Below are 84,611 nucleotides of genomic sequence, written 5' to 3' on the forward strand. Positions count from 1 at the left end.
TCAACTTTTTTCTTGTTTACTATTCATTTGGATAATATATTGTCATACTCATTCTAGCCAATGTTTCTCCTGAATTATAATATGTATGTGGTCGATCTGCCTTAAACCTAATAGAATCCCCACTTCTTAATTGATACTCCACCTCACTTACACGAATCGTTACTTCCCCATCAAAAACAGTAATAAATTCCTCTGTTCCTTCTTTATGAGAGTCAGCATGTAATATTCCTTCTTTTTCAATTTCAACAGCGTATACTTCAAAGCGTCTATCCTCTTGGAATGGAAATGAAGGGTAGACTCTATATCTTCCATCATCTTCAGACAATACTTGAATTTCATTCCTTAAAACAACTGTAGTATCAGGCTCTGGATTATTTATTAAAGAAGTAAAGGAAACCTTTAATCCGTTAGCTATTTTCCAAATTGTTGTCAATGTTGGGCTTGATTCACCTCTTTCAATTTGCCCAATCATCGCTTTACTTACCCCGCTTAATTGAGAAACCTTTTCTAAACTTAATTTTTCTTTCTCCCTAATTGCTTTTAAATTTCTGGCAAGAATAAGATGAATTTCTTCCATAAAAAAATCACTCCTATACCATTTACACTATAACGTCCGTTATGTATAATAAAACAAACAACGTTATAATATCCATTTTGGACATTATAACATACACTCACAAAAAGGAGGACGAACAATGCCTTTATTTTCGTTTTTGTTATTTGTTATTATTAGTAGTTTTACGCCAGGTCCCAATAATATTATGGCAATGACATTTGCGAATAAACACGGTTTAAAAGAAACATTTAAATTTTGTTTAGGAGTTAGTTTTGGATTTTTTGTCATTACGCTATTATGTAGTATTTTTAATATTATTCTCACTAGCGCGTTGCCGCTCATTGAAACTCCCTTAACTCTTTTCGGTGTAGCTTATATGTTCTATTTAGCTTTTAAAATCCTCACTAGCCATGGCAATGCTAAAGAAAATGCCGATAAAGATCAAAATCTTTTCTTCATCGGTATCTTATTACAATTTATTAATCCAAAAGGAATTCTTTTTGGACTTACCGTCGTAGCAACTTTTATTATCCCCTATTACAATTCATATTCTAGTTATCTTCTTTTCTCTTTATTTTTAGGAATAGTCGGTTTAATGAGTACATTTAGTTGGAGCCTCTTTGGAGCGATGTTTCAAAAGTTTTTATTGCAATATAGGAAGCAATTTAATGTCGCCATGGCGGTTTTATTAGTATGTAGCGCTATATCCATTCTTGTGCAGTAAATGCAAAATACCCTTACATTTGTTTCTCACATAAAGTGAAACTTTAATCAGTGTTTTTTTTGTTCATCCCCCACTAATTATTAGCCCGTACCAATCGGGCTTTTACGGGCAGTTAATGCGTGATAAAAAAACGACCGCGTTTCCCCCCACGGTCGTTTTTTTATCATTACGCTGTAATCCAAGCCTCATCAGCTGGATTTTTACGCCATTCTTGTAATTTTTTCGTTTCAGCTTGTCCGATCATGCCTTTTTCTGCTGCAACTTCAGTTAATGCGCTGTAGTCGCTTAAAGAATATGATGCTACATTCGCTGCTTCTAATTTTTCTTTTCCTGCTTCAAGCTCATATGTGAAGATTGATACGATTCCTAGTACTTCACAACCCGCTTCGCGAAGTGCTTCTACACAAGTAATTGCACTACCACCAGTTGAAATAAGGTCTTCTACTACAACTACTTTTTGACCTTTTTCTGCTTTTCCTTCAATTTGGTTCCCTTTACCATGACCTTTTGCTTTACTACGTACGTAGCACATTGGTAAATCCATACGATCGCTTACCCATGCTGCGTGCGCAATACCAGCAGTTGCTGTTCCTGCAATAACTTCTACAGTTGGGAAGTGTTCTTTGATTAACGTCTCTAATCCTGATGCAATCGCTTGACGTACTTTTGGATAAGATAATGTTAAACGGTTATCACAATAAATTGGTGATTTCATACCAGAAGACCATGTAAATGGATCATTTGGTTGTAAAAATACTGCTCCAATTTCTAATAGATGAGATGCGATTTCTTTTTTCATATTGTTACACCTTCCCACTGTTGTTTTACTGTTTTATACGCTTCAAGCGGATTTTCTGCTTTTATAATACTACGTCCAACTACGATGTAACTTGAACCAAGTTCCCTTGCACGTTTCGGTGTTGCTACACGCACCTGGTCATTTACATCATCACTTGCCAGACGAATCCCCGGTGTTACTGTTACAAATTCATTTCCGCATACTTCACGTAATTTTGGAACTTCAAGTGTTGAACAAACAACTCCATCAAGTCCACTTTCTTTCGTTAATTTTGCATAATGAGCAACCGCTTCTTCTAACGTTTTCTCAATGCCAATCTCTTTTTTCATCATAGCTTCCGAAGTGCTTGTTAGTTGTGTAACCGCAATACAAATCGGTCTCTCTTTTCCTTCTTGCTTACCTTCCTCTAATCCCTCAAGCGCTGCTTTCATCATGCTGCTTCCCCCAGCAGCATGAACATTTACCATATCAACATCTAGACTAGCTAGGCTGCGCATTGCGCTTTTCACTGTATTCGGAATATCATGAAGCTTTAAATCTAGAAAAATCTTATGTCCTTTTTCTTTTAAATACGTAATGATAGCAGGTCCCTCTTTGTAAAAAAGTTCCATACCAACTTTGACAAATAACTCTTCCCCTTCAAAGTGGTTTAAAAACTGTTCTACCTCTGCTTTACCTGGAAAGTCCAGTGCAACGATTAACGATTGTGACATAATTATTTCCAGCTCCTTCCCCTGCATTCCGAAATGTGGTCAAATCCTAATTCATCTAATAATGCTGGTAATTCTTCAATGATTGTTGGACATACAAATGGATCAACAAAATTCGCTGTACCAACTGCAACCGCACTTGCACCAGCGTAGAAGAATTCAATTACATCCTCCGCTGATTCAATACCACCCATTCCGATAATTGGAATGTTAACCGCTTGGCTCACTTCATGTACCATACGAATCGCTACCGGCTTAATCGCAGGACCTGATAGTCCGCCTGTACGGTTTGCTAAAATTGGTTTTGCTGTTTTTAAATCTAGACGCATACCAAGCAATGTATTAATCATCGTTAATCCATCCGCACCTGCATTTTCAATTGCCTTCGCAATTTCTACAATGTTTGCCACGTTCGGTGACAATTTCACATATACAGGTACTCCAGAAACCTCTTTTACTCGCTTCGTTAAATCAGCAGCAACTTCAGGATTTGTACCAAAAGCGATACCACCTGTTTTTACGTTTGGACAAGATATATTCAATTCTAGTGCATGAACATTGGGCGCTTTAGAAATTTCCTTTGCAACCGCTACGTAATCCTCAGCTTGTGAACCTGCAACGTTCGCAATGATTGGAAGATCAAACTGCTCTAGCCATGGTAATTCGGAAGTCATCACCTTTTCTAGCCCAGGGTTTTGAAGTCCAATCGCATTTAACATTCCGCCTGGTGTTTCAGCAACACGAGGTGTTGGATTTCCATAACGAGGTTGTTCTGTCGTTGCTTTAATCATGATTGATCCTAATACACTTAAATCATAAAACTGTGCATACTCACGACCAAATCCGAAGCAACCAGATGCCGGTATAATTGGATTTTTTAATGATAATCCTGGTAATTCAACTTGCAATCTGTTCATAGTACAACCTCCCCGATTGGAAATACTGGCCCGTCGCTACACACCTTCTTGTAAGAATGTCCACTTGGATCTTCTTGTAAATGGCATACACATGCGAAACATGCTCCAATACCACAACCCATACGTTCTTCCAGTGAAATATAGGCTTTTTTCTCTTTATAACGACCTTCTAATGCACGTAACATCGCTAACGGTCCACATGAGTATAAAATGTCAAAGTCGATTCCATAGTTATCAATGACATCTGTGACAAATCCTTTTGTACCGTGTGTACCGTCAACTGTGGCAACGTACGTATCACCAAGTTCTGCAAATTTTTCTTCATAGAAGACAACATCTTTCGTTTGGAAACCTAAGATGTGAATCACACGTACACCTTTTGCAACGAGGCGCTGTGATAATTCATAAAGTGGTGGTACACCAATTCCCCCGCCTACTAATAAAGCTGTTTGTCCAGCTTCCGCTTCTTCTACAGGAAAACCGTGCCCTAGTGGTCCTAGTACGTCTACCAATTCACCTTGTTTTCTATTTGCTAATGTTTTTGTCCCTTGTCCTTCCGCACGATATAGCATTGTAAATTCGTTCTTCTCTTGATCTACATTACAAATACTAATTGGGCGGCGCAGAAGGGGCGTAATGCCCTCTGCTACCTTAATGTGTACAAACTGCCCTGGTTCGTTCATTTGCTGTACTAAAGTTCCTTGAAGCACTAATTCGTAAATGTTTTTTGCGATTTCTTTTTGATTAACGACGATCATATTTTGCTTTTGCATCATGCATGTACCACCTCTTGCTTTGGCGCGATTTCTTTCATTGAATGAGCTGAGAATGTCATAGATTCTAATACTCGTAAGATTGCTCTCGTTGTATCAAGTGATGTTAAGCAAGCTACACCATTTTCTACTGATTCACGGCGAATGCGGAAACCATCACGCGCTGGTTGTTTTCCTTTTGTTAATGTATTGATTACAAACTGTGCTTTTCCTTGACGGATAATATCAAGTAAGTTGTAGTCTTCAGAATCAATTTTGTTTACAACTTGCACTGGAATATTTTGCTCTGTTAACGATTTTGCTGTTCCAGCTGTTGCTAATAAGTTATAGCCGATTTCGTGGAAACGTTTTGCAATTTCCATCGCTTCTTCTTTATCTTTATCCGCTACAGTGATGATTACTGATCCGTGCGTTGGAATGTTAATTCCAGAAGCAACTAGCCCTTTGTATAATGCTTTTTCAAGTGTTAAGTCTTTACCCATTACTTCCCCTGTTGATTTCATTTCAGGTCCTAATGTTGTATCAACTGAGCGTAGTTTCGCAAATGAGAATACTGGAGCTTTCACATACACTTCCTTCTCTTCTGGGTGATAGCCAGTTCCATATCCTTGTTCTACTAAGTTTTGACCTAAAATAACTTTCGTTGCAACATTCGCCATCGGTACGCCTGTAATTTTACTTAAGAATGGTACGGTACGGCTCGCACGTGGATTTACTTCAATTACATACACTTGATCTTCGAATACTACAAACTGGATATTTAGTAATCCAACAATATTTAAACCTTTTCCAAGTGCAATTGTATGTTCAATAATTTGTTCTTTTAGTGTCTCAGATAAGCTTTGTGGTGGATATACTCCAATTGAATCCCCAGAGTGAACTCCAGCGCGTTCAATATGTTCCATAATACCTGGAATGAATACATTCTCACCGTCTGAAATTGCATCTACTTCAATTTCTTTACCAACCATGTAACGGTCAATTAATACCGGGTGATCTGCGTGAACTTTAACCGCGTTCTTCATGTAGTGCAGTAGTTCTTCTTGACGATATACGATTTCCATCGCACGTCCACCAAGTACGTAAGATGGTCTTACTAATACTGGGTAACCAATTTTGTCAGCGATTGCTACTGCTTGCTCTACAGTTGTTGCTGTTTTACCAACTGGTTGCGGGATACCAAGTTGCGTTAGTGCTGCTTCAAATTTATCACGATCTTCTGCACGGTCTAAATCTTCAAGTGATGTTCCTAAAATTTTCACACCATGCGCTTCTAGTTTTGCAGCTAAGTTAATTGCCGTTTGTCCACCGAACTGAACGATAACACCTTCTGGCTTTTCTAAATCGATAATGTGCATTACATCTTCAATTGTTAATGGTTCAAAGTATAATTTATCAGAAATACTGAAGTCTGTTGAAACTGTTTCTGGGTTGTTATTAACAATGATTGCCTCATATCCAGCTTCTTTTATTGCCCATACAGAGTGAACTGTTGCATAGTCAAACTCAACACCTTGACCAATACGGATTGGACCAGACCCTAGTACAACCACACTCTTACGGTCTGTTATAACCGATTCATTCTCGTCACCATATGTGCTGTAGTAGTATGGTGTTGCAGATTCAAACTCTGCCGCACAAGTATCTACCATTTTATAAACAGGAGTCATATTGTTTTCTTTACGCATATCGTAAATTTCACGCTCAGTTTTGTTCCAAGCATTGGCGATGTAATGGTCACTGAAGCCCATTTCTTTCGCAGATTGTAATACTTCCATATTTCCTACGTTCGCTTTTACTTCGCGTTCCATGTTTACGATGTTTTCAACTTTTTGTAAGAAGAAGAAGTCCATTTCACACCATGAGTTAATTTCTTCTTTCGTTACTCCTTGACGAATCGCTTCTGCTACAATAAACAGGCGCTCATCATCCGCTTTAATAATGCGTTTTTTCATCGTTTCTTTATCAAGCTCTTTTAAGTGATCTAATTCTAAGTGATAGATACCAAGCTCTAAAGAACGAACCGCTTTTAATAATGATTGCTCTAAGTTACGTCCGATTGACATAACTTCACCAGTTGCCTTCATTTGTGTACCAAGTGTTCTATTTGCTGATTCAAACTTATCAAATGGCCAACGTGGAATTTTTGAAACAACATAGTCTAATGCTGGCTCGAAACAAGCATATGTTTTTTGTGTTACTGGGTTTATAATTTCATCTAATGTTAAACCAACTGCAATTTTTGCTGCTAGCTTCGCAATTGGATATCCAGTCGCTTTAGATGCTAGTGCAGATGAACGACTTACACGCGGGTTTACTTCGATTACATAGTATTGGAAGCTATGTGGATCAAGTGCAAGCTGAACATTACATCCACCTTCAATTCCTAATGCACGAATAATTCTTAATGAAGTGTTTCGTAACATTTGATACTCACGGTCACTTAATGTTTGGCTCGGTGCTACAACGATAGAATCACCTGTGTGAACCCCAACTGGATCGATATTTTCCATGTTACATACTACAATCGCGTTATCATTCGAATCACGCATTACTTCATATTCAATTTCCTTACAACCAGCAATGCTCTTTTCTAATAAACATTGTGTTACTGGACTATGTTTTAATCCACCTGATACGATTTCAATTAGTTCTTCTTCATTACTACAGATTCCGCCACCTGTTCCCCCCATTGTAAATGCTGGGCGAACAATAACTGGATAACCAATTTCTTTTACAAATTCATGTGCTTCTTCCAGCGTATGAATAATCGTACTAGATGGAATTGGTTCATTTAATTCCTGCATTAATGTACGGAATAAATCACGATCTTCCGCTTGCTCGATTGCTGATAATTTTGTTCCTAAAATTTCAACTCCGCACTCGTCAAGTATGCCTGATTTCGCAAGTTCAACAGCCATATTTAAGCCAGTTTGACCACCTAATGTTGGTAAGATTGCATCTGGACGTTCTTTACGAATGATGCGGCTTACGAATTCTAATGTTAATGGTTCTATATATACTTTATCTGCTGTTGCAGTATCTGTCATAATTGTTGCTGGGTTAGAGTTAACAAGGATTACTTTGTAACCTTCTTCTCTAAGAGATTGACAAGCTTGTGTACCAGAGTAATCAAACTCTGCTGCTTGCCCAATTACAATTGGTCCTGATCCGATTACTAAAATTGTGTTAATGTCTAGGCGTTTTGGCATAACTCTTCCCCTTCTTTCTTGAAGTTTTCAATCATTTCTAAGAAATCTTCGAATAAATCATTTGCATCTTCTGGGCCTGCTGAAGCTTCTGGATGATATTGTACTGTAAATGCTGGGAACTTCGTATGACGAAGACCTTCTACTGTTCCATCATTTAAAGCGACATGTGTAATTTCAAGTTCTGTATTTTTAACTGATTCTTCTTCTACTGCGTAACCATGGTTTTGAGATGTAATTGCTACTTTTCCAGTTGCAAGATGTTTTACTGGATGGTTTAAACCACGGTGACCGAATTTTAACTTACTTGTATTTGCACCTGATGCTAGCGCGAACAATTGATGTCCTAGGCAAATTCCGAATAAAGGAACTTTACCGATAATGTCTTTTAACATTTCAATTGCTTCTGGTACATCCTTTGGGTCCCCAGGTCCATTACTTAACATAATTCCATCTGGGCTAAGGCGTAAAATTTCTTCTGCTGTTGTATTGTAAGGTACTACAATTACATCACAGTCACGCTTATTTAATTCTCGTAAGATACCATGTTTCATTCCGAAGTCTACAAGTACAACGCGATGACCACGACCTGGACTTGGGTATGGATCTTTTGTTGATACGCGTTTTACATGATCTGTAAAGACTGTCGCTTTTAATTGACTCACAATGTACTCTACATCTGCATCCATGTTACAAAGACGTCCGCGTAATGTACCGTATTGACGGATTTTTCTCGTTAATTTTCTCGTATCAATTCCTGCTAGTCCTGGGATGTTTCTTTCTTTTAAATAATCATTTAACGAAATTTCATTACGGAAGTTTGATGGGTGATCACAAATTTCGTTTACAATTAAACCATTTACAGATGGGTGAATTGACTCAAAATCGTCACGGTTAATGCCGTAGTTTCCGATTAATGGGTACGTAAATGTTACGATTTGACCGCAATATGATGGATCAGATAATGTTTCTTGATATCCAGTCATTCCTGTTGTAAATACAACCTCACCTGACTTTTCGATTTCTCCTCCGAAACCTTTTCCAATTAATACTGTTCCATCTTCTAAGATAAGTTGTCTTTTCATACTAATGCACTCTCCTTTTGCCATGCGATCTTACCACCAACGATTGTCATTACCGGCCACCCTTGGCATTTCCAACCTGCGAATGGTGTATTTTTTCCTTTTGATAAGAATGTTGTTGGATCAATCTCTTCTTCTTGTTCTAAATCAATGATTGTAATGTCAGCTGCTCTTCCTTCTTTCAGGCGACCTGCTTCTAAGCCGAATGTATCTGCTGGCTTTTCTGTTAAATATTGAATTAACTGCTCTAGTGTGATAATTCCTTTTTTCACAAGGTTTGTGTATAGAAGTGGGAATGCTGTTTCAAAACCAGTAATTCCGAATGGCGCTCTTTCAATACCTTGTGCTTTCTCTTCCGCTGTATGCGGTGCATGGTCAGTTGCGATCATATCGATCGTTCCATCTAATAGCCCTTCAATTAACGCTGCGTGGTCTTCTTTTCCGCGAAGCGGTGGGTTCATTTTAAAGTTAGGATCAGCTGATGGGATATCATCTTCACATAATACTAAGTGATGCGGTGTTACTTCTGCTGTTACTTTAATTCCAGCACGTTTTGCATCACGAATCACTCGTACAGATCCTTTTGTACTTACATGGCATACGTGATAGTGACAATTTGCTGCTTCTGCAAGTAAAATGTCCCGGGCAATATGTACAGATTCACATACTGATGGGATACCGTTTAATCCATGCTTCTCGGAAAACTTCCCTTCATGTACACAACCTTTATTAATCAATGTATTTTCTTCGCAGTGTGCCACGACTGCCATATTTAATTTCGCTGCACGCTTCATAGCAGCTAGCATCATGCTTGCATCTTGTACACCTACTCCATCGTCAGTAAACGCGAATGCACCAAGTTCTTTTAATGTTTCAAAGTCTGTCATTTCAGAGCCTGCCTGGCGTACTGTAATTGCGCCATATGGTAGTACATTTACATGTGCTTTTTCTTTAATTCTCTTTTGTAAGTCTTCCATATGTTCTTTGCTGTCTGGTACTGGGCGTGTATTTGGCATTGCACAAATTGTTGTAAAACCACCCTTTGCTGCTGCAAGCGTACCTGTTTCAATTGTTTCTTTATGTTCACCACCTGGCTCGCGAAGATGAACGTGTACATCTACTAATCCAGGTGAGATTAACTTTCCATTTACATCGATCACTTCAGCATTATCTGCCGTAATATTTTCTGCTACTTTCGCAATTTTACCGTCTTGTACAAGAAGATCTGTTGCTACAATGTTTCCTTCTTCATTTAGGTAACGTCCATTTTTAAACAAATAATTCATGTTTCATTCCTCCTAATACATTTGGTAAGGCGCGTTTTAGTACAGCCATTCTTACGTAAACTCCATTTTCCATCTGTTTGAATATACGGGAACGCTCACACTCAACAAGTTCACTCGCAATTTCTACATCACGGTTTACAGGAGCTGGATGCATAATAATGCTTCCTTGTTTCATACGCTTTTCTCGTTCAATTGTTAAACCGTGCTGCTCATGATACTCTTTCATGATGTCTGTTTCATAGTTATCATGACGCTCATGTTGCACACGAAGTAACATCATTACATCAACTTCTGGAACAAGTTCATCTAATTCTTTGTATGTTCCAAATGTGTTTGTTTCATCTTTCCACTCTTCTGGGCTAGCAAAGTAAATTGTTGCTCCTAATTTTGTTAATGCTTCAGCATTAGAGCGTGCTACTCGGCTATGGCTAATATCTCCAACAATCGCAATCTTTAATCCTTCAAAACTCCCAAACTCTTGTTTAATTGTTAGAAGATCTAACAGACATTGCGTTGGGTGATTTCCACATCCATCGCCAGCATTTAGGATTGGAATATTTACTTTATCTTTTAGCTCATCAAAGTAGCGATCTTGCTGATGGCGGATGACTACTGCTTTTGTTCCGATTGATTCTAGTGTTCTTATCGTATCGTATAACGTTTCTCCTTTTTGTACGCTAGATGAATCTGCTTCGAAATTTAGCACATCAAGTCCTAATTTCTTCTCGGCAACTTCGAAGCTAAACTTTGTTCTCGTACTGTTTTCAAAGAATAAGTTTGCTACAAATGTTTGCTCTGTTGTTTTTCTCTCTTTTCCATTCGCGAAATCTTCTGCGTCTTTTAGGATTTCTGAAATCTCTTGTTTCGATAGTTCACTCATCGTTAACAAATTCATTGTCATCCCTCATCTTTCTGGTTTTTATAATAACACCTTTGTATTTATATAACAATAACTGCATAAAAATACCCTAGTCGTGTGAGACTAGGGTGCAAGAAAGAAGCTCCCCTTTTTTGTCTCACAGGACTCAATTAAAAGGTCGTTTTTATGAAGCAATCTGCTTAGATTGTTGTTTTTGTTTCGTTTCAGGTAATAGTAGATTTAATAGTACACCAACGATTGCTGCAAGTGCCATGCCTTCTACTTGGAAGGATTCACCTACATGAAGAACCGCTCCACCAATACCGATTACAAGTATAACCGATGCGATCATTAAATTTCGTTTATCACTTAAATCTGTTTTATCGTCTACCATCATGCGTAAACCGCTTGATGCGATTACACCGAATAATAAGATTGATACACCACCCATAACCGGTGTTGGAATCGAATGAATCAGTGCTGAAATCTTACCGATAAACCCGAACATGATTGCGAATACTGCTGAACCGATGAATAAGTATACACTGTACGCTCTCGTAATAGCTAACACACCAATGTTTTCACCGTATGTTGTATTCGGTGGTCCACCTATTAATGATGCAATCAATGTTGCTACACCATCACCGAAGATTGAGCGATGTAGACCTGGTTTTTCAATTAGATCTCTTTTAATAACATTTCCAAGTACAATTTGGTGTCCGATATGCTCTGAAATTGTTACAAGTGCTACTGGTACCATTAAGAGTACAATCTTCCATGAAAACTCTGGCGTATATGTTACAAATGGTATTGTGAAATCTGGTACGTCAAACCATTTTGCCATAGCTACCGGTTTTAAATCTACTAGCCCTTGGAAGTAAGCGAAGATATATCCCCCGATGATTCCAAGTAACACTGGTATGATACTGAAAAATCCTCTTCCAAATATGGAGCAAATGATTGTGATTGCTAATGTTACTAATGCTACCGAAAAGTGTGTAAAGCTGTACTTGCCATCCGCACCGTTCATCGCCATATTAACTGCTGTGTGTGCTAAAGCTAAACCGATAACCATTACGACTGGACCAACTACGATTGGCGGAAGTAATTTCATAATCCATTCTGAACCAGATTTCTTAATTCCGATTGAAATTAAGAGATATACAAGTCCTGCTAGTAAGCCACCAAGCATTGCTGCTCCCGGTCCACCCGCTGTTTTTGCTGTAATGATTGGCGCGATAAACGCGAATGATGACCCTAAATATGCTGGTACTTGACCTTTTGTTATAAGAAGGAACGCTAGCGTTCCTAGCCCACTTGATATTAAAGCTACTGATGGATTCAGTCCTGTTAAAAACGGAACAAGCACTGTTGATCCAAACATAGCGAACAAATGTTGTATACTTAAAAATAACCATTTCCCCGGTTTCGGTACTTCATGAATGTCTAACACTGGCTTTTGCTCCATTGTTACATCCTCCTTCAGTTTAAAACTTTGCAATAAAAAAACTCTTTGTGACTATGCACAAAGAGTCCTATACTTTCGTATGCCAAATTTGACATATGAAAGCCAAGACCCTTTGGCAGCCTCACAGGACTACATTTAAAAGGGCTTACTTATCATATATACTTACTCGATCTTGTTGATCTGTCTCTTGCAAATCAACTTCAATACGCTCTTCACTTGATGTTGGAATGTTCTTTCCTACATAATCAGCGCGAATTGGTAATTCACGGTGACCTCTATCTACAAGAACAGCTAATTGAATTTGTGATGGTCTTCCTAAATCCATAAGAGCGTCCATCGCAGCTCGAACTGTTCTTCCTGTATATAATACATCATCGACAAGAATTACTTTTTTCTTCGTAATATCTACAGGTATATCTGAACCTTTGACTAACGGTTCTTTATTTTTTGATTGAAGTGTTAAGTCATCACGGTATAGCGTAATGTCTAATTCCCCTACTTCCATCTCTTTTCCTTCAATTTGACCGATGCGTTCTGCTAAACGCTTTGCAATAAAAATGCCACGTGTTTTAATTCCGACAAGAACACAATTATCAACACCTTTATTACGTTCCACAATTTCATGACTGATGCGTGTTAAAGCGCGGCGAATCATTTGGTCATCTAAAACAACAGCTTTTTCCTGCATACTCTACACCTCCAAGCTTTTTTCTTGCGTGAGAGGAATGGTATAAAAAAAGTCCTCTCAGCGTGTGCGAGAGGACTTTTGAAAAAAGGGTACAGTATACCCTAAGTATTTCAAACCGTTACCTTCTCAACCTCACGGGGCTGTGTTAAAGGATCATTATTTAACTGTAGTCAGTATCTCAGTTTTCTTATGATTTGTCAATACTATTTCCGTAAAATATTTAGCACTTCTTCAAATACCTCTGGAATCGGCGCCTCGAACTCAATATACTCATCAGTACGAGGGTGATCAAACCCTAAAATACCTGCATGAAGCGCCTGTCCATTTATATCTAATGTTTTTTTCGGGCCATATTTCGGATCTCCTGCAAGCGGGTATCCAATATATTTCATATGAACACGGATTTGATGTGTACGTCCCGTTTCTAAACGACATTCAACAAGTGTGAAATCTTTAAATCGTTCTAATACTTGAAAATGCGTAACAGCATTCTTACCATTTTCATCAACGGCCATACTTTGGCGTTCTTTCTTATCACGACCAATCGGAGCATCGATTGTTCCTTTATCATGTGGAATTACGCCGTGAACAATTGCTTTATAGCGTCTTGTTACTGTTTTTTCCACAAGCTGATTTACAAGGGATTCATGCGCCATGTCATTTTTAGCAACCATTAATAAACCAGATGTGTCTTTATCAATACGATGCACAATACCAGGACGCATTACACCGTTAATACCGGATAGATCTGTACAATGATACATTAATCCATTTACAAGTGTACCACTTGTATGTCCAGGAGCAGGATGTACAACCATACCGCGTGGTTTATTAACAACTAATACATCTGCATCCTCATAATAAATTTCTAAGTTCATATCTTCTGCACGAATATCTAGTTCTTCTGGTTCTGGAATTGCTACCGCAATTTCATCATTTTCTTTTACTTTATAATTCCCTTTAATGTCGTTTCCATTTACAGTTACAACGCCATCTTTAATCCACTGTTGTACCTGTGAACGTGACCATTCATTATTTATTCCCGCAAGAAACTTATCAATCCGTTCGCTCTTTTGTTCTTCTTTAACTGTTACTTGTACTACTTCGCTCATTCAATTACTCCTTCATTTTCTTTCCTTCTAATAATGTTTGAATAATAATTAATACAACGCCAATACATAAAGCTGAGTCAGCTATGTTAAATACCGGATAGTTGTATGAAAAAATATACACGTGAATGAAATCCACCACTTCTTGTCTAAATACACGATCAATAAAATTGCCAATTGCTCCGCCTAAAATAAGACCTAATGAAACCCCTAAGAGCATATCTGTTTTTGCATACTTTTTCATATAAACTACGATAAATCCTACAAAAACAATTGTAATAATATAGAAGAACCACATTTGCCCTTCTAAAATCCCCCAAGCAGCTCCTCTATTCCGATGTGATGTTATGTATAATACATTATCGATAATCGGGATACTTGTACCTAATTCCATGTTCTTTACAATTAACCATTTCGATACTTGATCGATAGCAATGACAAATAAGGCTATTAAATAATATATCATTTTCATTTCCCCCACAAAGACAGTGTACCTCAAAATTTTAGCATAGCTACGGCCTTTTCACAATGAACCTTTACGGAAGAATAAAATAAAACGAAAAAAGGTAATATAATATCGTTGTGCCTATCAAATATTTACTTTATCATATAAAAACTCATAAACTGTACGTGCTGTTGGCATCATTTGCATTTGCTTTACAGGAATATATTTCCCAGTTTCTTCACAAATTCCATACATATCGATTTCCATTTTAAATAATGCACGTTCAACATCTTTTAAATCTTCTCTTATATCATGTAAAAACAACTTCTTTTTTACATCTTCCTTCGTTTCATACACTAACTCTTGTCCAAATTCCGTCTGATAAGTGTGCATCGCTTCTTTTGCCAGTCGCTCCTGCAATTCTTTTTTCATCAATTGCAATTCTTCTTTAATTTCCATGTAGATTTCATTCACGTGTACATTCCTCCCGGCTGCAATGTACCGTTAGTGTGTCCGAAATCTTCTCACTTACCGCTCACACATTTTTCCTTCATAGGAAAGCGATAAAAATTCACTTCATCCTACCTAATAAAAAATCTGTTATACCTTCTAATTATTGATCTTACTGAAATACAAAAACTGACTGCTTCTATAGACAGTCAGTTTTTGTATTCATATCATTATTTCACATAGTTTTCTTTTACTACCGTTGCACAACGCTCACATAAAGTTTCATGCTCAGTGTCTTTACCGATTGTTTCAGAAACAACCCAGCAACGTTCACATGTTTCACCAGTTGCTTGTGCTACGACAACAGCTGTATGCTCATATTTCGGAGCATCTGCTGGAGCTTCTTCCATTGTTCCACCAAGTTTGTACTCAGAAACAATAAACAATTGTTTTAAATCTTCACGAATAGACTCTAACATTTGTTTCATTTCTACAGTCGGGTATAGCGTAATACTCGCATTTAATGACTTACCGATTACTTTCTCATTACGAGCAACTTCTAACGCCTTTAATACGTCATCGCGAAGTGTCATAAATGCATCCCATTTTGTTTTTAACGCTTCAGCACCCTCTACTTCTACAGCTTCTGGCATATCCGTTAGCTGAACGCTTTCTTCATTTACACCAGGAATATATGGCCATACTTCATCTGCTGTATGAGGTAAGATTGGTGTTACAAGTTTTGTTAATGCAACAAGAACATCATAAAGTACTGTTTGAATTGCACGGCGATCATGATTATTTTCAGCTTCGATGTATAAAATGTCTTTTGCAAAGTCCAAATAGAATGAACTTAAATCAATTGTACAGAAGTTATGAATTGCATGATATACAGCCGCAAAATCATATGTTTCATATGATTCTTTCACTTTTGTAATTAAGTCATTTAATTTCACTAGCATATAACGATCTACTTCACGTAGTTCAGCTTTTGCTACTGCGTCTTGACTTGGATTAAAGTCAGCTAAGTTTCCTAATAAGAAACGGAATGTGTTACGGATTTTACGATATACTTCTGCAACTTGTTTTAAAATATCATCTGAAATACGTACATCAGATTGGTAATCAACAGAAGATACCCATAAGCGTAAAATGTCTCCGCCTAATTGATCCATAATTTTCTTCGGTACAACAATATTCCCGATAGATTTACTCATTTTACGACCTTCACCATCTAGTACGAAACCATGGCTTAGAACACCTTTATATGGTGCTTTACCTGTTACAGCAACTGCTGTTGATAACGAAGAGTTAAACCAACCACGATATTGGTCAGATCCTTCTAAGTATAAATCCGCAGGACGTTGCAAGTCCTCACGCTCTTCTAATACAGCTTGGTGAGAAGAGCCTGAATCAAACCATACATCCATAATGTCTGTTTCTTTACGGAATTCACCATTTGGACTAGATGGGTGTGTAAATCCTTCTGGTAATAGATCTTTCGCTTCACGTTCGAACCATACGTTAGAACCATTCTCACGGAATAGATTCGCTACATGACTAATTGTTTCATCTGTAATAATTGGATCACCATTCTCTGCATAAAAGACAGGAATCGGTACACCCCACGCACGCTGGCGAGAAATACACCAGTCACCACGGTCACGAACCATATTATGAAGACGAGTTTCACCCCATGCTGGTACCCATTTTGTTTCTTCAACAGCCTGTAATAACTCCTTACGGAACGCTTCAATAGATGCAAACCATTGTGCTGTCGCACGGAAGATAATTGGTTTTTTCGTTCTCCAGTCATGTGGATAAGAATGTGTAATAAACGTTAATTTTAATAACGCGCCAACTTCTTCTAGTTTTTCCGTAATTGGTTTATTTGCTTTATCATAGAATAAACCTTCAAATCCAGGTGCTTCATTTGTTAATACACCTTTATCATCAACCGGGCAAAGAACTTCTAATCCATATTGTTTACCAACAAGGAAATCATCTTCCCCGTGTCCAGGTGCTGTATGTACACAACCTGTACCAGCATCTGTTGTAACGTGCTCTCCAAGCATAACTAAAGAATCACGATCATAGAATGGGTGCTTCGCAACTGTATATTCAAGTTCGCTACCTTTAACTGTTTTCACAACTTCAGCGTTTTCCCACTCTAACGTTTTAGAAACTGTATCAAATAGTTCAGAAGCGATGATATATTTTTCATCATTTACTTCCACAATGCTGTACTCAAGCTCTGGGTGAACAGAAATACCTAAGTTTGCTGGCAGTGTCCAAGGTGTTGTTGTCCAAATAATAAATTTCTCGTCACCTTCTAATACGTTTTTCCCGTCTTTTACTGGGAATGCTACGTAAATAGATGCTGATTTTTTATCTTGGTATTCAATTTCAGCTTCTGCTAAAGCAGACTCACTCGTTGGAGACCAATAAACTGGCTTTTGTCCTTTATAGATGTACCCTTTTTTCGCCATGTCACCAAATACTTTAATTTGTTGTGCTTCATATGCTGGCTCTAAAGTGATATATGGATTATCCCAATCTGCACGTACACCAAGACGTTTAAACTGCTCACGTTGACGATTCACTTGCTCGTATGCATATTCCGCACATAATTTACGGAATTCTGCAACCGTCATTTCTTTACGCTTTACGCCTTTATTTGTTAAAGCTTGTTCAATTGGCAAACCGTGTGTATCCCAGCCTGGTACATACGGTGCACAGTATCCAGTCATCGATTTGTAGCGAACAATAAAATCTTTCAACACTTTATTTAAAGCATGTCCCATATGAATGTCACCATTCGCATACGGAGGTCCATCATGCAATACAAATAAAGGACGACCTTTTGTATGTTCTTGCACCTTTTCATAAATGTTCATCTCAGCCCATTTTTCTTGCATTGCAGGCTCACGCTTTGGTAAATTCCCACGCATTGGGAATTCTGTTTTCGGCATTAGTAATGTATTTTTGTACTCCATGCTTATTTCCTCCTCGAATGTATAAAAGAAAGACCCTGAAAAATAGAATAAAAAAGAGACCTTCTCATCCCCAAAAAGGGACGAGAAGGTCTCCCGCGGTACCACCCTAGTAGACCATGCAAGCATGCATGAATCCTCTTTATATTCTTAACGCGAATATACGCCTACGCTTACTTTTTTATTCAGCGCGGAACTCCAGGGTGATATTCCCATTTATCTCCTTATCCTGAGCTTACACCATCCTCAGTTCGCTATATAAGGTATGAAAAAGGTACTTATCCCTATCTTCGTTTTTCTTAATAAATATGTTGTTTAAAATTATATGTAATAATGAGAAAAACGTCAAGCTTACACTGTTTCTTCTTTCTTTAACAGCTCGTCCACTTCATCTTCTAGCTCAATTAATTTGTCCCAATCATCGTTGTTTAGCATTTCAAGCTGCGCTTCTAATAGCATACGGAAACGTGTGCGGAATACTTTCGCTTGTTTCTTTAACTCTTCAATATCAAATGCAACTTTTCTTGATTTTACTAAAGCTTCATTAATGATACGATCTGCATTCTTTTCTGCTTCTCGTACAATTAGTTTTGCTTCTTTTTGTGCATTACGCTTTACTTCTTCCGCTGCTTCTTGTGCAACAACGATAGATTTATTTAGCGTATCTTCAATGTTAGAGAAATGATCTAATTTCCCTTCTAATTGAGCAACTTTTTCTTCTAATGCTTTTTTCTCACGAATGACCAATTCATAATCTTTGATGATTTGATCAAGAAACTCATTTACTTGATCCTCATCATAGCCACGGAATCCGCGACCAAATTCTTTGTTATGAATATCTAATGGTGTTAACGGCACAAACGCCACCTCCAAGTAGTTATCTAAATTTTCCTCTTTTAATTATATCTTTTCTTCGACAAAATAAGAGATTTTCCTTCTAAAAAACTAATCATTTTAGTATACCATACAAAACTCTCCATTTGTCGCGTTTCGTTTTTCCTTCTACAGAAAATAGTTTACTCCGGCCATATCCTCTAATTGAAAAAACATCACCTGGAAAACATTCATATGCAGTTTGCTCTACCGTTTTCCAATTCACTTTCACAAGACCGTTTTTTATAAGCGGCTGTACTTTTTGTCGTGATAGGTGAAGCATTTCTGCTATCACAACATCTAAACGAAGTGATGAAACAGTTCCAGACTGTTCTTTCCATTCTTCTTGTAACCGCAATATTCTATCTGCTTGTACAGAGGAAAGTGAAACCTTCATTTTACCTATCGACTGTAAATTCATTTCAATGTATGAAGCAACTTCTTTTGCAACTACAATTTGGGCACGATTTTCTTGAAGCAAAATATCACCGCATTTTTCTCTTGTTAAACCAAGAGACATAAATGAACCTAATATTTGCCTATGTTCAAGCGAATAAAACTTGGAAGGATAGTCAATTTCTAATACTTCAATTTGAAACTCTTCTTCATTTAAATCAAGGTAATTCGGATAAATAAGAGCTCTTTTTCTTTCTGCTTTTGGCGCCACACCATAAAACTTTAAAATAGCATCTCCTTGATTTCCAATAATCGTCGCAACAATCTGCTGCTGACGCGGATCAAGAAAATCCGTTAATTTCACTTGATGATACTCCTCAGCCATCTGTTTCCATTCTAATGCTTTATCAACAAAGACCGCTTCTTCGGGTCTAAAATGCTCATAGATGCTCATGTTTCAAACCTCTTGTTACATAAAATATTGGAACAGACTAATTAAACCACCACTAGCCAATCTCAATGCAATAATTGCAACAATTGGAGAAATATCAATCATCCCTAAAGGTGGGATAAATCTCCGAAATGGTTCTAAATATGGTTCACAAATACGCGATAGAAAATCCCCAAATGTTGATTCTCTTGCTCCTGGAAACCATGATAGAAGAATATAGATAATAAGCGCCCAAGAGTAAATTTGGATACCTAAAACCAATGTTTTTAAAATAATCTCCATGGCGTACTACCACCTCTTTATATTTGTCTCTTCCTCTTCACCGAACAACTCAGAAATGGCCCCAACGATATCCACAGTCTCAGGTGTACAAATAAATGTTTTCGGTCCTAATTTTTGAATATCCCCGCCTATAGCGTATACAGTACCACTTAAAAAGTCAACGATACGCACAGCTTGGTCTGTTGACATTCTTTGCAAATTAATAACAACCGCTCTTCTACCCTTTAAATGATCTGCAATCCCTTGTGCTTCCGAATATGTACGCGGTTCTAACAAAACAACTTTAGAAGACTGCTTTGCAGTTTCAATACTTACAATGTTTTGTTTTGTCTGCGCTTTTGTAAGCGGAATATCCTGCTGCTCTGGGGGATCTTGTTGTTTTTTCATTTCAGCTTGCTCCTTTTCTTTTTCGTAAGCTTCTCGCTCCTCTGGTGTGTCAAAAAAGAAGTACTTTACTTTTGACCAACTCATAATAACATTTCTCCTTCCTTTTACGCTTTTCCTACTAAAATCGTTCCCAAACGAATATATGTAGCACCTTCTTCAATTGCAATCGTATAATCATTTGACATTCCCATCGATAACTCTTTACATGGAGCATAGGATAAACCTAGTTCTTGCACTTGTTTTTGCAAACTACGCAATGTCTTAAAACAATGACGAATTTCTGCTTCTTTCCCAGTAAATGGCGCCATTGTCATTAATCCAACAACTTCAATTTTATCAAATTCTTGCAAAGCACGGATAAACGCGATTGTTTCTTCAGCTGCTATGCCTTGCTTTGATTCTTCAGATGATGTTTTCACTTGTACAAAACATCGAATCTGCTTTGTAGCACGTTTTTGAATTTCTTTTGCAAGGGAAATACGATCTAATGAATGCAAATAATCAATCTCATTAATAATTTCTTTTACTTTTCTTGTTTGTAATGAACCAATGAAATGCCAATTTACTTTTGAACCAAAATGCTCATACTTCTCTAAAAAACCTTCATTACGATTCTCGCCTAAATCAGTAAGTCCAGCTTCTATTACTTCATTTGTTTTTTCAATTCCTACTGTTTTTGTTACTGCAACGAGCTTAATCTCTTCTACCAAGCGCTCTGCTCGTTCGCACGCTTTTTTGATTTCCTCATTTACAAATGCTAAATTCTCTTGCACTACCACTTATTTTCAATCCTCCTTAAAGCCTATGAAACTCAACATTCTTCCTGTTTTTCCTTGATCACGACGATGCGAGAAAAACAATTGTTCTTCACAGCTTGTACAAAGAGACGATATCGCAATATGCTCATCTTTTATGCCAGCTTGTAAGCATAATATACGATTGATTTCTTTTAAATCAATTGCATATTGTCCATCTGAAATCACTTTATATGGAACAAGTCCGTTTACCGCTTGTTTTGCTGCTGATAATACACGATCATCAACTACATAACAGCAGGCCCCAATGGCTGGTCCAATTGCAACATGAATCTCATGAACTGGCACTCCTTCTGCAGCCCACTTTTGAATCATTTCTTTTGCAATTTCCTTTACCGTTCCTTTCCATCCAGCATGTGCAAGTCCTATCATACCATGTGATGGCGCGTAGAAATAAAGTGGAACACAATCAGCGTAGCAAGATGTTAAACATACATCTCTATCAGTCGTATAGATCCCGTCTGTATTTGGAATACCATCTTCATATAAATAGATTCCTCGTCCTTTTTCCTCTTGTCCTACTTTTTCAACGTGATGATCATGAACTTGCTCTGAACAAATCCAATTTTCCAATGGTTTTTGTAACTTGTCCGCTAAAATTCTTCTATTTTCATGAACATTCTCCATCGTATCATTCACATGTAATCCTAAATTCATCGCCTGGAAGGAGCCTGTACTTACCCCACCATCTTTTGTTGTAAATCCCGCAGTGATGTTTCCAAGTTCTTTCCACGCTTGTAAATACAATATACCGTCCTCATATATAAATGGTTCTCTCATAAAACGGCTCCTTTTAATAAAATAACATAAAAAGCATGGTACTTCCTGTCTATTTTACCATACTTTTATTTTTCCATAATGACAACATAAAAAAAAGAGGAATTTGTAATATTCTTTAAGAAATTGTCGGTGTTTGTATTGATTCTGTTACAGACTTAACATGATCAGCCTTTACCAATATGACATCTTCTCCAATTTTGACAATTTGCTTCCACGGGATGACAAATTCCGCTTCTTTCCCAAATATACCTAACATTCGTGTTTGCTTGGAGATAATAACAGCTTGAATCTTCCCAGTATTCATATCAATATCTATATCACTAATGTTGCCAAGCTTTTTTCCGTCAGAGACATTTACAACATCCTTAATTTGAAACTCTGAAATCCGCATCATCGTCATTCTCCCTTTCTATATCACTATATGTGTTTACTAAGTTTTCCCCTTCGTTCTTACTTTATTGTCATTATATGAACACGCAAACTTTCCTATGAACAGAATCTCAAAGCGAGCAACATAAAAAAGTCTCATCATTTAAGATGAGACTTTATCCTTGAATTGTCTTATTCATTTGTTTAATTGCTGATTTTTCAAGACGTGATACTTGCGCTTGAGAAATCCCAATTTCTTCGGCAACTTCCATTTGTGTTTTCCCTTGAAAAAAACGTTTTCGAATAATCATTTTTTCGCGATCATTTAATCGTTTCATTCCTTCTTTCAACGCCAATTCTTCTACCCATTGCTCGTCCCTTTGTTTATCATCACTTAATTGATCCATTACAAAAATAGGATCGCCCCCATCATTATAAATCGGTTCAAATAGCGATACTGGGTCTTGAATAGCATCGAGTGCAAAAACGATTTCTTCATGCGTCACTTCAAGCACTTTTGCAATATCCATCGCTGTTGGCTCTTTGGAATTTTCAGCAATTAACTTTTCTCTTACTTGTAATGCTTTATACGCGATATCTCGCAATGAACGAGAGACACGAATCGGATTATTATCACGCAAATATCTACGTATTTCCCCAATAATCATCGGCACAGCATATGTTGAAAATTTAACATTTTGGCCTAAGTCAAAGTTATCAATGGATTTCATAAGTCCAATGCAGCCGACTTGAAATAAATCATCAACAAATTCTCCTCTGTTGTTAAATCGCTGAATGACGCTCAGTACAAGACGTAAGTTTCCATTTACTAATTTCTCTCTTGCGCTTATCTCTCCACTTTGCATTTCTCGGAATAATTTACGCATCTCTTCATTTTTTAGTACTGGAAGTTTAGCTGTATCAACACCGCAAATTTCTACTTTGTTTCTCGTCAAAGTGTTCCCTCCTATCGGGAGTTGCTGTACAGTGTAAAGTATCTCCTTTGGAGGGAATTTTATGCATACCGTTTTTTTCGCACTTCCAAATAAAAAATGCAATAAAACCAATCGGAATACCGATTGGTTTTATTTACTTTCCTTGATCACAAAAACTTTATAAGCACTCTTTATACCATTTTATTAAATTCTTTTCGAAGCCTTTTTATAATTCTCTTTTCTAGTCGAGAAATATAAGACTGTGAAATTCCTAACATATCCGCTACATCTTTTTGTGTTTTTTCTTCCTCTCCCGCAAGTCCAAAACGGAGCTCCATAATTTGCTTTTCACGATCATTTAATTGATGTAATGCTTTCATAAGAAGGTGTCTATCTACAGTAGCTTCTAAATCTTTTGTAATAATATCCTCATCCGTACCAAGGACGTCTGATAGTAACAATTCATTCCCATCCCAATCAATGTTTAATGGTTCATCAAATGACACTTCTGAACGATTTTTATTATTTCTACGCAAATGCATTAAAATTTCATTTTCTATACAACGTGATGCATAAGTTGCAAGTTTTATTTTCTTTTCAGGATTAAATGTATTCACAGCTTTAATAAGACCAATTGTTCCAATACTAATTAAATCTTCAATATTAATTCCTGTATTTTCAAATTTACGGGCTATATACACAACAAGCCGTAAGTTGCGTTCAATGAGTAATGATCTTGCCGCTTGATCACCTTTTGGTAATTTATTGAGTAGTACTTCTTCCTCCTCTTTTGTTAAAGGTGGAGGTAACGCCTCACTTCCGCCAATATAGTAAATTTCATCGGTCTTAATTCCAAGTTTCAACAATACTTTATACCAAAGATATATAAAATAAAATTTTATTTTCGCCATTTTCTCCCGCCTCTCCTAATTAAGCAATTGTTACTTTTTGTGATATCAACATTTTTGGATGTACGATACATTGATATTCTCCATTTGTAGACAATTGCTGTGTATTTAAACCAATTAATACTTTGCTGACAACTGTATCGCTTCCTTCATGATGAATTTGAACAACATCAGGCTTAATTGCCCATAAAAATTGATGATCAACTCCTACTGCTCTAAAAGGAATTAAACGTAGTCTCGTCGCCCACCCTGAGTCATTTTCTGGTATTTGTGGAATCTCTGTTTTTGAATAGATCTGTTGCGCTAACCATGTTGGTAAACAATGCTCTAATGATGAAATATGCATAATCATAACCGGTGTTTTCGTTAAAGGATCATAAAGTTGATTTCCACTATCAATTAATCCATCTAGCTTAATTTCATTTTCAGCAAGTCTAATGCTCACTTGTACAATTTGGTCATAATGAATTTTAGTCACTTCCACATTTTCAATACGTTTTTTTGAAAAGTAATAAATAATTGGAAATCCCAAAATGACAAACATCCAGCTTACTGGATCACCGTAAGAAACTGTTTTTGTCTGAACTAATCCACCTACCATTTCATTCGTTTGTAGGAAAAAATGAGTCCCAATTAATCCTCCTCCTACCATAAATGTTACAAAATAAAAAGTAAGAACGGTCTGTGTATAATCTCTAAAAGTTGTAAATCCAAATGTTGTATACACAATGAGCAAAGAGTACACTAGTTTCATAATTGGATGTGTCATCATAGAAGCAAAAGGAGTAAAGGCAAAAATAACAATTGTAGAACCGATTAATGCCCCTAACACAAGCCTCCATCTTTTGATCTTCTTTTTCAACACAGTTGCCGTTAATAAAAGTAAAAGAAAATCAATGCAGGCGTTTAACAACCAAACAACGTCGGCGTAAACAACCAAACCATTCACCTCTTTTTTTAAGTTGAGACTAGTATAAAGCATATCCGATAGGAAAGTGTGTCAATTTACGGAGGGGTTTTTTTGTTATTTTGTGGTTTCTAGACATAATCTGTCGTGAGGTATATGTTAATTCTTATAACGCTTCATTCTTCTGTAATCTTCATCTATCTTTCTTATTTTCTAGCATTTAGATAATGATTTTACTATATAAATAAGGATTGAAAAAACGGCATAAAACCATTCTCTTTATATGGTAGAGAGGATCCGCCGGTGGATAGAAGCGGTCAAGGCCTTTTCTAGCCCCATGCCATGTAAAAACAGAAAAAGGCAATCAGAGGAAGCCTCTTTTTATTTTTCATAGCCGTAATTTATAATCTTTCTTTTAAGCATTTGCCCATGCATTGAAGCGGTCAGGACCTTTTTAGCCCCATATCATGCAAAAACAGAAGGAGAATATGAGTAGAGATCTCCTTTTGTTTCCATAGACGCGATTCATGTGTTGGAAAAACCAAAATGAATATACATATTTATAAATAGGTCAATAAGTTATTTCATATAAAAACATTTAAGGTTATGTAATAAAAAAAGAAAGGAGCCATAAGCTCCTTTCTTTTTATCGTCTACGACGATTACGTAAAAATGCTGGAATATCGATATCATCTGAATCTGTATGACGTTCATGCACAACAGGCTCTTCACGTTTCACTTCACGCTTTACTTCACGTTGTTTTGGTGGTTGAGCTGTTGGTTGTTGCTGCGCGTGATTTGTAGTTGCTGTAGAACGTACAAATGGTTTTGGTGGCTGAACTGCAACACTATCATCAAAACCAGTTGCAATTACAGTAACAACAATTTCATCTTTTAAACTCTCATTGATTACAGAACCGAAGATCATATTTACTTCTGGGTCTGAAGCTGAAGCAACGATATCTGCCGCTTCTTGCACTTCATATAAACTTAAGTTTGTGCCCCCAGTAATATTCATAAGAACACCTTGTGCACCATCAATAGATGTTTCTAATAATGGACTAGAAATCGCGCGTTTCGCTGCTTCTGCTGCACGGTTTTCACCAGTTCCAACACCAATCCCCATTAACGCAGAACCTTTGTTAGACATAATTGTTTTTACATCTGCAAAGTCTAGGTTAATTAGACCAGGAGTAGCAATTAAATCTGAAATACCTTGTACACCTTGGCGTAATACGTTATCCGCTTCACGGAACGCTTCAAGCATTGGTGTATTTTTATCAACAATTTCTAAAATACGATCATTCGGTATCACGATGATTGTATCTACATTATCTTTAAATGCTGTAATCCCAGATATAGCTTGCGTTGCGCGTTTACGACCTTCAAATGTAAATGGACGTGTTACAACACCTACTGTTAATGCACCTAGTTCTTTTGCGATTTGCGCAATAACTGGAGCTGCACCTGTACCAGTTCCGCCGCCCATACCAGCTGTTACAAAGACCATATCTGCACCGCGAAGTGCTTCTTGGATTTGTTCTTTACTTTCTTCAGCGGCTTTTTTCCCTACTTCAGGGTTCGCACCGGCACCAAGTCCGCGCGTTAATTTTCCACCAATTTGCATTTTTGTTTCAGCTTTTGATAAATTTAATGCTTGTGCATCAGTATTCACGGCGATGAAATCTACACCTTGTACACCATGCTCAATCATACGGTTTACAGCGTTATTTCCGCCACCGCCGACACCGATAACTTTTATGCTCGCTAATTGATCTTGAGTAGTATCAAACTCTAACATGTCGAAATCCCCCTAGAACCTCATTTTTCGTGTGCAATTTTAATCCCATAAATAACGGAATACACGTTTTACTTTTGACATCATACGCTCATTGTCTTCATTGTTTTTGTTTTGTTTACGAGTTGGTTGTTTTGCAGGTTGCTGTTGTACTGGCATCGGTGCTGGGACAACTGGTTCAAAATGTTCGTCTTTCTCTTGAACATTTTTCCCGCGCAATTTTGCTTTTTGATAAGAATGTTTAATTAATCCCACTCCGATTGTATACTGTGGTTCACGAACACCAATATAATCTGGAGTTGCTATACGAACATTTTCATGTAAAATATCATATGCAAGATCAAGAACACCCGGCATAGAAGCGATTCCACCAGTTAATATATAACCAGATGCAACTTGTTTCACGCCTAATTTGCGGACCTCTTCTTGAACAAACATCAAAATTTCTTCTACGCGTGCCTCAATAATATCAGATAACTCTAGTTGTGAATATTGCTCTGTTTGATCGCTTCCCATAATAGGAACCGTAAACACCTCTTCTTCAGATGCTGTATCATAAAAAGCATGTCCATATTTCAACTTAATCTGATCTGCATTCTCAGTTGATGTTTTAAGACCTATAGCAATATCCTTCGTTATATGATCTCCACCTAAAGGCAATACACTTGTTGCTTGTAACTCTCCATCTTGAAAAATCGATAACGTTGTAGATCCCCCGCCAATATCAACAAGAGCCACACCTCTATTTTTCTCATCAGAAGATAAAGCAACCGTTGCAGCTGCTAAAGGTTGCAGACAAATATCAACAATTTCAAGGCCCGCTTTTTCTACACAACGTAGTAAATTATGTAGTAACGTTCTTGAGCCTGTAATTAATGTGCCTTCCATTTCTAATCTTACACCGATCATCCCGCGTGGATCGTTAATCTCATCAAGACCGTCTACAATGAACTGTCGAGGCACCACATCAATAAATTCACGTTCAGGAGCAATTGATACAACTTGTGCTGCGTCCAGAACGCGTAAGACATCTTCATTTCCAATTTCACGATCTTCATTTGAAACAGCGACAACTCCATGACAAGGAAGAAGCTGCACCTGATTTGCATTCACACCTACAACAACTTGTTCAATGTGAATTCCTACCATACGCTCAGCTTGTTCAATTGCTTTTTTAATTGATCGAACAGTTTCGTCTATGTCAACTATGGAGCCCTTTTTCAAACCATTTGATTTTACGTTTCCAACACCAATAATGTTTAAGCCGTCATTAACCATTTCACCAATGATGACCTTAACATTGGATGTACCGATGTCAAGACTAACATATATTTCATTGCTGTTCATTCTTTGGCACCTCCTTCTTTATTTATACCATACAAGTAAATATATGGAACAACAATCGCAGCTTTACTATTTATAAGAAAAATATTCAACGTCTTTATGCGTTTCCCTTTTTTAACCCTATATTTTTCTTATTTTTATTTACCATTCACTTATCGATAATTTAGTAATCTGTGAATGATTGCTTTATTTTGAAATAACTCTATTTCAAATACAAAGATTACCGCCAAATATAAGTCTACACTAAGATGTACTTGTAGAAAAGCTAAACTTATACCAATCCTAATATGAATCCAAGAAAATCTAACTATTTTCACCAAATTGATTTTAATTGTAAGGAAATTTACATATAGAAAAACATAATTGTCATTATTGTATTTAAAAAGAAATAAAACTACTACTCTACTCCTTTTTTTCTTCCCCGTCTAAATATTTAAAATACGCGCCCACTTCTAAATCAATTAAAACTTTTCTACCAGGCTCTATATTTTTTATAATCAGTGGATATGCTTCCATACGCTTTGCAAAATCTTGTATTGTTGTACTCACTTCATAGCCTTCATTCATATATAAAGTAAGGTGATCTTCATTTGAATTCTTTGGAGCATAATGGATTTCAGAAATAGATCTAAGAATAGTCGGAGTCAACTTTTCTAACTCATCAATCAACTCTTTCATTTTCGCTTCTTTAAACGGCTCGAAAATTGGGGCTGCAACAGGTAACTTCCCATTCGGTAGTACATCAAGCGTTTTACCATTTTCTAAAAGCGGTTGTAATTTCCCACCTTTATTTATGTATCCTATCGTTACGTACTCTTCAATATGAATGTCAATTTTATTTGGAAAACGCTTTTTGACATTCACTTTTTTAATTTCATTTCGTTTTGTTAAGTTTTTTTCCGCCTTATGTGCTGTCGCTCGGAAATAGCTCGTTTCATATGTAATCCCAGATTCCTTCATGACTTGTTCATCTGTCATATAATGATTCCCTAGAACACTTATCTTTTTTATATTACTAAGTGGAGATCGAAAATAAATTAAAAAAAGTACTAGTAAAAACAAAACTGATACATATAAAATTAACCTCTGGTTGACAGGTTTTTTATTCTTTTTCTTTTGATTCTTTAATTTTGGTACACGATCTTGTAGTTTAATCACTTTACTATTTTTCATGTACGGATCCCCCTATGTAACATAAAAAACGGCATGTTATGCATGCCGTTCTTATCTTCTTAATTATACCATAAATGATAATGAGCGGAACAAACAATAGCTATCTTCCAATGATTTCCACTTCCGTATGCATATCGACACCAAATTTTTCTTTAATTGTTTTTTTGACAAATGCAATTAAATCTAGTACATCTTGTGCTGATGCAGAACCTGCATTGACAATAAAGTTTCCATGCATTTCAGAAATTTTCGCACCACCAATTTGATATCCACGTAGCCCGGCCTTTTCCACTAAATCCCCAGCAAAATGCGGGAGTGGATTTCTAAATATACTACCAGCACAAGGATGATTCCACGGTTGTGTTTCACGGCGATAGTCTTTATTTTTTTGCATAATACTTACTATTTCTTCACGATTCCCTGCTTTCAACTGCAATTCCGCTTCTACTACAATGCCAGAGCGCTTGGTTTGTAGTACAGAAGTTCGATAAGAAAATTCCATCTCTTCTTTTGTTAGCCACTTCATTGTACCATCATCAAACATAATATGGGCTCTCGTTAAAACTTCTGACACATCTGACTTATGCGCACCAGCATTCATATATACTGCCCCGCCCATACTCCCTGGGATACCACTAGCAAATTCTAATCCAGCTAAACCTTGACGACTAAGTAGTGTTGACAACTTAATAAGAGGATATCCTCCCCCAACTCGTACAGTAGTACCTTCTACTTCTAGATGCTCCAATCCTTCTCCTAAACGAATTACAACACCTTCAATACCATTATCAGATACAAGAAGATTAGACCCACGTCCGATTGCTGTCCACTTTATGTGATATTTCTTTACTAAATATAAAGTTTTTTCCACACCAACCACACTACTCGGCATGACTAGAATATCGGCTGGCCCACCTATTTTCATAGTTGTATAGCGAGCCAGCGCTTCATTTTCTAACACTGTACCAACTTCCGCTTCGATAAGTTCCTTTGCTAATTGTTTCATGATGATCTCCCCCATATGAAATCTCCGTATTACAGTAGTATGCAGGGCATTCACCTAACGTTATTTCTGTACAAGCTTTTTCATTACTTCAAATAATTTATTCGCTGCATCCGGAATACCTAACTGCGTAGCAGCTAGTTTCATATTTTGTAATGTTTTTACATTTAATATAATGTCATCAATATCATGAATAAGCGTCTCAGCAGTTAAATCTTTTTCAAGAAGCATTTTTGCTGCCCCTTTATCAACAACTGATCTCGCGTTTTTCTCCTGGTGGTTATTCGTCACATAGGGACTTGGGATTAAAATACTCGGTTTTCCTAACGCCGTTAACTCCGCTAACGTTGTCGCACCAGCACGTGAAACAACAAGATCCACCCCAGTAAGTACTTCTGGCATATTATGAATAAATGGTTTAATAATTACATTACTTGGATTCCCTTTTTGTTTTACGGCTTCCATGACTTTATCATAGTGTACTTCACCTGTAATATACAATACCTCGTAATCTTTGTTACCAAATTGTTCAATTGCTGCTACAAACGCATCATTAATTGGTCTTGCTCCACGACTCCCGCCAAAAATAAGCACAGATTTCTTAGAAAGAGACAATCCAACAGAACGTTTTCCTTTCATACCATTCTGATTCATCACTTCTGATGCACGTGGATTTCCTGTCATAACAACTTTCGACTTTGGAAAATGTTCCGTTGCCGCTTCAAAACAAACAGCTACTTTATCCACATAGCGGCTTAAAAATTTATTCGTTACACCAGGAACACTATTTTGTTCGTGTACAATTGTTGGAATTCCTAATTTTGCCGCTGCGTAAACAACTGGACCGCATACATAGCCACCTGTACCAATTACAACATCCGGATTAAAACGACGAATATATCGTTTGCTATCTTGTACCCCTTTTAGAAAACGCATCACTGTTTTTACATTATCAAGAGATATTTTTCGTTTAAATCCACTAATGACAATTGATTGAAATGGTATTCCTGCTTTTGGAACAATTGTACTTTCTAATCCATTTTCTGTACCAATGTATAAAAACCTTGCTTCAGGATGTAGTTTTTTTATTTCTCTAATTAAAGCAAGAGCTGGATAGATATGCCCCCCTGTACCACCGCCACTAACTAATACTCGCACTACAAATTCCTCCGCTTCTCTGTTCTAAATTCAATTTGATATCCTATATACTTACTCATATATTTTCCGTTTTCTACACACGAAAAACCCTGTCTTATAAACAGGGTTTAGTAGCGAGAATGACGACTTATATTCAATAATACGCCAACTGCCATTAGCATTAAGGTCAAACTTGAACCACCGTAACTTAAAAATGGCAAAGTAATTCCTGTAACAGGCATTAATCCTGTTACAACACCAACATTGATCATCACTTGAATTGCAATCATCGCCACAATACCTACTGCCAAAAACGTACCATATAAATCAGGCGCTCCTAATGCTATACGAATCCCACGCCATAATAACAGACTAAATAATAATAACACAAACGAACCACCAATAAAACCTAATTCTTCGGATAAAATCGCAAAAATAAAGTCAGTTTGCGGCTCCGGTAAATAAAGAAATTTTTGTCTACTTTGTCCAAGTCCAAGCCCAAATAAACCACCAGGACCGATTGCAAGTAGCGATTGAATAATTTGGAATCCACTCCCTAGTGGATCTGACCATGGATCCAAGTAAGAGGTAATTCGCTTCATTCGATATGGTGCTGATGCAATTAATCCAACAAATCCTGCTGCTCCTATTAATCCTAACATCAAAAAATGAAAAACACGTGCTCCTGAAATAAAAATCATTACGATACATGTCCCAACCATTACTGTTCCTGTTCCAAAGTCTGGCTGTAACATAATCATACCAAATGCAACAAATACAAAACCAAGAGCGGGAAGTAGTCCTCGTTTAAACGAAGTAATTAACTTTTGCCTTTCTGCTAGAAATTTAGCCAAAAAAATAATCATCGCAAATTTCATAAATTCTGACGGTTGAATCGAAAATGCCCCAATCCCAATCCAGCTTCGCGCTCCCCCTCGAACAAGTCCAACTCCAGGAATCAGGACAAGAATAAGGAGAATAAAACAAACCAGTAAAATCATCTTCGAATAAGTTCGCCATGTCCAGTAGTCAATTTTCATGATAAAAAACATGGCAGCGACTCCAATCCCCGCAAATAGCAACTGTCGTTTTGCAAAAAAGAATGAATCACCCATCTTATAGGAAGCCCAGACAGCACTCGCACTGTAGACCATTATCATTCCAATTGTTAACAACAAAAGCGTAACGATAATTAAAATAAAATCAGGTGTTTTCTTCATTTGCAATGAGCACCACCTCTTTTAAAGAAGCTTTTTTGTTCTATGTAACAAAACATCAGTAGGTGTTAACCTACTGATGTTTTGATTACTTTATATAAGTTTATGCACAGCTTGTATAAAAATGTCTCCTCTTTCTTCAAATGTTTTAAATTGATCCCAGCTTGCGCATGCTGGTGAAAGAAGAATGACATCTCCATCTGCAGACAAAGCATAAGCCTTTTCTACTGCCTCTTCTAAATTATCGACAGTTTCAATCATATCTAATCCTGCTTTTTGCGCTGCTTTTACTAATTTTGGTGCAGTTTGTCCATATGCCACAATCGCTTTCACATGTTCAAAGTATGGGATTAAATCATCAAATTCATTCCCACGATCAAGACCACCAGCTAACAGAATAGTCGGCTGCGTGAATGCAGATAAAGCTTTTTCTGTCGCTAACATGTTCGTTGCTTTAGAATCATTATAAAATTTACGATTGTTAAGTGTTGTTACATACTCTAGACGATGTTTTACTCCTGTAAAACGTTTTAATACAGCAATAATCGCTTCATTCGCTACACCTGACAATTTCGCAATGCTCATGGCCGCTAAAATATTTTCTAAATTATGCTTACCAGGTAAAACGATGTCCTTAATGTCAACAACTTTCTCACCTTTGAAATAAAGAGCATCCTCTTTAATATATGCACCATCTTCAATTACTTTCGTAGCTGAAAATAATACCTTTTGCCCTTTACTATTCTCTGATAAAGCCATCACATCAGCATCATCGGCATTAATCACACTGTAATCTGCTTTAGTTTGGTTCTTAAAAATATTCGCTTTTGCTAAACCGTACTCTTCCTTTGTACCATGGTAATCTAAGTGCGCTTCGAATAAATTCAAAAACGCTGCGATTTTAGGTTGAAATGTTTCTACACCCATTAATTGGAATGATGAAAGCTCTGTAACAACTATTTCATTTTCTTTCGCTGTCTGTGCAACCTCACACGCTACAGTACCAATGTTCCCAGCAATAACAGGATGTTTCTGTCCTTCTTTTAACATTTCAAAAGTTAACATTGTCGTTGTTGTTTTACCATTAGATCCCGTAATCCCAACAAATGGTGCCTTTGAAATACGGTACGCGAGTTCCACTTCTGTTACAATTGGAATTTGTTTTTCTTTTGCTGCAACAAGTAATGGGTTAGAATATGGAATCCCTGGGTTTTTTACAACAAGCGAAATATTTCTTTCTAACAATTCTAGTGGATGACCGCCGCATACAACGTCCATTCCTTTTGCTTGCAATTCTGCAGCTAATATATTATCAGCTAATGGCTTCCCATCATTTACAATCACATTTGCACCTAAACTTTTTAATAAAGTTGCTGCTGCATAACCGCTTTTCGCAATACCTAATACAAGAATATTTTTATTTTGATAGTCAGTTACAGTTTTCAATTACATCCACACCCCGATATAAATTCCTAATACTGCCAATAAAAATCCTACAGACCAGAATGTTACAACAACACGCCACTCTGACCAACCGCATAATTCGTAATGATGATGCAATGGACTCATTTTAAACACACGTTTCCCTGTCGTTTTAAATGAAATAACTTGAATAATAACAGATAATGTTTCCATTACAAATACGCCGCCAATTACAACAAGCAATAATTCTTGTTTTAATAAAATGGCTACTGCAGCTATTGCACCGCCTAAAGCAAGGGAACCTGTATCCCCCATGAATACCTTAGCTGGATTTGCATTAAACACTAAAAATCCAAGTACTGCTCCGACAACTGCCATACAGAAAATTGCTACAGCATATTGCTCTTGAGCAACTGCAATAATACCAAATGCGCCAAATGCAATTGCTGCTGTTCCTGATAATAATCCATCTAGACCATCTGTTAAATTGACTGCATTTGAACCACCAATCAGCATAAATAATACAAGAATAAAATATGCCCAGTGTAAATCAAATTTAATATCAGTTCCTGGAATCATTAAATTTGTATCAAATCCCTGTCCTTTTGCGATTACAAAGAATGCAATCGCAATAACTAGCTGACCGATTAATTTTTGTTTTGATGTTAAACCAAGATTTCTTTTTTTAACAACTTTTATATAATCATCTAAAAACCCAATTAGCCCATAACCAAATGTAACTAATAACAATAGCGATACTTCTGCACCTAAATGTTTAAATTTAATTGCCATAATGAGTGTTGTCACCATCATAGACACATAAATGACAATACCACCCATCGTTGGTGTTCCTGATTTTTTTTGATGTGATTTCGGTCCTTCATCACGAATACTCTGGCCAAACTTTAACTTGCGTAAAAATGGAATAAATAATGGCGATAGGGCAACTGAAATTAAGAAAGCTACCCCAGCCGTTACTAATAAACCTTGTTCTAGCACATGTAGTCCCCCTCTCATGTTGTTACTCTTTGTTGGTTAGACGCTCCGAAATTGCCTCTTTTGCAATTTCACGATCGTCAAAATGATGTACTTCTTTACCAATAATTTGATACGTTTCATGCCCTTTTCCAGCAATAATAATAATATCTTCTGCTTTCGCTTCTGAAATTGCATGGAAAATCGCTTCTTTTCGATCAATAATTACTTCATAATTATTTCCTTTTGCACCTGTTAACATATCATCTAAAATTAATTTTGGGTCTTCACTTCTTGGATTGTCTGAAGTCAAAATTGCATGCGTTGCATATTTTGTAGCAACAGCTGCCATAATTGGTCTTTTCGTTCGATCGCGATCGCCACCGCAACCAACGATACAATATACATTCCCTTTTGCAAATTGTTTTGCTGTTATTAATACATTTTCTAAGCTATCTGGCGTGTGTGCATAATCAACAATAACTGTATAATCTTGACCACCATCTACAACTTCAAAACGTCCTGGAACTCCAGTTAATTTTTTCACAACATCAACAATTGTTTGTAAAGGTACACCTGAAACAAGACCTGCCGCTACTGCAGCTAACACATTGTATACATTAAATTTCCCAATTAATTTCATTGTAATATTTATACTTTCATTTGGTGTAACTAAAGTAAATGTTGTTCCACCACTCGTCATCACAATATCTTTTGCCATAATATCACTATGTGTATCAATTCCATACGTAATAACTGTAGCAGCCGTACTTCTCATATACTCTTCTGCCACTGGATCATCATTATTTAACACAGCATACTTTTCACGATCGTGATGATAGCTGTTGCCAAGCTGAGCAAACAGCAAACCTTTTGCATGTTTATACTCTTCCATCGTTTTATGATAATCTAAATGATCTTGCGTTAAATTTGTAAATACTGCCACATCATAATCACAACCATGTACACGGCCAAGATCTAATGCGTGTGAAGAAACTTCCATTACTGCGCTATTTACGTTTTCCTCAATCATACGGTGAAACGTTTGCTGAAGTGTCAGTGCATCTGGCGTTGTATTTTTCACCTCGAATGTTTCATCACCGATTTTCATATTAATTGTTCCAATTAGCCCTGTTTTATGACCGTGTGCTCGCATAACTTCATCCATAATGTGCGATGTTGTTGTCTTTCCATTTGTACCTGTAATCCCAATCAAATGTAACTTATGCGTCGGCTGCCCGTAAAAGTAATCAGCTAAAACCGCTAAAGAACGATAGGTATTTTTCACAAGTACAACTGGAACGTCAACATCAATCGGTCTTTCCGCAACAATAGCAGCCGCTCCTTGCGCGGCTGCTTGCTTAGCAAAATCATGGCTATCAACCGTATATCCCTTCATACATACAAATAAGCTTCCATTTGTCACTTTGCGTGAATCCGCTTCAATAGATGTAATTTCTGGATTTTCTTTTGGAACAACTGGAAAATCATGCAAACATGATACAAGTGTGTGCAACTTCATTTCACTAAACCCTCTCTACATTGTTTATTTATCTCTTACTTAATACATAGTTCTCCCTGTCCTTCATTTGTTAAAAATGAAGAAAGGAAGCCTTTCTTAAGAGCCAAAGAAATCAGACTCGTGTATCAGTGTGACGTATAATAAGCTTCACTGATATAATTCCATTTTATTTCTTATATTCAAGAGTAATATACTCTGTTTTCATAGAAAATAATTTTCTATGAAAACAGATATTTATATTAGCTCAACTTTCACCAATTGTATCATAAAACGCAATCTCTGACCTTTAATTACCGAAGTAAATTCTAACTTTCGAACCTTCCTTTACTTTGGCACCAGCTTCTGGCGATTGTTTAATTACTTTCTCACCCTCACCGCTTACATCAAGCTGCAGGTCTACAAGTTGCGTTTGTAAATCTTTCTTCTTCATCCCAATTAAATCTGGAACTTCTATTGTAGGTGTATCGCCCCATTTATATTCCTTCTCAACTTGTTCCTTACGTGGTTCTACTCCCATAACAGGAAGCACATCTCGAAGAATATTCCCGACAATTGGCGCAGCAACAACACCACCAAATTGCGTAACTCCTTTTGGATTATCAACCGCAACATACACAACAATTTGCGGGTCATCTGCTGGAGCAAATCCAATAAAAGATACAATATAATTGTTATCTAAATACTTTCCATCTTTTACCTTTTGGGCAGTTCCTGTTTTTCCACCCACACGATATCCGTCAATATATGCGCCTTTACCAGAACCTTTCGCTACTACATTTTCTAATGCATAACGAACTTTTTCCGATGTTTCCTTGGAAATAACCTTCTTTTTCGCAACTGGTGTTTTCTTCCTTACAACTTGATTATTCGAGGGATCAACAAACTCTTTCGCAATATACGGTTGGTACAACGTCCCACCATTTACAGCTGCTGCTACTGCAGCAACTTGTTGAATAGGTGTCACAGAAACTCCTTGCCCGAAAGAAGTAGTTGCTTGTTCAACAGGACCAACCTTATCTAAGTTAAATAAAATCCCTTTCCCTTCCCCCTGTAAATCAATTCCTGTTTTTTGTCCAAATCCAAAATCACGAATATATTCGAATAACTTTTCTTTCCCAAGTCTATCTCCAAGCTCAATAAAACCTGGGTTACAAGAATTTTGAACAACTTCTAAAAACGTTTGGCTGCCATGCCCCCCAGCTTTCCAACACCGTAGCCTAGCGCCTCCAACTTCAGCTGCTCCATCATCATAAAACGTATCTTTCTCCAAGTCTACTAATTTTTCATTTAATGCGGCTGCAAGTGTAATGATTTTAAAAGTCGATCCCGGCTCATATGTACTCCATACAGGCAAGTTTCGATTAAACACTTCTGGCGAAACACTCTGAAAATCTGCGGGGTCAAAACTTGGTCGGCTCGACATCCCTAAAATCTCACCATTTTTTGGATTCATTGCAATTGCTATCATACCATCTGGGTTATACGTAGAATCTGCGATATTCATTTCTCGCTCGATAATCGTATTGATTCGAGAATCAATTGTTAATTTTAAATCTAAACCAGATTCTGGTTTTTTAAAATCATCTCCGACATTCGGCATTCTTTGCCCTTTTGCATCCGCAAAAAAACGCACATGGCCTTTATCACCATTTAATTCTTTATCATAATATGCCTCAAGTCCCATAAGCCCTTGATTATCAATACCTGCAAAGCCTAGTACGTGCGATAAATATTTTCCAAACGGATAATATCGAATAGAATCCTCAGCAATATAAATGCCTTTTAAACTTAAAGCTCGTACTTCCTTTGCTTTATCATGAGAAATTTTCCTTCCACCTTTATCCAATCTTACAATAGACTCTTTTTTTGTAATCCGTTTATAAATTTCCTCTTTTTGCACACCTAAAACTGCAGCTAACTTCTCTGCAGTCTCTGCTGGTTTTTCAATTTGCCTTGGTACAACAAAGACAGTCGGTGCACTTTTATTGGTTGCAAGCGCCACACCATTTCGATCTAAAATTTTTCCCCGCTCAGGTTCAAAAGTAATATTACGACTCCATGAATCTTTCGCACGATCTGTTAACATATTTCCAAGAAAAAACTGCACATATCCAAGACGAATATCAATGATTGTAAAAATGAGTATACCTGATATCAGTATAAAAATAAGCCGTTTTCTAACTGTTACATTCGATACACGCATATTGGAACAAGCCCCCTTTACGCCTAGCTTGTTCCAATATATGCTTGTACCTATTCAGATAGAACTGCTTACTTAATATGCACCTACAATATTAATATTATGGATTTTCCGCCTCTTGCTGCGGTTCGAGTGGCGGTACAAGTGTTACAGCCAACTCTGTACCAGGTTGTAACGGCGTCCCTTCCGCCACACTTTGTTCTGTCACATATCCTGTGCCAGATGGCTTCAAATTCAGATTTAACGTTTTAGCTAAATTCATTACATCACGCAGTGCCCATCCTTGTATGTTCGGCATCAACGGTTTATCTCCTACTAAGAAGACCCGATCGCCCTTCAATGTTTTTTCAGTCGCTTTCGGTACCTGTTGTTTTACTGTTCCTTCACCTAGTATAATTGGACGGAATTTAGCTTTCTCTAATGTTGCTTTTGCCTCTTCCATCGTTTTTCCAGTCACATCTGGAACAACCGCCTGTTGCTCTTTCACATATTTCTTTGAATCTTTCACTTCATTCGGTTTAATCTTCAAATACTCTAAGCTATTTTTTGTTACAGATTTAAACATTTCTGCAAGAGGTTGAGCACCATATTCATTATCTTTTAATTTCGGTTGTTTAATTGCAAGGTAAACGATTAACTGTGGGTCCTCCATTGGCGCCATACCAAGGAATGAGAAAATATAATTTTCCTTCCCTGTCATATATCCACCTTTTCCATCCGGAATTTGTGCTGTTCCCGTTTTACCACCGACAGAGTATCCATCGATTTTATACGCATTCCCTGTTCCTTTTGGTGATGTGACCACTTGTTCTAATAGTTGTCTTACTTGTGCTGCTGTTTCTTTTGTAACTGGTTGTCCTACTTCTTCTGGTTTGTTTTGTAATTCTGCTTTATTCGTTATTGGATCTACAATTCGATCAATGGTATAAGGTTTCATCATTTTCCCATCATTTGCGATTGCAGTCGCAGCTTGTACAAGCTGTATCGGTGTTACAGTAGATCCTTGTCCAAACGCTGTTGTTACCTGTTGAATTTGCTGGTCAAATATAATTGTATTTTTTCCCTCACCAGGTAAATCAATACCAGTCTTTTCATCCAACCCGAATTTATGAATATATTGACGGAAACGCTCTGGGCCAAGTTTTTGATCTGCTAAAATAGCAAATGCAACGTTAGAGGAACGCTCAACACCTTCATCGAATGTAATAGATCCCCAACCTGCCCCACCATTATGGTCTTTTATTTTACGATTTCCAACTGGATACGTACCTGACTGGTAGTATTCTTGACCGTTATACACACCTTCATTAATCGCTGCAGCTAGTGTGAAAATCTTCATTGTAGACCCTGGCTCATATGCATTTGCAATTGGATCATTTAAAAAGTATTCAATATCACGCTTATTTGGATTATAGCTAGGTCGACTAGACATTCCTAATATTTTTCCTGTTTTCGGATCTGCAACTACTCCAATTAGCATTTCAGGTTCATAGTGTTGATCAGCTGCCTTCATCGCCTCTTCTAAAAAGCCTTGAATTCGTTGATCAATTGTTAAATACACATTTTCTCCATTTTTTGGTGGCTTTACGCTTTGCTTTCCACCATCAAGAGAAACTCCCCTACGATCTCCTGTATATGCTACACTTCCATTTTCAGCACGTAAGTACTTATCTAGACTTTTTTCTAATCCAAATTTCCCCTCCGCAATTCCCGTCTTGTCGTCAGGCTTCGCATAGCCTAATACATAAGAGGCAAAATCACCATTCGGATATACTCTAGCCTTTTCTGTAACAAATGAAATACCTGGTAGCTTAAGAGCTTCTATTTGTTCTTTCGTTTCTTTCGTCAAGTTCTTTCCTAATGCTCCGAACTCTACTTGACTCTTATCTTTGTTTAAAGCACTTAAAATTTCATCTTCGCCTTCTCCTAGTACACCTGCGATTTTTTTTGCGGTATCCTCTTTATCTTTTACAGGATCCCCGCCTTTTAACTCTGCAACAATCTTGTATGAGTTCGCATCTTGCGCTAACACGTGTCCATTTTGATCATAAATTGTCCCGCGATTCGCTTCAAGTACACCATTTTTATTATGCTTGTCTTGCGCAAGTTTCTTTAAATCTTGACCATGTACTGTTCCTGTCGCTTGAATATAAAAGAATCGGGCTAACAACACCAAAAAGAGCAGGAGGAAAAATATCATAAAGTAACCTGCTCCTTTATTGGTATGAGATTTGTTCATATTCATCTTCATATTTTCTTCACACCTACTATATTAATGTAAACCTTTCACATTATTCGCATTAATTTCTAGCCCGTGTTTTTTTGCAATTTCTGCGATACGCTCATAGCGACTTAAGTTTTCTACTTCAGCTTGTAATTCTTGATTTATTTTTTGTTGCTCCACAATTGAGTTCTCTATTTTCGCTGCTTTCTCATTCACTTGGTACAACCCCGCTTTATTTCCAATAAAAGCAACGCAAGCATATAATAAAAACCCAACAAAAGCCACATACATCATTTTTTCAATTCTTGTAATCTTTGTTTTTACCTTTGGCTGTACTTTTTGCTGTGGAACTTGAGTTTGTTCTTGTACTTGTTCTTGCACTTGTTGCTGTTTATATTTTACAGCTAAATTTGTCATACCTCTCTCTCCTTTTTATCGTTTTTCAGCAATCCGTAACTTTGCAGAACGCGCTCGATTATTTTCTTCTAGCTCTTCCTCAGAAGGTAAAATCGGCTTTCGTGTAATGAGCTTTAGTTTTGGCTTAAATTCATCTGGGATAATCGGTAACCCTGGAGGAAGCTGCGGCGTTGAACTATTTCGTTTAAATGTTGTTTTACAAATACGATCTTCTAACGAATGGAACGTAATGACACTAACTCTTCCACCTGGCTTGACCATTTTAATCGCAGATTCTAGCGCTTCTTCAAACACTTTCAATTCGTCATTTACAGCAATCCGAATCGCTTGGAATACTCGTTTAGCAGGATGCCCTCCCGTTCTACGCGCTGGAGCAGGAATTCCTTCTTTAATTAACTCCACTAACTCTCCTGTTGTTTCAATCGTCTTATTCTCACGGTATGCCTCAATTTTCCTTGCAATTTGCTTTGAGAATTTTTCTTCACCATATTGGAAAAAGATTCTTACGAGTTGTTCATATGACCAGTTGTTCACAACTTCATATGCCGTTAATGAGGCATCTTGATCCATCCTCATGTCTAAGGGTGCATCATGATGATAGCTAAAACCACGCTCTGGTGTATCTAATTGTGGGGATGAAACACCTAAATCAAATAAAATACCATCTACTTCTGTTATTCCTAGTTCCTGTAGTTTTTCTGATAAATAGCGGAAATTACTCTTCACTGTTACAAATTGATCACCATAAGAAGAAAATTTTTCTTTCGCATTTTGAATCGCAATCTCATCTTGATCAAATGCAATTAATTTCCCTCCCTCTGTTAGTCGGGATAATAAATAAGAACTATGGCCTCCACCACCTAGCGTACAATCTACATATGTACCGCCCGGTTTTATATCCAAACCATCTACTGTTTCTTTTAAAAGAACTGTTACGTGTTTAAACATTGTTGCACCTACTTTTTGCAAAATAATTAAGTTAAATGTCTCCTTGTTTCGTTTAATAAACCACACAATGTGTTGGGAAATTCATACTCCGAAAACATATCACATCCAACTTAGCGTCAGTGGAAATCTAATATCCACAAATCGCAGTCTTACTTTATTATATACTAAATTTTATCATTTTTTGCGGGAAATTAAATAAAAACATGTCGAAAAGCACAATAATACGTTTACATTTTGTTCTATTTTGTCAAATGCACGTGTTCCATTACCAAGATTACACAATTGTTATTTCGTTTGATAATTCAGAAAAAATACTTTACAGTTAATTCCACAAATCAAAAATAAAATCCTGCTCCTAAGAGCAAGATTTTATAATTTTATAACATGATGTTTTCCATCCCAAGAGTAAGGTTGCTTCATCACACGTTCAACAAAGTCTAATCCAAACTGATTTAAATAATAGCATATATTCCATACCCGTTCTTGTGGCACACCTAATGGACGAAGCGCATATTGCACACGACGGAATTTATTTAACTCTACTTCATGTTTGTTCTCAACGCTCTGCTTTAACATTCTTTCTAGCAACTCAATTTGCTCTTTAATTTTTCTTTCATTCTTCTGAGCAAACGATTGTAGCCCTGGATCTACTTTTTTTACAAACGCTTGTAAAGAGATATGAGCATCCATCATTCGCTCCGTCGCTTCTATAAACTGCTTATCAATCGGTTCTTCTATTCGGTTAGAAAGCCACGCTTCACGTAACTTACTTATGTCATTTAGAAACGGCTCACTCTCTTGTAATTGCAAATCATGTAAATCTGTAACAATATCGCGTTCCATATAACTCATTGTGAGTCTTGGAACAACTGGTGGCACACGAAAACCAAACACGTGGAATACTTGCTGCAATTCACTCCAGTAAGCAATTTCACCCGGCCCTCCAATAAATGCCAATGTCGGGAATAGATATTCTTGCATAAGTGGTCTTGTTACAACATTATTACTAAAACGTTCTGGATTTTTCTCCATTTCCGCTATCAATTCTTCATACGAATATGAATACATACCACTTTTCCCAACAAATTTCCCATCCTCTTCTTCCAACAATACACGTTCTTCATCAATTTGCATAAATATGTGTACCGTATTTGATTTCGTTTCAATAATCGGTTTATATCCTTGCTCCCTGACTAATTGTTGTTGGTTTTGAAGACTCGTCTGCACTTCTTTATACCGACTTAATATTTGTTTAAAGAAGGACACTTCCAGCTTTCGTAAAACAGGATGATGAGAATCTACAAGGATCAAACCTGAATCCGCAAACAATTTCATAATAAGACGCGCAAAGAAGTCTACATACGTACGAGAATTCTGCAAAGCGTCTTCAACAAACTGTAATACATCCTTTGTAAAATTCGTTTCTGGGTATGTTTTAAAAATTTCTTGAATCCATTTTCTACAGTCTTCTATCGAAAGCTCAGATTCAGACGCACTTGCCTTTTTAGGATGGCGATCATGGAAAATTGTCTTTTTTATTTTTTTATTTTTCATTACAAATACATGATTGATTTCATCGATATCATGATCCTCACCAGCAATCCAAAAAACAGGAACAACACGTACTCCTAAACTCGCTTCTTTTTCTTTGGCAAGTTGTAAAATCGAGATGATTTTATGTACCGTATAAAGAGGCCCTGTTAATAGCCCTGCTTGTTGTCCGCCAACAACAACATATGTATTTTCATTCGCTAGCGCCTCTATATTCCGAAGAGTATCTTCTCCAGCATGTAAATGAGTATTATATTCTAATAAATGTGCCACTAAGTCTTGTCGGGAAAACTTCTTATCACGCAAGTCATGCAGACGTTGTCCGAATCCCTCTTCGGTTAACGGATAATCGAAGTATGCCTGCACTTCTTTCTTACCCTTCATATAGTCCGCCACAACACCTTGTAGTGGAACAGAGATTTCTTTTATCTCCATATAATTCTTCCTTTCCTATCCTGTTCTCTCACCAATCCAAATTGTAGTCAATGTTTCATGTAAAAGCAAAGAATATCTCTTATACTTCTAACCCCTTTATTGAATTGTATAAAAATTGCAGTGTGGGGACTTGTTTTTGTTGTTTCTTCGCTTCTTCGATTGCATAACCAATAATAGCATCAATTTCTGTTTCTCGATTCTCTCTTACATCAGCTAACATAGAAGATGTATTACTAGCTGTTGTTTCACATACACGACAAACTAATTGCCACAACTCTTCTTTCTCTTCCTCTCCTACAAGGAATACAACCTCCTTGAATGTCTGCTGCATCACTTTATAAAAATAAGGATTCGACAGTAACTCTCCGTTTCGCACACCAAATAAAGCTGTTAGCGGATTAATGCAGGCGTTTATTACAAGCTTATCACACATCATCTCTTTCCAATCTTCTTCTACTTTTACAGGAAAATATTTTGAAGAAAAACAATCTAATAGTGACTCAAATTGAGACAAATTACCATGTACCACACCAAATTTTGTAATCCCTATTCCTGTATGCTTCACTGTATATTCATTTTCTTTTTTTGCCCCATGCTCCACAATCCCGACTGCTACATTGTCACACTTCACTTCTTGCAAGATATCTAGATGAGACATGCCATTCTGTAAAAAAACAATCCGGCTTTGTTCTTGTATGAAAGGAAGTACATTCACTAGATGGTATTGTTTTACAGAAATAAATAAACAATCCATTTGTTCGCCCACAATATTCTCTACTGGCATCGCACTTATAAATACCGTTTCCAGCTCTCCCTTACGAAGGCAACTTATCCCTTCCTCCATTAACGTTTCAGCTTGTTCTGCCGTTCTTGTAAATAAGGTAACATCCTGTTTGTTCTTTTTTAAATAAAACGCAAAAAGCAGTCCAATCGCTCCTGGACCAACAATCCCGATTTTCATCTCTCTTTCAGAAGCTCCTAACGAGTACGAAAAGAAATACATTCCTTCCAGTAATTAGAGATCTTCTGATTCCCCCCTCTCTATACTTGTCCTGCCATCGATTATATCGTATTCATATTCCAACAATCGAAAGTACATTTCATAAATATGTATAAATTCCCTTCCTATGACTAGTGTAGCAAATACTAAAAAAAAATACTGAAAGAAATATTCGATTTCCTTCATAAAAATGAAAAAATGAGTTATAATATTATTGAAAATATTTATACTTTTCTTTATTTTATAAAAACAAGAAAAGGATGTGATCTAATGACATTCCCAAAAGTTGAGCGCTTGCTCATCAATTATAAAACGTTAGACGAATTTAAAAAATTTAAGGGCTGTGGTGCTCAAGAGCTCTCCATGTTTGAAGAATTACAGGCAAATATTATCGAAAACGGTAGCGAGTCTCCTTTTTACGGTATTTATTACGGCGGATCCCTTATCGCACGTATGAGCTTATACATGAGAAAACATGATGAATCAAATTTTGAGATTACTGGATCTTATGTAGAGCTTTCAAAACTTGAAGTGTTACCAAACTTTCAAAAACAAGGTTTCGGTCAAATGCTTGTGAACTATGCAAAACAACTGCAATTTCCAATCAAAACAACAGCTCGCATTCAATCTGCTACGTTTTGGGATAAACAAAATTTCAAGCAAGTATCAACGGCTGATGGAGAATTTTATATTTGGCACCCAGAAACTAATTTGAATGCGGTTACAAACGAAGAATCCGCATAAAATAAAAACAGCTGTTATTCAGCTGTTTTTATTTTTTCAACTTTTCTAATGTTTCATGCCCATGAATTGCATCCCTTCCTTTTGCTTCCAACACCATCACACTTCTTTTTCGATCGATATAATCAAGCAACGTACGATACTCTTCTTCATATACAGCTAAACGCTGAAGAAGTTGTTCTTTTTCTTTTTGCAACAATTCAATTTTTTGTTGAAATTCCATTCCTTCTTTTTCATCTTTATATTTTTGTAAAAAAGTAATTACATCCTCTAATGTAATTGATGCAGGCGGAAAATCCACCTCTTTCGGTTGTCTTACTTCATAATTTTCTACCTTTCGAATCTGTTTCGCCTCTTCAATACGTTCCTTGTATTGCTTTCTAACGTAAGAATTCCATCTAAACCCACATGCTGCGGGTGTACGAGATAAATGTCTACCCACTTCTTTAAATGCGGAAAGTTGCGTTCCGCCTTCACGAATATGCCGGAGTACCACTTCTGCCAGAAGCAAATCTTCATCATCAGTCCATGCATCTTGTCTTGTTGTCGCCATTCCTCTAGTCCTCCCTATGCATTTTTTATTAAACATATGCTGTTACTAGAAAAGATAGAATACGAACATGTAAAGAATATATTTTTCTTTCCCCTTTCACTTCATAATGATTGTCAAAAGGCATACTAAAAATCTCTTCTTACCTCTAATAGAAAAAAAACCAAAAAAAAATAAACGCAGAAGAATATCTTCTGCGTTTATTTTTTGCAATTACTTGCTGATTACTTCTTTACCTTTGTAAGTACCGCATGCTTTACATACACGGTGAGCTAATTTCGCTTCACCACAGCTTGGGCACTCTACCATACCAGGTACTGATAATTTGAAATGCGTACGACGCTTTCTTTTTACTGTTTTAGAAGTTCTTCTAAAAGGTACAGCCATTCTTCCCACCTCCTTAAAAGAAATAGTTATTTTCATATGAAGGCCTGAACCAGTCTTCCGATTATTTGTCAAAAAACTTTGCAAGTCCTGCCAACCTTGAATCAACAGGCTTTTCTTTGCTTTCTTCCGAAATCACTTGCCAGTCTTGACCTTGCGTCGGTGCTCCACCGGAAACATCATCACTGAAAATTTGCATTGGAATCTCCAAAAGTATATTCTCCTTGATTATAGGGAGTAAGTCAAGTACTTCTCCTTCTAAGCAATGGATTTCCGCTTCCGTTTCGTACTCTTCTGCTGAAGTTTGGAACACCTCAGTTGTTTTAATGTCAAATGGTAATGTTACATCTACTAAAGAGCGAGAACATGGCAACACCATGTTTCCAGTTATATGTAGATGAAACGTAAACTTACTGGAACCAAAATCAACTCTACCTGTTACATGAACAGGATTAATTTCGCGAATTTCTTTCTCGACTTCTTTTAGCTCACTTACATCTACCATCTCATCCAAAGTCAATCCTTTATGTCTCAATTTGTTCAATTGATGGATGGACCATTTCATATCATATCACCTCAAGGCAACAAACAAAATTATAGCTAGCCATTTTATATTTGTCAATGTTTTTTCTTTACACTATAATGAAGTCATTATAGGAAATAATATATAGATTATCATGTTTTTAGAAAAGATGCTACATCGAAAGGAGAGATTATCATAAAGGCAAGCGGTATTATTGTTGAATATAACCCCTTTCATAACGGTCATGTTTATCATGTGCAACAAACAAAAAAGTTAACACAGTCTGACGTTACAATCGCTGTCATGAGCGGATCATTTTTACAACGTGGTGAACCAGCCCTCGTATCAAAGTGGTATCGAACCAAGATGGCTCTAGCTGGCGGTATAGATCTTGTTGTTGAACTACCTTATGCATTTGCAACACAAAAAGCCGAAACATTCGCTAACGGAGCTATCTCTATTTTAGATGCCCTTGGCGTTTCTGAAATTTGCTTCGGCAGTGAGGATGGAGACGTTCAAAATTTCTATAACACCATTTCGTTACGCCAAAAAGAAAAAGATACTTTCAATCAACTTGTGCAGCAATTTATGAACGCTGGAAACAGCTATGCAAAAGCAACTTCCCAAGCCTTTTCACAAATTTTATCGGACGTCAATACGATTGATATGTCCCAACCAAATAATATATTAGGCTTACATTACGTCGAAGCAATTCTTTCGCAAAAGAGTTCAATTCATGCACATACCATTGAAAGGTTTGCTTCCCATTACCATGATGAAACCTTTCAAGATAATCATATCGCAAGTGCAACTAGCATTCGCAAACAATTATTTAGTAACAACCTTTCATGCAAAACCATCTATCCATTTGTACCAAATGATACTGCATCTCTTTTAGAATGCTATAAACAAACATATCATACGCTACATTGCTGGGAGAGTTATTTCCCATTTTTCAAATACAAACTTCTTACGATGTCTGCAAAGGAATTACAACATATATATGAAATAGAAGAAGGGTTGGAGCATCGTATTTTATCACAAATACATAAAAGTTCTTCGTTTCTTACTTTCATGGAAGCATTAAAAACGAAGCGCTATACATGGACTAGATTACAACGAGCATGTACACATATTTTAACGAATACAACAAAAGAAGAAATGGAAAAAGCACATATAGAACAACATGCACCATATATCCGTTTACTTGGTATGTCACAAAAAGGACAAACTTATCTTTCGAAACATAAAAAAAATCTAGGACTCCCGCTTCTTACTCATACGAAAACATTCAGGCATCCGGTTCTAGATATAGATCGAAAAGCAAGTGCAGTTTATTTGTCAGCACTCCAAGAACCTTTACGTACAAAATGTATACAAAAAGATATAACGCACCACCCTATTCGGTATGATGAAACAACAAATAATTTTTTGTAAAAAAACCTCTCTAGAACGAGAGGTTTACTTTTTTTCTGGCATTTTTTCTAAATATGCTAACGCATCATCTAGCGTATCTACCGGTATAATTTTCATCTTTGTTTTAATATCTTTCGCTGCTACAAGCGCTTCTTTATAATTCGACTTTGGCGCCCCTTTTTCATTTGGAGCAAAAAATATTTCCGCCCCTGCATCACTAGCTGCTACAACTTTTTGCTGAATACCACCAATCGGACCAATTTCTCCATTTTCATTAATGGTTCCTGTCCCAGCAATTTCATGACCTTTTGTCATATCTTTTTCAATTAATTGATTATAAATTTCTAATGTAAACATTAATCCCGCCGAGGGACCTCCAATTTCATGTGAATCGATTTTCACTTTTGGATCTACTACTAATTCCTTATAAGGAGCAATTGAAACACCAATTCCCACACGCCCCTTGCCATCAGGAATTTGTTTTAGCGTTAACTTTTCCGATAAACGCTTTTCCCCTCGAATATATTCAACATTTACTACGTCCCCTTCTTTTTTTCCTGTCATGTGCGCAATAAATGGCTCTATCGCCTCAAAAGGCTGACCATCGACAGCAACAATTACATCCCCAAGTTTTAATTTTCCTTCGGCGGACATATTTTTAGCAACCCCAGCAACTAATACCCCTTTTTCTTTAAGGGAAACGGAACGATTTGCACGTTTATAAGCATTATAAATCGCTGCATTTTGGGATTCTTTCATTGCATACGTTTGGCGAAACTGATATTCCTCATCACTCTCGCCTTTTTGTAAAATTTCCTCCGCTTTAGAAATATGATTATATTTATTAAATTGGGCAGCTATTAAATTTATAATATTCGCAGGCCCCATTGAAACTGTCACGAGCATAAAATCACCTGATTCTTTCTTTCCACCTTCAACTTGTACATATGGTTCTAATTTTGCTGCCATACCTGGTTTCGTTACATAATATGGAAGGCGTACATAGACTAGTAACATTGCCAATATAACTCCAATTAAAATTGCATATATAAACCGAAAACGCTTAAACATTATTTTTCTCCTTCCACTGCTCAATTAACAAATTAATTTTCTGAATATGTTTTTCAGCCTCTTGTTCGCCAACTCGAATAATATCTTCAATATGAGTAAAAGCACGAGAACTAAACTGTTCTACCGCCGGACGCATCATTAAATCTGAAGCAATTTGTCGATTAACAACAAGTTCATGTTGCATAATTTCAATACTTTGCATAATAACATCATAAATGGATGTAACGTCTCCATTCACCTTAATAGGAGATACATCTACCGCAATTACAATATCAGCGCCTAATCCTTTGACAACAGAGACAGGAATACGATCAATCACCCCACCATCTACTAATAAACGCCCATCTATTTTCTCTGGTACAAACACCCCTGGAATGGAAATACTTGCCCTCACCGCATCAGCAATAGAACCGCTTGTAAATACAACCTTTTCTCCCTTCAAAATGTCAGTGGCCACAACCGCAGTTGGGATATCTAACTCTTCTATTTTTTTATTATATGTAAACATTTTAATCATATCTTTTACACGTTTTCCAGAAATAAATCCCATTTTCGGTACAGTAAAATCCAAGTAGTACTTTCTTTTAAATACAGTCGCCATTCGGTAAAGCCTCTCAACGTTACAACCGGCCGCATAAAATGTCCCAATTAATGCGCCCATACTACTTCCTGCGATCATATCGATAGGAATATTTGCTTCGCGGAGCACCTTAATAATTCCTACATGTGCAAAACCTTTTGCACCTCCAGATCCAAGAGCTAAGCCTATTTTCGGTTCATTCATTTCTCTCACCCTTAAAATTTTTTCATCCTCTTTTTCATACTTATGGTCTAAACTCACCATGTATCCACGTATACTGAAATGAACATTTTTGGGACAAAGGGGGCTACGTTAAAATGTATGAAAAATGGAAAACAGCTTTTCTCACCATAACGATGCTATTTCTAACATTCTCTCTCGTACTTCACCCCCAGGCCGCTTTGCAATCTTCTATTCGCGGATTAAATATATGGTGGGAAGTTGTCTTTCCTTCACTATTACCTTTTTTTATCGTTGCGGAGCTTTTAATTAGTATTGGTGTTGTGAAATTTATTGGTGTTATATTAGAACCACTTATGCGTCCACTCTTTCGTGTGCCTGGTATTGGCGGTTTTGTTTGGGCAATGGGAATGGCTTCTGGCTTTCCCGCAGGCGCCAAATTAAGCGCCAGGCTAAGACAAAGTAATCAGCTCACACAAATTGAAGCAGAACGACTCGTATCATTTACAAACTCTTCTAACCCATTATTTATTTTTGGAGCTGTTTCTATTGGCTTTTTTAACAATCCAAAATTAGGTTTCATACTAGCCGCTGCACATTACCTTAGCAACTTTACTGTCGGATTGCTGATGCGTTTTTACGGTACTAACAATACTTACATAAAAGAAAAACAATCCACTCAAAAACGTTCTTTACAACACGCTTTTTCAATTCTTCATGAGACACGTTTACAAGAGAATAGACCAATTGGAAAACTACTTGGCGACGCAATTATCTCCTCTATTCAAACTTTACTCATGATTGGTGGATTTATTATTTTATTCTCCGTTTTAAATAAAATGATTACAGTCTTCCAACTCACAGCAGCACTAGCTTTTATTATGCAACATATTTTAACTTTCTTCCAATTATCACCACACTTTAGCATTCCCATCTTATCAGGACTTTTCGAAATGACACTAGGTAGCCAAATGATTAGCCAAACCACTCAGACTACAATTCTTGAACAAGCTATGGTGACAAGCTTTATTCTCGCATTTAGTGGTCTTTCTATTCAAGCTCAAGTAGCCAGTATTTTGGCCGAAACTGATATTCGCTTTAAACCATATTTTTTCGCAAGAATGATTCAAAGTATTCTCGCTCCACTGTATACTTTTATATTTTGGGTACCACTTTATGAAAAATTACATTCTTTTTCACCAAACCAACAAGATATTCCTGTATTTTTATCCAAGCATTCTTCTCTCCTTACAAATGCTTGGGAAATATTACTTTACTACGGCCCTACCTTTACACTATTTTGCTTATATGTATACGTTATTTTATTATTCTTACGCATAATAAACAGAGAAAAACCCCGTTCATCTTAACGGGGTTTGGAACTTTTCTTTTAAGGCACGCTCTACAGTAGGGGGAACAAGCCCAGCAACATTCCCACCATAACGAGCTACTTCCTTCACAATGCTTGAACTTAAAAATGAATATTGATTGTTCGTCATGATAAAAAAGGTTTCAATATTCTCATCTAATTTACGATTCATTGATGTAATTTGCATCTCATATTCAAAATCAGACACGGCACGTAAACCACGTAAAATCGCGTTTGCATTGCGCATTTTTGCATATTCAACTAACAATCCACTATGTGAATCAACCTTTACGTTCGGAATATCTTTTGTCGCTTCTCGAATTAACTCTAGGCGCTCTTCTACGGAAAAGAACGGTTTCTTAGAAGAATTATTTAAAACAACAACATAAACTTCGTCAAACACCTTCGCGCCCCTTTTAATAATATCCAAATGTCCAAGAGTTATTGGATCAAAACTCCCTGAAGAAATCGCTATACTTGTCATTCGGTCCCCTCACCTTCATACTTATAAATCGAAATCGCCGTAATACCATAATTTTCCGCCCTTACCTTTACAAGTTCCCCTATTTCCTCAGGTAAGACTACCTCATTCCCATGTTCCGCCATAATCAATCCATCTTTATTCAATAATCCATGTTGATCCATGACACTGATTAATGAAATAATCTTTTGATCTTTGTATGGTGGATCTAGCAGGATAAGGTCAAATGATAATTCACGTTTAATCAGAGCCTTTACAGCACGCTCTGCATCATTTCTGTATACTTCAGCTTGATCTTGTATTCTGCAGCTTTCTAAATTTTGGTGAATGACCTTCACTGCTTTATTATCTCGATCAACAAAAATCGCTTTATCAATCCCTCTGCTAAGCGCTTCGATTCCAAGCCCTCCGCTACCTCCAAACAAATCGAGGGCAATCCCTCCTTCGAAATAAGGACCAATCATATTAAAGATGGATTCTTTTACTTTATCTGTTGTCGGTCGCGTGGTATTACCTGGCACAGCCTTAAGCGGATGCCCTTTACATTTTCCAGAAACTACTCTCATTCGCTGTCACTACCTTTATTTCAATCTATCGAGCGATTATTCACCTGAGTAACCGCTATCATTCCCCACTATTTTCCGGGTATTCTTCCACTACAGGATAACCGAATCAGCTACCTATTAAAAATAGCATTTTATTTTAATGGGTAACATTTCATGGTAACTTTTCCATATTCCATATGTACATTTATATCATTATTTGTAAATAAGATTTCCTCTACTCACAGAGGGCTCCCTTTACCTTTTTTATCCTATCATAAAATAAAAGAAAGAAAAATAAAAAGCCTACGATAAATTTTAAATTCATCATGTATATCTTCATTGAGATTGGACATAAATAAATATAACAACATCACCTTCGATGTTGTTGCCAACCGCGGAGAAGACTTACGTTTCCCCATAAGTTCTTCCTCCGGTTTCTCCTCTCCCTTTGCCTTCTTACTAGTACATACTAGTATAAGAAGGGCCCTGCTTTGCAGGGTTTTTTTCTTTGCCTTCTTTTCATTTTAAAAATGAAATGATACAGTAAAAGAAAGAGGAGGAAATAATATGATTCAACGTTTTATTGAACTAGGAGCAGGCTACTCCGATTTATATGAATTACTTGAAATTGCAAAAACAAATAAAGATCGTGTATCTCACATGTTACAATTCGAAACTTTAAAAAACGACAAAAAAGTATGCTCACTTGTTGTTGTTCTTAAACCAACAGTGGTTGGCAATTTCCAACCACTATACATATGCCGCGAAGGGATTCCCATGCTTGAAAATAAAAAAAGCAAACGAGTTATTTTATTCGAAGAAACGGCTGAACAACTTGGGAAAAACGTTACTTCTTTTTCCGTAAAGCCTTCTACAATTTTCCCAGAAAAAGAATTATATTTTAATCACCTTATCGGTATTTTACGAATGAATCATTTCATTCCTCCAATGCAGTAGCACTTTTTGATACTCATTGTATTTTGATTTACGTAAAGAAAACCCCCACCAAATTAAGTGGGGGTCTTTCTCTTTAACTATAGTCGTATTCTTTCGCGCGATCTGGACGTGAATTTTCAAATTCCGTTTTAAGAAACGGGCGATATGATTGCTCTATTTTTTTCACAAAAGGAAGTTTATTTAGTTTTTGCATCATATGCTCTATTTGTTCCATATCACAATATACGACTGCATATTTCAATCTCTTTGATATGTAATGTATATTACCATATTTTCTTAAAATCTTGGCATGTTTCAATGAATGTAAATAAACAATCATACTTTGTCGTTGCCCGAACATAATCTTCTCCATCTTCTCCTTTTATATACTCATATTCTTGTATCTTATAGAATAACAATCAGAAATTTTCGAAATTATAGTACGCTGTAGAACAAGTTCTGTATACGGTTTCTTTCCATATTCTAAAAAACGGGGCACATCACCCCGTTTTTTTACAACCACAACTTCCACCAGAGCCACAACCGCCTCCGCATCCACCTGCATCAAAAAACGGATTTCCAGTCGGAACTTTAATAGCAGATGATACTTCAGAACCAATTGCTACACTGACTTCATCTAATAGTTTTTGCAAAGCATTTTCTGCCTTTTTAAAAGCAGCTACCTTTTCATGCAAGTCTACAGAACGTTTTAACTCTCGCATATTTTTCGAAACGAAAGTATAATCAGGATGGTATTTTCCAAAGCGTTGCACTTCTTCATATCGCTCTTTCATTACTGTAAATTGACCAATTAATGTTTGAGCCTCCAAATCTCCCTGTAACGCCTTATAACACTCACGATAACTCTCTGCTATATCTGAACAGACAATCGCTTTTGCAAGCTGTTCTGCCTCGTCTAATATCATTACGCTTTCAAGCGTCGCTACAATCATGAGAGACACCTCCGAGTATCCATCATAACACATTTAAAGCAGAACTACTAATTTGAATATCACATCTCTAGATAAAGTGAAACTTTAATCAGTGGGGGTTTTCTTCATCCCCCCCTACCTTCTTTAGGAAAGCGGCAGCGACTCGCTCACAATCACAGGACGTTGGAGCCTCCGACAAAGAGGCGCTTTTTACCTCGTCCGAGGGGGTGAAACGACCGGAGACTCTAGCCACTAGAGCTGGACCTCGTTTTTCTCTAAATCTTGAGTCGGAGGTCTTATTGCCCGTTAATGCGGGATAAAGTGAACCCTTCTATATGAACAACATGCATTATCCTAATTTCTTATACACAAATATGCTCAGCGATATTATACCGTAGTACATCCCAGTTACCATTCTCCACTTTCACGTAACTAATACACGCATTTTTCAATGGGGTTTTAAATGTAATTTCATTAGGTAAAATTGCATGTAAAATTGCTTTTATCGCATGTGAATGCGCAACAATAATAATACGTTTACCTTCATGTGTTTGTGCAACATCTTTCAATGCAGAAAAGCAGCGATTTACAATCTCTTCATCTGTTTCCATACCTTCTACATTTCCCTCTGCAATAAGCTCTCTAACTGTAGGAATTGGTTTTCCTGATGCCTCTCCAAAATTCCGTTCAACAAATCGCTCATCTAGAAGAATAGACTGTATTCCAACAGCACCTGCGATTGCCTGTGCTGTTTCTTGCGCTCTACTTAAGGGACTGCTAATCATCACATCCCACGTTTCCATCTTTAATGTAGCTGCACTTTGACTCGCTTGCTTTTTCCCAACTTCATTAAGTGGAATGTCTTCGCGTCCTTGAATAATCTCTTGAAAATTCCAATCAGTTTGTCCATGTCGTACTAAACAAATTTCCGTCATGCTATAACTCCTTTTTCCAATAATCTGTTTCTATTGTAACAAAAGTTTTGCATGACGGACATAGTTTTCCCCTGCCAATTACGTTGTATTTTGCTGCTTCATATATTGGAACATATCAATCATAATAGAAGCAACCGCCAATTGATTTTGAAATTTTGCAACTTTATCTGGAATTGTCTTTTTATAATACTCTAAGGCTGCTAATTCAAATGCTTCCTTTTCTTCCGGATTACGTGATAATTTTCGATACCAATGAGGTTGCTCACGAATATAGCGCTCTAAATCTTTATCAGCTTTTATAAATTCTACAAGTTCTGCCCTCATCCTCTTTTCCTCCTAATCTTTCCGAAAGAAAAATGGATTATTTTCAGAAGTTCTTTGCTCGGGTCGGGTATGATTTCCTTGAAATTGTTGAATAACCTGTTGCACACTCCCAATCGCACTTGTTACATTAGCTAGATGTTGCTGCATTTGTTCTGCGTCTAATTTCTTAAAAAAAGAAATCATCTGCCCCATCAAATCGGCCGCTTTTTCATCATTCATTTCTTCTTGTGCTGATGGAGAAATTGCTTCTCCATCAGCTTTATATCCCTTCCATATTTCGTCTTTCTCTCCAAGTAAATACCATTCCTCATAAAATTGTTGCCATGTTTTTTGACCATTTCGAACTTCATGAACCATTTTAGGGTGACGGTTTACAAACTCTTTAAACTGTTGAACAGAAGGATGTAACGGTCCTTTTGTTTTTGTCATAATCCTCACCTCTTCAGATGTATCTACTATATTGTAAGAAAAAAAAGGCGCATGGTTCGCCTATTTTTAACGATTCATGCACCTTCTCCTATTTTCTAATGAAATTTTGAGTGTAAAACTTATCAAATACTCCAACGCCCAATCCAGTGAATTGATCATTTAACAGGTTTTTCCGATGTCCTTCACTATTCAACCAACCTTGTACTGCCGCGATACCATCAGTATGTTGTGCTGCTATATTTTCACCTGCAAGTTGAAATGTAACTTGGCCACGTTGTAATCGATCACCTAAAGTTCCAAATTTCGGTGAATCATGTGAAAAATAATTATTCTCTTTCATATCTTTGCTATGTCCTAAAGCCACTTCAGCTGTTTGTTGATCCCACACTAATAATGGTAACTGATGACGACTACGAATAATATTTGTCAAATCGAAAATTTGTTGCATATTCCCTTGTTCTATTTGTGCCATTTTTTCTGGGGCAACCGGCTGATTTTCCTCTAATTCTCCAGAATACACAAGCTGATACGGTCTTTGTCGAAGCAATGTTTCATCATCCATGTACCGAACTCCAACAAGTTCATGTGTAAATTTATCAAAATATAATTGCGCCCAAACATCTTCAATCGAAACAAGTGGTTGTTCAGTAATCTCATTATCAGACAATTCGAATTGATAAGTATTTCGCCCTTCTTTTAACGAAATCTCATGTGAAAACGGACTTTTTTTATAAGCATTTTCATATTTTTCATTCATTCGAAATGGAGCGACATCTAATTGATTCCCGCCGACATAAGCTGTTACGATTTTATGTTCTTCAACACCGAATTGTACATATTTTGATAAATCTTGATTATAAACCCACCACTCATAACCATACGCAGAAGGTTCAATTCGGGCTGGCTCTCCCCATTTTGCTAATAAACTTTCGGAATCTCCACCTATTAATTGAGAGATTGTCTCTGGGAATCCTTCATTTATTTGCTTCTTTTTCTTAATAATCTTATGTTCCTGTTTGGAGGGAGATGGCTGTAATATATATTGCGAAACGAGTAATTTCCCGTATAAATCAATTGCTAAAATAAAAACCGTAATCATTACGATACGTAATAATTTTTTCAAACAATATACCTCCTGGTCAAACACGAAATTGAGATATACACAAATACGGACTTCTCTTTTGTGTGTACCATACTATTTTTACTATATCATACTTTCATTAAAAAAGCCGTGTTTCTCCCTTTTCTCTCAATATGAATTGCGATTTCTCATTATTCATACTATTATAAATTTAGAGTGTTTTAAATAAACATAAGGAGGGATTCCATGCAATTTATAAATTCAAAACTTATAGATGCAGTCGTAGATTTCACATTATTAACAGAGGTCATGCAAAATCAGCATTTTGTACTTGCCGGGCAATGGGATTACGAGCGAGTTACATACGACTATAAATTTGAAATATTAAAGGATGTATACTATTTACGATTACAAGGATTTGCTGTAGAAGGAGAAATCGGAGGGCGGCATGCACAAGTTAAATTACTTCCTCCGCTGTTAGGAAAACATTATTATCCACATGGCGTTGAATATGGAGAGAATGAAAATTTCCCTACAAACGTACTTCAAAAAAGTGAACAACTTCTGCAAAATATCGAAAAAGAATTGAAAGAATTTCAAATTATCGAGTAAATAAAACAGGCATGTCCAGATGGACATGCCTGTTTTATTTCGTTTGCAAATACGGGGGCACTGCCTGTAGTTGTTCCTTATCTTTTTTGCGTTCTTTACGTGCCCATTTAAAGAATACATAGCCGATAATCGTACCATACACTATTTCCTGGACAATTTTCATAATAATGCCACCTGTTTGTTGATCTTGTACAATCGGCATCCAGTGTAAAAATTCTGGTCCAGTTATATTTAAATCTGTCAGCATTCCTGCTGGTACACAAAGTTCCATCGCTTTCATCCATGCGCTAGGATCTGTATATGTAACAAACAACGATTCACTCGCAAATATAATTAAGGCACAAGCTGGTGTTAATAATACACCGTTTGCAAACATGTAACCAATTTTTTTTATTTCACTTAATGTTTGATACTCTGGTAACGGATTCAGCATCGGCCACCACATCATCATTGCCGTAAAAAATAGTACAGCAAGAAAAATAGGATGAGCAACTTGATTTTGCTTTACCGTGTCAAAAACAACAGGTAAGTGATATATGGAAAATAGTCCGTTAAACACAAACAGAGCAATAAGCGGTTTTGTAAATATATTCAATATTATTTTAATGAAACGAAAAGAAGTAATATACCGATATAACCAAACTGGAATCCCTAATAAAAGTAATGGTGGCACCGCAATATACATCACAGCCATTTCAAACATATGTGCACTAAATATAATGTGCCCCAGTAAATCAATTGGTCCACCTTTCACAAAATATAACAGGACAATTCCAGTTGTGAAATAAAACATTTGTATTTTACTTACCTTTTCTGCATGTTGAAACCGATTTTTATATGGTCCGATAATAAGAAAATAACCGATAAGGATAGACACCATAAAAAGTAAAAAGATCGGACTCCATAAAGCTTCAAATCCAAATACCCATAAATTGCCCATTTTTATACCTATCCTTTCATTATAAATTCCTGACCTTCATAGGAAAAAGGGAGCCAAGACAACAGCAAGCTCCCTATCCTTTACTTTTTAAATCCACACAATTGTCATAAAAGCTAAAACAGTTAACAAACCTACCAACAACCCAGAGTATAAGAAAAAGGATGCTGCTTCATGACCTTTATGACTCATGTGCATGAAATAATACAATTGAAATATTACTTGCACAACCGCTAATAGTAAAATAAATGGTACCGAGAAAAGAGGGCTAAATGTTTTCGGGTAAGCAACCGCCGCAAAAGCGACAATCGTTAAGAAAATCATTAAACCAAATGTAATCACTTGATGTCTCATTTCCTCTGCACTTTTTCTTCTACGATAAACAAGATCTACCTTCAGATTACTTGTGTTTGTTTGCTTGATCGCCATTGTTTATCCCACCATTCCCATTAAATATACTACAGTGAAAATAAACACCCAAACTACATCAATAAAATGCCAATAAATAGATGCGACGTAAAACTTTGGAGCATTATACAAATTTAAACCCCGTTTCGCATTTCGAAATACTAACGTTAAAATCCATAGTAACCCGAATAATACGTGCAATCCGTGAGTTCCAACAAGCGCATAAAATGCCGAACCAAAGGCACTACTTCTCATCGTATGTTTGAATTCGTGTGTATAATGATAAAATTCATAAATCTCAAATCCTAAAAACCCTAATCCTAATAGTACCGTAACAATTAACCAAAGCTGCATCTGCTTAAAGTTAAAGTTCTTCATATGATACATTGCATACACGCTTGTTAAACTACTTGTTAACAAAAGCATCGTCATAATAAAGACAAGTGGCATTTGAAACATTTCTTGAGAAGTGGGGCCACCATTTGTAGAGTTTTTCAAGGCTAAATATGTGCCAAATAAGGAAGCGAACAATACTGTTTCGCCTCCAAGAAATAGCCAAAATCCGACAAACTTATTTTTCCCCTCAAGGGTTGCTTTTTCAGGCTCTGCTGGAAATGTTTCATTTGTTAGTTTTTCCTCTACATGCATTACGCTGTGCCCCCCTTATCATCCAAATCCTCTTTATGAATATGATACCCATGATCATCAATTACTGAACGGAAGAACATTGCACCAAACGTAATAATAAGCCCGATAATTGCAACTAATAACCAAAACTTATCTTTTCCACCTTGCATATACATTGCACCAAATGCCGCTATAAATAATCCAAGCGATATAATAAATGGTGAAAATGAAGAGTTTGGCATATGAATGTCACTAACAGGCTCTGCTGGTGTCATTTCTTTATTTCCTTCACGTTTTTCAATCCAAAACGGATCTAGCCCTCGAACAAATGGTAATTGCTTAAAGTTATATTCTGGCGTTGGTGCTGGCATTGTCCATTCTAATGTGCGGCCATCCCATGGATCGCGGCCTGCCTTTTCTTTAGACAACGATGTTTTCACAACATTGAATAAAAGAACAATCGTTCCAAGAGCCATAAATACAGCACCAATTGAACTAATTAAGTTTCCTGTTTCTAATCCTTGTCCTGGTAAATACGTAAAGTAACGACGTGGCATACCAATTAAACCAAGGAAATGTTGAATAAAGAATGTTAAATGGAACCCGATAAAGAACAACCAAAATGTGATTTTTCCGAGTGTCTCATTTAATACTCTGTTAAACATAAGCGGCCAATAATAATGTGCACCTGCCAATAACCCAAATACAACCCCTCCAACGATTACGTAGTGAAAATGCGCCACAACGAAATAGTTATCATGGAATTGATAATCAGCAGGAGCTGAAGCAAGCATAACACCTGTTACCCCACCCATTACAAATGATGGAATAAATGCAACAGCCCACATCATTGGCGTTGTAAACCTAATACTCCCGCCCCACATCGTAAAGAGCCAGTTAAATATCTTAATACCGGTCGGAACTGCAATTGCCATTGTTGCAACTGAAAAAATAGCATTCGCAACAGGACCAAGACCAACTGTAAACATGTGATGCGCCCATACCATAAATCCTAAAAACCCTATCAACACTGTTGCAAATACCATAGACGAGTAACCAAATAGGCGTTTTTTAGAAAATGTAGCGAAGATTTCTGAGAATATTCCGAAAGCTGGGAGTATAAGAATGTACACTTCTGGGTGACCGAAGATCCAGAATAAATGCTCCCATATAATCGTATTCCCCCCTAAAGCCGGGTTAAAGAAACTTGTACCAAATAGGCGATCTAACATAAGTAGTGCCAATCCAACTGTCAATGGCGGAAAGGCAAAGAGAATAAGTGAAGACGTTACAAATGTTGTCCATGTAAACATCGGCATACGCATATATGTCATTCCAGGTGCACGCATATTAATAATTGTGACGAGGAAGTTGATACCACCAATCAGTGTACCTATACCCGATATTTGTAACCCTAGTACATAAAAGTCAACACCATGTCCTTTAGAGGCAAGTGACAACGATGCATAAGATGTCCATCCTGCATCAGGTGCTCCCCCTAAAAACCAACTTAAGTTTAAAAACACTCCACCAAAGAAAAACAACCAAAATCCAAGTGAATTTAAAAATGGAAACGCCACATCGCGTGCCCCAATTTGAAGTGGCACAGCAGCGTTCATAAATGCAAACACGAGCGGCATAGCTGCGAGGAAAATCATTGTTGTACCGTGCATTGTTAATACTTGATTGTAAGCATCCCCAACAAGAAAAGCATTGTTTGGAATGGCTAATTGAAGACGGATAAATAATGCTTCTATTCCGCCAATGATAAAAAATAATCCACCTGCAATTAAATAGAGAATGGCAATTTTTTTATGGTCTACTGTCGTCAAATAATCCCATATAACAGCACCCATCCCCTGTTTCTTTGCTACAGAACTCACGCTTTCAACCTCCCCTTCGCAAATAATCCCTCTTTACTTCTCAACTTTTAACGTTTTCAAGTAGGCATTTAACGCCTCTACTTCGTTATCTGTTAAGTTGCCATATTTACCAGTCATTTTATTTCCTGGTTTCATATTTTCAGGATCCTTTAGCCATTTTTTTAGGTTTTCTTCATTATTTTCAGCAATGCCGGCGACCATATCGCGATCAGCAAAATTCGCTAGGTTTGGTGCGATACGTGCAGAAGGTGGTCTACTATCATTTGATCCAGTTGCATGACAACCAATACAGCTTTTGTTGAATATTTCTTTACCTTCTTGTTCTTTTGTAGAAGCTACTTCCTTCTTACCATCAAGTTTCTTCATATCTGCAATCCAAGTTTTGTACTCGCTTTCATCAACAGCTTTTACTTTAAATTGCATTAAAGAATGCGATGGACCACAAAATTCTGTACAAAAACCATTATAAGTGCCTGATTTATCTGCCTTTAACCACATTTTGTTTACATTATCTGTATTTGTATCCATTTTTCCAGCTAAAGATGGAACCCAAAATGAATGTTTAATATCAGCACCTTTCAGATTCAAGTACACTTTTTTACCTGTGGGGATAACTAAGTCTTGCGAAGTTACTATCTTTTCTGATTTATAAGAAAATTCCCACCAATAAAGATTCGCTGTTACATCAACAACGATTGTATCTTTATCAATATTCTTTTTCTCCATCGCACTTACGTCAGCAAGCTTGAAGGTATATGTAACAGTCGGAACAGCCAATATTAGCAACAGAATAATCGGAATGACTGTCCATATAATTTCTAGTTTGTGATTTCCTTCAACTTGCTTTGGGATATAATCCTCTTGACCCTTCTTTTGTCGGAAACGCACAATTACATATAAGAAAATAATAGTAACTACAAGTACAACACCTACCATAATCGCACTTGCTAACAAGAGTAAATCATATTGCATTTTTGCTACTTCACCTTGCGGAATTAAAGTAGATTGAAAGGCTTTACCGCATCCCCCTAACAGTAAAGCCAGCAGTGAAACGAATGAAAGCAGTCGCCACTGTTTCTTCATACAAACAACCCCCACTTTCTTTGTGAATTAGATTGTACTTTATTTATAGTAAGTAAAGTAAATCTCAACGTAAAGAAATCCCCTCATGTCGTTGTCTTAGAAGAATGTAACTACAATCATTGACACAAATAAGATTGTCAAGTAATTCAAGGAGTAAACAAACATTTGTATGGACCATTTTATATCATCCTTCTTGCGGAATCCATAGAATCCTAATGCGATCCATCCAATGTTAAGCAATGTTGCAATTACCATGAATGTTACTCCCAGTCCACTCATATAAAATGGTAGTGGTAATAAACATACTGTCCAAATCATGATTTGACGTTTTGTAATATCAAATCCATGTACAACAGGAAGCATTGGAATACCTGCATTTCGATATTCATCAACACGTTTCATCGCTAATGCGAGGAAATGTGGGATTTGCCAAATAAACATAATTAAAAATAGCATCCAAGCAATTGGATGATCTAAACTAGGATCAATTGCTGCCCAGCCAATTAAAGGCGGAACTGCTCCAGATACACTACCTACTACTGTATTGAGTGTATATGCTCGTTTTGTCCATAACGAATATAAAACAACATATGTGAAAGCACCGATAAAACCTATAATTGCTGCCATTGGTGTTGTAAATAACAAGAACACAAAACCAAGAAGCAATAAAGTAATACCTAATGTTAACGCAAAACTAGGTTTATATTTTCCAGTTACTGTCGGACGATTTTTTGTCCGTTCCATTAAGTGATCAATATCCCGATCAATATAATTATTCAAGCTACATGACCCTGCCATGATTAAAGCAGAACCGACAATTGTAAAAAACATTTTATCCAAATAGTTCACAGCATGTAATCCATTAAAATGTAAAGCTAACCATAACCCTGTAAACACCGTAAGTGTATTCGAGTTTACAATCCCCATCTTAACGAGCGCTAATAAATCTTGTACACGTGTTGTTTCCGGCACATTTGTTATAGCTGACTCATCATGCAGCTCACTTGTTGCATGGTTCATCATTTCAACCCCCTCTTAAAACTTTCATCCTTCTTCCGTGTCTTTCCTTTACAAACGTAATACGCTTCTATATAGCAATATTATTACAGTAGAAATGTTGTTTTCTCACTTTGCTATTAATCTACGCTCATACTCGAATATATTAAATCATATTTCCTAAATAATTTGTGAAGAAAACATGAACTTTTTGTGTCGAACAGCAAAAAAGTTTCTCCTATTACTCCCTATCATAACATGAGATTATCTTCTATAATAAACTATTTTGTCATATTTGGTATATATTCTCCTTATTTCTTTTTATATATAGAAGTATTTCCCCCTAAAACAGGTATTTTTCATTCCATTTTTTGTTTTTTGCAAGTACTTTATCAACCCTCCCATTCCTTTGCTATTTTATTATTTTTTATATATCATAGGACTGTAGCACGTTTTGTTCTATAAAATTGATGGAATGAAAATATTTCGCAATAACTTCATAACAGAAAGATGGTGAAAAGATTGCAACGTTTTATTAAATGGTTAGCAGTCATTACAAGTCTCGACCTATTATTTGTTTTATTAGGAGGGGCTTTAGTTACAAAAACAGGTTCAGGACAAGGTTGCGGTAAATCATGGCCTCTTTGTAATGGTGAACTCGTTCCTTCAAATTTATCAATGGAAACGATTATTGAACTAAGTCATCGTTTAACATCAGGATCTGCTGGAATTCTCGTCACACTTCTTTGTATACTATCATGGAAATATTATAAGCATGTACGTGAAACAAAAACGCTTGCTATTTTATCCTTTGTATTTTTAGTTGCACAGGCATTAATGGGAGCAGCAGCAGTTGTATGGGGACAAGTACCCGCTGTACTTGCTATTCATTTTGGTATCTCCTTAATTTCATTTGCTTCTGTTATTTTGCTAGCATGTCTTATTTTTGAGATTGACAAAAAATTTGATGCACGGTCCCTCATCATGGACAAAAAAATGAAATTTCATATTTATGGCGTAACAATTTACTGCTATATTGTTGTCTATACAGGGGCTTTAGTACGTCATGAGCGTGCTAGTTTGGCTTGTCCAGACTTCCCGCTTTGTAGCAAAAGTAGACCATTGCCTATTCAGTGGCATGAATGGGTACAGATGGGGCATAGGGTTGCCGCAATGTTAATATTCGCTTGGATTCTATATGCGATGATTCTTGCTATTCGCCACTACAAACAGCAACGAGTAATATATTGGGGATGGACTATTTCGTTTATTCTTGTTACACTTCAAGCAATTGTTGGTATTTTAGTCGTTTATACAAATGCAAGTTTAGCAATGGCATTGTTACATTCGCTCTTTATATCTTGCCTCTTTGCTGTACTATGCTATTTAGTTATGTTGGGTACACGAAGCACAGCAAATGAAAAAAAGGCCCAACAATCCACTACAACGCAAAATAAACAATCATTTTAATACATTACCATTGTGACAAATTGTTATTTTTATATAAAGAAAAGAGCTACTTTTGAGTAGCTCTTTTCTTTATGTTTATTGCTCTAATTCAATCAGCAAATCTCCCGTTTGAATCGCATCGCCATCTTTTACATATACTTTCTTTACTTTCCCATTGAATGGCGCCTGAACCGTTGTTTCCATTTTCATCGCTTCTGTAATTGCCATGGAATCACCTTTTTTCACTTCATCGCCTTCGTTTACAACGACTTTAATAACCGTCCCTGGCATTGTTGCACTAATATGATTTGGATTCTCACGGTTTCCTTTCACGCGTTGTGCAACTGTTGCTTTAATATTTTCATCTTTCACAACAATTTCACGTGGTTGCCCATTAAATTCAAAGTAAAGCACACGCGTTCCATCTGGTTGTGGTTCACCAATTGACACTAATTTAACCATTAATGTTTTACCACGTTCAATTTCCACACCAATTTCTTCACCCAGTCTCATACCATAGAAGAATGTTGGTGTATCAAGTACAGATACATTTCCATAAAGTCCAGTTACCTTTTGATAATCCATAAATACTTTTGGATACAGTGCATATGCAACGACATCAAAAATCGTTACTTCGCGTCCAAGCTTATGGAATAACTCTTCTTTTAACGCGTCAAAATCAACTGGTTCTAATAATTCTCCCGGCCTTACTGTTAATGGTTCTTTCCCTTTTAAAATGATTTTTTGTAATTCTTTCGGGAAACCGCCATAAGGCTGTCCAAGATCTCCAGAGAACATTTCTACAACAGAACCTGGGAAATCTAGAGAATGACCACGCTCAAAAATGTCTTGTTCTGTAAGATGATTTTGTACCATAAATAATGCCATATCACCAACAACTTTTGATGAAGGTGTTACTTTTACAATATCCCCAAACATATCATTTACACGGCGATACATCACTTTCACTTCATCAAATCGGTCTCCTAAACCAACTGCTTTCGCTTGTTGTTGTAAGTTACTATATTGACCACCTGGCATTTCATGCATATATACTTCAGTATGAGGTGCATTCATGCCACTTTCAAATGGCGCATAATATTTACGGACATCTTCCCAGTAATGTGACAGTTTTTCTAATGCATCCACATTCACATCTGGCTGTCTTTCTTGTCCACCTAGCGCATAATATAACGTATTTGCACTTGGTTGCGATGTCAGACCGGCCATTGAGCTTACAGCTACATCGACAATGTCTACACCTGCTTCAATTGCTTTCGTATACGTTAACACACCATTTCCACTTGTATCGTGCGTATGAAGATGAATCGGAATCGATACCGTTTCTTTTAAAGCAGAAACTAAATCATAAGCTGCATTCGGTTTTAATAATCCCGCCATATCTTTAATACCTAGAATATGCGCTCCTGATGCTTCCAATTCTTTCGCTAAGTTTTTATAATAATTCAAGTCATATTTACTACGCATTGGGTCATGGATATCCCCTGTATAACACATTGTTGCCTCTGCAATCTTGCCACTCTCTCTTACAGCATCAATAGCAACTCTCATACCTTCCACCCAGTTTAAGCTATCAAAAATACGGAATACATCGATACCAGCTTGCGCTGAACATTCTACAAATTTTTGAATTAAATTATCTGGATAGTTTTTATAACCAACTGCATTCGATGAACGAAGAAGCATTTGGAATAAAACATTCGGCATTGTTTCACGAAGTTCTAATAGGCGTTCCCATGGATCTTCTTTTAAGAAACGGTATGCAACATCAAACGTTGCACCGCCCCACATTTCCGCTGAAAATAAGTTTGGTAACATTCTAGCTGTCGGTTCAGCAATTTGCTTTAAATCTTTTGTACGGATACGTGTTGCAAGTAATGATTGATGTGCATCACGGAATGTAGTATCCGTTAATAGCACACGTTTTTGATCTTGTACCCATTTTACTAATCCATCTGCACCGCGTTCGTCTAAAATTTGTTTCGTTCCATTTTGAATTGGTTCAGAATGCTTCACATTCGGTATACGTGCATCCGAGAAAATCGGTTTTTCTTTCTTTCCTACACCCGGGAAACCATTGACTGTTACTGTACCTACGTAACTTAACATCTTTGTTCCACGGTCTTTACGTTTTGGGAATACAAACAGTTCAGGTGATGCATCAATAAATGATGTATCATATTCTCCGGACAAGAAGTTCTTATGTTTTACCACATTCTCTAAGAATGGGATATTTGTTTTAATACCACGAATACGGAATTCTTTTAAGTTACGCTCCATTTTCGCCGCTGCTTGTTCAAATGTAAGTGCCCAAGTTGTTACTTTTACAAGTAAAGAATCATAGTATGGTGTAATAACCGCACCTTGGAAGCTGTTACCTGTGTCAAGACGAACGCCAAAACCACCACCTGAACGATACGCCATAATTTTACCTGTATCAGGCATAAAGTTATTAAGCGGATCTTCTGTTGTTACACGAGATTGGATTGCATATCCATGCACAACGACGTCTTCTTGTTTTGGTACACTCACTGTTGAACTATGTAAAGAGTGTCCATCAGCAATTAAAATTTGAGACTGTACAATGTCAATTCCTGTAATCATTTCTGTAATAGTATGTTCTACTTGAACACGTGGATTTACTTCAATGAAATAAAAATCATTACCTTTTACAAGGAATTCAACTGTACCAGCATTTAAGTAGTTAACATTTTTCGTTAACTGTACTGCTGCTTCACAAATACGATGACGAAGTTCATCTGGGAGCGATACACTTGGTGCAATTTCAACTACTTTTTGATGACGACGTTGTACAGAGCAGTCACGCTCATATAAATGCACAACATTTCCTTCTTCATCGGCTAATATTTGGACTTCTATATGTTTAGGTTTTTCAACGAATTTTTCAACATACACTTCATCGTTACCAAAAGCTGCTTTCGCTTCTGATTTTGCACGATCATAAGATTCTTGTAATTCATCACCGTTACGTACGATACGCATACCACGGCCACCACCACCAAGTGATGCTTTAATAATTATCGGGTAATCATACTTTTCAGCAAATTCTTCAACTTCTTCTATTGAGTTAACAGGTCCATCACTACCAGGAATAACCGGAATATTAGCTAATTGCGCTTGCGTTCTTGCTTTTACTTTATCTCCAAACATATCTAAATGCTTACTTTTTGGTCCGATAAAGATAATCCCTTCTTCTTCACAGCGTCTAGCAAATTGAATATTTTCTGACAAGAAACCATATCCTGGGTGAATTGCATCCACATGATTGCTTTTCGCAATCTCAATAATACCTTCAATATCAAGGTAAGCATCGATTGGCTTTTTGCCTTCTCCCACTAAATAAGATTCATCTGCTTTATAGCGATGGTAAGAACCGCTATCCTCTTTTGAGTAAATTGCAACTGTGTTTAATCCAAGTTCTGAACAAGCTCTGAATACACGAATTGCAATTTCTCCACGGTTAGCTACTAATACTTTTTGAATACGTTGCAGCTTTGTCATGATTTTCCCCCTCTACTTTCCTGCCACTCTAGAGATTAAATAAGTACACGCTCTAAAGAGCGTGAAGTTCTTCACTTTCTTTTCTAAATTATACTTGGAAAGCTTCACTTTATTTTTATTCATCATACCTTATTTTTCAACAAATGATAAGTTTTCTGATCAATTTGTTTCACAAAAACAGTATAGCACAACTATTCTTTTTCTGATAGTCTTATTGTATATCACATTAAAATAAATATGATATACTATTGTTATTTCACCCTCGCAAAGTATAACCTATTGAAAATATCATAAATAAAAAAAGACTTTGTGCATGACACACAAAGCCTTTTTCATTTCACAAGAACAAGATGTGGCTCACCTTGTTCTTTTTTCACTATTTGTTGTTTTTCTTTTTGTTTCTCTTGTCGCTTCACATAACTACCTACATTCAATAATATTCCCATTGCAAATAGGTTCGCCATTAAAGAACTGCCACCATAACTGACAAACGGCAAAGGCACGCCAGTAAGAGGCATTAGCCCAGACATACCAGCGATATTAACAAACGTCTGCACGCCAAGCATACTAGCAATACCTATAGCAATTAAACTTCCAAATGGATCTTTACACTTTTGAGCAATTCGAAGTGAACGAATAATAATAAGCAACAAGCTAATTAAAACAATCGCTACTCCAATAAAACCAAGCTCTTCCGATATAATTGCCATAATAAAATCTGTATGAGGCTCCGGTAGATATCCATATTTTTGTATACTATTCCCAAGGCCTCTTCCGTTTAATTCACCCGAAGCAATACCAATAAAAGAATTTATCAATTGGAACCCATCACCTTGCGGATCTTCAAATGGATTCAAAAACGCTGAAAAACGTGCTTTTTGATAAGGCTTCAATGCAAAGTTACCAACTAAATACAAAAGCGGAACCCATATAATTGCACTTAATAAAATACGCTTTATCCACTTGTTAATCGGAATACCTGAGCAAAGGAACATAATTCCAACAACGCCGATGATTAACAGAACTGTCCCCAAATCATTTTGTTTTAGGATTAAAAATATGATTAATCCTATAAACAAAATTGTACCTGCTGATCCTTTCCATACTGACGTATCCGTTTCTTGTCTTCTTGCAAAGAAACGCGCAAGTATGATAATGATAGCTATTTTAACGAATTCAGCCGGCTGTATACCAAATACCCAAGCTTGTGCACCATTTGCTTCCGTACCAAGCAGTAAGGCTAACGATAACAATCCAATACTTCCTAGCATCATTAGTAATAAAACAATTCTTTTTCTCCAAAACTGGTATGGGACTACAGCGATTACTCCTAATCCCAATACTGTACCTATACTTAATGCTAATAATTGCTTACGAAAAAAGTAATCACTCGGCAAATTCAGTTTAGCATACTTTGTAATAGCTAAAATTGAGCTAGCACTATATACCATTATAACTCCCAGTACACATAAAATAACAAGAGGAAGCAATAATGAATAATCCATTGACTTCCATACTTTTTTCATTCAATATCCTCTTTCTGTTTTCAGTTTAATTGTTGTATTCCATATGTATTGGAATTCTTCCTGCTTTATTATACAAATAAAAAGCTCAAACTTAGCCAGTTTGAGCCCCCTTATTTGAACCCTTTATTGTTGTTTGTTTGTAAATGCCTCATGAAGCGCTGATAATTCCCGTTCAAGCTCTCCTAGCATGTCTTTCCCTTGCTCTTCTGCAATAAGACCAAGACGAACCGCAAAGTCAACTTCACGGGATAGTCCAAACATTTGTGTATCAAGCACTTCTTCATATAATGGACATTGCGGCATCGTAAGGTGGTCCATTTGCACCTTAATAAGTCTTAAAATCTTCTCCGCATCCGCTTGTAGAAGGGCAAGTGCCTTTTCCTGATGATTTGTTACTGTCTCAGACGCCAAATTGATTCCCTCCGTTTCCGTCCTACTCTCCTATCCTATCTATTAATATTAGCGATAGTTTTCATAAATTGCAATAGAAACATTTTTTGTGACAATCGTGTCTAATACTATTATACTGAAAAGTGGGAGTATAATACAAATGGGGGAACAACAATGAGTGAAATTTTATTTATAAACGGAAAAGTTCGCTTTCCAATCACACTTGATCCGAGCGTTTGGATTTTTGATGATCGAAAAGTAGATTTAACAACTTATTTCACCGAAACGAAAGAAAAACTATCAGAATTAGAAGAATATCTCAAGCATACTTCTGAGCATTGGGATCGCGAAATCCGTGATGGTGCTGCTTTCCCACCTATTCAACAAAGTGTAAAAAAGTTCAAAAAAGAACAGCTCATCACAGGAACATTTGGTATACCACTTCATCCCTTTTTAAAAAATGCTGAAATGAAAGCTGAAGCGACACATGTTGAAATTCATACACTCCATGATATCATCAGTCTTTCATTAGAAGAAGCAAACGAAGTTATTCTTGGATTTTCAAAAGATGGAAAACCATTGCGAGAAGACGGACCTGTCCACCTTTATTTCGGTAATGGTTCCAATATAAACAATCCTATTCGAAACATCCGTAAGTTTACAATTATTTAAAAAGGAGCAGGGCTTTGTCCTGCTCCTTTTTATCACGTATTAACGAAGTAACCCCACACAAAAGTTCAGTAAAAACAAAGGATCCGCTCGCTCGGTGCAGACTAATAATTAGCGGAGGATGAAGGCTCCAGTGATTATTTACAATAAATCGGCTGCTAGTTGTGCTAAGTTTGAACGCTCTCCTTTTACAAACTTTACATGTCCACTAATTTTTTGCTCTTTAAATTTCTCTACAACATACGTTAAGCCATTATTATATTCATCTAAATAAGGATGATCAATTTGTTGGGGATCTCCCATTAATACAATTTTACTCTTTTCTCCGACCCTTGTTAATATTGTCTTCACTTCATGTTTCGTTAAATTCTGTGCCTCATCAATAATAATAAATTGATCTGGAATACTTCGTCCTCTTATATAAGTAAGTGCCTCTACTTCAATTGAACCCATTCCCGCTAAAATCGCATCTAATTCCCCTGGTTTTTTTGTATTAAATAAATACTCAAGGTTGTCAAAAATCGGCTGCATCCACGGTCTTAACTTTTCCTCTTTTTCTCCTGGTAAATAACCGATATCCTTTCCAACTGGAACAATCGGCCGGGCAACAAGGAGTTTTTTGTACAAACCTAAATCCTCCGTTTGCATAAGCCCAGCAGCTAAAGCAAGTAAAGTCTTACCAGTTCCCGCTTTACCTGTCAATGTTACGAGTGGAATATCTTCACGAAGCAATAATTCCAATCCCATAATTTGCTGTACATTCCGCGGACGTATGCCCCAAACCTGCTCATTATGAAAAATAAGTTTCTTCACTTTTTTTCCTGAAAAATCTACAACTCCAATTGCAGAGCTAGAACCCCCCAGTGCATCTTTCATTACAATAAACTGATTTGGATAGAATGGATGATTTGCGATCTCCGATAAAGGTAGTTCTCCTTTTTCATAAAAATAATTTAACTGTTCCGTTGATATGTAGCCTTCTAAAAACCCCGCATATATATTGTCCACTTCAATTACACGATCGCTCAAATAATCTTCAGCTTGTAAACCAAGGGCATCTGCCTTTACCCTTACAAGTACATCCTTACTGACTAAAATAACTGACTTTCCACTCTCTTTCTCCTGCTCTTCTAAAAATAGATTTTTTGCTACAGCTAAAATACGATTATCGTTTGTTTTTTCAACAAAAATATCTTGTAGTTGAACAAATGAACGATGATTTAATTCAATACGAAATGTCCCCCCATTTTCAAGAGGAATACTCTCATGCAGCTTTCCTAGTTCGCGAAATTTATCTATCAATTTAGATACATAACGAGCATTTCGTCCAACTTCATCCATGTAACGTTTTTTCGAATCAACCTCTTCTAATACAACTGCTGGAATTACTACTTCATTTGTTTCAAAAGAAAAAATAGATAAAGGATCCTGCAGAAGTACATTCGTATCTAACACATAAATTTTATCCAACCTGTTACCCCCTGACTCCACTTTTAAATTTGTAGAACAAGGGTTTCATCCATGATCATGATATGGACGAACCATTGTTATAATTATATGTAATGTATTAACGAGGTAGAATCGAAATGCATAGAAATTAAAATTTTTCTTCGTCATTTTTTCATATTGATAACTAGGTATCGTATTCTTTCTGCGACATGTATATTCTAACATGTATCAAAAGCTATTTATTTTACCAGAAAGAACAAAAAAGGATGAAAATCCTCGCGTTCATCCATTTCTATAATTCTTTCATTGCTGTTAAAACTTGGTTATCCAGTTTTTCAGCAGCACGAAGATCGTATGTTTTTTCATATGTTGGTTCCGAAGCAAGCTTAGCACCATAAAACATGACATCACGTACTTCTTGAACAGATACTTCAACTGCAGTTAACTTAAGAGGAATTCCGTCCAATCTCTCCTTCAAAATCTTTGCTTCACCGCTAATGGAAAATACAGATTCATTTGCCATGACAGTAAGTACAATTCCTGACTGATGGCGTAGATTTTCCACAATGCGAGAGCGCTGATCGACCGCAAATCGTATACTCGTCTCATTCATTGCATATACCCATGAAATAGCACTTACATTTGGAACAGCCTTTTCAAAATCAATTGTTGCAATTGTAACAATATGTCCTTCACGTAAAGATTGAACTAAAGAATCTGTCAATGTAGGTTCTACTACATTTGCCATATTTCCACCTCCAAAATTTTATTTACCTTAATGATAACCTATTTTTCGAATTGCGAAAATATTATTTTTTCCCTCTATAGTTCAAAAATATCAAATTTACATGATATACTTATTTTGATAGAATTTGTATTGAGGTGACGAGATGAGAGTCAAATGCATGCTTTGTGATAAAAAAGAAGAGTTAGATGACGAAAACCCTATGGCCAAAAGGCTTCGTAACCGTCCTATTCATACATATATGTGCATGGAATGCACAGAACGTATTGCAGAACGTACAATGGAACGCCATGCAACCGGAAAATTCCACTTATATCGTGATAAAACAATAGAAGATGAGTGGTAAACGATCAAATAAGTCCTTGTTTATTCAGATAAGGACTTATTTATATTTCTCCGGCTCTCGTTTCATTTGATCTAAAAAACAATCTATAAGCTCTACTAGAAATCTTGCAGCATGTTTTTCCCCTTCTTGTTCATACGTAACCAAATACATATCTTCTTTCTTTTCTACCGTTACCTCTCTTAATTGATGATCTTCATGTAACATACTATGGAACAGTATATAAGTTTCTTGTGCAGCTTCATCATGCGGACGTGCTTCCGCAACTGTTTTAATCGTTAACCAATTATATAATACATCTTGTACAGAACGCATGAAACATCCCCCCTAATTCACTCTCTGTTTCCGTGCTTGATGTAAACGTAATCTATAAATACCGAGCACAGCTGCCGCCACAACAAGGCCCTCTCCCACTGGTAAAAATACCGCAAAAAAAGTTAGAACTGTACACCCAATTGCTAATACTACATAGATCACAACATTTTGTAATAACGATAACTTCCTTGCAAAACCTAAATTATATACAAGCACACTCAAAATAATCATCGTACCATAAAGTAACCACATACCTATTTCTGGGTTCGTTTCTACATTGTATAACTTTGCGAAAAATGACATTCTCTCTACCACTATACTTCCCCCCTATCTAAAAAATTCATATGAATACTTTTCACTAACTAGTAGTACCTTACTTCTTCATTTTCAGATTCTATGTTACCTACTATAAGAGTACCTTGCAGAAAAAATACTGTCTAGATAAATAAGGGAATTTTCTAAAAATATTTAAATAAAAAAAGCTGCCTTTTATAAAAAGGCAGCTTCCTCATTTTTATGCTTCTACAGATTTCTTTTTCTTAGCAGCTCTTTCACGTTCGCTCTTATCAAGAATCTTTTTACGAAGACGAATTGATTCTGGTGTTACTTCACAGTACTCATCGTCATTTAAGTATTCTAATGACTCTTCTAAAGTCATAATGCGTGGTTTTTTCATTGTTGATGTTTGATCTTTTGTCGCAGAACGAATGTTAGTTTGTTGTTTCATTTTTACAACGTTAACCGTTAAATCATTCTCACGTGTATGTTCCCCAACAATCATACCAGCATATACTTCTGTACCTGGTTCAACGAAGATTACACCGCGATCTTCAACTTGCATAATACCATATTGTGATGCTTTTCCTGTTTCAAGTGAAACAAGAACACCTTGGCGACGTCCACCAACTTGTCCAGCATGCACTGGTTGGTAGCAATCGAATGTATGGTTTAAAATACCATACCCACGAGTTAATGTTAAGAATTCTGTTGTGTAACCAATTAGACCACGTGCTGGAACCATGAAAGTAAGGCGAACTTGACCATTTCCATTATTCACCATATCTAACATTTCACCTTTACGTGCACCCATTGATTCCATAATAGAACCAGTGTATTCTTCAGGTACATCGATTTGTACACGCTCTACAGGCTCACATCTTACGCCATCAACATCTTTAATAATTACTTCAGGCTTAGATACTTGTAGTTCATAACCTTCACGACGCATATTTTCAATTAAGATAGATAAATGTAACTCTCCACGTCCAGATACGATCCATGCATCAGGAGACTCTGTATTATCTACACGTAAACTTACATCTGTTTCTAATTGTGAACGAAGACGCTCTTCAATTTTACGAGATGTAATGTATTTACCTTCACGACCTGCAAATGGACTGTTATTTACAAGGAATGTCATTTGTAATGTTGGCTCATCAATACGTAGTAATGGTAAAGCATCTTGATGTTCAACTGGACATACTGTTTCACCAACGTTAATGTCTTCCATACCAGAAACAGCTACTAAGTCTCCAGCTTTCGCTTCTTCAATTTCTTGACGTTTTAAGCCCATGTAACCAAATAATTTCGTTACGCGGAATTGTTTTACACTTCCGTCAACTTTCATTAATGCAACTTGTTGTCCGACTTTCATTGTACCGCGGAATACACGACCAACTCCAATACGACCAACGTAGTCGTTATAATCAAGAAGTGCTACTTGGAATTGAAGTGGCTCTTCGCTATTATCAATTGGTGCTGGAATATGTTCAATAATTGTGTCAAACAATGATTTCATATTCTCTTCTTGATTTGCTGGGTTTGAATCTAAGCTTGCTGTTCCGTTCATTGCTGATGCGAATACAACTGGGAACTCTAACTGATCTTCGCTTGCACCAAGCTCAATGAATAAGTCGATTACTTCATCAACTACTTCATCCGGGCGAGCAAAGTCACGGTCAATTTTGTTTACTACAACGATTGGAGTTAAGTTTTGCTCAAGAGCTTTCTTTAAAACAAATCGTGTTTGTGGCATACAACCTTCATATGCATCAACAACAAGTAAAACACCATCAACCATTTTCATAATACGCTCTACTTCACCACCGAAGTCCGCGTGTCCTGGTGTATCTAAAATGTTAATTCGTTTATCTTCGTAATGAATCGCTGTATTTTTTGCTAAAATAGTAATACCGCGTTCTCTTTCTAAATCGTTCGAATCCATTGCACGCTCTTCTACATGCTCATTTGCACGGAACGTCCCCGCTTGACGTAATAATTGGTCAACAAGTGTCGTTTTACCATGGTCAACGTGGGCAATAATTGCTATATTACGTAAATCTTGTCGTTTTTTCAACATGTCCAACTCCTAGTGTCTTTTTAATCCTTCTCTATTATAAGAGCGAAGGGATACAATGGCAATTAAAATAAAATCAAGAATGAAAATATAGTTGTATTCTTACTTTTGTGAAAGTAAAATGAAATTGGAGGGTGAAGAAATGGAACACATTCAATATCGCTTTTTATTAACAGCTATTATCGGTGTTATTTTCTTAATTGGCATTGGCATTATGATTGCTGAAAATAGTCCCATCGGTATTATTATTTGCATTATTGGTACATTTGTTACGGTCGGATATGGATTTATAACAAAACGAAAAATGCGCAAATCACAGTAACATGAAAAAGTAAGAAGCTACGTCTTGGGCCTCTTACTTTTTTTGTTACTGTGATACGTATTGTAACAACTCTTCATATACTCCAGGCTTTGCAACTAATACACTGCTCTTCTCCACAATAGAAAGTGTAGCACCGCCAAACGTCGTTACCTTACCACCGACTTCTTCTACAATAATCATTCCCCCACCAAAATCCCAAGGAGATAATCGAGGTGTCACGTAGGCATCTAATCTTCCCGTTGCAACATAAACCATTTCTAATGCCGCACATCCGTATGAACGTGTTCCCCTTGCCAATTTTACAAGTTGCATCATTTTCTCCATATTAAGTAATGGGTTATCAGTGAGCCAAGTTGCATTTAAAGCAATTACTCCATTCTCTATCGCACTCTTCTCTAAAGAAGGAATGGATACACCGTTACAAAAAGCTCCTTCTCCTTTTACAGCATGATACAGTTCATCGTGAACTGGATCATAGATAAGGCCAATTCTTCCGATACCATTCTCATAAATGCCGATTGAAATGGCAAAATTTCTTTTTTGGTGCACAAAATTCATCGTACCATCAATCGGATCAATTAACCAAACAACTCCATCAGAAGAAGCAAGTTCATCTCCATACCCTTCTTCTCCTAAAATATAATGACCTGGGAATGTTTTTTTAATTTTCCCAATCAAAAACTGCTCTATTTCTCGATCCATATTCGTTACTAAATCAGCTGCATTTGATTTTGTCTCTATGGTAAGTGTCTTTTGCAATGATGCCATTAAACGCTCACCAGCCTCTCGAATCCACTGCTTCGCATTTGTATCGATTTCTTTCCATACCTCTTGCATGTTTAAACACTCCGATCTTTACTGTTCACAGAAAAAACGAACCCTTTATAAGGTTCGCACCAACTTAATTTTTATACATATACTATTATTACGCCTCTAAACGGATCATTTCAAGTCTTAGTACTTCTAATTTTTGCACGCACTCTTCTTTTTTCTGGTTATCATTTTCCATCATTGCATCATATAGCGTTGCTAATTCATAATCTAACTCTAATCTTAGCACCGGAATTCTTTTCTCAGCATCTGTTCTCTTTAACGCGTTGATCACCTGTCTCATTTTTATTGCCTCCTCCCAATATTCGTCTGCCCTCGGACTAAAATTGACTTAATTTTCTGATTTTTTGTTTTATACTATATTATGTTGGAGAAATCATCTATGCAACAAAATTATATTTTTTTACTGAAATTTTTTTGTACTGTTTTTTTTATGATTCGTACAAGCTATGCTAAAATTAAAAACAAACTAGGAGTTGGAGGAACGATCATGACATTACAAACATTTAAATCAACTGATTTTGCTGTCTTTACAGTTGATGGTCTCGAAGAACGAATGAATGCTATTAAAACGAATATTCACCCTAAATTAGAGGCTCTAGGTGAGCAATTTTCACATTATTTATCAGAACAAACTGGGGAAACTTTTTTCTATCATGTTGCGAAACATGCAAGACGTAAAGTCAATCCACCAAACGATACTTGGGTTGCTTTTTCAACAAATAAACGCGGATATAAAATGCTGCCACATTTTCAAATTGGTTTATGGGGCACCCATGCTTTCATATACTTTGGTTTAATCTATGAATGTCCACAGAAAGTGGAAGCGGCTCATGCCTTCTTAGAACATTTAAATGATTTAAAAACAAATATACCAAATGACTTCGTTTGGTCCATTGACCATACTAAACCAGCTGTAAAACTACATAACTCACTTGAGATAACTGATTTACAAAAAATGATTGAACGCTTAGCAACTATAAAAAAAGCAGAGTTACTAGCTGGTATTCACATTACACCAGAAGAGTTTTCAACACTTACTAACGAACAATTTCTTACGAAAATCACAACTACAATGAACTCACTCCTTCCTTTATATAAAATGTGCAATCGATAGTAGAAAACGGACAATATATATTGTCCGTTTTAAGTTGTTATCCCATTATAGCACCTTGAATTTTATTTTTCAAAATATTTTTACATTTTAACGATCTTTTGTTCTTCTACTTCTTTCGCTCTTTGAATTGCCCGATATATTGAGTAACCACTTACTTCTTGAAATTCTTTATCAATTTTCTTTTCTTCCGCTTTCGACGGCACAATTTCTTTAAAGCGACGATATAGTCCCATCAGTTCATCTCTCATGATACCTTTCTCATACACCTTTTCAATTGCCTCATAAAACGTCACGACTGCTACCATTTCATCATTTGACCAATCGTAATCAAGTGGGTATTGATATTCCATATGTACACCTCATTCACCTTTATTTTTGATCATTATGCTACCTAAAAAATACACCTTTCATTCTTCTTCACTACGGCCACTTTGCATTATACACTATTTCTCTTTTATGATGGAAATGATCTTCTGCCATACCAAAAACAACATGGTAAACTTACTACTTATTACGCATAAGCTAAAAGTAATATTTTCCCCTATACATATATATTCATTGGTGATATAATGCTTTTGTTTTATTGAAAATAAAGTGAAGCTTCCATGAAACAATTTTTGAATGGTAAGTAAGCAAATCGAGTTCTTCTAGACTGTTATATAACTATAGAAGGGGAGATAACTTTCTTGTTGAACAAGATACACATAAAACAAATCAAAATAAATATTATAAAGAAGAAGGGGTGTATAGATTGTCCCAATACAAAACACCATTGTTTACCGCTTTAGTAGAGCACAGTAAGCGAAATCCAATTCAATTCCATATCCCAGGTCATAAAAAAGGACAAGGGATGGATCCTACATTTCGCGAATTTATTGGGCATAATGCATTAGCAATTGATTTAATTAATATTGCGCCGCTCGATGATTTACATCATCCAAAGGGTATGATTAAAGAAGCACAAGACTTAGCAGCAAGTGCGTTCGGTGCAGATCATACTTTCTTTTCTGTTCAAGGTACAAGTGGTGCAATTATGACAATGGTGATGAGCGTTTGTGGCCCAGGAGATAAAATTCTTGTACCACGAAACGTTCATAAATCTGTAATGTCAGCCATTATTTTCTCAGGTGCAAAACCAATTTTCATCCATCCTGAAATTGATCCGAATCTTGGTATTTCACACGGGATTACAATTCACTCTGTAAAAAAAGCACTCGAGGAACATTCAGATGCAAAAGGACTACTTGTTATTAACCCAACGTATTTTGGATTCGCTGCCGATTTACAACAAATTGTAAAATTAGCTCATTCTTATGACATGCCTGTATTAGTAGATGAAGCTCATGGCGTTCATATTCATTTCCATGATGAATTACCAATGTCAGCGATGCAAGCTGGTGCAGATATGGCAGCAACAAGTGTTCATAAACTTGGAGGTTCATTAACACAAAGCTCTATTCTAAATGTAAGAGAAGGCCTTGTGAATGTAAAACATGTCCAATCTATTATTAGCATGCTTACAACAACATCAACTTCCTATATTCTAATGGCTTCTTTAGACGTTGCAAGAAAACGCCTTGCGACTGAAGGAAAAGAATTGATTACAAAAACAATTCAGTTAGCTGAACATGTTCGCAGTACTGTAAATGACATTGAAAACCTCTACTGTCCTGGTAAAGAAATGTTAGGTATGGATGCAACTTTTAGCTACGACCCAACAAAACTAATCGTATCTGTCAAAGATTTGGGTATTACAGGTCATGAAGCAGAATTATGGTTGAGAGAACATTATAATATTGAAGTTGAGCTTTCTGACTTATATAACATTCTTTGCCTTATTACATTAGGGGATACAGAGGAAGAAACTAATATTCTTATTGAAGCATTACGAGAACTAGCAACTACATTTAAAGATAGAGCTGACAAAGGTGTTCAAGTACAAGTTGAAATTCCAGAAATCCCTGTACTTGCCCTCTCTCCGCGAGATGCATTTTATTCAGAGACAGAGGTCATCCCATTTGAAAATGCTGCTGGCCGCATTATAGCTGATTTTGTAATGGTGTATCCACCAGGGATTCCTATCTTTACTCCAGGTGAAATTATTACACAAGAAAACTTAGATTACATTCATAAAAACTTAGAAGCAGGCCTACCAGTACAAGGTCCTGAAGATATGACATTACAAACTTTACGCGTTATTAAAGAATATAAGCCTATCATTTGATAGGCTTTTTTTCACCATTTTTTCTTTCACTCATACGATACTAAAGAATGTAACGTATAGGTGGGATACAGCTATGATTGTGATTGGTCGTTCTATTGTCCATCCTTATATTACAAGTGAAAACGAGCCGTTCGCTAATGAGAAACAACAAATATTGGCCATTATGGCTGGAAATCAAGAAGTATATACATTCCGAACAGCAGAGGAACTCAGTTTTGATTTAAATTTACGAATTCACATTATTACCTCTTCTTTAGAACTCTTTCAAAGTGGACTTCAATTCCGCACATTCCAAGAGTCCTATTGTAATCCCGAATTTTGGCAAAGGACACCACTGGGAGGATTTCAACTACTTCCAAATATATCACCTTCTGTCGCAATACGAGATATTTTTAAAAATGGAAAGAAATACGGAACAGAATGTGCAACAGCCATGATTATTATTTTTTACAAGGCACTTTTAGCATTATATGATGATGAAACATTTAATCGCTTATTCGCAAATCTTCTACTATATACATGGGATTATGATCAAGACTTAAAACTAGTGACAAAAAATGGTGGTGATATCGTCCCCGGCGATCTTGTTTACTTTAAAAATCCACAAGTAAATCCAACTTCGATTGAATGGCAAGGAGAAAACGCCATTTATTTAGGAAATTCCTTTTTTTACGGTCATGGTGTCGGAGTAAAAACAAAAGAACAAATTATTTACCTATTAAATGAACGAAGAATTCCCTATGCTTTTGTCTCGGCATATTTAACAGATTTTATTACCCGTATAGATAGCCGCCTCATGAGCCACTATGCTTCTCCAAATACCCTACAAACAACATTCAAATTTGTTCCCATTCGAGATGACGCGATTGTTGCAACAGTTGGTCACACAACTACAATTCATTAAAAAAAGCGCCTCGCAATTGCAGGCGCTTTTTAATAATTATGCTTTTGTATGCTCTTTGTGACTACACTCGCAATGAGTTCCGCATTTCCCGTAAAGTACTGTTGTCTTTTCATCTTCAAAATGTGCAATTGTTCCTTCACAAACTTGACATACGATTGTTCCCATTTTTCATTTCCCCCTGAGTTTACATTATGATTTGAACCTTTTATATTTACACGTTCTATATGTTTACTAGGCTTTCGTATGCTCCTTATGATTACACTCGCAATGAGTTCCACATTTCCCGTAAAGTACTGTTGTCTTTTCATCTTCAAAGTGTGCAATTGTTCCTTCACAAACTTGACATACGATTGTTCCCATTTTTTATTTCCCCCTAAGTTTATGGTCCTAAAAACTTTTTACCGTTGCAAGATTCCTATATATTATTGGGCCTTTGTATGCTCCTTGTGATCACATCCGCAAGATCCACATTTTCCGTAAAGTACCGTTACTTTCTCATCCTCAAAGTGTGCAATTGTACTTTCACAATCTTGACATACGATTGTTCCCATTTTTCATTTCCCCCTAAGTTTATAATCCCAAAAACTTTTTTGTAACCGCTTAACTTTCTGTCTTTATTTTAATATGTTATACTTTTTACGTCAATAGGTTTTTAGTATAACACATTAAAAATAATAATTTAAAATTAGTATGCGACAATAATACAAAAAAACAGTCATATCTTAATAAGTACGACTGTTTTTGTTTATTTATTCTTCATATTCAGCATGTAAGGAAGTTGGCGGCACAAGAAATTTAAAAAACTGCGCTAAGTCATCTGCTTCTTCCTCCGATTGTAATTTAAAGACTTGTTGTAAATGTTGAATATTATCCACATCGTCTTGCCCTAGTAAAGTGGCTCGACCTGTTTGCATGCAGACAACAAGTGGTTTTCCAAAAAACATATTTGTATAAATAACACCAAAATCATAACGATTCTCATGTGTCATAAACCCCAGAAATCGTACTTTCACACTTTCATGTTCATCGTACAATTTTTCAAACATTTACTCTCTCCTTTCTTCACAACACTTTCTACTTGTATATATTAAACAAAACAAGTATTGAACCCTTTTTAATTGTCAAAAAATTTACAACAGTGTTAAAATAGTTCTATATATAATGTCAGGAGGAACTGTTTATGCAACATGCATTTATCAAACTTGTACCTAAATCTAAACAACAAACTGTCTCATTAGAAGATGTAAAACAAATTTTTCGTCATTATAAAACAATTACCTCCCAAACCGGTGTGCAAGTTAGCTATGCATATACTAACGTTGCATTTCCGTACGAGATACTTGATACATCAGATACTACGCTTGAACTAAAATCTAACCATGAGCGATATAATTCTATTTATATAGGGGTTGGAGTAGAGAACGAGCAGGCTTTTATTCAAGTTTCATTGCCTTCTACCGCTACATTTGGGGATAAAGGAAAAGCAAATGAATTCTGCCGTTTTTTAGCAAAGAAACTAGAGGGTAAATTAAGGTTATTTAATGGGAGAACAATGTACTTTTATAAACGCTAATTTCTAAAAAAGCAAGATATTATTAAAAAGAACATACTATTTGCACAAGTAAGAAATAGCGCTTGCTTTCTTACACTAAGAACAACATAAGCGATTACATATGCTAAGTAAAGAAACACGAAAAAAAGCATCACTTTATAATGAAGCTTATCACCATTCGATAAGAATAACACAATAGAAAATCCACTCCATAAAAGGAAATGATAAAATATAACATGGATGATTTTCATGAAACCGTCTCCTTTGACATGCTCTATTTTATAATAAGATATGGCACTGGACACAAATCCATTAC

General features: G+C 36.5%; 90 protein-coding genes and 1 other annotated feature. Of the genes, 14 read left to right on the forward strand and 76 right to left on the reverse strand.

The genetic code is table 11. The features are described from left to right. Positions 1–19 precede the first annotated feature (19 nt). A complete protein-coding gene (locus CN373_RS04180) occupies positions 20–577 on the reverse strand; it encodes a helix-turn-helix domain-containing protein (RefSeq protein ID WP_000391066.1) in 558 nt (185 codons plus the stop codon). Between the two features lie 118 nt (positions 578–695). Between CN373_RS04180 and CN373_RS04185 the strand changes: the two genes are divergently transcribed. After that, complete coding sequence (locus CN373_RS04185; protein ID WP_001128093.1) at positions 696–1,280, forward strand: LysE family transporter; 585 nt, start codon at positions 696–698, stop codon at positions 1,278–1,280. Between the two features lie 166 nt (positions 1,281–1,446). On the opposite strand, the gene pyrE is transcribed toward CN373_RS04185, so the two are convergent. The 40 genes from pyrE to CN373_RS04380 form a co-directional block, all read right to left on the reverse strand. Then, positions 1,447–2,079 carry an orotate phosphoribosyltransferase gene (gene pyrE, locus CN373_RS04190; RefSeq protein ID WP_000711465.1) on the reverse strand — a complete coding sequence of 211 codons (633 nt, stop codon included), beginning with the start codon at positions 2,077–2,079 and terminating at the stop codon, positions 1,447–1,449. Then, positions 2,076–2,792, reverse strand: coding sequence for an orotidine-5'-phosphate decarboxylase (pyrF, locus tag CN373_RS04195; RefSeq protein ID WP_000083485.1), 717 nt, complete (start codon positions 2,790–2,792; stop codon positions 2,076–2,078). The genes pyrE and pyrF overlap by 4 nt, the downstream gene beginning before the upstream one ends. A gap of 2 nt (positions 2,793–2,794) precedes the next feature. Then, positions 2,795–3,706 carry a dihydroorotate oxidase B catalytic subunit gene (gene pyrD / locus CN373_RS04200; protein ID WP_001081060.1) on the reverse strand — a complete coding sequence of 304 codons (912 nt, stop codon included), beginning with the start codon at positions 3,704–3,706 and terminating at the stop codon, positions 2,795–2,797. Further along, the gene (gene pyrK / locus CN373_RS04205; RefSeq protein WP_000983369.1) at positions 3,703–4,482 is read right to left on the reverse strand and encodes a dihydroorotate oxidase B electron transfer subunit; all 780 of its coding nucleotides are present in this window, start codon (positions 4,480–4,482) and stop codon (positions 3,703–3,705) included. Before pyrK ends, pyrD begins: the two co-directional genes overlap by 4 nt. Further along, entirely contained in the window at positions 4,479–7,691 is a 3,213-nt protein-coding gene (gene carB, locus CN373_RS04210; protein ID WP_098358875.1) for a carbamoyl-phosphate synthase large subunit, read from the reverse strand. The genes pyrK and carB overlap by 4 nt, the downstream gene beginning before the upstream one ends. After that, entirely contained in the window at positions 7,676–8,773 is a 1,098-nt protein-coding gene (locus CN373_RS04215; RefSeq protein WP_000828669.1) for a carbamoyl phosphate synthase small subunit, read from the reverse strand. The genes carB and CN373_RS04215 overlap by 16 nt, the downstream gene beginning before the upstream one ends. Next, complete coding sequence (gene pyrC / locus CN373_RS04220) at positions 8,770–10,056, reverse strand: dihydroorotase (RefSeq protein WP_001108360.1); 1,287 nt, start codon at positions 10,054–10,056, stop codon at positions 8,770–8,772. Before pyrC ends, CN373_RS04215 begins: the two co-directional genes overlap by 4 nt. Continuing rightward, positions 10,040–10,951, reverse strand: a complete 912-nt coding sequence (locus CN373_RS04225) for an aspartate carbamoyltransferase catalytic subunit (protein ID WP_303660181.1) — start codon at positions 10,949–10,951, stop codon at positions 10,040–10,042. Before CN373_RS04225 ends, pyrC begins: the two co-directional genes overlap by 17 nt. A gap of 148 nt (positions 10,952–11,099) precedes the next feature. Continuing rightward, on the reverse strand, positions 11,100–12,383 hold the full coding sequence (gene uraA, locus CN373_RS04230; protein ID WP_111901830.1) for a uracil permease: 1,284 nt from the start codon (positions 12,381–12,383) through the stop codon (positions 11,100–11,102). Between the two features lie 145 nt (positions 12,384–12,528). Then, on the reverse strand, positions 12,529–13,071 hold the full coding sequence (gene pyrR / locus CN373_RS04235; protein ID WP_001156486.1) for a bifunctional pyrimidine operon transcriptional regulator/uracil phosphoribosyltransferase: 543 nt from the start codon (positions 13,069–13,071) through the stop codon (positions 12,529–12,531). A 203-nt stretch (positions 13,072–13,274) separates the two neighbouring features. Continuing rightward, positions 13,275–14,183, reverse strand: a complete 909-nt coding sequence (locus tag CN373_RS04240; RefSeq protein ID WP_000005852.1) for an RluA family pseudouridine synthase — start codon at positions 14,181–14,183, stop codon at positions 13,275–13,277. Positions 14,184–14,187: 4 nt separating this feature from the next. Next, entirely contained in the window at positions 14,188–14,646 is a 459-nt protein-coding gene (gene lspA, locus CN373_RS04245) for a signal peptidase II (protein WP_000642139.1), read from the reverse strand. Positions 14,647–14,769: 123 nt separating this feature from the next. Beyond that, a complete protein-coding gene (locus CN373_RS04250) occupies positions 14,770–15,099 on the reverse strand; it encodes a hypothetical protein (protein WP_001002950.1) in 330 nt (109 codons plus the stop codon). A 206-nt stretch (positions 15,100–15,305) separates the two neighbouring features. Further along, positions 15,306–18,071, reverse strand: a complete 2,766-nt coding sequence (gene ileS2 / locus CN373_RS04255; RefSeq protein ID WP_000455958.1) for an isoleucine--tRNA ligase — start codon at positions 18,069–18,071, stop codon at positions 15,306–15,308. Between the two features lie 73 nt (positions 18,072–18,144). After that, positions 18,145–18,368, reverse strand: a binding site (T-box leader). Between the two features lie 51 nt (positions 18,369–18,419). Continuing rightward, a complete protein-coding gene (divIVA, locus tag CN373_RS04260; protein ID WP_001131610.1) occupies positions 18,420–18,926 on the reverse strand; it encodes a septum site-determining protein DivIVA in 507 nt (168 codons plus the stop codon). A gap of 91 nt (positions 18,927–19,017) precedes the next feature. Further along, positions 19,018–19,791, reverse strand: coding sequence for an RNA-binding protein (locus tag CN373_RS04265; protein ID WP_000029729.1), 774 nt, complete (start codon positions 19,789–19,791; stop codon positions 19,018–19,020). 15 nt (positions 19,792–19,806) lie between these two features. Further along, on the reverse strand, positions 19,807–20,070 hold the full coding sequence (locus CN373_RS04270; protein WP_000402665.1) for a YggT family protein: 264 nt from the start codon (positions 20,068–20,070) through the stop codon (positions 19,807–19,809). A 6-nt stretch (positions 20,071–20,076) separates the two neighbouring features. Further along, complete coding sequence (locus tag CN373_RS04275) at positions 20,077–20,541, reverse strand: cell division protein SepF (protein ID WP_000119140.1); 465 nt, start codon at positions 20,539–20,541, stop codon at positions 20,077–20,079. Positions 20,542–20,561: 20 nt separating this feature from the next. Beyond that, positions 20,562–21,236 (reverse strand): YggS family pyridoxal phosphate-dependent enzyme, encoded by a 675-nt coding sequence (locus CN373_RS04280; RefSeq protein ID WP_000261427.1) that lies wholly within the window; start codon positions 21,234–21,236, stop codon positions 20,562–20,564. Positions 21,237–21,242: 6 nt separating this feature from the next. Beyond that, positions 21,243–22,052, reverse strand: a complete 810-nt coding sequence (gene pgeF / locus CN373_RS04285; RefSeq protein ID WP_098358878.1) for a peptidoglycan editing factor PgeF — start codon at positions 22,050–22,052, stop codon at positions 21,243–21,245. Between the two features lie 115 nt (positions 22,053–22,167). Further along, complete coding sequence (locus tag CN373_RS04290; RefSeq protein ID WP_000984577.1) at positions 22,168–22,446, reverse strand: YlmC/YmxH family sporulation protein; 279 nt, start codon at positions 22,444–22,446, stop codon at positions 22,168–22,170. A gap of 151 nt (positions 22,447–22,597) precedes the next feature. Then, complete coding sequence (gene sigG, locus CN373_RS04295; protein ID WP_000197754.1) at positions 22,598–23,377, reverse strand: RNA polymerase sporulation sigma factor SigG; 780 nt, start codon at positions 23,375–23,377, stop codon at positions 22,598–22,600. Between the two features lie 170 nt (positions 23,378–23,547). Further along, positions 23,548–24,267: an RNA polymerase sporulation sigma factor SigE gene (gene sigE, locus CN373_RS04300; RefSeq protein ID WP_001062677.1), complete on the reverse strand. Its 720-nt coding sequence runs from the start codon at positions 24,265–24,267 to the stop codon at positions 23,548–23,550. 19 nt (positions 24,268–24,286) lie between these two features. Further along, positions 24,287–25,204: a sigma-E processing peptidase SpoIIGA gene (spoIIGA, locus tag CN373_RS04305; protein WP_000261995.1), complete on the reverse strand. Its 918-nt coding sequence runs from the start codon at positions 25,202–25,204 to the stop codon at positions 24,287–24,289. 613 nt (positions 25,205–25,817) lie between these two features. After that, entirely contained in the window at positions 25,818–26,972 is a 1,155-nt protein-coding gene (gene ftsZ / locus CN373_RS04310) for a cell division protein FtsZ (RefSeq protein ID WP_000888992.1), read from the reverse strand. Positions 26,973–27,011: 39 nt separating this feature from the next. Then, a complete protein-coding gene (gene ftsA, locus CN373_RS04315) occupies positions 27,012–28,316 on the reverse strand; it encodes a cell division protein FtsA (RefSeq protein ID WP_098358879.1) in 1,305 nt (434 codons plus the stop codon). A gap of 149 nt (positions 28,317–28,465) precedes the next feature. Further along, positions 28,466–28,630: a DUF1290 domain-containing protein gene (locus tag CN373_RS25995; RefSeq protein WP_232297257.1), complete on the reverse strand. Its 165-nt coding sequence runs from the start codon at positions 28,628–28,630 to the stop codon at positions 28,466–28,468. A gap of 85 nt (positions 28,631–28,715) precedes the next feature. Next, positions 28,716–29,486 carry a cell division protein FtsQ/DivIB gene (locus CN373_RS04320; protein WP_000798219.1) on the reverse strand — a complete coding sequence of 257 codons (771 nt, stop codon included), beginning with the start codon at positions 29,484–29,486 and terminating at the stop codon, positions 28,716–28,718. A gap of 100 nt (positions 29,487–29,586) precedes the next feature. Then, positions 29,587–30,492 carry a UDP-N-acetylmuramate dehydrogenase gene (murB, locus tag CN373_RS04325; protein ID WP_098358880.1) on the reverse strand — a complete coding sequence of 302 codons (906 nt, stop codon included), beginning with the start codon at positions 30,490–30,492 and terminating at the stop codon, positions 29,587–29,589. Positions 30,493–30,552: 60 nt separating this feature from the next. Continuing rightward, the gene (gene murG / locus CN373_RS04330) at positions 30,553–31,647 is read right to left on the reverse strand and encodes an undecaprenyldiphospho-muramoylpentapeptide beta-N-acetylglucosaminyltransferase (RefSeq protein WP_098358881.1); all 1,095 of its coding nucleotides are present in this window, start codon (positions 31,645–31,647) and stop codon (positions 30,553–30,555) included. A gap of 107 nt (positions 31,648–31,754) precedes the next feature. Beyond that, positions 31,755–32,846, reverse strand: coding sequence for a stage V sporulation protein E (gene spoVE / locus CN373_RS04335; protein ID WP_098358958.1), 1,092 nt, complete (start codon positions 32,844–32,846; stop codon positions 31,755–31,757). Between the two features lie 90 nt (positions 32,847–32,936). Further along, positions 32,937–34,289, reverse strand: coding sequence for a UDP-N-acetylmuramoyl-L-alanine--D-glutamate ligase (gene murD / locus CN373_RS04340; RefSeq protein WP_000860094.1), 1,353 nt, complete (start codon positions 34,287–34,289; stop codon positions 32,937–32,939). Further along, positions 34,290–35,264: a phospho-N-acetylmuramoyl-pentapeptide-transferase gene (mraY, locus tag CN373_RS04345; protein ID WP_000893062.1), complete on the reverse strand. Its 975-nt coding sequence runs from the start codon at positions 35,262–35,264 to the stop codon at positions 34,290–34,292. A gap of 22 nt (positions 35,265–35,286) precedes the next feature. Beyond that, a complete protein-coding gene (locus CN373_RS04350) occupies positions 35,287–36,762 on the reverse strand; it encodes a UDP-N-acetylmuramoyl-L-alanyl-D-glutamate--2,6-diaminopimelate ligase (protein ID WP_000766326.1) in 1,476 nt (491 codons plus the stop codon). A gap of 286 nt (positions 36,763–37,048) precedes the next feature. Further along, positions 37,049–38,965, reverse strand: coding sequence for a stage V sporulation protein D (locus CN373_RS04355; RefSeq protein WP_001266220.1), 1,917 nt, complete (start codon positions 38,963–38,965; stop codon positions 37,049–37,051). A 97-nt stretch (positions 38,966–39,062) separates the two neighbouring features. Next, a complete protein-coding gene (locus tag CN373_RS04360; protein WP_000783463.1) occupies positions 39,063–41,213 on the reverse strand; it encodes a PASTA domain-containing penicillin-binding protein in 2,151 nt (716 codons plus the stop codon). A gap of 21 nt (positions 41,214–41,234) precedes the next feature. Further along, the gene (gene ftsL, locus CN373_RS04365; protein WP_000182810.1) at positions 41,235–41,603 is read right to left on the reverse strand and encodes a cell division protein FtsL; all 369 of its coding nucleotides are present in this window, start codon (positions 41,601–41,603) and stop codon (positions 41,235–41,237) included. A gap of 15 nt (positions 41,604–41,618) precedes the next feature. Further along, positions 41,619–42,551 carry a 16S rRNA (cytosine(1402)-N(4))-methyltransferase RsmH gene (rsmH, locus tag CN373_RS04370; RefSeq protein WP_033664784.1) on the reverse strand — a complete coding sequence of 311 codons (933 nt, stop codon included), beginning with the start codon at positions 42,549–42,551 and terminating at the stop codon, positions 41,619–41,621. Between the two features lie 369 nt (positions 42,552–42,920). Beyond that, positions 42,921–44,537: a bacillithiol biosynthesis cysteine-adding enzyme BshC gene (bshC, locus tag CN373_RS04375; RefSeq protein WP_098358882.1), complete on the reverse strand. Its 1,617-nt coding sequence runs from the start codon at positions 44,535–44,537 to the stop codon at positions 42,921–42,923. Positions 44,538–44,616: 79 nt separating this feature from the next. Beyond that, entirely contained in the window at positions 44,617–45,498 is an 882-nt protein-coding gene (locus CN373_RS04380) for a 2-dehydropantoate 2-reductase (RefSeq protein WP_033664782.1), read from the reverse strand. A gap of 309 nt (positions 45,499–45,807) precedes the next feature. Between CN373_RS04380 and CN373_RS04385 the strand changes: the two genes are divergently transcribed. Next, the gene (locus CN373_RS04385; RefSeq protein ID WP_000143833.1) at positions 45,808–46,281 is read left to right on the forward strand and encodes an N-acetyltransferase; all 474 of its coding nucleotides are present in this window, start codon (positions 45,808–45,810) and stop codon (positions 46,279–46,281) included. A gap of 28 nt (positions 46,282–46,309) precedes the next feature. Here CN373_RS04385 and CN373_RS04390 read toward each other — a convergent pair whose 3' ends face one another. The 3 genes from CN373_RS04390 to CN373_RS04400 all read right to left on the reverse strand — a co-directional run bounded on the left by CN373_RS04390 (position 46,310) and on the right by CN373_RS04400 (position 47,777). Further along, the gene (locus tag CN373_RS04390; RefSeq protein ID WP_000246471.1) at positions 46,310–46,831 is read right to left on the reverse strand and encodes an RsfA family transcriptional regulator; all 522 of its coding nucleotides are present in this window, start codon (positions 46,829–46,831) and stop codon (positions 46,310–46,312) included. A 210-nt stretch (positions 46,832–47,041) separates the two neighbouring features. Continuing rightward, positions 47,042–47,215, reverse strand: coding sequence for a 50S ribosomal protein L32 (gene rpmF, locus CN373_RS04395; RefSeq protein ID WP_001984764.1), 174 nt, complete (start codon positions 47,213–47,215; stop codon positions 47,042–47,044). A 61-nt stretch (positions 47,216–47,276) separates the two neighbouring features. After that, positions 47,277–47,777, reverse strand: a complete 501-nt coding sequence (locus CN373_RS04400) for a YceD family protein (protein WP_098358883.1) — start codon at positions 47,775–47,777, stop codon at positions 47,277–47,279. Between the two features lie 153 nt (positions 47,778–47,930). Here CN373_RS04400 and CN373_RS04405 point away from each other — a divergent pair, with 153 nt between their 5' ends. Continuing rightward, positions 47,931–49,172 (forward strand): nucleotidyltransferase, encoded by a 1,242-nt coding sequence (locus CN373_RS04405; RefSeq protein ID WP_111901828.1) that lies wholly within the window; start codon positions 47,931–47,933, stop codon positions 49,170–49,172. 24 nt (positions 49,173–49,196) lie between these two features. Here CN373_RS04405 and CN373_RS04410 read toward each other — a convergent pair whose 3' ends face one another. Both CN373_RS04410 and CN373_RS04415 read right to left on the reverse strand, forming a co-directional pair. Next, a complete protein-coding gene (locus CN373_RS04410) occupies positions 49,197–50,222 on the reverse strand; it encodes a SepM family pheromone-processing serine protease (protein ID WP_000476292.1) in 1,026 nt (341 codons plus the stop codon). Then, positions 50,215–51,006, reverse strand: a complete 792-nt coding sequence (locus CN373_RS04415) for a patatin-like phospholipase family protein (protein ID WP_033664780.1) — start codon at positions 51,004–51,006, stop codon at positions 50,215–50,217. Before CN373_RS04415 ends, CN373_RS04410 begins: the two co-directional genes overlap by 8 nt. 113 nt (positions 51,007–51,119) lie before the next feature. Here CN373_RS04415 and ylbJ point away from each other — a divergent pair, with 113 nt between their 5' ends. Further along, a complete protein-coding gene (ylbJ, locus tag CN373_RS04420; protein ID WP_000273107.1) occupies positions 51,120–52,352 on the forward strand; it encodes a sporulation integral membrane protein YlbJ in 1,233 nt (410 codons plus the stop codon). Here the strand turns inward: ylbJ and coaD are convergent. Both coaD and rsmD read right to left on the reverse strand, forming a co-directional pair. Further along, positions 52,344–52,835 carry a pantetheine-phosphate adenylyltransferase gene (gene coaD / locus CN373_RS04425; RefSeq protein ID WP_000200600.1) on the reverse strand — a complete coding sequence of 164 codons (492 nt, stop codon included), beginning with the start codon at positions 52,833–52,835 and terminating at the stop codon, positions 52,344–52,346. The two genes, ylbJ and coaD, sit on opposite strands and share 9 nt — an antisense overlap. Then, positions 52,832–53,398, reverse strand: a complete 567-nt coding sequence (rsmD, locus tag CN373_RS04430; protein WP_001266991.1) for a 16S rRNA (guanine(966)-N(2))-methyltransferase RsmD — start codon at positions 53,396–53,398, stop codon at positions 52,832–52,834. Before rsmD ends, coaD begins: the two co-directional genes overlap by 4 nt. Before the next feature lie 546 nt (positions 53,399–53,944). Here rsmD and CN373_RS04435 point away from each other — a divergent pair. After that, positions 53,945–54,334 carry a DUF7147 family protein gene (locus CN373_RS04435; protein WP_000616002.1) on the forward strand — a complete coding sequence of 130 codons (390 nt, stop codon included), beginning with the start codon at positions 53,945–53,947 and terminating at the stop codon, positions 54,332–54,334. Positions 54,335–54,407: 73 nt separating this feature from the next. Here CN373_RS04435 and CN373_RS04440 read toward each other — a convergent pair whose 3' ends face one another. From CN373_RS04440 to CN373_RS04465, 6 genes are all read right to left on the reverse strand, one after another. After that, on the reverse strand, positions 54,408–54,674 hold the full coding sequence (locus tag CN373_RS04440; RefSeq protein WP_026049165.1) for a YlbG family protein: 267 nt from the start codon (positions 54,672–54,674) through the stop codon (positions 54,408–54,410). Between the two features lie 139 nt (positions 54,675–54,813). Further along, positions 54,814–55,266, reverse strand: coding sequence for a YlbF family regulator (locus CN373_RS04445; RefSeq protein WP_000634368.1), 453 nt, complete (start codon positions 55,264–55,266; stop codon positions 54,814–54,816). A 341-nt stretch (positions 55,267–55,607) separates the two neighbouring features. Then, a complete protein-coding gene (locus CN373_RS04450) occupies positions 55,608–56,180 on the reverse strand; it encodes a histidine phosphatase family protein (RefSeq protein ID WP_098358884.1) in 573 nt (190 codons plus the stop codon). 78 nt (positions 56,181–56,258) lie between these two features. Next, entirely contained in the window at positions 56,259–56,504 is a 246-nt protein-coding gene (locus CN373_RS04455) for a YlbE-like family protein (RefSeq protein WP_001200998.1), read from the reverse strand. Between the two features lie 12 nt (positions 56,505–56,516). Continuing rightward, complete coding sequence (locus CN373_RS04460) at positions 56,517–56,933, reverse strand: YlbD family protein (RefSeq protein ID WP_000167918.1); 417 nt, start codon at positions 56,931–56,933, stop codon at positions 56,517–56,519. Positions 56,934–57,021: 88 nt separating this feature from the next. Continuing rightward, on the reverse strand, positions 57,022–58,056 hold the full coding sequence (locus CN373_RS04465) for a CAP domain-containing protein (RefSeq protein ID WP_000735397.1): 1,035 nt from the start codon (positions 58,054–58,056) through the stop codon (positions 57,022–57,024). A 204-nt stretch (positions 58,057–58,260) separates the two neighbouring features. Between CN373_RS04465 and CN373_RS04470 the strand changes: the two genes are divergently transcribed. Then, positions 58,261–58,626: a YugN family protein gene (locus CN373_RS04470; RefSeq protein WP_001159663.1), complete on the forward strand. Its 366-nt coding sequence runs from the start codon at positions 58,261–58,263 to the stop codon at positions 58,624–58,626. A 34-nt stretch (positions 58,627–58,660) separates the two neighbouring features. On the opposite strand, the gene ctaG is transcribed toward CN373_RS04470, so the two are convergent. From ctaG to cyoE, 6 genes are all read right to left on the reverse strand, one after another. Then, on the reverse strand, positions 58,661–59,566 hold the full coding sequence (ctaG, locus tag CN373_RS04475; RefSeq protein ID WP_098358885.1) for a cytochrome c oxidase assembly factor CtaG: 906 nt from the start codon (positions 59,564–59,566) through the stop codon (positions 58,661–58,663). 87 nt (positions 59,567–59,653) lie between these two features. Continuing rightward, entirely contained in the window at positions 59,654–59,992 is a 339-nt protein-coding gene (gene ctaF, locus CN373_RS04480; RefSeq protein ID WP_000985709.1) for a cytochrome c oxidase subunit IVB, read from the reverse strand. 3 nt (positions 59,993–59,995) lie between these two features. Beyond that, positions 59,996–60,619, reverse strand: coding sequence for a cytochrome c oxidase subunit III (gene ctaE / locus CN373_RS04485; protein WP_000557899.1), 624 nt, complete (start codon positions 60,617–60,619; stop codon positions 59,996–59,998). After that, entirely contained in the window at positions 60,619–62,454 is a 1,836-nt protein-coding gene (gene ctaD / locus CN373_RS04490) for a cytochrome c oxidase subunit I (RefSeq protein WP_176538696.1), read from the reverse strand. Before ctaD ends, ctaE begins: the two co-directional genes overlap by 1 nt. A 60-nt stretch (positions 62,455–62,514) precedes the next feature. Next, positions 62,515–63,564, reverse strand: a complete 1,050-nt coding sequence (coxB, locus tag CN373_RS04495) for a cytochrome c oxidase subunit II (RefSeq protein ID WP_000745275.1) — start codon at positions 63,562–63,564, stop codon at positions 62,515–62,517. Between the two features lie 96 nt (positions 63,565–63,660). Next, a complete protein-coding gene (gene cyoE, locus CN373_RS04500) occupies positions 63,661–64,584 on the reverse strand; it encodes a heme o synthase (protein ID WP_001015048.1) in 924 nt (307 codons plus the stop codon). Positions 64,585–65,082: 498 nt separating this feature from the next. Between cyoE and CN373_RS04505 the strand changes: the two genes are divergently transcribed. Next, on the forward strand, positions 65,083–66,030 hold the full coding sequence (locus tag CN373_RS04505; RefSeq protein ID WP_001188724.1) for a COX15/CtaA family protein: 948 nt from the start codon (positions 65,083–65,085) through the stop codon (positions 66,028–66,030). 75 nt (positions 66,031–66,105) lie between these two features. Here CN373_RS04505 and pyc read toward each other — a convergent pair whose 3' ends face one another. The 3 genes from pyc to CN373_RS04520 all read right to left on the reverse strand — a co-directional run bounded on the left by pyc (position 66,106) and on the right by CN373_RS04520 (position 71,489). Continuing rightward, positions 66,106–69,552 carry a pyruvate carboxylase gene (gene pyc, locus CN373_RS04510; RefSeq protein ID WP_000164099.1) on the reverse strand — a complete coding sequence of 1,149 codons (3,447 nt, stop codon included), beginning with the start codon at positions 69,550–69,552 and terminating at the stop codon, positions 66,106–66,108. A 332-nt stretch (positions 69,553–69,884) separates the two neighbouring features. After that, complete coding sequence (locus CN373_RS04515) at positions 69,885–71,078, reverse strand: FtsW/RodA/SpoVE family cell cycle protein (protein ID WP_000758398.1); 1,194 nt, start codon at positions 71,076–71,078, stop codon at positions 69,885–69,887. A 123-nt stretch (positions 71,079–71,201) separates the two neighbouring features. Beyond that, positions 71,202–71,489 carry a YlaN family protein gene (locus CN373_RS04520; RefSeq protein ID WP_000135700.1) on the reverse strand — a complete coding sequence of 96 codons (288 nt, stop codon included), beginning with the start codon at positions 71,487–71,489 and terminating at the stop codon, positions 71,202–71,204. 153 nt (positions 71,490–71,642) lie between these two features. On the opposite strand from CN373_RS04520, the gene CN373_RS04525 reads away from it, so the two are divergent. After that, positions 71,643–72,140: a hypothetical protein gene (locus CN373_RS04525; protein WP_001289818.1), complete on the forward strand. Its 498-nt coding sequence runs from the start codon at positions 71,643–71,645 to the stop codon at positions 72,138–72,140. Positions 72,141–72,278: 138 nt separating this feature from the next. On the opposite strand, the gene CN373_RS04530 is transcribed toward CN373_RS04525, so the two are convergent. Beyond that, a complete protein-coding gene (locus CN373_RS04530; protein ID WP_000358086.1) occupies positions 72,279–73,607 on the reverse strand; it encodes a PhoH family protein in 1,329 nt (442 codons plus the stop codon). Between the two features lie 271 nt (positions 73,608–73,878). Next, positions 73,879–74,334: a pyridoxamine 5'-phosphate oxidase family protein gene (locus tag CN373_RS04535; RefSeq protein ID WP_000024591.1), complete on the reverse strand. Its 456-nt coding sequence runs from the start codon at positions 74,332–74,334 to the stop codon at positions 73,879–73,881. 142 nt (positions 74,335–74,476) lie between these two features. Here CN373_RS04535 and CN373_RS04540 point away from each other — a divergent pair, with 142 nt between their 5' ends. Further along, positions 74,477–74,677 carry a YlaI family protein gene (locus CN373_RS04540; RefSeq protein WP_026049164.1) on the forward strand — a complete coding sequence of 67 codons (201 nt, stop codon included), beginning with the start codon at positions 74,477–74,479 and terminating at the stop codon, positions 74,675–74,677. A 36-nt stretch (positions 74,678–74,713) separates the two neighbouring features. Here CN373_RS04540 and CN373_RS04545 read toward each other — a convergent pair whose 3' ends face one another. The 3 genes from CN373_RS04545 to typA form a co-directional block, all read right to left on the reverse strand. Beyond that, a complete protein-coding gene (locus tag CN373_RS04545) occupies positions 74,714–74,989 on the reverse strand; it encodes a hypothetical protein (protein WP_001258157.1) in 276 nt (91 codons plus the stop codon). Between the two features lie 12 nt (positions 74,990–75,001). After that, a complete protein-coding gene (locus CN373_RS04550) occupies positions 75,002–75,304 on the reverse strand; it encodes a YlaH-like family protein (RefSeq protein WP_000230253.1) in 303 nt (100 codons plus the stop codon). 199 nt (positions 75,305–75,503) lie between these two features. Beyond that, entirely contained in the window at positions 75,504–77,348 is a 1,845-nt protein-coding gene (gene typA, locus CN373_RS04555) for a translational GTPase TypA (RefSeq protein WP_000914766.1), read from the reverse strand. Positions 77,349–77,487: 139 nt separating this feature from the next. Between typA and CN373_RS04560 the strand changes: the two genes are divergently transcribed. Further along, positions 77,488–77,667: a DUF5325 family protein gene (locus CN373_RS04560; RefSeq protein WP_000400124.1), complete on the forward strand. Its 180-nt coding sequence runs from the start codon at positions 77,488–77,490 to the stop codon at positions 77,665–77,667. A gap of 45 nt (positions 77,668–77,712) precedes the next feature. Here the strand turns inward: CN373_RS04560 and CN373_RS04565 are convergent, their stop codons facing one another. Both CN373_RS04565 and CN373_RS04570 read right to left on the reverse strand, forming a co-directional pair. Further along, entirely contained in the window at positions 77,713–78,504 is a 792-nt protein-coding gene (locus tag CN373_RS04565) for an inositol monophosphatase family protein (protein ID WP_001158717.1), read from the reverse strand. Between the two features lie 88 nt (positions 78,505–78,592). Beyond that, positions 78,593–78,781, reverse strand: a complete 189-nt coding sequence (locus CN373_RS04570) for a hypothetical protein (RefSeq protein ID WP_001250169.1) — start codon at positions 78,779–78,781, stop codon at positions 78,593–78,595. A 207-nt stretch (positions 78,782–78,988) separates the two neighbouring features. Here CN373_RS04570 and CN373_RS04575 point away from each other — a divergent pair, with 207 nt between their 5' ends. Continuing rightward, entirely contained in the window at positions 78,989–79,615 is a 627-nt protein-coding gene (locus tag CN373_RS04575; RefSeq protein WP_033664778.1) for a YktB family protein, read from the forward strand. 80 nt (positions 79,616–79,695) lie between these two features. On the opposite strand, the gene CN373_RS04580 is transcribed toward CN373_RS04575, so the two are convergent. Next, entirely contained in the window at positions 79,696–79,965 is a 270-nt protein-coding gene (locus tag CN373_RS04580; RefSeq protein WP_098358886.1) for a UPF0223 family protein, read from the reverse strand. A gap of 392 nt (positions 79,966–80,357) precedes the next feature. Between CN373_RS04580 and CN373_RS04585 the strand changes: the two genes are divergently transcribed. Next, positions 80,358–81,839 carry an aminotransferase class I/II-fold pyridoxal phosphate-dependent enzyme gene (locus tag CN373_RS04585; RefSeq protein WP_098358887.1) on the forward strand — a complete coding sequence of 494 codons (1,482 nt, stop codon included), beginning with the start codon at positions 80,358–80,360 and terminating at the stop codon, positions 81,837–81,839. 73 nt (positions 81,840–81,912) lie between these two features. After that, positions 81,913–82,743, forward strand: a complete 831-nt coding sequence (locus CN373_RS04590) for a protein-glutamine gamma-glutamyltransferase (protein ID WP_000635355.1) — start codon at positions 81,913–81,915, stop codon at positions 82,741–82,743. A 36-nt stretch (positions 82,744–82,779) separates the two neighbouring features. Here CN373_RS04590 and CN373_RS04595 read toward each other — a convergent pair whose 3' ends face one another. From CN373_RS04595 to CN373_RS04610, 4 genes are all read right to left on the reverse strand, one after another. Continuing rightward, positions 82,780–82,908 carry a GapA-binding peptide SR1P gene (locus CN373_RS04595; protein WP_000536787.1) on the reverse strand — a complete coding sequence of 43 codons (129 nt, stop codon included), beginning with the start codon at positions 82,906–82,908 and terminating at the stop codon, positions 82,780–82,782. A 66-nt stretch (positions 82,909–82,974) separates the two neighbouring features. Further along, positions 82,975–83,103, reverse strand: coding sequence for a GapA-binding peptide SR1P (locus tag CN373_RS04600; protein ID WP_098358888.1), 129 nt, complete (start codon positions 83,101–83,103; stop codon positions 82,975–82,977). 62 nt (positions 83,104–83,165) lie between these two features. Beyond that, positions 83,166–83,294 carry a GapA-binding peptide SR1P gene (locus tag CN373_RS04605; RefSeq protein WP_000536782.1) on the reverse strand — a complete coding sequence of 43 codons (129 nt, stop codon included), beginning with the start codon at positions 83,292–83,294 and terminating at the stop codon, positions 83,166–83,168. Positions 83,295–83,492: 198 nt separating this feature from the next. Continuing rightward, the gene (locus tag CN373_RS04610) at positions 83,493–83,789 is read right to left on the reverse strand and encodes a DUF3055 domain-containing protein (protein ID WP_000462041.1); all 297 of its coding nucleotides are present in this window, start codon (positions 83,787–83,789) and stop codon (positions 83,493–83,495) included. A gap of 134 nt (positions 83,790–83,923) precedes the next feature. Here CN373_RS04610 and CN373_RS04615 point away from each other — a divergent pair, with 134 nt between their 5' ends. Continuing rightward, complete coding sequence (locus CN373_RS04615) at positions 83,924–84,316, forward strand: DUF1885 family protein (RefSeq protein ID WP_098358889.1); 393 nt, start codon at positions 83,924–83,926, stop codon at positions 84,314–84,316. Here CN373_RS04615 and CN373_RS04620 read toward each other — a convergent pair. Continuing rightward, positions 84,313–84,546: a hypothetical protein gene (locus tag CN373_RS04620; protein ID WP_000691318.1), complete on the reverse strand. Its 234-nt coding sequence runs from the start codon at positions 84,544–84,546 to the stop codon at positions 84,313–84,315. The genes CN373_RS04615 and CN373_RS04620 overlap by 4 nt on opposite strands. Positions 84,547–84,611 lie beyond the last annotated feature (65 nt).

The sequence above is a fragment of the Bacillus cereus genome, from assembly GCF_002561295.1.
GTDB lineage: Bacteria > Bacillota > Bacilli > Bacillales > Bacillaceae_G > Bacillus_A > Bacillus_A cereus_S.

Bases quoted from the DNA above. Each gene is read 5' to 3' on its own strand.
- CN373_RS04180 (WP_000391066.1), bottom strand. From the start codon at position 577: ATGGAAGAAATTCATCTTATTCTTGCCAGAAATTTAAAAGCAATTAGG.
- CN373_RS04185 (WP_001128093.1), top strand. From the start codon at position 696: ATGCCTTTATTTTCGTTTTTGTTATTTGTTATTATTAGTAGTTTTACG.
- pyrE (WP_000711465.1), bottom strand. From the start codon at position 2,079: ATGAAAAAAGAAATCGCATCTCATCTATTAGAAATTGGAGCAGTATTT.
- pyrF (WP_000083485.1), bottom strand. From the start codon at position 2,792: ATGTCACAATCGTTAATCGTTGCACTGGACTTTCCAGGTAAAGCAGAG.
- pyrD (WP_001081060.1), bottom strand. From the start codon at position 3,706: ATGAACAGATTGCAAGTTGAATTACCAGGATTATCATTAAAAAATCCA.
- pyrK (WP_000983369.1), bottom strand. From the start codon at position 4,482: ATGATGCAAAAGCAAAATATGATCGTCGTTAATCAAAAAGAAATCGCA.
- carB (WP_098358875.1), bottom strand. From the start codon at position 7,691: ATGCCAAAACGCCTAGACATTAACACAATTTTAGTAATCGGATCAGGA.
- CN373_RS04215 (WP_000828669.1), bottom strand. From the start codon at position 8,773: ATGAAAAGACAACTTATCTTAGAAGATGGAACAGTATTAATTGGAAAA.
- pyrC (WP_001108360.1), bottom strand. From the start codon at position 10,056: ATGAATTATTTGTTTAAAAATGGACGTTACCTAAATGAAGAAGGAAAC.
- CN373_RS04225 (WP_303660181.1), bottom strand. From the start codon at position 10,951: ATGAATTTGTTAACGATGAGTGAACTATCGAAACAAGAGATTTCAGAA.
- uraA (WP_111901830.1), bottom strand. From the start codon at position 12,383: ATGGAGCAAAAGCCAGTGTTAGACATTCATGAAGTACCGAAACCGGGG.
- pyrR (WP_001156486.1), bottom strand. From the start codon at position 13,071: ATGCAGGAAAAAGCTGTTGTTTTAGATGACCAAATGATTCGCCGCGCT.
- CN373_RS04240 (WP_000005852.1), bottom strand. From the start codon at position 14,183: ATGAGCGAAGTAGTACAAGTAACAGTTAAAGAAGAACAAAAGAGCGAA.
- lspA (WP_000642139.1), bottom strand. From the start codon at position 14,646: ATGATATATTATTTAATAGCCTTATTTGTCATTGCTATCGATCAAGTA.
- ileS2 (WP_000455958.1), bottom strand. From the start codon at position 18,071: ATGGAGTACAAAAATACATTACTAATGCCGAAAACAGAATTCCCAATG.
- CN373_RS04265 (WP_000029729.1), bottom strand. From the start codon at position 19,791: ATGAGCATCTATGAGCATTTTAGACCCGAAGAAGCGGTCTTTGTTGAT.
- CN373_RS04270 (WP_000402665.1), bottom strand. From the start codon at position 20,070: ATGGAGATTATTTTAAAAACATTGGTTTTAGGTATCCAAATTTACTCT.
- CN373_RS04275 (WP_000119140.1), bottom strand. From the start codon at position 20,541: ATGAGTTGGTCAAAAGTAAAGTACTTCTTTTTTGACACACCAGAGGAG.
- pgeF (WP_098358878.1), bottom strand. From the start codon at position 22,052: ATGAGAGAACCATTTATATATGAGGACGGTATATTGTATTTACAAGCG.
- CN373_RS04290 (WP_000984577.1), bottom strand. From the start codon at position 22,446: ATGATGCGGATTTCAGAGTTTCAAATTAAGGATGTTGTAAATGTCTCT.
- sigE (WP_001062677.1), bottom strand. From the start codon at position 24,267: ATGGCGAAAATAAAATTTTATTTTATATATCTTTGGTATAAAGTATTG.
- ftsZ (WP_000888992.1), bottom strand. From the start codon at position 26,972: ATGTTAGAGTTTGATACTACTCAAGATCAATTAGCGAGCATAAAAGTT.
- ftsA (WP_098358879.1), bottom strand. From the start codon at position 28,316: ATGAACAGCAATGAAATATATGTTAGTCTTGACATCGGTACATCCAAT.
- CN373_RS04320 (WP_000798219.1), bottom strand. From the start codon at position 29,486: ATGAAAAATAGTAAAGTGATTAAACTACAAGATCGTGTACCAAAATTA.
- murB (WP_098358880.1), bottom strand. From the start codon at position 30,492: ATGAAACAATTAGCAAAGGAACTTATCGAAGCGGAAGTTGGTACAGTG.
- spoVE (WP_098358958.1), bottom strand. From the start codon at position 32,846: ATGAAGAAAACACCTGATTTTATTTTAATTATCGTTACGCTTTTGTTG.
- CN373_RS04350 (WP_000766326.1), bottom strand. From the start codon at position 36,762: ATGAAGTTGCACACACTTGTATCATGTTTGCATGATTTTCCAGTTGTT.
- CN373_RS04355 (WP_001266220.1), bottom strand. From the start codon at position 38,965: ATGCGTGTATCGAATGTAACAGTTAGAAAACGGCTTATTTTTATACTG.
- CN373_RS04360 (WP_000783463.1), bottom strand. From the start codon at position 41,213: ATGAAGATGAATATGAACAAATCTCATACCAATAAAGGAGCAGGTTAC.
- ftsL (WP_000182810.1), bottom strand. From the start codon at position 41,603: ATGACAAATTTAGCTGTAAAATATAAACAGCAACAAGTGCAAGAACAA.
- rsmH (WP_033664784.1), bottom strand. From the start codon at position 42,551: ATGTTTAAACACGTAACAGTTCTTTTAAAAGAAACAGTAGATGGTTTG.
- bshC (WP_098358882.1), bottom strand. From the start codon at position 44,537: ATGGAGATAAAAGAAATCTCTGTTCCACTACAAGGTGTTGTGGCGGAC.
- CN373_RS04380 (WP_033664782.1), bottom strand. From the start codon at position 45,498: ATGAAAATCGGGATTGTTGGTCCAGGAGCGATTGGACTGCTTTTTGCG.
- CN373_RS04385 (WP_000143833.1), top strand. From the start codon at position 45,808: ATGACATTCCCAAAAGTTGAGCGCTTGCTCATCAATTATAAAACGTTA.
- CN373_RS04390 (WP_000246471.1), bottom strand. From the start codon at position 46,831: ATGGCGACAACAAGACAAGATGCATGGACTGATGATGAAGATTTGCTT.
- rpmF (WP_001984764.1), bottom strand. From the start codon at position 47,215: ATGGCTGTACCTTTTAGAAGAACTTCTAAAACAGTAAAAAGAAAGCGT.
- CN373_RS04400 (WP_098358883.1), bottom strand. From the start codon at position 47,777: ATGAAATGGTCCATCCATCAATTGAACAAATTGAGACATAAAGGATTG.
- CN373_RS04410 (WP_000476292.1), bottom strand. From the start codon at position 50,222: ATGTTTAAGCGTTTTCGGTTTATATATGCAATTTTAATTGGAGTTATA.
- CN373_RS04415 (WP_033664780.1), bottom strand. From the start codon at position 51,006: ATGAATGAACCGAAAATAGGCTTAGCTCTTGGATCTGGAGGTGCAAAA.
- ylbJ (WP_000273107.1), top strand. From the start codon at position 51,120: ATGTATGAAAAATGGAAAACAGCTTTTCTCACCATAACGATGCTATTT.
- coaD (WP_000200600.1), bottom strand. From the start codon at position 52,835: ATGACAAGTATAGCGATTTCTTCAGGGAGTTTTGATCCAATAACTCTT.
- rsmD (WP_001266991.1), bottom strand. From the start codon at position 53,398: ATGAGAGTAGTTTCTGGAAAATGTAAAGGGCATCCGCTTAAGGCTGTG.
- CN373_RS04435 (WP_000616002.1), top strand. From the start codon at position 53,945: ATGATTCAACGTTTTATTGAACTAGGAGCAGGCTACTCCGATTTATAT.
- CN373_RS04440 (WP_026049165.1), bottom strand. From the start codon at position 54,674: ATGTTCGGGCAACGACAAAGTATGATTGTTTATTTACATTCATTGAAA.
- CN373_RS04445 (WP_000634368.1), bottom strand. From the start codon at position 55,266: ATGATTGTAGCGACGCTTGAAAGCGTAATGATATTAGACGAGGCAGAA.
- CN373_RS04450 (WP_098358884.1), bottom strand. From the start codon at position 56,180: ATGACGGAAATTTGTTTAGTACGACATGGACAAACTGATTGGAATTTT.
- CN373_RS04455 (WP_001200998.1), bottom strand. From the start codon at position 56,504: ATGAGGGCAGAACTTGTAGAATTTATAAAAGCTGATAAAGATTTAGAG.
- CN373_RS04460 (WP_000167918.1), bottom strand. From the start codon at position 56,933: ATGACAAAAACAAAAGGACCGTTACATCCTTCTGTTCAACAGTTTAAA.
- CN373_RS04470 (WP_001159663.1), top strand. From the start codon at position 58,261: ATGCAATTTATAAATTCAAAACTTATAGATGCAGTCGTAGATTTCACA.
- ctaG (WP_098358885.1), bottom strand. From the start codon at position 59,566: ATGGGCAATTTATGGGTATTTGGATTTGAAGCTTTATGGAGTCCGATC.
- ctaF (WP_000985709.1), bottom strand. From the start codon at position 59,992: ATGGCGATCAAGCAAACAAACACAAGTAATCTGAAGGTAGATCTTGTT.
- ctaE (WP_000557899.1), bottom strand. From the start codon at position 60,619: ATGCATGTAGAGGAAAAACTAACAAATGAAACATTTCCAGCAGAGCCT.
- ctaD (WP_176538696.1), bottom strand. From the start codon at position 62,454: ATGGGTGCTGTTATATGGGATTATTTGACGACAGTAGACCATAAAAAA.
- coxB (WP_000745275.1), bottom strand. From the start codon at position 63,564: ATGAAGAAACAGTGGCGACTGCTTTCATTCGTTTCACTGCTGGCTTTA.
- cyoE (WP_001015048.1), bottom strand. From the start codon at position 64,584: ATGAACCATGCAACAAGTGAGCTGCATGATGAGTCAGCTATAACAAAT.
- pyc (WP_000164099.1), bottom strand. From the start codon at position 69,552: ATGACAAAGCTGCAACGTATTCAAAAAGTATTAGTAGCTAACCGTGGA.
- CN373_RS04515 (WP_000758398.1), bottom strand. From the start codon at position 71,078: ATGAAAAAAGTATGGAAGTCAATGGATTATTCATTATTGCTTCCTCTT.
- CN373_RS04525 (WP_001289818.1), top strand. From the start codon at position 71,643: ATGAGTGAAATTTTATTTATAAACGGAAAAGTTCGCTTTCCAATCACA.
- CN373_RS04535 (WP_000024591.1), bottom strand. From the start codon at position 74,334: ATGGCAAATGTAGTAGAACCTACATTGACAGATTCTTTAGTTCAATCT.
- CN373_RS04540 (WP_026049164.1), top strand. From the start codon at position 74,477: ATGAGAGTCAAATGCATGCTTTGTGATAAAAAAGAAGAGTTAGATGAC.
- CN373_RS04545 (WP_001258157.1), bottom strand. From the start codon at position 74,989: ATGCGTTCTGTACAAGATGTATTATATAATTGGTTAACGATTAAAACA.
- typA (WP_000914766.1), bottom strand. From the start codon at position 77,348: ATGTTGAAAAAACGACAAGATTTACGTAATATAGCAATTATTGCCCAC.
- CN373_RS04560 (WP_000400124.1), top strand. From the start codon at position 77,488: ATGGAACACATTCAATATCGCTTTTTATTAACAGCTATTATCGGTGTT.
- CN373_RS04565 (WP_001158717.1), bottom strand. From the start codon at position 78,504: ATGCAAGAGGTATGGAAAGAAATCGATACAAATGCGAAGCAGTGGATT.
- CN373_RS04570 (WP_001250169.1), bottom strand. From the start codon at position 78,781: ATGAGACAGGTGATCAACGCGTTAAAGAGAACAGATGCTGAGAAAAGA.
- CN373_RS04575 (WP_033664778.1), top strand. From the start codon at position 78,989: ATGACATTACAAACATTTAAATCAACTGATTTTGCTGTCTTTACAGTT.
- CN373_RS04580 (WP_098358886.1), bottom strand. From the start codon at position 79,965: ATGGAATATCAATACCCACTTGATTACGATTGGTCAAATGATGAAATG.
- CN373_RS04590 (WP_000635355.1), top strand. From the start codon at position 81,913: ATGATTGTGATTGGTCGTTCTATTGTCCATCCTTATATTACAAGTGAA.
- CN373_RS04595 (WP_000536787.1), bottom strand. From the start codon at position 82,908: ATGGGAACAATCGTATGTCAAGTTTGTGAAGGAACAATTGCACATTTT.
- CN373_RS04600 (WP_098358888.1), bottom strand. From the start codon at position 83,103: ATGGGAACAATCGTATGTCAAGTTTGTGAAGGAACAATTGCACACTTT.
- CN373_RS04605 (WP_000536782.1), bottom strand. From the start codon at position 83,294: ATGGGAACAATCGTATGTCAAGATTGTGAAAGTACAATTGCACACTTT.
- CN373_RS04610 (WP_000462041.1), bottom strand. From the start codon at position 83,789: ATGTTTGAAAAATTGTACGATGAACATGAAAGTGTGAAAGTACGATTT.
- CN373_RS04615 (WP_098358889.1), top strand. From the start codon at position 83,924: ATGCAACATGCATTTATCAAACTTGTACCTAAATCTAAACAACAAACT.
- CN373_RS04620 (WP_000691318.1), bottom strand. From the start codon at position 84,546: ATGAAAATCATCCATGTTATATTTTATCATTTCCTTTTATGGAGTGGA.